Here is a 115,343-nt window from a genome sequence, read left to right on the forward strand (position 1 = left end):
AGGACGTCGTTACCCGCGTAGCCATTAAGTTTGTCATTACCTGCACCGCCAATCAGACGATCGAACGCACCAGTGCCGTTAACGGTGTCATTACCTGCACCGCCAGCGACTTCATTGATGTCATTGTTGCTGGAGTCGTTTTTGTCGTTATCGGTGTCAGTGGTGTTGTCGGTTTCCGGAGCAGGAGCTTTGCCGGAATCCGGGTTATCCGGGGTCGGAGCCACTGAAACGCCATCTTGATCAGCGTACCATTCTGAGCGTGCATTTTCCCAGTAGTCCCGTGCCGCTTGGCCTTCCAATACCGTCCAGCCTTGTGGAGGCTCAGGGTAATCGGCGGGCAGCGGTTTGTTCGACAGGTTCAGGAAAACGTTGTTCGAAGACGAGATTGTCTTGTCCCAAGCCAGTTCCAGACGCCAATCACCGATGTGATCGGGGTCTTCAATGGCGATTACTGAGTCCTTGATGCGCAGCGAGGGGCTGTTTTCGACCATTTTGAATGGCGATTGGTGAGTCATCTGCCCTTTGTAGAGATACGATTCCATCCGGATGAGGACGTTATCGAGCTCAACGACTTGGCTAGATCTGTCTGAAGAGTACTTGGAGCCAAGGCTGATCCCCGAGAACACACCGTCAAAGAGGCTGTTGCGGATGGTGCCGCTGTTTCCGTGGTCGTTTTCGACCGCGTCATCACGGGTGTTGGTGACCAGTGCATTGTTGATATCGAAACCGCCGGAATTTCCCGCGATACGAATTGCGTCCCATGCTTCAGAGATTTTCACATCATAGATGCTGGCGTTTTTGGTGTCGCGCACCATAATCGCAGCCGAGTTGATGTAGATTTTGGACCAGTCGCCAGTTTGCGAAACGGTGCCGTCAATTGTTGCCCCAAAGAAGTCTATACCACTTTTGGCATTGTCGATCATAACCGGATAGAGATTGGTCTGGCTGCCGGTATTAGCCACGATCCAGGTGGCATTGGTCGCATCGATAGCGTCTGCATCGCCGCGATACCTGTAAGAGTTGTACCCATAGTCACGGTCAAGGGTAATGGTATAAACCATGCTTAGTAGTCCTTTTGTATTACTTCGCTCGAAGGTTTTTTAACCTTATTCTAAGAAGTGAAGTTTTGACTGTTCTGAGGCAATAGATGCGGCTCGGGCCGTGGCAGAATGGCATTCATCCGCCACAGGCAACCTTTCGCCGAAACAGGCATTTCGAAGGGGTGTTTAAATTTTTTTTTAAAGTCTGTGATTTGCGAGATTGACGTAAGGGAAACTGTGTGCATTTGCATGCAAGCATAATATTGCTGCGGTGTTATGTCACATGGCGTTCATGATTCGCGTGCAAAAAAGCCCTTTTGTTACAACCAAAACAGCAGCTTGTAATGTTTTTGGCTGTTTTAACGGTTGCACTCACGTCAAAGCCGTTATGACTCGAACCAATTTGAGCGACTCAGGCCAAACCTCTTCTGTCAAGCCAACAAAGCAATTTGAGGGCGCGGAAACCTGTAGGAATGCGTTGCGCAGTTCCGGACGTCACTGGGTGCAGCCCCACTCTTTCGGTTGGTCGAAAGAGTATTTGGGCCGCCTGAAAAGACGGGTGTGAACTGACCATTTTACGTAACTCGGACTTTAACCCGACTACTCCTAAATGGTGAGTGGGGCGATATTGCCAGAATGTGGCGCCATCACTAACCTCGACGCTATGGCGTGTTTGTGATCGCAGATTTGCAGGCATTGGCTTCAATGTTTCCAGTGCCGTCAGGATGTTTCACACCAAGACGCTTGAAGTGGAATAATTGTTTGAGTGCAAAATGCCATCCGCTTGCCGCGAGGCTTTTGACCTGCGGTACGTATGGTTCGCGACAAAGCTAAAGTTGGTGCATAGGCCGCCAAGCTTTGCCTGAGACCTGACAAAGCGTGATCGATGCATTTTGGTGCGAGGTTAAAGACTATGGATCAGATCGTTTCTCAGAAAATTGACGTTAAGGCCATCGCATCTATCGAAAAGTACGGATATGTCCGCATCCCCCAAGTGTTTGATGAGGATACCGTAGCTGAATCCCTCGAAAAGGTTCAGTTTTGGTTCGATAAGACCATAAACGGATTATCCGATCGCATGCCGCGGCTTAATAATAAGCAATCGATGGTTTATAACCTGCAAAACAAGGATATTTTCTTTAGCAGGTTGATATTGGACACTCCGATCATAGAGGACGTTCTAAAGCACTTCCTGAATGATCAATGGTTCTCTTCACTGCCTTCGGACGCACCGAACTACATATTACGTTCGTTCCTCGCCCGAAGCAGTAATCACCAGATGCCGATGCACATCGACTCTTTCATTCCGTACACTGGGCCGCACCCGTTCATTATGCAGTGTGCGATCCTGTTGGAGGATCAAACAAAGGAGAATGGGTGTACGGTTATCGTGCCGCGTTCTCACAAATCGAACGGGTATGCGGACCAGGATTCATTCGACACTGCCGTTCCGATCGAAGCCAATGCTGGTGACCTGATTTTCTGGGATAGCCGTATTTGGCATGGCGCCCGAGAAAATGTGAGCGGTGGAACACGTTGGTCGATTATCGCAACATTCTGCCGTTGGTGGATTAAGCAGGCCTTCGACATTCCCGGGAACATACCTCAGGAAATTTATGACCAGCTTTCTGATCGGGAAAAGGCTGTGATGGGTTTTTGTTCGGTGCCGTACGACGACGAAACACGGGGCATCGACATGAAGCGGAGCTATGAGTTTCTACCCCAAAAAGTGTCGGATTACCGTTTCTGACGCTCGTGCGTGGTGCTTTCCGCCATGACCCCAGGCGACTTTGATCGCTGGCCAAGACGAAAAGGATTGAAGATTGATGCAAAGATTTGAAATCGGCGATATTCGCGAACTTATTCCGATGGCTGACTCCAAGACCTTCTCGCCCGAAGTTTATCGGGACACGGGCTTCTTTGTGCTGCGCGGTGTCGTGCCCCCCGAACAGATCCAAATCTGGCAGCAAGAATGGAAAAACTTCTATTCAAGTTCGTTGGACGGAAAGCGGCGTGTTAATCCTTTCAACCCTGTTCATGTAAACGAAGCCCCACCTGAGGCGTTGGCCCAAATTCACGCCTTTCCCGGAATACTGGATGTTTTGGAACAGCTTTACCCTGATCTGGCGCTCTTTATGCAGCGATTTGTAATCAAAGATAGCAGCAGCAGAACACCGGTATTTCCGCATAGTGATTTTGCCTATGATTACGGTTGGCCGGAAAAGACGACTGTTTTTATTCCTCTAAGCCCGTCGAACAAAAATAATGGTGGAATATCATTTTATCCGGGGACGCATTTCTTCGGATATATGGGCGACGCTGGTGAGGTTAATACTGACATTCTTAGCCCTGATTGGCCGCTATTGTGTCCTGATTTGGAGCCGGGTGACATCGCTCTTTGCCATACCTGCACGTGGCATTGTTCGCCGGCATATTCCGAGGGACCAGATAGGATACTTGTTCAGGCGACTTATCAGCCCGCGTCGGACCCCAGCAGCACTGTCCTGCTTCGCGGCCAATGGAAAGTGCGTTACAGGCTGTCCGATGTTCCGCGAGAAGCGTTCTTTAACCGCTGTAGATCCAGCCGAATGAGAGAACTTCAGGAACAAGTCGACAAGCAGGAGACTACCGTGGGGCTCGCCGTTGGGTGACCCCAGCCACTAAAGGATGCTTGCCGTGAATAAACCAACAGTCCAGGCTCAATCGGTCGACCCGGGCTATCGCAGCGCGGAATACGCCGCAGCATTCACGGATCACGGCACTCCACACTATCTTGCCCATTCCGGCGGGTGGCTTCTCCAGCGTCCAATTCCTAACACTCAGTTCGTGGATGCGATGGGACTATACCCGCTTTTTTGTTGTAAGGACTGGTCCGCAATCTCAGACGACCTTGAGCAAAACAGTAGTGGTTGGATAAGCGCGACGTTGGTGACTGATCCGCTTGGCGCGTATGACGAAGAACTTCTGAAGCGTAACTTTGATTTGGTTGTTCCGTACAAAGACCACTACATCGCAGAGATAACCGGACCGTTAGAGACATTCGTGTCCAAGTCGCATCGCCAGAACGCTCGCCGGGCGCTCAGGAAGGTAAATGTAGAGGTTTGTGAGAACCCTTTGCAGTATCTCGATGACTGGGTTGAGTTGTACGCTGTTTTGGCGCGCAAGCACGGAATTGAAGGGCTAAGGGCGTTCTCCAGGGCCTCGTTTGAACAGCAGCTTGGTGCGCCCGGTATGGTTTTGTTTCAGGCTTCAATTGGCGACGAAACAGTAGGGCTGGACTTGTGGTACGTCGACGGAGACGTTGCGCAAGGCCATTTGGCGGCATTCAGTGAAAGGGGCTATGCCAGCAGCGCCTCTTACGCAACAAAGTGGACGTTGCTGAATTACTTTGCGGACAGGATCCGCTGGATTAATTTCGGCGGCCTTGCAGGACCCCCAGGAGAAGGGGCAAGCGGGCTTGAGCATTTTAAAAAGGGTTGGACCAACACCACGCGCCGAGCTTACATCTGTGGTCGTATTTTCGATGAACCTACCTATAGACAACTGACACGTGGGGGATCGGAAACAACGTATTTCCCAGCCTACCGCGCGGGGGAGTATTAATCATGTCGGGATCGCATCCTAATTTCGTCTTTGTGTTATCGACCGAAGGATCGTTAATGCAGAAGGTCTTGGAAACCGACACGGTGCGCCGCTCTGTCCATTCGGTTGTTGCCGGCAGCGACGGTCCCGGGCTTGAGAAAGCGCGGGCATTTGGTGTCCCGACAGCGACTCTGCCCGACGGCTCCAATCAGGAGTTCTGCAAGCACCTAATGGATTACATCGCAGAGCATGAGATCGACTATATTCTGTCCTTTTACACCAAGTTCTACACCCAAGAGATTCGCGACGAGCTTTCAGACCGGATAATCAATTTTCACCCATCATTACTGCCGGCGTTCAAGGGTATGGATGGGTTTGGCGATGGGATCAGGTACCACACCAAGATAATCGGCACGACAGTTGAGCTGATAAAGGACGTCATGGATGAGGGTAAGATTGTTATGCAAGCGGCCTGCGCCGCTGACCCGAATATGACGCTTGAAGAAATGCGACATCGCATCTTCGTGCAGCAATGCAAGACGTTGGTGCAAGTAGTTGATTGGATAGCACAGGGGCGTTTGATTGTGGAAGGAGACAAGGTCACAATCAGCGGCGCGCGTTTCACATCACCGGACTTTGCGCCTGCGCTGGAAAACCAGGAAGCGCTCGCCTTAGATGCCATCAGGCCGGCAGAGCAGGTTCATGAAAGAGTTGTTCTTTAGCGAGTATATTCGAACGTAACTTACGAATTTGGACCCATTTCGAAAGTGTCGATACGCCCTGAACTAGTTCCAGCTTTCTAGGGGGCGTCCAATAAGCTGTTCCACCCATGGTCTCGTTTCAGCAAGTTCTCGTGACAAACGCTCTCTTGTCTCTGGTGCCATCTCAGTCTTTGCCAGACTCTTCGACTTTAGTTTTTCTCGGGCGGACATGGAGGAGGCGGCCAGCAGTGCCTTTTTAAGCATGGGCCTACGACGTACGAACCCTGAAAGGCTGCGCACGATGCCAGATTTCGGCACGCCGCTCGCGTTGTACTTTTGTGTGGCATCGATTTCTAATGCTGGGACATCAAGGAAAGCGAAGATACCGCTCAAGACCGAGTTTGGGTCAGCCGCGAATTCTTCGGTTATTACGACGTGTACGTTTTCTTTGCCAAAAGCTTCGAGAAATGGTGGCAACCTAAGCTCGTATTGGCTGAGAGACTTGAGGAACCAGAGATGTTGCCAGTCCTGTTCGATGCGCGAGGTCTCCTGATCCAGGCAGTCCTCAAAAGTTCCAGCATCCCAGCCTTTTGACAGGCAATACTGGTAACTCGAGTACGCGCGTTCAACGGGGTTTCTGAGGATCGCTATGATTTTTGTACTTTCACCGCAATAGTGAGCGATGTTTGCTATCGCGTTCTCAGGGTAAGTGATTGTCGTGACCGATGCGTCCAGCAAACACGGTTCAGCCCGGCCCGCGAAAAGGTTTAGCCATTGGGTATGAGTGAACTGGTTTCCGTTGGCGAAAGTTTCATTTCCTAAACCTTCGATCTCTGCCGTGCGGCCGTGCATGGCAAGAAAATGAGGTTCTTTGGGTGAACATAAATAGACAGAAGGATGTTGTGCCATGGCCATGGCCAGAGAAGTGCTTGCGCATCTCGGGGCGCCAATGAGTAAAACGTTTGGAGGGCGACGATTCGCGTGAACCATAAACCTGTTACCTGACAAATATCGCGTTCGGCGTAATTCCATTTTAGCGTGGTATGGGATGCCATTTGTGTCAAGCATCACTAAGGTTGTTTCCGGATTTAACGCTTAATCCAGTTAGGCATTCGGGTTGCTAAGGGCAGAGAATTAATCAAATTTGCGGAAGCCGTGCGTCGTTTTATTGGCTTTTATAACGTTAATTCTACATGGCGTTTAACGGCTCTATAGAAGCTACGTAAAAAGGATTACTTTCAAAGACCCACAGACGACCGCAAACTAACAGTCGATACTATGTGTACCGATCTGGCATTGGGGTTTACTGTGTTTTTGTTTTCTCGGGGATTTGAAACGGGTATTTAAGCCGAAACATCCCAAACCTCCAAAAATTAAAGCCTTTCAAATTTCGGTCCGCCAGGCCGTCCGAGAACAAGTTCTTAGAAGGGGGTTAATTATGGAAGACCAACCTCATAAAAGCCGCGGCTCCTATGGGGCAGCAAGTTCGCCGGCATTAGAGTTTAAAAGGACTTTCCAGGAGAGCGGCCCAAGCGCCCCCCAATCGGTATCGTCGACGATCTCTCCCGCCCGCGTGCGCAAGCTGAGCGCGGCGGTTCTTGGCGGGACACCAGTTTTCCAAAACAAACGGCATGTAGGTCAACCGAATATGCCTGATCAACAGGTGTTCCTGGGGCGTATGCAGCAGGTGCTCAATAGCGGCCAACTGACCAATTGGGGCCCGTTGGTGCAGGAGTTCGAAGCGCGCGTCGCCGAAGTAACCGGGGCAAAGCACTGCATTGCAACTTGCAATGCCACGGTAGGGCTAGAGCTTGCCATTGGTGGTTTAGGGGTGTCTGGGGATGTTATTGTTCCGTCCTTCACTTTTATAGCCACAGTGCACGCGTTGTGGCGCCAGGGTGTACGTCCTGTCTTTTGTGATATCGATCCCGTCACTCATTGCCTGGACATCGACAGTGTCGAGGCCGCGATAACGTCTCGGACGACGGGTATTCTGGGTGTGCACCTTTGGGGAAATTCATGCGCAGATCGAAAACTGCGTGAATTGGCAGATCGGCATAATCTCAAGCTGTTCTTCGACGCGGCCCATGCATTTGGATGTCAGTCTGACCGGCAGCAATATCCATATTTAGGTGATGCGGAGGTTTACAGCTTCCACGCCACAAAATGCATTCATGCGTTTGAAGGTGGGGCAATCGTCACCAATGACCGCGACTTGGCGGATCGCTTAAGAAACATGGTCAACTTTGGCTTTTCCGGCGAGGACTCCGTAGCGCATCTGGGTACCAATGGAAAAATGAACGAAGCCTCGGCTGCGATGGGGCTGACCTCTATCGAGGCGATGGATTACTTTTTTACCCATAACCGCGAAAACTATAATGCCTTCGCGGCTGGACTGGCCAATGTGCCTGGCGTTCATCTGATGCCGCGGAAAGAAACGCGTGGTCACAGCTATCAGTATATCGTGACTGAGGTTGATCCGGAAAGGGCTGGCCTCACGCGCGATGAATTGATCGCTGCGCTTCGCTTAGAGAATGTCTTTGCCCGCCGTTACTTCTATCCCGGCTGCCACCGTATGCAGCCCTATGCCGGTCTTTCTCCGAGGGCTGGCCAAACACTGCCTGTGACCGAAGCGGTTGCGGACAAGGTGATGATCCTGCCAACCGGGACCGCCGTAAGTCTGCAGGACGTTGAGCGGCTTTGTACCCGTGTGGCGTCGCTTGTCAGGCAAGCCCCCGCCGTTCGCACCGCACTCCGAGAACGCGACCGCCCTGATCTGAGACCATTTCTTAAGCGGGACGCCAGCCCGATGGCAGTAGTGCGGAGTGAGTAGACGATGGAAGCGATTAGCTACTTACAGGACCCTAATACCATTGATGACAGGGTTCTGCCGACTGACGACGAGGTGGCGCAGTACGAAAAACTCGGCTGGTATCAGACCCAGCAGATCATTCCGCATGGGCTGCTCGAACAAGCACGACAAGCGATCATGGAGCACCAGATGGGCAAGCGTGATCGGGCCTTACCAAGAGACGCAAAGTTCAGCGACTGGAGGCCGGAAGACGGGGATGGCATTCGCAACAATGAGTTTTGCTCCTTGCAGAACGACATTGTGCGCAAACTCGTTATGTTGCCAGCGCTTGGAGCTATAGCGGCACGGTTGGCTCGAAGCTCGACAATCCGTCTTTTTGACGATCAGGCGGTGTACAAGCCGCCTGTTGGAAAGGGCAACACAGTATCGGTAGTGGGTTGGCACACCGATCATTCGTATTGGTCAACCTGTACATCGTCGAGAATGCTAACGGCTTGGATTCCCTTCGAGGACGCGAATGAAGAGAATGGAACGCTGTGCGTTGTGGACGGAAGCCACCTTTGGCCCGAGGTGGAGCACATGCGGGGCTTTAACGATCCGGATCTTGGCAGTATCGAAAAACACCTTGGTCGTCAGATACCCACGTCAATTGTCTCGCCGATGCGGTTGCGCAAGGGGCAAGTCAGTTTCCATCACATGAGAGCGCTGCATGCTAGTGCCGCTAACTGGACAGATACACCGCGATTGGCCCTGGCTATTCACATGCAGGACGGTGACAACTCTTATCGTTCTTACAAAACTGAAAATGATGATCGCGTGATACTGCCGCACGATGAACTGTGTCGTCGAAATCGCAAGGGCGACCCTGACTACGCTGATCCGGAAGTTTTTCCAATCATCTGGCCCACACAGGTAAAGAGCGTTCCGCATGGCTGAAACAACCCGCATTCTCTGCGCCAGTGATCCAGAATGGGATACCTGGTTGAAACGCGCGCCGCACGATTTCTACCACCTGTCGGCCTATCATAGCTTTTCCGAAAACGTCGGTGAAGGGCGGGCTGAAATGGTGGTTTACGGCTCACCAGAGCAGTTCTTAGCCTGGCCGTATCTTGTCCGAGATATTGATGGTGAGCATTCAGATGCAAACTCCGTCTATGGCTACTCCGGCCCGACAGGTCGTGGGTTGGATGATGAAACGTTCAGGGCCCGCGCTTGGCGTGGACTGAGGGAAGTGTGGCGCAAGCAAAACCTCGTGACACTCTTCACCCGATTTCACCCCCTGCTGGGAAATGATCAGTTCTGCAAAGGGATGTCCGGTTCCGCTCCAACGCCTGGTGGCGAAGTTCTGCATCTGGGTCAAAGTGTTTCCATTGATTTGGCAAATGATCGTGAAACGCGCCGCGCAACTTACCGACAGGTCCTGAGGCAAGAAATCAAAAGGGCAGAACGCAAAGGTCTGGTGGTTAAGCTGGATCCTGACTGGCGCAATTACCCAACTTTCTTGGACCTCTATACCGCCACAATGGAACAAAACGATGCCGAAGACAGATACAAGTTCTCGCGTGGCTACTTTGATGAGCTTAGAGAAGCGCTAAAAGGTAAGTTATATCTGGCGACTGCAAATTGCGACAACGAGGTTGCCGGTGCGATGCTCTTCACTGTCTACAATGGTATTGCTGAGGCTCACTTTGCCGGAAACAACCAGGCATTCAGAAAACTATCACCGCTCAAAGGACTGATTGACGGAGTTGCAGACATTGCCCAAGCTTTAGGGGCAGAATGTCTACACCTAGGGGCCGGCCGCGGAGGCAGTGAAGATTCTCTGTTCGAATTCAAAAGCCGGTTTTCACGCTCACGGCACAACTTTCGAATAGGGCGTTGGATTCTAGACGACCAAGCGAATGCCGAGCTTTCTCAACGAAAACCATCGTGCGATGGAGTTACGTTTTTTCCGGCTTACCGCTCTGTCGCCCAGGTCGGATCCGTTTCGACATGACAACAATTGCACCAACTAAAGATGATCCGCCAAGTGCTGAAAACGCACCGCGATCAGGCTTCAAGAATTTCAGGTCCATCCTTGTCGGAAGGATGGTCTCTGCATTGTCGATTTGGTTGGCGATCGTTGCGCTGACCAAATTGTCCGATCCGGCCACGGTCGGCATGTATGCTTTCGCGCAAGCGATCTGTATCCCTATCGCCGAAGTGGCCAAGATGAGCCTCCGCGAGGTCAGGTCGAGCGACACCCATGGTTTCTTTGAATTCGGCGACTATTTTGGACTGCGGATTTTGGCCACTTTGGCGGGATTTCTTCTGATGCTGGCAACCGGCATCGTCCAGAGCGGTTCGACGGCGATGTTTCTGGTGATAATCGCCTATGCATTGGCGCGAAGTGCAGAGCTTATTTCCGACATGATGTACGGCCTCTTTCAGGCGCATGAGCGGATGGAATTCATTGGCCGTTCTTTGTGTATGCTCGGTGTATTGTCACTGTTGTTGCTGATTGCGGGCTATTGGCTAACCGGTTCACTGGTTGTCGCCGTTTTGGGGCAACTCGCAGCCCACTTGGCGGTTCTGTGTTTTTATGATCTGCCTTTGGGAGTCAAACGCGCGCGAGTTGCTTCGGACAACTTTCTTCCCAGCTGGAATTTTTCCAAGATTTACAGCCTTGCCCTGCAAGCTCTTCCGCTGACCTTTGCAACCGTCTTGATCTTTATCGCTCTGTACCTGCCGCGGATAGTGGTCGAGCACGAACTGGGGCTTGCGGGGTTGGGGTTATTTGCCGCGATCCTTGCGTTGGCTATGGCACCTGATCGTTTGGTGAACGCGATGGGTATTGCCGCTAGCGTGCGCCTTGCCCGGCATTATGCGTCGGGTCGGTATGCTGAATTCACCAAGTTGCTGTCGGCTCTTGCAGCGGGTGTGGCAGTGTGTGGCACGGTCGGGGTCATGATTTGCGTTTTGTTTGGTGAGCAGATTCTGCGGGTCGTCTATACTGATGCGTATGCGGCCCACTACAACCTTCTGGTTTGGCTGGTCGCCGCGGCGACACTGCGAGGTGTTGCCAACATCCTTCGGTACGGCGTGGTTGCAGCGCGCCGATTCTGGTGGCTGGGGGCGCAGAATGCTGTTGTCGCAATTGTTGCAGTTATCGGTTGTTTTGTTTTGATTCCACGCTTTGGCCTTACAGGAGCCGGAGCGACCATGGTGCTCGTGTTCGGCGCGCAACTTGTTATCGTTCTTGTGGCTCTGGTCTTTGCATTGAATTCCGCAGGAAAAACGGAGCCCAGATTATGAAAGTCTCAGTTTCGGTCGTCACTTATCAGCAGTCAGAAACAGTGCGACAAGCTCTGGACAGTGTTTTCAATCAGAAAACGGATTTCGATTTTGAAGTCATTATTGGTGATGACGCATCGACCGACGGTACACAAAGCAGATTGAAAGAGTTCTATGCCTTCGCCCCGGACAGGGTCAGGCTCCTTTTGAGGGAGGAAAACGCACAGGATCGAGGTCTGACGAATCTTCTGGCAACGGTCGACGCAGCAAAAGGTGAGTACATCGCGTTTTTGGACGGTGATGACTACTGGACAGATCCAGAAAAGCTGCAAAAACAGATAGATTTTCTGGATACGCACCCAGAATGCGTAAGCTGCGCCCACCGAGTCCAACATCTGCATACCAATGGGGTTAAGGCGTTGTCTCCCAATGCACCGAAGGGCAGGGAAGTCCATGACGTGGGTGCCTTGATCAAGCGTAATTTCGCGCCGAAAATATCTACCATCATCAGAACAAGTGCTCTTGAGGACCTACCGGATTGGTACCGTTCAACGACTGTTGCATCGGCGGATTGGTTGCTGAACGTTTTGGTTGGTCGTCATGGGAATGTCGGTTTCATAAATGAGGTTATGGCCGTTCATCGCATCCACAGCGCTAGCGTTTCTGCGATGAATGGCACGGAGAAAATGATCTCCGATAAGCTCCATGCGATCCCCACGCTGCAACAGTATTTGCCACAAAAAGCCCATGAGCTGCATCGACTGGAACGCCAGTTAAAGTGGAAGCGGCGCACGGTGCACTGGGCACCGGGAGCATTCAAAGCGCTAAAGAGAATAAACGAACTCTTAAGGTCGCGCCCGCGCTAAGTTTTACACACCGCCTTAGAACATAGATTCTTGCGCCGAACCGCTCGGCGTATTTCTTCTTGTGATCGTATTCAGGCAGGCCTGCGTCGAAGTAATTTGAGCGATGTGGATCCAGTTTCCGCAGAACGTAAGGCATTTGGATTAGAGAAACGCGGCGCCCTTTACGCCTTATTCGTAACTTGCCGGAAACGCCTTCAGACACCCAATCTTAGGTACTCGATTTTTGAAGTTCATACAAAGTTAACCTGTTCATTGCGGGGTAATCTGTTTTGGGACAAAAAGCAGAATCCATTAAACTAAAGGCGATGCCCTCTGCCCATCATAGAGGTGCCGGTGCATATGCGCCGCTATCGCCAAAGAGAAGCCGTGACTATTTTCGCCCCCCAGACGCACTGCTGGGAAATGAGCAAAGGGCACAAACCGCTGGCGCGTACGAAGTAGACCAATCCACCCCCCTCGGAGGCCGCTCCAAGCGAGCGCTGGACTTGATGATTGCATTGCCGATGATCATCGTTCTGCTGCCTGTTATGATCGTCATCTCTGCGATGATCTATTTGACAGGCGGTGGAAGTCCGGTGTTTTGCCACCAGAGAGTTGGTTATCGCGGGAATTTCTTCCCGTGCTACAAGTTCCGCACCATGGTGCCCAATGCTCAGGAAGCTCTGGAGAAGTACCTGGAAAGCGACCCAGAGGCGGCGCGAGAATGGAAGAAAAGGCAAAAGCTCCGTTTTGATCCACGTGTGACGCGGCTGGGCAAGATTCTGCGAAAATTCAGTTTGGATGAATTTCCGCAGCTGTTTAATGTTCTTACGGGTGAAATGAGCTGCGTCGGACCGCGTCCCATCACGATGGAAGAGCTGGAGCGCTATGACACACGTGCCGATCTGTATTTATCGACCCGCCCGGGTTTGACAGGTCTGTGGCAGGTCAATGGACGCAGTAGCACAGACTTCGCATACAGGGTCGCCGTAGACGAACGATACGTCCGGGATTGGACTCTTGCAGGCGACTTTGCAATCCTGGCCAAAACACCTGCTGCAATTTTGCGGATTGCAGAAGCACACTAGAAAAAGTCTCAAAATAAGAGATTAAGCGATTAGAAAAACTGGAAGTTTTGCCAAAAAGATGGCATTATAGGTTACGCGGAAAGACAGCCGTAATCCGGCGTTAAGAACACAATAGGAGAACTACCAGCTTAATTGATAGCGCGCCGAGCCGTTACCCGCGGACACCACGGTCTAATCGGAGATTGAAAACCCCGAGCGGACCCAGAGTACTCGAGGTGCTGACCGTATGAAGCTGACTAGTATTAAACAGTATTTTGTTACCCTAATATTAAGTTCTCTGCTTGTGTTTCTTTCGCCAGCTGTCAGTTGGGCTGAGGAATACCTGCTTCAACCTGGTGACGTTCTTTCGTTCAAAATCATTGGACCTGCGGAGCTAGAGCAAGACGTTCCGATCGAAATGAACGGGACGGCTTGGTTCCCGATCATTGGCGAGGTTCAGGCCGCCGATTCCACTCTGAAACAACTGCGTGAGCAGGTTGCAAATGCTTATTCAGTAACCAGTTTTCCGGTAACTTCTGGCGCTGAGAACGTACCACAGCTCATTCTTTCGAGTCAGGTTTACATAAGTATTTCGAGTTACAAACCGATATACATCGCCGGTGATCTACCCCAGCCACTTGTTCTAGATTTCCAACCCGGTATGACCCTGCAAACCGCTGTCATCTTGGCCAACGCTGGCGCTGCAAATGACAACCCTGGAATCACTGTATTGGAGCAGGAAGAGGCGGTGTTGCTCAACCTCGCCCGTGCCAATGCGCGCATTTGGAGGCTCAAGACTCTTTTAGGCACTGCTACGCCACAGGATTACGACAACATTTTGGTCGCCGATACACCAGATATCAGGCAGATCATTGAGTTGGAAAAGGAATTGATTGCAGCCAGAACGGAAGATTTTGACCGTCAGGGGCGCACAATAGCAAGCAATATACAGCGGGCCAGAATGCGGCTGGCAGCGCTGAGCAAACTCAAGGCAAACGAGGAAAAAGGTCTGGTTCTCGATGAGCAGATCGTCGACGGCCAACTACAGCTTGAGGCCAAAGGTTTAGCGGTCGTCACCCGCCTTATCGAAGCCCGCCGTTCTGCCATTTCAAGCGCCGGCAGCATCATGCGGCTTGTTGCAACAATCGAGGAAGTGCAAACCGAGCTGGATTTCCTACAAGATGAATCCGAGTCAATTCAGATCAGTGCGCGCAGTCAGGCTTGGGAAGAGTTGGCTGACGCAATTGGTGATGCTCAGGATCGCCGCGCTGAACTGGCTACACTTCGAGCCGCGCGAGCCGCAGTTTCATTGTCCCGAACGCGAATTGTGGCCGTGATTACGCGCCGTGGCGAAGTGCTGCCACCAGTGGATATCGCTACAACTGATGAAGAACTGTATCCCGGGGATCTGGTCGAGATAATCTATTCCCTGTCGGGGGATACACAAAGTCCAAGGAGTGAAGAAGCAAAGATACCAGTTACAGAGCGGGTGAGTAAAAATGAATGATCCACGGAACAATCTGCTGGACGCCGGTTGGCGAGATGACACAAGTGGGCTGTCTTACCTTATCGACATGTTTCGCAGACAATACCTAGTCCTCATTCTGACGCCCTTGGCCTTCTTGGTGGCAGGATTGATTTTCCTTGTGAGTGTACCTCCCCAATTCACGGCGACAGCATCTTTGCACGTTCGGTTAGATCAGCCTGGATTGACCGATGATCTTTCCCCACTCAACACCCACGCCGAACTCATCCAGTCGAACCGGATCACCAATGAGGTGATAGATGAACTGGGGCTGGCGGAAATTCTTGAACCAAATCCTAGTCGATTGAGCCAGGCCATTGCCGGTACTCGCAGATGGCTGCGGCTTGAAGCCCGTGAAAATTGGGCGGTGGCAGATGACGAGTCACTTTTGATTAGCAAAGTGCAAAAAGGGCTTACAGTTGAGAGAGTTGGCGATTCCTCGATGATTGCCGTCGGCTTCACATCTTCGCAGCGACCACTGGCTGTTGATATCGCCAATGCTTTTGCCTCGATCTACGTTCAGGACGTGACGGCCTCGGCCGAAAGATCGCTCGCGCAGCGTAAAGAGAACCTGGAAAACAGGGCTGAGCAAATGCGAAGCCAGGCGGTGACGGCGCAGGACACGGCACGCAGGCTGATATCCCAAAGCAACTATATTGTTACTAACGCCGATGACCTGGAGAACCGCATCGTAGAATTCCAGCAGCAGCTGTCCAACAGCAATGCCAATGAAGCTGAAGTTAAGGCTAGGCTAGCTTTGCTGTCGCAAACAGGAGGCATCGATACGCTGCAAGCTCCGGCCCTTCAGGATGACGAAACGCTCGAGCTGTATAGCGATATGCTGAGCGCCTCTAGAAAGCTTGAACAATTCAGAAATCAACCGGGCGTGTCCAAGGATACGCTGGCGCGACTGGAAGAAAGCGTGGACGGGATGCGTGCTTCTCTGGAACGCGCGGTTCGGCATATTCGCGATGATCTTGAACTTGAACTTGCGGTCCTCGCAGCCCGAAACACGGCGGTTCAGAATGAACTCAACGCGATACAGGAATATGGGGACAGCACCGAATGGGCGCATTTACTCGAAGCTCAACGCAGTGCCGTCATCTTTGATCGCATTTACCAACAACATCTGAATGAGCTTGAGAATCTGAAGCGTAGCGATGTTTCGCCTGACGTGCGGTTGGCCTCTGAGGCGCGACCTCCGATAAATCCATCTTTCCCCAAGTACAAAGTTATTCTCGTCCTGTTTCTACTGTTTGGTATCTTGACCGGCGTTGGTCTGGCGATGGCCCGGGAATGGGCAGCAAAGGATGGGCTAAGGCCGGGATCTAAGTTAGGCGGCCGCAGGCCACAGCGCTGATGACCGATGCCGGGATCAGAATGTCGCCACCCGTCGGCCGCACGGTTCGGCTTCCATTTCTAATTGGTTGCGCCTTCCTCGCAATGATCTGTTTCCCCGGACTTTCTGGCTTGCCCGGAGGCATGACCATTGCACATGCTTTAATGTTTGTGGGTATCCCGTTTTGGTTTTCCGCCGCTGCTACACGCGAAACCCTGGTGCTGGATGATGTATCGAAGATCGGGGTGAAGATCATTGCTGGATGTTTGATCTTTCTAGTCCCTTGGGCCTTCTTGTCCGCGTTGAGCTCACCTGACCCACTCAGATCCGGTAGGGTGGTGGTGACCCTGATTTCCGGATTTGCGATTTTCTTTCTGATTGTTGGAACCGTCACTCAAACGAGGCTGTATTTCTACATCCAGGTTCTTTGCCTCACGTTGGCAGCAACTTGTGTCATCAGCTTTGCGGCGTTTTATGAACCAAACCTGAGAAGTATGATCTTTGAAATCCCAGATCGCGCGTCAGGATTTTTTAAGAACCCCAACCAGTTTGGCATGGCGATTTCGACCTTAGTCCCCATTGCCACCGCAGGTTTTGTTAGTCAGCAGCGACGCCGTCTTATCTGGGCCTTTTGTCTGGTCGCCTTTTTGTTAGGCCTGATCCTGAGTGGGTCTAAGACGAACTTGATGCTTTCATCCTCGACCTTAGCCTTTGTCCTCTTTTCGTATTCGATCATCGCTTTTTCGGGAGTGACGCGTATGAGCATGATGGCGCTGAGTTTCCTGGCAATATGTGCCATCGCTCTTGTGAACTATGTCCTATTGGTGGTGTTCAACCCCCGCGCGCTTCTCTTGTTTCAAGCGCTGATTTCTGAGGACGAAGAGCTGCACTCGCTCGAAGCCCGAAACGATCTCTGGCAACGTAGCTTGGATCAATTCTACTCAAATCCGGTTTTGGGGCAGGGGGCGGGTCATCCGCTTGTTTTGCCTCATGCGGACTCGGTAGTAACGCACAGCCATAACGTTCTGCTCGACTACCTTCGAACGTTAGGAGCCCCTGGATTTACCGCTTTTGCGATAGTCATAGCCACGGCCGTATTCCTGTCGGTCAGTACGCTTCGTTTAGCGTTCAAGGCGCAATTCGCCAGCAATCGGGATCGGATATTGTGCGTGGGGCTGGCGACAGCACCGCTGACTTACATTGCGGCCAACTTTTCAAGTGACTCAATGGGTCCGTCAACAAGCCCGTTCTTCTGGGTGGTTCTTTTTCTGAGTTTAACCGCACGATTGTTGTTGCGGGTGAAATAGGTCCACGTGTCTGTGGCGATGCAGGTCTAAGCCTGTGCAGATTGAAGCGATTTGTCCGGGGTGTTCTCGCTGTACACTGCTAACGTCTCTTTCGCCATTAGCGAGCTGTCCCATCGCCCCAAGTCGGTGTCGAGTGCACCGCTGGCCAATTTCGCGCGAACGCTAGGGTCGGATAATACCATTCCAAGGGCTTCAATCAGAGAGGCCCAGTCGCCATGAGGAACAATCATCCCGCTTTGTCCGTTCTCGATGATCTCGTCGATGCCTGGAAGGTGAAACAGAACAACCGGGCGGCCAGCGGCGAGATATTGCAGAACAGAGCGCGGCAGGCCTTCACGGTCCGAACAGTGTACGCAGACATCACTCAACGCGATTATCTTCTCGGGGTCATCCCGATAGCCAAGTAGTTTAACTTGCGTCTGTAAACCCATTGCCGAGATCTTTTTCGCGATCTCTTCCCGCATATGTCCTTCGCCGGCAAAAACGACTCGAACATTGGGGAAGCGATCCAAGACCGGGTGCAGATTATTCAACAGGCTCAGATGGTTCTTGCGCGGCTCAAGCGCTGATAGCATCAGAATTACAGGAGGTTTGTCTTTGTTCTCGCCTACTTCCAAAATTTCGCGCCAATCGTCAGGCCAGCTGGCGTTTGAGAAGCGTTTCAGATCAAATCCTGAACGCACCACATAATGGGGGCGGTCTGTGCCGACCCCGTATTCAAGGCATGAGTCTTTCATACCCTCGCTGACATGAATGTAGGCGTCTGTCTTGCGTGCAGCAGAGCGTTCTGCTGCCAGGTAAGCGGTTCTTTTTAGGCGGGATTCCCCGAGAAACGGCAGGATATGTACGCCATGAACGATCAGTGGAACGCCAACAGAAGATGCCGCAAAACGCCCGACGATCCCAGCCTTGGATTGGTGGGTGTGCACAACGTCGGGCGAAAGGTGTCTAAGAATGCTCTTGGTCTGTCGGTAAGCTGACACATCCTGAAAGGGTCTAACCTCTCGGGTCAGCGCGGGCACGGGGATGAGATGCAGGTCAGGCAGAACTTGTTTGTAATACTCTGGGATGGATTCGTGGCCGTGAAGCAAAAATACTTGGTGTCCGCGTTCGATTTGCCCCGCGCAGGTTAGCAGCGTGTTTTCTTCCGAACCGGCACGGAGAAGTCGGGTTAAAATATGGACAATCCTCATGGGCGTGAACCTCCGCTGCGAACTGGCAAAAATACTTGAAATAGCCCGACGGACACAGAACCTGCAGTCGCTGCGTCGATTGCTTAGTAGAGACCCCCGTAAGTTGCTTGGTCACAACGCGCCGGGTCTGCGACCGTGTCGTCGGTAAAGCGCTCAATGCGAAAGTGGCAGTCAATCCAGTTCTGCCTGACTCCTTCCCAAGCCTCTCGTGCGGCTTCGCCTTGAAGGATGCGGAAGCACGATGGCGGTTTTGCTAGCTTCTCGGGCCAAGCCATGTCGGATGTCCAAAGGAACAGGTTGTTTCTGCAATCCGTTATCTTGTCCAAAGCGTGGCTGAATGACGAAGGGCTGATTAAATCCTCAGGACCGACTGCTATGACGCTGTCATAGATCACCAGCTGTGGTGACGCTTCATTCGCTTTTATGGGAAAGCCCTGTTTTACATCACCTTTATACAGATAAGGCTCAAGGCGCATCAAAACCCCTGCCATTGTGACCGTCTCTGCGCTTCCTTGAGCGGCTTCGTCCGGTGATCGCAGGCTAATGACCGAAAAGCATCCGTCCAACAGAGAATCTTTGATCATCCCGCTTTGCAAAAAGTCGTTCTCGACGCAGTCGTCGCGCACATTGCTCAGCCAGACGTGTTCTACCCGAAAAAATGGCGAACTGCCTGCTATACGGATCCCGTCCCAAAGTTGCCGTGCACGAACACCCTCGACGCTGCCGTGTGGGCTGTCCCACAGTCCGACTGCGGCACTGTTGCAATATGTGTGAACCCAATCGGATGTCATGGGTACTTCGCCGTCAAAACGACCATCGATCAATACGGCTGCCTCGCTCTCGTAAACCCTTACAGGATAACGGTTTATGCTAAGGGGGCCGACATCGCAGTCAGAGATCTCGTCCGGGTTTGAGTTCTTACTGTTGGCCACGCGGAATTCACCGTGCCGCATGTCAATCAGGGATCCTGGCTGGATTTCCCGCGCAACAAATTCCTTATAGGCATGATTTCCACTCAGCGTGATCGTTTCCGCCCCGGCTATCGTGGCGAAAAAGCACACCAACAGTGACCAGAGGCATCGGTAATGTCCGACGCCCAAGTTCATGGAAGCACCTGTTTCCAAGCCGCTTTGCGAGTGTGTCGACCTAGCTTCCTCAAAAGGGTTAGCGTCCATTTATTGCGTCGCATGCACTTGGTTCAACTTGAACGCTGCTTCCGTCCTGTTAACGACATTCAGCTTTTTGAGGATATTGCGCACGTGCACTTTCACGGTGTTTTCGCACATGCCCAGTTCGAAGGCGATCATCTTGTTTGGCTTGCCTTGACGCAAAGCCTCGGCAACGGCCGATTGTCGCGAAGTTAAGAGCTCATTACAGGGCTCTTCGGCCGGTTTTTCTTTTACTATCGCTTGGCTTAGCGCTTCTAGGCCTGATCCTGTCAGTACGAAGCCTCCGGACGCAGCCGTTTTGATTGCGTTGACGATGGCCTTCAAACCGACGCTTGCAGGGATGTAGCCATTCACACCACATTCCAGAACCGCAACCATCTGATCGATGTCTTCGCAATCCGATAGAACCACGACCGGAACCGCCTCTGCGGCTTTCACAAGGCGACGTATCGAGGCCAAGGTTTCCGACTCGAGCATTTCTGTCTGAGTGAAGCACAGAATAATGGCATCCGGTTTTAGCTCGGATGGGTCACTTTCGATGTAATAGTCAACGGACTTGCACCCAATCAGGCTAACACCAGGATGGAGTAGTCCGATACTATGCGAAAGACACTCCTGCCAAAGACGTTGGCCTTCGATAATGACAAACCTCGTTTCACGCAAAGAGCCTGTTCTTTGATTTGGCTTGCCCGACACTCCGTTTTGTTCCCTGGGAAGGGGCAGTGTCGCCTGGTCCGTACTATAGGTCTGTAAAATTTTCCCTCTCACAAGTTTTACCCCCCAATACTAGTCATCTAAGAATTAACAAAGTGGAGCACGCATCACCGGCAAATTCCGGGAAGTATTTTTTGCTCCATCTTAATGTTCAACATTAACGCGAAAATGCTCACAAAACAAGGAAATGCTCATAAAAATAGGGGGAAAGAGCGTTGAAAGCGTCGAGTGTGCCAAAGGGTTATGCACAGCAAGTTGCCTGCAACTAGGGTCGTGACCAATCTGCTCGGTCTTGCGCGGTGAATGCACTATCGTACCGCTTTCAACCCTAGATAATTTTGTCAAATGATTGGGTGAAAGACGGGTAGAAGCTGTCTCGTAGAACTCGAAACATCGACAGGTTGTCGTTTCCTGATGTGCCGCAATGCGGTCTGTGTCGTTTAGTTTGTTGAAAAACCGAGTTTTGAGGCACCTAACTCAACCGGATGAGGTACATGCGTTGGCTTAACGTTCTTTGTGCTCTGAGGCGGGTCGAAATTCAGAACGTCGCAGTTCCAAGTTCTAAATTGATAAGTCAGCAATCATCCATAAGGTGTAGGCGCAGGGCGGGCGCCAGTTTATTATGATTTGCGTTTCCAATCCGCCGTAGGACGTAAGCCGCAGCCCCAAAAATCATGTTTTTCCTGGACGAATTTGGTCTGATCGCACCCTTTAAACACTGTGTTTCCAATTTGGATTCACGTCATGATTGACAGTTGGTGGCCCTTCTCGTAGGTCTTTAGACAGCGCAAGGAGGTCTTGCGCAGACATCGATAACGCGGAGGTCGCGCTATGACTCAGGTCACTCTTTCAGTGATCATTGGACGGTTTCAGCCTTTTCATAAAGGCCATCGTAAGCTGTTTGAATATGCATCCAAAATCTCAGATCAAACCCTCGTTCTGATCGGCTCGGCTTTCCGGCCACGATCCGAGAAAAACGCGTTCAAATGGAGCGAGCGCGCAGCTTTTATCACTGATGCGATGAAGGGTGCAGGTCACGCCATGGACATCACGTGTCTGCCCCTTGTCGACACACTTTACGACGACGGTACATGGGCGGGAAATGTCCGTACGGCGATAGATCTGCATATCCGAAACAGATCTTTGGCCCGGGCTGACGTCAAGATCGTCCTTGTCGGGCACGACAAAGATGAAAGCAGCCGTTACTTGCGTTGGTTCCCCGAATTTCAAGCTGCGTCCGTCGATGCAGAGTGCAACGGGGCGGATGTATTGAACGCGACCGACATGCGAGCGGCTTTGTTTCTGGGAGCGGCGCCGACCGCCCAAGTGCGGGAGGTCTTCGGCGCGTTTGAGACCGATCAGGTCATTTCTTGGATGGAACGACATCCCAAGGAGGTGGCTCAGGTCAAAGCCGAGGCAGAGTACAACCAGACTTACAGGGCGAACTACAAAAAGGCGGTCGCCGCGTTTGGTTATGAAATTCCGGCAGATTGCGCAGACGCCGTGGTTGTACAGAACGGACATATCCTGTTGGTCGAACGTGCAAACGCGCCGGGGAAGGCATTGTATGCCTTGCCGGGTGGTCACTTGCAAAAAGAGACCGCACAAGAGGCCGCGATCCGGGAGTTGATCGAAGAAACGCGTCTGAACATTCCGCGCAAGCTGTTGGAAGGGCGTATTGCAGCGCGTCAGGTCTTTGATCACCCTGAGCGTTCAGAACGTGGCTGGGTTCGAACCGAGGCGTTCAAGTTTGAGCTGATCGACGGCAAGGCGCAAGAAAAGGTCAAGGGCGCAGATGATGCGAAACGAGCCTTTTGGATGCCGATCAATCAGCTGACCCCAGACGTAATGTTCGAAGACCATTTCGACATCATTCAGGCCTTGGTGCCCAATGTGCCATTTGCCTATTCCTCGGTTCTTATGAGCCAGATTCACTGAATTCAGAGGTCTTATAAGGCCTTTGTACCACAGCCCGCCGGGAGGTCCGGCGCGGCTTACCATATCCGATCCAAGGAGGACTGGACCATGATGATGCAAACATCTCTTTTTGCAAACAGCATCGATGCGGATAATTTTCTGCTGGATACCGACAGCTACAAATATAGCCACCCTCAACAGTTTCCAGAAGGCACAGAGCGGGTATTTGCCTATATCGAACCACGTCGTGCCGATGGTGAGATAGACGCGGTGCTGTTCTTTGGTCTGCAAGTGGAGCTTGTGAAGCTTGCGGGCAGGGTAATCACACAAGAGATGCTGGATGAGGCGGCGCCGTTTATAGCTGCGCACGGGTTGTCACTCTACGTGGAAATGTTCCAGTACATAATCGACACTTACGACGGGCATTTGCCGGTTCAGATCGATGCATTGCCAGAAGGAACCATTGCGCCGGTGTCGATCCCACAGGTGCGGATCGTAAATACCGACCCGAAATGCTGGGCCTTGCCAGGTTTTCTGGAAACAAGACTGTTGCGGGCTGTCTGGTACCCCAGCACCGTCGCGACTATCTCGAACCATGTCGTGCGTAAAATACGCGAGCGCTTGATCCAGACTGACAGCAGCGATGAGGGCCTTGCATTCAAGTTGCACGATTTCGGAGCGAGGGGAGCGACCAGTTGCCAAAGTGCGGCGATCGGTGGGGCCGCTCACCTGGTGAATTCGATGGGGACTGACACGATTGCCGGCGCGGTGCTTTCCCGCAATGTCTACGGTGCCGATATGTCAGGGTTTTCGATTCCTGCGACTGAACACAGCACTGTTACCTCGTTTGGTCCGGATGGTGAGCTTAGCTTCATGCGGCGCTTTCTGCGGGACAACCCAGCTGGTATCGTCGCCTGTGTATCTGACAGCTATGACCTGATGCGGGCGGTGCGAGAATATTGGGGTACTGAACTGCGCGATGAGGTTCTTGCACGCGATGGTGTTCTGGTGGTTCGACCGGACAGCGGTGATCCTTTGCAGATCGTGCCGGATGTTATCGAAGCTCTGATGGAGCGGTTTGGCTATTCTCTGACACCGACCGGTTTTCGTATCCTGCCTGATCAGGTGCGGGTCATTCAGGGTGACGGAGTCGACAAGCGTTCGATCGTGAAGATCATGGATGTGATGATCGACCGTGGATTGGCTATCGGAAACATCGCGTTTGGGATGGGCGCGGGTCTTTTGCAAAAGCTGGATCGCGATACGTTTTCGTATTCAATGAAAACCTCCGCCATTTGTGTGAACGGAGTTTGGAGGGACGTATTCAAGGATCCGGTCACTGCAAAAGGTTCTAAGACCTCTAAAAAGGGTAGGCTCGGGGTGCTGCAGACCGACGCTGGGCAGTTCGTTGTTCGGCCACTGACTAACATTCCTAAGGGTCATGACGCCTTAAAAACCGTTTTTCGAAATGGTGAAATTGTGAGCCGTCAGAGCTTTGAGGAAATTCGAAAACGGGTCGGATTACTCGTCTAAAAAGCACAGCCGAAGCCGCTCTTTTTGAGTGGCTTCGTGCCGACCAGTGGCCTTCGTGGGTGGCTTCCGAATGGACATCAAGTATCGTGATGATACTAAGGTGTTGCATTTCGGTCATGAATACGATCAAACCACGTTAGAGTGAACTTATTCACAGTAATCTCCTTTAACTTGCGCTTAACCTTTTTGTGAATGCTGATGGGGATACGTCGAAAAGCAGGTGGCTGCTTTTCGAAACCAATCCCTTTTTCTGTAGCTTTTGGGTAAATTCGGTTGCGGGGTTTGAGGGTGCCAAAGAAGTCAAATCTGCTTTTTGCAGTTTCATTTTATGTTTTGGTTTCAACACCTTTGCTTGCTGCGCCGGACGCCGATTCCAAAGTCGGGGATACAGTTACAAACCCAGTAACAGGCCTGGATACAACCGTCAGCGCGCTGATCGTAGACCCAGCTTCGACACCTACAGCGGGTACAACCGCCTTTGTTGAGACGGCGGATGGCTACGTTTTCCTGGTCAAGGCCGCTGGTGGCACGATCTACAACTCTGACAATCCTCCTCTCGCGTTTCAGATTGTATCGATTTCCGGAACAACGGCTCAAATCAGCAATTCTGCAGCGTCCGGAACGGCCAGTTTGTCGACCCAGCTGACGTTGGCGCAGTACAATAGCAATTTCAACAGTTCTGGTACGCCTGGTGCCGTTACCCCACCCGAGGATGTTTCAGGTCCCAACGGTGTCAATCAGGTCGTTTATGGTAACGATGGCAGCAACGGGCGCGATGGCGCTCTGTTTGTCCCGCCAAGCTCTGGTGGAGACGGTGCCGATGGCCCGACACAAACTAAAACGCTGACAAGCGATGTAAATGCGACCAGCAATATTGGTTGGCAGGTCGGAAGCGTAGGCGGTGACGGCGGACAAGGCGGTGACTCGTATCTAAGTTTCTTTGACGGTCGAGATGGTGGTGACGGCGGCAAAGGTGGTACGGTCAACGCCACACAGGCCTCTGGCAGTACGATTCAGACATCCGGCGACGACAACAAAGGTATCTTTGCGTTCAGCCGAAGTGGTGAAGCAGGCGATGGCGGAAGTGGTTTCGCAGCGCCCGGCGGGGGCACTGGTGGCCATTCATCTGATGGTGGCAACGTAACCGTCACGCAAAGGGGCACGATTTCAACGACCGGAGACTCGGCGGATGGTATTTACGCACTGAGTGTTTCGAACAACGGTGGCAATGGTGGGTCGCAGTGGGGGCTGGTTGGTTCGTCCGGTGATGGCGGGTTCGGCGGCAGCGGCGGCGATGTGGTTGTGAATACAACTTCAAGTGCCAGCATCCTGACAACTGGCGACTATGCGAACGGCATTTACGCTCAGTCGATCGGTGGTTCGGGCGGATCTGCCGGCACTAGCGGTAACCTTCTGGTTTCCTTGATTGGTGGCGCAGATAATGGCGGCAACGGCGGTAAGGTTACGATCTCACACGGTGGAGCCATTGAAACGCAGGGTGATTTTGCTCGCGGGATTGTCGCTCAGTCTATTGGCGGCGGCGGCGGTGCTGGTGGAACTGCGGGCGGTCTTGTTGCTCTGTCTTTGGGTGGCGTCGGGTCAAACGGCGGCAGCGGTGATGATGTAAGTGTCACCGTGCAAGGCTCCGGAAGCATTTTGACTTCGGGCGCCGGCGCGGACGGCGTTATGGCGCAGTCCATTGGTGGCAGCGGCGGTACTGGTGCGAATTCTTACGGGTTAGTCGCGATCGGCGGGACAGGTTCCAAAGGCGGAACAGGTGCTGCAGTTAGTGTTACCAATAAGGGCCAGATCGTAACCGGCGGAGACGGCGCGCGTGGGATCATCGCTCAGTCAATTGGTGGCGGTGGCGGTGACGGCGGATCGTCTGGCGGTATGGTGTCGGTCGGCGGCAGTGGCAACGGCGGTGGCAGCGGCTCGACCGTTACGATTGTGAATGACGGGATCATCACTACGTCTGGCGATGACGCGATGGGTATTCTCGCGCAGTCAATTGGTGGCGGCGGTGGTAACGGCGGCTCTTCCGGCGCGGTCGGCGCTTTCGTGGGCGTGGCAATCGGAGGTGACGGCGGGGCTGGTGGCGCTGGCGGCAATGTAAACGTCACTCTGTCCGACACGGACAGTAGTCAGCCGTCGGCTATTCAGACTTCCGGGGATCGTTCGACCGGGGTATTTGCACAATCCGTCGGTGGCGGCGGCGGCAATGGCGGCGGCGCAGTCTCTGTTGCCGTAGGTGCTTTTGGTGCAGCTTCCGTATCTGTTGGTGGCTCGGCCGGTAGTGGCGGAGATGGAGGAGCTGTCACGCTCAGTGGCAGTGGGTCGGCTTCTGTTCAGACCGGTGGCGACGATTCCATCGGCGTTATGCTGCAATCGGTTGGCGGTGGCGGCGGTAACGGCGGCTATGCGGTGTCGGTTGCTGCCTCTGGAGGTCCCGTTTCGGGGTCTTTGGCGGTTGGCGTCGGTGGTGACGGTAGCTCAGGCGGTAAGGGCGGCCCGGTTACTGTTGGGCAATTCAACAGCAGCGGCGTCGCAACAGCCGCAGGTTTTGAAGGTACGGTTGTTACGACCGGGAACCGTTCGGCAGGCATGTTGTTCCAATCCGTTGGTGGAGGTGGTGGTAACGGTGGTCTTGCCGTTGCAGCGACCGGAGGCGCTTCGGCGCTATTTTCAGGGAATGTTTCGGTCGGTATCGGCGGCAAGGCTGGCGGCGGCGGCAATGGCGGGCTGGTCCAAGTTTACACCAAGGCAGATGTCACGACGACAGGCACAAATTCTAGCGGGATTATCGCCCAATCTGTCGGCGGTGGCGGCGGTAATGGCGGTGGCAGCATTGCCGCTGGGATCAGCGCCAGCGGCGGAGCCGCATTTGGCATAAACGTAAGTGTTGGCGGTGACGGCGGTGGAGCCGGCATCGGCGGTGACGTTACCCTGATCGCGGGTGGAAACTCGATCGAGACGAGCGGCGCGTTCTCCAGCGGTGTTGTGGCCCAATCTGTCGGCGGCGGCGGCGGTAATGGTGGGTATGCAATCGGTGCCAGTGCCGATATCGGCGGCGCGGCGGCTGGTTCGGTCAGCGTCGGCTTGGGCGGAAAAGCTGGCGGCGGCGGCGCGGGTGGAGACGTTACTGCGGAGGTCGATGCAGACGTCACGACCCGCGGGGATGATTCAGGTGCAGTTGTTGTTCAGTCCATCGGCGGCGGCGGCGGTAACGGGGGCTTTAGTGTTGCAGCGGGTTTGGCGGCAGGCGGCGCGGGTGCCGGTACCGTTGACGTTGGCCTTGGTGGCGATGGTGGCAGTGGCGGTGTCGGCGGAACCGTCTCGGGCGTGCGCGTAAATGGCGACGTTCGCACCGAGGGTGCGCGTTCAACCGGCGTTGTGATCCAGTCCATCGGTGGTGGCGGCGGCAATGGTGGTTTCAATGTCACTGCAGGGGTCGCTGCGGCCGGAGCCGGAGCAGGTTCAATTGGCGTTGGCCTGGGTGGTGATGGCGATATCGGCGGTGACGGCGGTATCGTCGAAGGTCAGGTGGCGGGCAACGTTACGACATTGTCCGACGGCTCAAGCGGCGTTGTGTTCCAGTCCATCGGTGGCGGCGGGGGTAATGGCGGTTTCAACGTAACAGCCGGTATTGCAGGGGCCGGTGCAGGCGGTGGAGCCGTCACGGTCGGCCTCGGCGGCAGCGGATTGGGTGGCGGTATCGGAAAAACCGTCACTGGGAGCGTGACGGGAACCGTCACTACCGGTGGCGCAGACTCGACTGCTGTTCTGGCACAGTCCGTTGGCGGCGGTGGTGGCAATGGCGGCTTTAACGTCAGCGCGTCGCTTGCAGGCGCTGGCGTAGCCAGCGGCGCAGTCTCAGTCGGCCTTGGCGGTGACGGTGGCAGTGGCGCGATTGGCGGGACAGTTAACCTGACGACGAGTAACAGCATTATAACTGCCGGAGATCGGTCTTCCGGCGTTGTGGCGCAGTCTATTGGCGGCGGCGGCGGTAACGGAGGCTTTAACGTCTCTGGCACCGGTGCCGGAGCAGGTACTGCCAGTGGCGCAGTCAGCGTTGGATTGGGTGGAACCGGCTCGGGAGGTGGAAACGGTGGTGCTGTAACGCTGACTTCGAACGGTACGATCCTGACGAAAGGGGACTCGGCCACTGCATTCCTGGCACAGTCCGTTGGCGGCGGTGGCGGCAACGGCGGCTTCAACGTGAGTGCATCTGTACAAGGCTCCGGCACAGCTGGGGGCGGTGTGTCCGTTGGTCTCGGCGGTAACGGCGCTGGCGGAGGTGACGGCAGCACTGTCCTTGCGACGTCCAACAATGCTGTTGAAACCGGCGGCGATCATTCGTCGGGTGTTGTCGCTCAATCCATTGGCGGCGGTGGCGGCAACGGCGGCTTCAACGTGGCCCCGGTCTTGTCCGGCGCGGGAACAGCTAGTGGCGCCGTGAGCGTCGGGCTTGGCGGTTCCGGAGATACAGGTGGCAATGGCGGCAACGTCACGCTGACTTCGAACGGGACCATTCTGACCGACGGTTTCGCCTCAAGCGGCTTTGTTGCTCAATCTCTTGGCGGCGGCGGCGGCAATGGTGGCTTCAATGTTTCACCAACGGTATCGGGTGCAGGAACTGGCGCGGGTTCGGTTTCTGTCGGGCTGGGAGGCTCGGGAGATAGTGGAGGCGATGGTAGCCAAGTCAGGGCCAGCACGACGGCAACTGTAGTCACCAAGGGTGATGCTTCGGTGGGAATTCTGGCCCAATCTGTCGGTGGCGGCGGCGGTAATGGCGGCTTTAACGTTTCGCCAGCCCTTGCCGGAGCAGGCACGGGTTCGGGCGCCATCAGTGTTGGACTGGGTGGATCCGGCGGTAGCGGCGGAAACGGCGGTATCGTGGGTCTTTCTGTTGAAAACAACGTGAAAACAGAAGGCGCGCAATCAAGCGCGGTCGTCGCCCAATCTATCGGTGGCGGTGGTGGTAACGGTGGTTTCAACGTTTCAGCATCCGTTGGCGGCGCAGGCACTGGGTCTGGTGCGGCGGCTGTAGGCCTAGGTGGTCGTGGCAGTGGTGGGGGTGATGCTTCGGCTGTCACAGCGACTGTCACTGGGAACCTTATTACATTGAAAGAAACATCGACCGGTTTGTTGGCGCAATCCGTTGGTGGCGGCGGCGGTAATGGCGGTATGAATATCTCGGTTGCGGTGGCCGCAGCGGGAACAGGTTCAGGCGGTGCGTCGGTTGGTCTGGGCGGTGCCTCCGGTACTGGCGGTGACGGTGGTACGGCCGAGGCAACCCTTAATGGGGATGTCTTGACTGAAGGTGACAACTCCGGCGGCGTTATCGTGCAAAGCCTTGGTGGCGGCGGTGGCAACGGCGGCATGAATGTCTCGGCCGCAGTAACAGTAGCCGGAAAGGGCAGCGGCGGTGCATCTGTTGGTATCGGCGGTAGCGGAGGCAGCGGCGGTAACGCTGATACAGCTTCTGGAACGGTCGTAGGCAACGTTACAACGCTGGGCGACAATTCTGGCGGTGTTCTTGTGCAATCTGCCGCTGGTGGCGGTGGCAACGGAGGTCTGAATGTTTCGGCAGCCGTGAACATTTCTGGGACCGGTGGCGGCGCGATTGGCGTTGGCATCGGTGGATCCGGCGGGGACGGCGGCAACGCAAGCGCGGCCACGGGCTCGGTCACAGGCGACGTAGTTACAGACGGCGACAACTCAACAGGCGTCTTGGTTCAATCCGTTGGTGGCGGTGGCGGCAATGGCGGCGTCAACATCACGGGCGCGCTGAGCCTCGCACGAACAGGATCGGGCGCTGCAGGTATCGGCGTAGGCGGCTTTGGTGGCAGCGGTGGCACCAGTGGGGCGGTAGACAATACCTTCGCAGGCAATGTCAGTACAGCAGGTGAACGCTCTGCCGGGATCATAGCGCAAAGCCTCGGCGGCGGCGGTGGCAATGGCGCGACTAACATTTCCGGCGCGATTTCTGTGGCCAAGGATTATTCGGGTGCTTTGGGTATCGGCGTGGGCGGCTTTGGTGGCGATGGTGGGGCGGCGGACAGCGTCACTCAGCGCGTTACCGGCAATGTCTCGACAACAGGCGATGACGCAGTCGGAATTTTGACACAGAGCCTGGGTGGTGGTGGCGGCAACGGCGGCACCAACATTTCGGCGGCTCTGTCTCTATCCCGCTCAGCTAACGCAGCGGTTGGTATTGGTGTCGGTGGCTTTGGCGGTGGCGGCGCAGATGCCGGTGCGCTGGTGCAATCAACTGTCACAGGCGGTGTGACCACCTCAGGAAATCGCAGCACGGGAATTCTGACTCAGAACCTTGGCGGCGGCGGCGGTAACGGCGGGACAAATATTTCTGCTTCACTGGGTATCAGCCAGGAAAACGGCGGATCGGTCAGCCTGGGTGTCGGAGGTTTTGGCGGCGGCGCGGGCAACGCAGGTAATGTCATCAGCACAGTGCGCTCAGCTCCGGATGGCAGCGGATCGACCTCAATCGTCACCACTGGTGTCGACAGTATCGGTGTCATGGCCCAATCCGTTGGCGGTGGCGGTGGTAATGGCGGCCTGAACGTATCAGGTGCTGTGAGCTTGACGGGTAAATCCGGTGCAGCAGTTGCATTGGGCCTTGGCGGCTTTGGTGGCGGTGGCGGGGATGCCGGTACGGTCGCTCTGGATGTTCAAAGCGACGTCGTGACTGCCGGGGACGGGTCACACGGTGTATTCGCCCAGAGCCTGGGCGGCGGCGGCGGAACCGGTGGAGTGAACATTTCAGGCTCTCTGGCGCTGACAAAACCATCGGGATCGGACACGATTTTCTCGGTTGCAGCGGGCGTTGGTGGCTTTGGAGGATCGGGCGGTAACGCAAGCGATGTTGACGTAGACTACACTGGCAACATTCAGGCCGTTCCGATGGTGGAGCAGTCCGATGGCACCTTTGCTGTTGATGAAAGCAAAGGCGCGAGTGGCCTGATTGCGCAGTCGCTTGGCGGCGGCGGTGGAAATGGCGGCACCAGTGTATCCGGTGGTATTGCGATCAGTGGCAAACCCGGAGCAGGTCAGCCAGATGACAGCAAGTCCTATGCTGTTGTCGTTGGCGTGGGTGGTTTCGGCGGCGGCGGCGGTGATGCTGGAAACGTCGATGTGAATGTTGGTGCAGGCAGCACAATCAAGGCACATGGTACCGGACAATCCGGCTTGCTGGCCCAGTCCGTTGGCGGTGGCGGTGGCAACGGCGGCTTGAACGTTTCGGGCGGGATCGTGTCCGATAGCTCTCTGATCGTTGGTGTCGGTGGATTTGCTGGCGACGGGGGCAAGGCAGGCGACGTAACCGTCACTTCACAAGCTGATATTACAGTCACGACGAACCCGGACGATATCTCGATCCCCGACGATACAACCTTTGAAGACAAGTTGCGGGACTTCTTGGGCGACTCGATTGTCGATGAAACCGAGGAACTGGCCTCGACCTTCGGGTTGGAGCGTCTCTTCATCGACATGGGAGTCTTTAACGAAGAAAAACCGGATACCGATGGTTCTGCCGGTCTGATGGCACAATCCATCGGCGGTGGCGGCGGTAATGGCGGCCTGAACGTATCGGGCGGCATCGCGCTAAGCAAAGATGGCAAGATTCCATCGGTCACCTTTGGAGTGGGTGGCTTTGGTGGCGACGGTAATCTGTCTGGCGATGTAACGGTGGATCATGCCGGAACCGTAGCGGTTGCGGGTAACTGGAAACACGGCGTTCTCGCCCAATCCATCGCGGGTGGTGGCGGCAATGGCGCGCTAAACGTGACCGGCCAGCTGAATTATGGCGATTCCAACAATTCAGACGGAAAGACCGACCTGAGCATCGTAGGTGGTCTGGGTGGTCATGGTGGCGCAGGCGCTGATGCGGGTGACGTGTCTGTCACGCAAACCGGCGATATTGCGACGAACGGCTATCACGCCCGCGGTATCTTTGCACAGAGCATTGGCGGTGGCGGCGGCACCGGCGGGATCAACGCGACATTTGTCGGCACCAAGGACAGCTCACCTATCGCGATGGGTATTGGTGGCTTTGGCGGCGGCGGCGGACATGCCGGCGACGTGGTTGTCGCGCGCGGCACTGCAGCTGTGGCAGCGGGTACCATCACAACCGATGGCGTCGGCTCGCACGGTATCGAAGCGTCGAGCATTGGCGGCGGCGGCGGCGATGCTGGCATCAATGCGGTTGTCGGTATCAGCAAAACTACCGGAAACAAAAGCAACGGTGGAACCGGTGACTCAACTGACCGTAAGACACCTACGAACACGGGCGTCGATGACTCGGTTATCGCGAACTACAATGCCGTTCTTGATGAGTTGGAAGGAAAGGTGAATCCGGCGGATTCCTCGGGCAATAAAACCGGTGTTTCCGCTGTGGTCGCCATCGGCGGCGATGCCGGAACTGCAGGGAATGGCGGTACGGTTGATATCGACCACTATGGTGACGTCGTCACTCTGCAAGACAGCAGCCACGGTGTGTTTGGACAATCGATCGGCGGCGGTGGCGGTAACGCGGCCTTGAACCTTGGCATGACTTACGAACTGGCGTCGGATGCAACAAACAAAGGCTTTGGCATTGCTGTCGGCGGTGGCGTCGGAGAAGGGGGAACCGGTGGTGAGGTCAATGTAAATAACACCGGCAACATCTCGACCTCCGGGGCGGACTCTCATGGTCTGTTTGCTCAGTCTGTTGGTGGCGGTGGCGGTAACGCCGGTTACAACTCGGCCTCGACGTCGGTGGATGGTGGCAATGTGAACATCCAGATCGGCCGTACCGGTGGTACGGGCGGTAGCGGCGGCGATGTCATCGCTAGTTCGAATGGGATTATCACCACGACAGGCAACCGTTCTTACGGGTTCTTCGCTCAGTCGATCGGAAACGGGGGCGGTAACTCATCCTCGGTTTCCGTCAGCGTTGGTACACCCAAAACCGGCGATAGTAAGGGCAACAAAGCCAGCCTGTCGGTCGGTTTGGAGGGCGGCACAGGCGGCGCGGCTGGTGACGTGACATCTGTGATCGCAGGGACTGTAGTCACACAGGGCGACGATGCCCATGCGGTGTTCGCGCAATCCGTTGGCGGCGGCGGTGGCAATGGCGGCAAAGCCAGCAACTCAGCCGGTGGCGGGATTTCGGCAGCACTGTCCATCGGCGGTACCGGTGGTACTGGCGGCGTGGGCGGCAAGGTTGATGTGAACAGCACTGCACAGATTGCGACCCTCGGAGATCGCTCGGTCGGCATCATGGCCCAATCCATTGGCGGCGCGGGTGGCACTGGCGGCATGGTTCAGGCAGGGCAATCCAACACCGACACCATCAAATCTGTCGTCAATCCATCCACTGTTGGCACTGCAGCATCGATCAACATCGGTGGAACCGGCGGAGACGGCATGACATCCGACACGGTGACTGTGGTTAGTGATGGGACGATCAGCACTGCCGGCATGATGGCACATGCGATCTTTGCGCAATCTGTCGGCGGCGGCGGTGGCATGGGCGGTTTGGTAGAAAACCGCATCATCAATCTGCGTAAAGAAATCGGTAACACGGCGACCTTGTCCATTGGCGGTACTGGTGGTTCCGGGGCGGTCTCGGCTGCTGTCTCTGTCACGAACCGCGACGTGATTCAGACCACAGGTGACAAGTCCGTAGGTATCTACGCACAATCCGTTGGCGGCGGCGGTGGCGATGCACAGCAGGTGCGCAATATCGTCCTTGGCCGGTCTTCGGACGGCTCGACCACCAACGCCATTCTGATTGGTGGTTCCGGTGGAACCGGCGGCGCTGGTAGCACGGTGAACGTGACTAACGAAAGCGATGCAACGATTGTGACGACTGGTAAAGAGAGCCACGGCATTTTCGCGCAATCCGTCGGCGGCGGTGGCGGTAACGGCGGATCGACGATTTCGGTCGATGGCCGCTACGGCGGGGCCGAGGCCAGTACACGGCGCGCGCTGCAATTTGGTCTGGGAGGTGCAGGTGGCACCGGGGGTACCGGCGGCAATGTATTGGTGACCAATGCCGGTACGATCGTTTCTACCGGCGCTGGGGCTCACGGCATCTTTGCGCAGTCTGTTGGCGGCGGCGGCGGCAATGGCGGCAACTCGATCACCGGGACGCTGAGGCTTAAGACAGGGGACAACAGCTCTCCGACCGCGCAGTTGAACATTGGCGGCTCGGGAGGCAGCGGCAATGTCGCGGGCAACGTGGTCGTCACGAATAGCGGTGATATCCGAGTGGATGGCGAAGGAGCCTATGGTATCTTTGCACAATCCGTTGGCGGCGGCGGTGGTAATGGCGGGTTGGCCGTTGCCATGGACGTGAATGACCTCAAGAACACGATGACCGGTAAGTCCTACTCCAAAATCGCCATTGGCGGATCTGGCGGGGACGGCTCAGACGGCGGTGACGTCACCGTCAACCACACAGGCGCCATTGTTGTGAATGCGACAAACGGGTTTGGTATCTATGCTCAATCTGTTGGCGGCGGCGGCGGTAATGCCGGATATTCCGTATCCTCTCCGCTGGTCTCGGCGCTGGATTATACTGTTTCGCAATTGCTCGGCGCACGTGAAGGATCCACGGGTTCGGTGGGCACCGTAACCGTTAATTCGACCGGGGACATTCTTGTGAATGGCTCGGGTAGCGAGGCGGTGTTCGCTCAGTCAGTGAACGGCGGCGGCGGTAATGTCGAAACAACGGTCGACTTCACCGCTTCGACAACTGGCACAGGCGGAACGGGCACGGTCTTTAACAGCGACATCTCACTGGGCGGTGACGAAGTGTCAGGAATGGCTGGCAGCCAGGTGGCCCAGTCACATACTGGCAACATTGCGACAACCAGCGATCAGTCGACTGGACTGCTTTTGCAGAGTGTCGGCGGCGGCGGCGGAACCTCCGCGACCAACGTCAATCTTCAGGACGGTGACGGTATCGATATCGCGGCCCGGTTGGGAGCGATCAACACTGATGACGCCAGCGGCGGAAACGTGAACGGCAGCCGTTCAGGGGATGTTGGTACGGATGGAGCGTTCTCGTCCGCAGGTGCGGCGCAATCCATCGGCGGTGGCGGCGGTAAGTTGGTGCTGAACAGCAGCGGAGCGGTCAACGCGAACAAGTCAGCTTCGGTAATTCTGGGTTCTGATCCCAGCTTTGACAATGACGGCGGCGATATTGTTCTGTCGCTGGACGGAAACGTGTTCACCAGTGGTGATCGGTCCTATGGTCAAAGCATTCAGAGCATCGGCGCAGGCGGTGGCGAGGTTGTCATCTCGGGCCTGGGACTGGCCGATGTGGTGCTGGGTGCGCAAGACGGGTCAACCGGTGATGGTGGCGATGTTGATTTCGCCAATATCGGTGACATGACCACCAGCGGTAAGGGATCCCACGGCTTTATCATTCAGAGTATTGGCGGTGGTGGCGGTCTTGTTTCGACTGACTTGGAAGCCAGCCGGATCACCGTAGATCTGTCGGACAACAATGGCGGTGACGGTGGTGACATTACCTTCCGACAGTCCGGGAACATCGTAACGACCGGCGAAAACGCGATTGGTGTCGTAGCCCAGTCGCTGGGCGGCGGCGGCGGCATGGTGGACTCGGTCTATCGTGGCGCAGCGGGCGGTGCTGGTTCAGGTGGTTCCATCGACATGGATCTGGCAGGCAACATTCTGTCGGTCGGAGATGGCGGCATCGGTGTCTTTGCACAATCTGCAGGCCGAGACGGGGCGGATGCGATTACGCTTGGTTTCGACGGTGTTGTGATGGGCGGTACAGGTGAGATCGGCTCAGTCGCATCAATTGTTGTGGCCGGAGGTGCCAACAACGCCCTGAGCCTTTCCGCTGACAGCGTTCTGTTGGCTGGAAACAACCAGCTGATGAATGGTGGGACAGGCAATGATCGAGTTTCGCTTGCGGGTACCGCCTTGGGCAATCTGAACCTTGGTGGCGGGGCAAACAGCCTGACGGTCGAAAATGGCGGGGCGTTTTACGCCTTGGACACCCTCGATCTGGGCGCTGCTGGCCAAATGCAGGTAAACGGCAACCTAGTATTGGGGGCCAACTGGGGTTTGAACACAGAACTTTCTCCGACAGTTCATGCGGGCGACTTTTCCTTTACCGAAAATGTTAGCCAGACCACGAACTTGAATGGAAGTTTGGCCTTTGGCGGCACCGCAACTTCGACCTTCGACGTATATTTCCTGACTTCGGGTGCGTCTGGTGGAAACAGCGACCTGATCAATGTCACCGGTAATGCAACGATGGGAGGCACGCTGACACCGCAGCTCAACACATTGGAACGGGCGCTGCCGCTTGTCATCATCAACCCGGGCGGTACAGCTGCGGATGCTGGCACGACGATCCAAGATACAGTTGTTCTGGACTATTCGATTGGATTGAACGGTTCCACGTCTGACGGAAGTTCGATCGATCTGGTCATTTCGCCTGACTATTCAACGGCTGGAATGACTGCGAACCAGGCGGCTGTAGGCGATTACATCAATCAAGTGTTGAATGGGCAAGGCTCAGCTGAACAAGGTCAATTGTTTGCATTGATCGGCAATATGCAGTCCGAAGCAGACGTTATTGCAGCGATAAACAGCCTAACTGTTGGTGATTACGCATCCGATGCCGTTGACGCCTATTATGCAACCCGCGTGTTTGCCAATGCGCTCCACAATTGCGACCGATACACGCAATATCAGTCCGGAGATGATCCGCGGAATTGCGCGTGGTTCACGGGTGGACGGTCATTCTACGACCGCGAACAAACCGGTGTTTATGAAGAGCTGGATATTAACGCAACCAACCTAACCGCCGGCTTTAGATTCCCTGTGGGCGATGACCTATACGCTGGTATTGCAGTCGGCTACGACCAGATGAGCCTGAGAAACGGTAACCAGTACAACGCCAGTGGTGATCGTTTCAATATTGGTGCGTCCATGACCAAGTATATCGGCGCCTGGGAGATGGCGGCGATGCTCTCGGCAGGTTGGTCTGATTACGATACTGTGCGCTCTGGTGGGATCAGTGGAACATTGCCCGACGGCTCAGTTGTGGATACGGTTGGCGTCAGCTCGCTCAAACATAAGATGAACCATCAGAACCTGCGTCTGAGTTTTGCTTATGATCACAGGTTCGCTGGTGGCCGTTCTTATCTGAGACCCGAAGTCGCCGTGGACGCGACACGTCTGGCGACTGAGGGCAATGGACAGGCTACCTTGTCAGGGGTTGTTCTGCAGGATGACAGCGAAATGATCTACTCGCTGACGCCGTCTCTTGAGATCGGGACCGAGCAGACGTTGAGCGCTTCTCAGAAACTACGGGCAAGCTTCCGCGCGGGTGCCATTATTTCGTCGGATGACACTGTTTCAGTGACCGCTGGATTTGCAGGTGCAAGTTCTTCTGACGGTGGTTTCTCGAACACCAGTTACGTCGGGGATACACACGGGTTGGTTTCTGCCCAGCTGGGACTGTACGCTTTGGACGACAGCAGTTTTATTAACCTGAGCATCGACCACATGTTCGGGGACTCGACCGAGTCCCTGCAGGTTGGTCTTGGGGTTGGGGTAGAGTTTTAAGGCATGAGGAACAGCAGAATGAAAAAATGGATATGCGCAGTGGGCCTGGGGTTAGGGGCCGCGCTTCCCGTAGCCGCACAAGAGGCCGCAGCCCCGCCATGGTCGGTCAGTTGCAGTAATCTGGTCAACGGCACCGAGTTGATCTGCGAAATGACACAGAGCATTGTCCTGAGCGAAAATAATCAGCGGCTTGCTTCTGTCGCGCTCATCAAATCCGCGGGCAATGATGAAACCGAAGCAGTGCTGACTCTGCCCTTTGGTTTGCTCTTTTCGGAGGGTTTGATTGCGAGTGTTGATGACACTGAAGTTGCGCGTTTGGAGTATCTGACCTGCGAAGCACAGGGTTGTTTTGCGCGTTCTCCGGTTTCAGCCGAGTGGATGTCTGCAATGCGGGCTGGAAAGCAGATGACAATCCAAGCCAAAAATCGGGTTGGTGAACCAATTTCGTTTGGTTTTGATCTCGCCGGTTTCAGCCAAGTTTCTGACCTCTTACCCTAACCAATCACCGGGTTTTGAAACAGTGATGTGCACGTCGGGCGGGTGCTTGACAGCATGACCAACGGTCTTTGAGTTGAGTCGATCAGTTGTTCCATCAGCACCACGCCGTGTCTGAAGGGCAGAGCTTTTGAAAGCGGTTGATAGTTACAAACCGACCGTGGCCGTTGGCTTTACCGATGCCGTTGGTTCATCCGGGTACAATCAGGATCTGGGTCAAAGGCGCGCAAACACTGTAGCAGCTGCTTTGGTCGCAGAAGGCGTGTCTGTTGATCAGATCGGAAACGTTTCAAGCCGCGGAAAGACGGACCTGCTTATCGAAGTTGCAACGGCGGACCGCCGTAACCGCCGCGTCACAGTTGGTTTGGCCGAGATTCTTTCGGCCTGTCGCAGCTATCGCGATGTCCAGTTGTCCAGTGCGTCGATTGGCGACGAGTTGGAGGGCGATCTGGTGAACAGGCTTGAGGTGGCCGCGTCGCAGCTTTCTCAGCTGACTAATACCGGCCAAATCGGCCCGGCGTTCCAAATGGCGGGAGCCGCTCGCGAGGATTGCGGGACAGCAGCGGGCCTTAATGCGGATTCTGTTCGGAAGGTCGAGTATTCAAAACGCTGTTTCTGTAGCTTTGCCAGACTCGAGGCGGCTTTGGGAAGCTAACCCAATCAGCGCCTTGCTTTCGATTTGGTAGGGCCTGCAAACTGGGGGCAGTATGAACAGTGCCGTCTATTTTTGATTTTGGGCAGCCAGCAACACGGCAATCATGACCAGAATACCTCCCGCGATGGTTCGACCATTGGGAACCTCGGCTAGAATGAGAAAGGCCAAAACCGGTGCCAGGGGTACTTCCATTGTGCTGAGCAAGGCCGTCTGCCCGGATGGCATGCGCTTCGCTCCTTCGGCCAAAGTGACCGAAGCGATTGCAAAGATGAGCCCAAATGCGCTTAACGTGAGGATTTCGTGTAACGGGATGCTTAAAGGGTTTCCAAGAACCAAACCGATCGGCAAGAGCAAGATCGATGACAGTGCTGAAGGGCCCGCACCAGGGGTCGAGGGGTATTTTCGGTAGATCACCATCAACAGCGCCATAGCGAAGGCCATGAATAGCGCCAGAACGTCACCCCGCACGTTGACTTGACCCAGTGACCCGGAAACGATGATTGCCACGCCTGCCAGAGCCACTAATGAGCCAATTACTATTTCACGCGAAGCTTTTTCACCCATCCATAGCCAAGCTAGAAACGCCGCCAGTAGAGGGGATATCGCGTATATCAGCGATACATTTGCAATGGTTGTCAGTTTGAAAGCAGCAATGAAAGCGGACGTTCCCAATGCCCCAACTATAGCGACTGCGAGGCCACTCACGCGCATGTCATGAAAGTTCTCACGGAGCGCCCCGCGATGCGAAATCCAAAGCACGGTAAAGACGGCCGAAAAAGCTCCCCGCCAGAAGATGATGTCCCAAGGCGCCGCCTGCACGCCTTTGGAAAACAACCCAGCTGTACTGAAAGTAACCGCCGAAATAGTGACCAGAACGATGCCCATTCTGTGGTGAGGTTGAAGTACTCTGGTAGTCATTTCGTTTATCCTCACCCACTGTTCTAGCTCTTAACGGTTTGATGCGGACGCCTAGAGCCAATCAACCTGTGTTTCAGAGGTCTATAGGTTGACCGACAGGGCATGTTTCGGATATTTCCGAAGTATGTATGATGAACCTCCGATGTCCCGTGTCGGCGCGTTGATCGGTTCGCCAGCGCGCGCTTTGATGCTGACAGAATTGTTTGATGGCAGGGCTTTGACCGCGACCGAACTTGCGGGTGTTGCTGGTGTTTCAGCCGCCACTGCAAGCGAGCACCTCGGGCTTTTGCTTGCTGGCGGTTTGGTGTCGCGAGAGAAAAGTGGAAGACACAATTACTACAGGTTAGCTTCGCCCGAGATCGCTAATGCGCTGGAACAGCTTGCGGTGCAGACAGCACAAATTGATCCCGGTGTGCCAGCCAAACCAAAGGTGCGAACGCCCATTCAGGATGCGCGCATGTGTTATGATCACATCGCTGGTCGTCTGGGCGTCGCGATTGCGGATGCGTTGGTGGAAAATGGCTCCTTGGTTCCTTTGGACAGTGATTACGATCTGACACCAAAAGGGGTGGCGATGTTTACGTCCCTTGGAATTGATGTGTCGGACTTGCGTACTTCGAAGCGGCTGTTTGCTCGCCAATGTCTGGATTGGAGTGAACGCCGTCACCACGTTGCAGGAGCGGTAGGTGCGGCGGTGGCTGAACTGGCTTTCGAGAGAAGCTGGATAATCCGAACCAAAGAACGCAGAGTTCTTTCGGTAACTCCCAAAGGGCAGAAGGAAATGAAGGATTTTCTGGGCGTAAGACTCCACTTAGATAAAGCGATGCGATAGGGCGTTCCTCGATTCTCACCACTGCTAATCCCGATGGTGGTCAAATCGAACAGTGGGTTCACCGCATTGACCTCAAAGCCCTTCATTTAAAGGGTTCGTCGGCATCAATGCGCCACTTTACATTCAACTGTTTTGCTTACTCCTGATGCTGCCAAATCCGGCCAAGCTTGCTGTTATGATTGAATTAATCGCGCTTACACAGACTTGGTTAAGGCACGAGCGCTAATTGGTTGACGTTTCTTGCCCGAACGTTGGGGTATTCTGCCCCGGCTTTTTCCTGCTCCTGATGCAAAAGTTTGTTGACTGAGAACAGCAATGTCTGGCAAGCCGCTCGGCATGTCCGGTTCCGGAGCTCGCTTTGGAATCAATAGGGAATGCGGTGAGGGTTTTGGCCCAATTCCGCAACTGCACCCGCAACTGTAGGCGGCGAGCAGGGCTGATACGCCACTGAGGGTACTCGGGAAGGCCAGTCCAACGCTTAGACCCGCAAGTCAGGAGACCTGCCGGACATGTGCTCCCATTAGGAGCACTCCTAATCGGCGACGGGATGTTCGCGGACCGGGATGCTTAATTAAGCACAACGGCCTTGGACCCCCTCAGTCACAACGCATTTCGTGCCGGGAATGGCGCGATGGGACAAGGACGAATTTACATGAAAAAGCTGCTCTGCGCGGCCGCAACCGCTCTGGCGCTACCCGCCATGGCACAGGCGCATTTCCTGCTGGAATACACCACCGAAACCATGATCGAGAAACCAGGTGATGTTCCGGTAAAGCTCATCTTTTGGCACCCGTTCGAGAACGGCCATGTCATGGATCTGGAGAAGCCACAGGAATTCTATGTGATCCACAATGGTGAGAAAACCGACCTGCTGGATACGTTGGAACCCGTGCGTTTTACCGGCGGTGAGAACGAAGGCGCGGCGTTCAAGGGTTCGGTTCCTGTCAAACGCTCGGGTGACTACGTGCTGGTTACCGTTCCTCAGCCCTACTATGAGGAATCCGAGGACATCTACATCCAGCAGCTAACCAAGGCGTTTCTGAACCGCAATGAGCTGCCAACCGACTGGATGAATCCGGTTGGTTTGGCAACCGAGATCATTCCGCTGAACAAGCCAACCAACGTTATCGCGGGTTCAACATTCACCGGCCGCGTATTGGCCGATGGTCAACCGGTAGCAGGTGCCGAGATCGAGATCGAATACATGGCCGCTGAACCAGACATGGACAGCGCGGCGTCATCGACTCCGTCGGTCTCTCCGATGCCAGGTGGCGCTGTGGTCGCCATTTCGGACGATAACGGTTATTTCTCGTTCGGCGTACCGAAAGCGGGTTATTGGGGGTTCGCTGCACTTGGTTCGGGTCCGGCAACCGAACATGAGGGCAAAGAACTCAGCCAGGATGCGGTCATCTGGATCCGCGCCTGGGACATGGAGTAAGAGATGCACATCGTCGACGGAGCCCTTTCCAACCCGGTCGTCATTGGCGGCGCCGTTGCGGCCGCGGGCGGGATTGCTATGGGTCTCAGGTCGCTGGATCTTGATCGCATCCCCACTGCGGGGGTGCTGTCGGCCACCTTCTTCGTGGCTTCCTTGATCCACGTCCCGATCGGTCCGTCGTCGGTGCATTTGATCCTGAATGGCATGGCCGGGCTTTTGCTCGGCTGGGCCGCCTTCCCGGCACTGTTCGTCGGGCTTTTGCTCCAAGCTGTCTTCTTTGGCTTTGGCGGGTTGACGGTATTGGGGATCAACACCCTCAACATTGCGCTGCCTGCAGTTCTGGCCGGAATGCTCTTTGGCCGCCTGATCGCACGCGGAACACCTCTGCATGGCGCGATTTGGGGGGGCGTAGGCGGAGCCTTCGCAATCGCGGCTACAACCGCAATGGTCGCCATTTCGCTGGCCCTGTCGGGTGAGGAATTCCTGCCCGCCGCCAAGCTCGTGTTCTTTGCACATATCCCTGTCATGGCGATCGAAGCGCTGCTGACTGGTTTTGCTGTGTTGCTGGCCCGTAAGGTCAAGCCCGAGCTCTTCCTCAAAGGAGCAACCACATGAAGCATATGGTTCTCATTCTGGCTTTGTGCTGTGCGCCTTTACCGGCGCTGGCGCACAAGGTTATCGCGGGTGTCTTTGCCTCCGGTGACTCGATAGAAGGAGAACTGGGGTTCTCGAATGGTGACATGGCAAGTGACACCGAGGTTGTCGTGAGCGGACCGGACGGAACCGAATTGGGCCGTGTGGTCACAGACGGCGATGGCTTCTTTATCTACAAACCGACCTTAGCCGTTACGCATACTTTCTTTGCGGATCTCGGCGCCGGTCATATCGCTGAAATCGTCATGCCTGCCCAAGAAGTCGCGGAAATCATGGGTGTCGAGGCTATAGTAACACCCACCGCAACAGCCTCAACGACCGATGCAGCGTCATTTAACGCAGAACAGCAACAGATGATTGCTAAAGTGGTCCGCGATGAGATGCGCCCCCTGCGCCGCGAGATCGCAGCCTACCGTGAGCAAAACGATCTACAGACCATCCTTGGCGGGATTGGCTATATTGCCGGTTTATTCGGGCTTGGCTTTTACCTCGCCGCGCGCAGGAAGTTGGCCGCCTGATGGCGCACGCACTGGGACCTCGTGAAAAGACACTGTCTGAGGCAGGTGTACAGCGCGAAGGCCTCATCAGCCCGCTCGATCCGCGTGTGCGGATCGTGATGGCGGTGATCTTTGCGATTGTGACCGTTTCGTTGTGGTCTATTCCCGCGCTTATTGCCGCATTTACGGTTTCCCTTTCCCTTCTCGCGATGTCACGTCTGCCTTGGCGGAAAACGCTGAAACGCATGGCCATGATGGACGGGTTCATCATTTTCATGCTGGTACTGCTGCCGTTTTCCATGCCCGGTGATCCGATGTTTACCGTTTGGGGTTTCCCGGCCAGCTGGCAGGGCCTGTGGAAAGCAATCGAGATCGCACTCACTGCCAACGCGGTGATCCTGTCCGTGATGGTTCTGGTTGGAACTATGGAGCCTGTCACGCTGGGTCATGCCCTGCATCGGCTACACTGCCCTGAAAAACTCGTGCTTCTGATGATGTTCACTATCCGATACATCGAAGTTCTGCGAGAAGAGTACCTGCGTCTTCGATCTGCTATGAAAGTACGCGGATTTCGCCCGGGGACGAATTGGCATACCTATCGAAGCTTCGGTTATCTGGTTGGTATGATGCTGGTCCGCGCGATCGAACGCTCGGAGCGGATTCTTGCAGCCATGAAATGCCGAGGCTTCTCGGGGCGTATGCTGTTGCTTCAGGACTATAAACTGAGCCACAAGGACATTGTTTTTGCTGTAGGTCTTTGCGTCCTCTGCATTGTCTTGCTCATATGGGACTTCGCATGACTTTGATCGCGCTAGAAAATGTGTGCTTTGCATATCCTGGCCAAGCCCCAGTTCTGAATGGTGCCGACCTGAACCTAAGTGCCGGACAGCGCCTGTCACTAACGGGCCCAAACGGTGCCGGCAAGTCGACTTTGTTGCGCATCATGCTTGGACTGCAACGCCCAACCTCGGGCACCGTGACGATCTTTGGGCAACAGCGCAACGTCGAGGCCGACTTTCACGAAGTGCGCCGTCGTATGGGTCTTGTGTTTCAGGATGCCGACGATCAGCTATTCTGCCCAACTGTCGCCGAGGACATTGCCTTTGGCCCCTTGAACCTTGGTAAGTCACGGGATGAGGCGCTGACGGTCGTCGACAAAGTGCTGGGCGATCTGGACTTGATGCATCTGAAGAACCGTATCACCCACAAACTTTCGGGCGGAGAAAAACGCCTTGTGACATTGGCCACGGTTCTGGCGATGGATCCCGAAGTGCTGCTGTTGGACGAACCCACGAACGCGTTGGATACCAAGAACGAAGCGCGGCTGTTGGAGATCCTAAAGTCACTGCCGCAGGCTATTCTGCTGGTTAGTCATTCGCCTTCGTTCCGGGCAGCGCTCGCACCAGACGCGCTGGATTTGCGCGAAGGTAAATTGGTGGTCGCTTGAGACCACCTGCGCTAAGGCGACGGGCGGTGTGGTGATTTTGCAAAGGAATCCGATTTCGCTGGTGACGGGTTGGCACCTATAAAAAGCTCGCGCCCGAAGGAGCCAGCCGACAGGGCTGGCTCACTCTTTAATCAAGCTTAACCGCGCAGTACCTCGCCTGCCGCATCAAACGGGGGCTCGTGCAGAATGGTAGCTTTGTGGGGGCGGCCCAAAACCATCACTTCGACCTCATCGCCGGGCTTGGCGCTTTTGACATACCCCAAGGCCAGGGACATGCCGACGGTATAGCCGTAAGTGCCCGAGGTCACACGACCAATGCCTTCACCGTTCTTAAAGATCGGCTCGCCACCGGTTGCATCGGCGTTCGAAGCGTTGACGTCCGCCTCTTCCAAGTGCAGCAGGACCAACTGTTCGCGGGCGGGGTTCTCAAGTACTTTCAGCGCCGCCTCTTTGTTCAAGAAATCCTTCTCGAACTTGCAGAGACGTTCCAGTCCCACTTCATGTGGCCAGTACTCAGGGCTATATTCGCGGCTCCACGATCCATAGCCTTTTTCGACACGCATAGACATCAGTGCTCGGCTGCCGACTGGACCGGCACCGAACTCTTTGCCTGCTTCGATGAGGGCGTCATACAGGCGAGCTTGATCTTCGGTGGCGCAATGCAGTTCCCATCCCAAGTCGCCGGTGAAGGATACACGCAGGGCCAGTACTTTGACGCCCGCTAGCTCGATCATGGCCGAGCGCAAGAATGGAAAGTCTTTGGTTGCCAGCGACGCATTGGTCAAGCTTTGCAGGATTTCACGCGACTTGGGGCCAGCGACGTTGAAGCCGCACATCGCTTCGGTCTTGCTTTCAAACGTGGTGCCTTCCGGAAGCGGAACCTGCTTGAAGAACCGTTTGTGATAGCGTTCCGCCATTCCCGAGCCGATGATCCAGAATTCATCCTCGGCTACGCGGGTGACGGTGAAGTCTCCGGCAATTCCGCCGCGCTTTGAAATCAAAGGGGTCAGGCAGGATCGTCCCACCGACTTAGGCATATTGTTGGCAAAAACCGCGTTCAGCCAATCTCCAGCGTCAGGTCCTTTGCAGATGTATTTTGCAAAGTTCGAGATATCGATGATGCCCGCGCGATCCCGCAACATTTTGCATTCTTCGCCGACAGGCCCCCACCAGTTCTGGCGAGTGAAGCCATTGGTATCTACGGTGCCAGGCTCATCTGCAAACCAAAGGGGGTGCTCCCAGCCGACATTGAGACCAAAGACGGCGCCCATGTCCTTTTGCGTCTCATAGATCGGGCGCACACGGGCAGGGCGACCAGCGCTGCGTTCTTCGTTCGGGAAGTGGATCGCAAAACGGTGTGCGTATTGGTCCTGTACTTTGGCCTTTGTGAATTCCTTAGTGGCCCAGGTGTCAAACCTCGCCATGTCCCATGCGAACATGTCGTATTCGGTTTCGCCCTCGATGATCCACTGCGCTGCCATCAGGCCCATGCCACCTGATTGCGAAAAGCCGGGGATGATGCCGTTGCAGCAGAAATAACCCTCTACTTCGGGCACCGGGCCCATCAGGACGTTCGAGTCTGGCGACCAAATCATCGGGCCATTGATGACTCGTTTGATGCCAGCTTCGCCCACGGCAGGCAGGCGTTCTATGGCATTCATCATGTTCTCTTCGATCCGTTCAAGATCATCGGGGAACAGGTCGTGCGCGAAGTCCAGCGGAGTGCCTTCCTCGGCCCAAAATTTCATGTCTTTCTCATACGCGCCGACCAACAGGCCGTTGCCTTCCTGACGCAGATAGTACTCGCCATCCCGGTCCGAAACCGAGGGCAGGCGTGTGCCGTGGGCTTGAACGTCTGACATAGCTTCGGTCACAAAATACTGATGCTCAGTGGGCTGCAGCGGCAGGTCAATCCCAGCCAGCTTGGCGACTTCACGTCCCCAAAGACCGGCTGCATTGACCACCCATGGCGTCTTGATGTCACCCTTAGGTGTCTTAACGACCCAAGTGCCGTCTTCCTGCTGTTCAGTCGCCGTAACGGGTGTAAAGCGATGGATCTCAGCGCCTCGCTGACGCGCACCAACCGCATAGGCATTGGTCACACCTGAGGGGTCGACGTTGCCACCGTCTGGTTCAAACATCACGCAGCGGATGCCTTCGTAATTGACCAGTGGGTTCAGTTTTTGCGCCTCTTCGATGCTGATCTCATAGAAGTTCATGCCATAAAGTTTGGCCTTCGCGGCCTGCAGCTTGAGTTGATGCTCGCGCTCTTCGGTTTGCGCCAGATACAGTGAGCCGGGCTGAAAAACGCCGCAGCTTTGCCCGGTTTCTTCTTCCAACGAATTATATAGATTCATCGTATAATGCTGGATGCGGCTGATGTTGGTGCTGTCGTGCAAGCCGTGAATGTTGGCTGCTGCGTGCCAAGTAGAACCAGAGGTCAACTCGTCTCGTTCCAGCAGAACCACGTCTGGCCATCCCAATTTAGTCAAGTGATAAAGGATTGAGCACCCGATTACACCACCACCGATGACGACGGCCTGAGCTTCTGTTCGCATTTTTGCTATCTCGCGCGTTTTGTGTCGCGGAGTTTCTTTCACGAACGGTATGCCAACGACAATGTCCACAAAATTCGAGGATAAATGAGCTGAACTAAACCCAAGGTCGACTTTGTCGAAACAGATAAACTGAATGACGGATTAGGAAGGGGTTTGAGAGCTTCGTATGCGCAATATGCGACGGCGCACAGCGAAGTAAGGAAACACCAACATGCGATACTCGGCATTAGCGATATTGCGGCAGGTTCTGAATGGGCACCGAGGCTGGACACCCGCCTGGCGCGACCCGGAACCGCAATCGGACTATGACTTTGTCGTGGTTGGCGGTGGTGGCCATGGTTTGGCTACGGCCTACTACCTAGCCAAGGAATACAAGGCTGGGCGGATCGCCGTTTTGGAAAAGGGTTGGATCGGCGGTGGTAATGTCGGCCGGAATACGACGATTGTTAGGGCGAACTATCTGCTGGATGGCAATCAACCGTTTTACGAGCTGTCCTTAAAGCTATGGGAAAACCTTGAGCAGGACTTGAATTACAACGCGATGGTCAGCCAACGCGGTATTTTGAACCTGTGCCACACCGACGCTCAGCGTGACGCGTATCGTCGTCGGGGAAACGCTATGATCTTCAACGGTTCTGGCGCTGAGCTGTTGGACACCGAAGGCGTGCGTGCAATGTATCCTTTTCTGAACTTCGACGATGCACGTTTCCCGATCAAAGGTGGCCTGCTGCACCGCCGTGGCGGAACTGTGCGCCATGATGCCGTGGCTTGGGGGTATGCCCGGGCCGCAGATCAGTGCGGTGTCGACATCATCCAGAATTGTGAGGTCACAGGTTTTCGCGTTGAAAACGGCAAGGTGCTGGGTGTCGAAACCACGCGTGGCTACATTGGGGCCAAAAAGGTGGGGGTTGCGGTCGCCGGGTCTTCTGGCCGTGTGATGGCAAAAGCCGGAATGCGTTTGCCCATCGAAAGCCACGTGCTCCAGGCGTTTGTGACAGAAGGGCTAAAGCCGGTCCTAGACGGTGTGATTACCTATGGCGCCGGGCACTTCTACGTCAGTCAGTCCGACAAGGGCGGCTTGGTGTTTGGCGGCGACATCGATGGATACAACACCTACGCGCAACGCGGCAATTTACCGGTGGTTGAGGATGTTGCCGAAGGCGGCATGTCTTTAATGCCGATGATCGGTCGCGCCCGTATATTGCGGATGTGGGGCGGGGTGATGGATATGTCGATGGACGGATCGCCGTTCATCGATCGCACGGACATTGATGGCCTCTATTTCAATGGGGGCTGGTGCTATGGCGGCTTCAAGGCGACCCCAGCCTCTGGATTATGTTTCGCGCATCTACTGGCGACCGACCAAGCACATGAAGTTGCGACCGCCTATCGTCTAGACCGGTTCATGACCGGCCGAATGATCGACGAAAAAGGTATGGGCGCGCAGCCCAACCTTCACTGAGGAAACCCGGGACATGATTATCAACCATCCGCTGCTTGGCCCGTGTGACGCGTCAGAATTTACCTATCTAGGGGATGCCGCCCTAATCGACCGCCCTGATTGGCAGTCTGAGACCGCACGGGACGATTTTCACGACTACCTATATCTTCGAGACAATCCGGCCGGGATACACCGAGAGCTGTGGTTTCACGAGCAGGGCGACCGGTCATGGCTGGTCGTAACCCGAAACACGCTGACCCATGAAATACTGGCAACAGAGCTGGCGCGGGATGTCTCTCGCAAAGCGGGGCAGGGCAAATGATTCAGAACAATCGCCTGCAAGGTGGTCTGATCGACCGTTCGAAGAAGCTGCGTTTTACGTTCGATGGCAAGCACTACGAAGGCTATCACGGCGACACTTTGGCCTCGGCGCTGCTGGCCAACAACGTGCGGCTGGTTGGCCGCAGCTTTAAATACCACAGGCCGCGCGGCGTGCTGGCTGCGGGCTCGGAAGAACCCAATGCGCTTGTTCAATTGCGCTCAGGTAACAGACAAGAGCCCAATTCCCGAGCCACCACAATTGAGCTGTATGATGGGCTGGAGGCAACTTCGCAGAACCGTTGGCCTTCGTTAGCCTTTGATGCTCTGTCGATCAATGATCAGATGTCGCCATTCTTGACCGCGGGATTTTACTACAAGACTTTTATGTGGCCCAAAGCGTTCTGGGAAAAGCTCTATGAGCCGATAATCCGTAATGCTGCTGGCCTGGGAAGCCTGACGAAAGAGGCCGATCCGGATATCTATGACAAGGGCTACCTGCATTGTGACCTGCTGGTGATCGGCGCCGGGCCTTCGGGTCTGATCGCGGCGTTGACCGCGGCCCGGTCTGGGGCACGTGTAATTCTGGCTGATGAAGATAGTCAGATGGGAGGTCGTCTACTGGCGGATTGTGATCGGTTCGAGGGTGCCTCTAACGCCGAATGGCTTGCTAAGAAGCTTGGTGAATTGGCAGCAATGGACAACGTGCGCCTCTTAACACGGACAACCATTCTAGGTGCCTTTGATCACGGTATTTTCGGCGCGCTCGAGCGGGTATCGGATCACCTTGCGACCCCGAAAGCCGGCAAGCCCCGGCAGATTCTGTGGCGCATCTATTCTAAGCGTTCAGTCCTGTGCGCAGGGGCAACGGAACGTCCAATCGCGTTTGCCAACAACGACCGGCCGGGGATAATGTTGGCGGGTGCGATGCGAGCATATGCCAACCGTTGGGCGGTAACACCTGGCAAACGCGTGGCGGTTTTTACCAACAACGACGAAGGTCACCGCGCCGCGCAGGATCTGATCTCTTCCGGCATCGAGGTTGCAGCCGTTATCGACCCCCGCACCGACGCGCCCCGCATAGCCGATTGCGACCTGTTGGCTGGCGCGTTTGTAACCGACACGAAGGGTCGGCTGGGGCTGAAATCGATCACCGTGCAGAAGGCCAACGGGCAATCGAAACAAATCGAGGTTAGCGGGTTGGGTGTGTCTGGCGGATGGAACCCAAATGTCCAGCTAACTTGCCACCAAAGGGGCCGCCCACAATGGTTTGCACCACTCGAGGCGTTCATACCTCCGAAAGATCTGCCGCAGGGCATGTTTGTTGCAGGGGCGGCCGCAGGCAACCTGACCAGTTTTGGGGCGATTGCTTCGGGAACCAATGCTGCATTGGCGGCGTTGGATGGTTTGGGGATAAGGGCCTGCCCGGTCGATCTGCCCAAGGCCGAGGACCACGTAATTTCGATCATGCCGTTTTGGCATGTGCCCGGAAAGGGCCGTGCTTGGTTGGACTTTCAAAACGACGTCACGGTCAAAGATGTCAAACTGGCCGAGCAGGAAGGCTTCCGCAGTGTTGAGCACCTGAAGCGATATACCACGCTAGGTATGGCGACGGATCAGGGAAAGACGTCGAATGTAGGGGCGTTGGCCGTTATGGCCGAAATAACAGGGAAAAGTATTCCCGAAACCGGAACCACCGTTTTCCGCCCACCTTACACTCCGGTGGCAATGGGGGCGTTGGCAGGTCGATCTGTTGGAAAAGAGTTCAAACCAACCCGCCTTACGCCCAGCCATCACTGGGCAGAAGAACGGGGCGCGGCGTTCGTAGAGGTTGGCCAATGGTTGCGTGCCCAATGGTTCCCGAGTGCTGGTGAAACCCATTGGCGCCAATCGGTGGATCGCGAGGTGCTGGCCGTGCGAAATGCGGTTGGGGTCTGTGATGTGACTACTTTGGGCAAGATCGACGTTCAGGGAAGCGATGCGGCAGAGTTTCTCAACAAAATATACTGCAACGGCTTTGCCAAACTGGCGGTAGGTAAAACCCGCTACGGATTGATGTTGCGCGAGGACGGCATCGCCATGGATGACGGCACAGCTGCTCGTCTGGCCGAGGATCATTTCGTCGTCACCACCACTACGGCAAATGCGGTGGGCGTATATCGTCATATGGAATTCGCGCGCCAATGTCTGTTTTCGGAGATGGACGTTCAACTGATTTCCACCACTGACGCTTGGGCGCAGTACGCGATTGCTGGTCCGAAATCGCGCGAGTTGTTGCAAAAGGTTGTCGATGACACTTTCGATATCAGCAATGAGGCCTTCCCCTTCATGGCCTGTGCTGAGGTTACCGTGGCCGGTGGTGTTCCAGCTCGACTGTTCCGCATCTCGTTTTCTGGTGAGCTGGCCTATGAGTTGGCAGTGCCATCTCGATACGGTGATGCGCTGATCCGTCATTTGATGGACGTTGGTGAGCCGTTAGGTGTTACGCCCTATGGAACCGAAGCCCTTGGCGTGTTGCGGATAGAAAAAGGTCACGCGGCGGGCAATGAACTGAATGGAACCACCAGCGCTCATAATCTGGGGCTCGGCCGTATGGTTTCGCACAAAAAGGACAGCATTGGTGCGACGCTCAGCACGCGCGACGCACTGATCGATCCGGATGGCCTTACCCTAGTCGGCGTACGGCCCATCGATCCAACTGATCGTGTCTTGGCAGGGGGGCACGTATTTGCAGAAGATACACAACATACACCAGCAAACGATCAGGGTTATGTCACTTCGGCAGCCTATTCACCGAACCTGTCAAGCAGCATCGGCTTGGCCCTGGTTGAGCGCGGAGCGCAACGGATCGGCGAAACCGTTCAAATAGTCAGCCCCGTGGATCAGTCGAACATCAAAGCGAGACTGGTCAGTGCTCATTTCATCGACCCCGAAGGAGAACGGCTCCGTGCGTGATTTTTTGGCAAAGACCGCGTTGGGCGGCATCAAACCCAAACGAGAAATCGTTGGAACGTTAACTATTCAGGAACGAGAGGATGTGGCGTTGGCGTCGGTCTCTGCTCGGCAGGGATATGAAGATACTTTGAAAGAGAAATTGCAGGCGATTTGCGAAGTTGCTTTGCCCGAACCGGGGCAAAGTTGTCAGGGCAATAAATCTAGTCTGCATTGGTTGGGTCCAGATCAGTACCTGTTCGAAGAGGCCTATTCCGGGCCGTTGGTCTTGGCCCGTCGATTGGCGATTGATTTGACAGGACTAGCGTCCGTCACCGACCAGTCAGATGTATTTGCCCGGTTCGATGTTACGGGTGAGGATGCAATTGGCCTGTTGCAACGCCTTACAGTTTTGGATGTCGAAGAGATGCAGGAGGGTGCGTTCAATCGGACGGCGATCCACCACGTTGGTTGCTTGTTGCGCTGCAACTCAGCCAAAGCTGACTTTTCGATCTATGCGCCGCGGAGCTATGCAAGCTCAGTTCACCACGCGTTGACCGAGGTCGCCACGGCCCTGTGACAGGGCCGCATGGCGAGCCCCACGGCTTCGGTGCTTGCGCTCTTGGGTGGGCGACAGGCCGAACTCGCGGCGATAATTGCTGGAGAATGCACTGGTGCTATCATAGCCGACCGAAAACGCAATTTCCTGTAATGGCTGATTGGTATATATTAGTTTCTGGCGCGCGGCCTCCAGGCGAAGGCGGCGATAGTAGCCACCCGGTGTGACGCCTGTTTCCTTTTTGAAATGTCTTTCCAATTGTCTGATCGATATTCCCACGAGACTGGATACGTCCTCGATCGACATCTTGCTTTCGATGTTGTCTGAAAACAATTCGATCGCACGCCGTACAGGGGCAGGCAGGTCGTCACGAGTCTGGTCGGAGTTATGAGCGGGCAAGACTTGCAGAGTGCCTGCATCCCGCAAAGTTGAATATTGAAACCAGCACGCGGTCTCGACGGCGACCTCGTCAGAAATCTGCTCAGAAATTACGCCCAACATGTATTCGAACACGGCTGTCGATCCTGCGAACGACATTCTGTTTCGATCAACTGTATAGAGCGTGTTGTTCAGTTTGACCTTGTCGAACTTCTCTTGCAAAGCAGCGGTATAGCAGAAATGCGCGCTGCAACTGTAACCATCGAAGAACCTCTCTTCTGCCAGCGCGAATAATGAGCCACTGACCGCTCCAATTTTCGTTCCGTGGGACAACAAACGGCGCAACACTCCTCCTGTACCGCGACGGTTGGCAAAGCTGGCCGACGCCCCAGAGAAGACGAGCAATACGTCGGTTTCCTCAACCTCGGGCAGCGCTTTGTCGGGGTTGATGCTAAGGCGCGAGCTGGACATGACGGCATGCCCATCCTCGGACACCACTGTCCACCTGAGCGTATCCTTGCGGCTGATCTCGTTTGCGACACGCAAAGGGTCGATCGCCATGGACAGCGCAGCAACCGGGAAATCGTTAAGGCATAGGAAGGTGAAATGCGTCATCTTTCGTTCCTCTGACTGACCGACACTCCGGTCCCCAACGGTTAAAACTTCAATCGTTGGGCTCGTCCACGCTCAAAGAGCTTTCGGTTCAACTCATCCGCTTCGGGGGCTCCGTGTTCCAGCGCAAAGACAAACGCATGGGTCAGGTAAAAACAGGCGGCATCATGGTCTTGTCGCTGATCCGCCTGATTTGCGGCCTCGTGATACAAGCGTATCAGCGCTGGCACATCATAATCCTTGTGCGCCTGCAGCAATTGCTTATCCAATTCTTCCAGTTTCACGTTCAGCCTTTCAGCGAAATCGCAATGTTCTTAGTGCGAACATAGTTATAGAGCGCTTCCAGCCCCTTTTCACGCCCGAAACCCGATTTGCCCACGCCACCAAAAGGGGTTGAGACGCCGCCAGCGAACCACTCGTTTACAAACACCTGACCGGCCCGCAGCTTGCGTGCAACCCGATGAGCCCGCGCCAGGTCGCAGGTAAAGATCCCTGCAACCAGTCCGAATTCGGTGCCGTTAGCCATTGCGATAGCTTCGGCCTCGGTATCGAAAGGCGTGAAACAGGTGACGGGGCCGAATACCTCGTTTTGCGCGATGCGGCTTGCCGGGTCGACATCCGCCAGAATGGTCGGCGCCATGAAGTAGCCCTTGCGGTCCAGGCGCTCTCCACCTGCTGCGACGCGTGCGCCATCCTGACGAGCGGTGGATGTGATCTCTTCGACGCGTTGCAGTTGCAAGGACGAGATAACCGGTGTGTGGTCGGGATTATCGAGACCGTGCCCAACGCTTAGGCCGTTTGCCAGTTCTGCTGCGCGGTCCACAGCCTGATCATAGATCGAGCGATGAACCAAAACACGGGCCATTGCTGAACAGACCTGACCTGCATTGTAGAAAATACCACTTTGTAAACTGGATATCAGTGTATCCAGATCGGCATCATCAAAGGCAATGGCGGCGGACTTTCCCCCTAGCTCCATCAATGAGGGGATCACATTTTCAGCTGCGGATCGCAGGATATGTTGACCGGTCGGGACTGAACCCGTGAAAACGATCTGATCCACCTGAGAGCTTGAGACCAGCTTTGCACCCAAATCCGAACCGATGCCGTTCAGAATTGAAACCGCACCGGCGGGCACCTCTGCGCGCTCGAGTGCTACGCCCAGCATGGACAGTGCAATTGGGTCCAGTTCCGGTGACTTGATAATGCTTGAGTTGCCCGCCGCCATCGACGGCGCCAACGACCGGGCCGCAATGGAGACAGGAAAGTTCCATGGTACGATCTGCGCTGACACTCCGTAGGGTTCGAAAACAGTAAAGTCCGCGTAGTCGGGTCCCAGCGGGATTGATTTACCTTCAATCTTGTCGGAAACGCCGCCGTAGTATTCGAAGTATTGCGCTGCCTCGATGAATTCATCCCGAGCCGCTGTGAGTGTCTTACCGCTTTCACGGCAGAGCAGTATCGCACCTTCATCCGCGATGTTGCGTATCTCTTGTGCGATACGGATCATCATCCGGCCACGACCTGCCGGGTTCATATCCGCCAAATCACCCCGTTCAAATGAGGTGCGCGCAACCTCAAGCGCTTGCGCCAACGTCTCTTCGCTGGCCTGCGCACAAGCGGCGACGTGATCTTGGGTGCCGGGATCTTCAACAGCTATAGACGCGCCCTTGTCACCCTCAACCCACGATCCGGCCAGAAAATTTCTGGCCAGACCGTCCTTCAAAAAATCGCTCATGCCTCAGCGCGACCTTTCTCGACTTGCGAGGCGACCCAGTGGTGGAAGCAATGAGTCGGTCCGTCCATCGCGGGCGAGAAACGACCGCCGTCGAACAGAACGCCGTGGCGTCCTTTTTGCATACCTTCAACAACGAAAACGTCTTCTTGGAACACGGTGCTCCAAAGGGCCGAGTTTTTTGCGCGAAGCGGTTCGTGCTCGGGTGCTTCTTCGGGTTTTTGGGAGTAATAAAGCTCAATATGCTCGATGGTCTTTTCGTGCGTCACAGGCTCAAGGATAAAGGCGAACCCGTGGTCGCGTTGAACACCCAGCATGACATTCGGATAGACGACGATGTATTCTGCACCTTCGTTCCACTTTTCACCGAGACCCGGAAAATCAGCCAGCTTTTCGCCGTCCTGACCTTCGAACTGGCGATAGACCAGTGTGCCCTGACCTGAGTATTTCCCAAGTTCGTTGATGTTGTAGTGGTCTTCCAGACGCGAATAACTATTCAAGCCCGGGTGAACCCACGGCAGGTGGTAGCTCTCACAAAAGTTCTCAACAGCCAGTTTCCAGTTCGCGTCCAGTTCCAGCTCAACCGAAGCACCTGCGCCACCGTGATACATTGGCTGTTCGAACTCTTTCCAGCGCTCCATCAGCTCGCCGTGAACTTCTTCGAAAGCCGGTGCGTTGCCATCGACGTTCACAAAGACCACATCGCGCCAGACGTAAGAGCGGATGCGGATCAGTCCCAGCTCCGAGAAATCCAGATCTTCGTGCGTATTTTGACCGGGACCGCCGACGTGGGGTGCAGTGCGCAGTTCTCCGTTCAGGCCATAGCACCAGCTATGGTAGGGGCAGCGGATCGCGCCACGGATCTTTTGCGGTTTGTCGACCAGGATCATTCCGCGGTGGCGGCAGGTATTTTGGAAGACGCCAATCTCGCCTGTGCGATCGCGTACCATCAAAAGGGGCATGCCAAGAAAGTCGACAGGTTTGGCGTCACCTGCTTCGGGGATATCCTTGCCAAAGCCGATGCCTGACCAATTCGCAAACAGGACCGATTCCCGTTCTTCGGCGAACACCTCGGGGTCGATGTAATGCGCGTTTGGCAGCCCCTTTGCTGTGTTTACCGGGGTCAGAACAGACGAAAGCGGTGCATGCTTGTTCATCAGTCACTCCTAAGTTTTTGAATGGCGTTTGGTTAAGCTTCCATTGGCAGGGCAAACCCCTCGCCTTCAATACCAAAAATCCTAATCGTTGAGTTAGGCAAACTAAACCGAACCGTCTTGCACTTCATTCAGTAGCCACTCCTTCAGGGCTAGTGCTCCTTCTGAAAGCTGTGCGTCTTCACGGCCCACAAGGTAGAAGTTATGAGGTGCGGGGACGTTGAATTCTTCTAATGCTACAAGCTTGCCAGAGCTTAGCATCGGTTGAATCAAGCGTCTCCAGCCCAAAGCCAAACCGGCCCCTTTGCGCGCCACCTGCAAGGCAAGCGCATAGCTATTCACCCGCCAATGCGTCTGTATATTCTCATTAAACCCAAGCGCCTGAAGCCAGTCCGACCAAGACGTCCACGTGTTGTCCTTGCTTTCAAGATGGATCAGGCGATGCTGTGTCAGATCGCTGACGCTGGCCCCCTTTAGCTCAGCTGCCATCTCAGGGCTACAAACCGGAATCAAAGTGTCGCGATAAAGTTTCGTATGTGGCAGATTGGAATTTGGGTCCTCTCCGTATCGAATGTAGAAATCTACGTCAGGGCGATCAGAGAAAGACGTATCCTCTGCCATCTGGTTCACTTTTACGTGCGGATAGTCCTGCCAGAATCGAATTACGGAAGGGGATAGCCATAAACCCGCAACAGCCGTGCTTGATCCCACGGTTACATGGTTTTCTGCATCTCCGCTGCGAATTTGTTCCAGCACCTTTGAAACTTTGAGGAACGACGTGCCTAAGACATCATAAAGCGCCGCGCCGTCTTCTGTCAGATCAACGCCACGGTGTTTGCGTATAAATAATGGAGCCGCCAGTTCTGTTTCCAAAGCCTTGATCTGATGGCTAACTGCGCCGGGTGTAACGGACAATTCGCTTGCCGCCTCTTTAAAACTCAGATGGCGCGCGGCTGCTTCGAACGCGGACAAGGTCGCCAGCGGTGGCAGGTTATAGTGGCGTCGTGACATAGTTGTACGTGGCTCTGTTTTTTAACGTGAGCCTACTTCATCTGAGTGTGAAAAATATTGCAATTGAAAACTATCTTTTTTTCTGCAGCTTTGGCGCCTGCTGATCGCCTGCACTCAATCCAGTGTGGAATGGCAGCTTTTGTAAGGTCGTCCATCCGGGGCGGGGCCGGTTCACGCCGGTAAGAGTCAACGCCAATGCAGCACATACCTGTTTGCTGCGCATTTCGGCATCTAAAGGATGGGAACCCGATGAATACTCAGATCGCGCGTCTGGTCCGGAAAACTGAACTCAGCCCGGATACATCAGATTTCTGCTTTGAAATACCCAGTGGTCGTTTCACTGGTCTTGAACCCGGTGCGCATGTGGACGTTCACCTGAGTGACGACGTGGTTCGCCAGTATTCTCTCTGGAGTTGGAGCCAAGACGGCCGCACGATCAACGTTGCTGTTAAGCGCGAGGAAGACGGTCGCGGCGGCTCAATAGCTATGCACGCTCTGCAAGAGGGCGCTGAAGTAGCGATTGGTGGTCCGCGCAATCACTTCAACCTTGAAAGTCATGATCGCCATGTCACGCTGATCGCTGGCGGAATTGGAGCCACTCCGATGGTGGCTATGGCCCGGGAGCTTCTGAACCGCGGACAGGACTTTCGTGTTTACTACTTGGTCCGCTCCAAAGACCTTGCCGCAATGGACGACAAGTTCCGGGCGTTGGGTCTGGACGAGTGGTATTACCTCCATTGCGACGATACTGACGGCGCATTTGATTTGTCTGCGGTGATGCAATCGATGCCGATGGGCGCTGATGTGTATACCTGCGGCCCCGAGCCTATGTTGAACGCCGTGCTCGAAGCAGGTACCGCCCTGCGCGGCGGCGCGATCCATTTTGAGCGTTTTGCGCCTGCGTCAGACATAGAGCATGCACCCAACGATAGTTTCGAAGTCGAAGTTCTATCCACTGGCGCCGTTTATACGGTCTCAACAGACGAAACCATTCTCGAAGTTCTCAAGAGTAACGGGGTCCACGTGGACTTCGGTTGTTCTGAAGGATTGTGCGGTTCCTGTATGGTTGATGTCGTTGAGGGAGAAGTGGACCACCGCGACGGTATTCTAACACCCGAAGAGCAGGCCTCGAACAGCTACATGTGCACCTGCGTGTCGCGGGCGAAGTCTGACCGCTTGGTGCTGGCGCTGTAATTGCACGATCTGCGCCAAAACTAAACGACCCCGCCCAATTAAAGGAGAGTTGCGCCGGGGCCGAAAAAGAAAAGACAACACGGAGGAAAATAATGTCGATACCCGAACCGTTTACGGATCTCGAGATAAAAACGGCGGATGCCGGTTTTTACGAGAACTACAGTACCCCGATCGCATTGATCAGTAAGGGGATTATGGTGGCGCTGGTGCTTTGGGCGCTTGTGTTTCCGGCTAACGCAAATGGCACGCTGGGCAGCTTGAACGGCACGCTGTTGGAAACGTTCAACAGTTTCTACGTTGTCATTGTGGGGCTGTTTTTCTTCTTCCTGGCAATTGTCGCTATCATCCCTGCAACCGGTAAACGCGTCATGGGAACCCCCGGTGAAAAGCCCGAGTTTTCGAACTTTTCTTGGTTCTCGATGATGTTCGGTGCCGGTCTGGGTGTGGGCCTTATGGTATTTGCAACCGCCGAACCGCTTGGTCTTTGGGGTTCTAACCCGGTTGTTGTAGCTGGAGACGTCGCGGGTAACTCGCCCGAAGCGTTGCAGTCTGCCTATCGCTTTACTTATCTGCACTATGGTTTCCACGCTTGGGCAATCTACGTGGTCACGGGCCTGTCGCTGGCTTACTACGCCTACACACGCAACATGCCGCTGACCATTCGTGCGGCTTTGACGCCGTTGTTCGGGCGTTTGATGAACGGCTTTCTTGGCCACGTGGTGGACGTACTGGGCGTTGTTGCGACGATCCTGGGTGTGTCCGTGACCATTGGATACGGCGTCAGCCAGTTCATCGACGGTGTCTACGCAATCACTGGCATGGAATGGGTGATGAACCTGGGCGGCGAAGTTCCGACCCCCAGCAAAGTTGGCCTGATCGCGGGCTTGGTTGTCATCATGTCGCTGTCGATCCTGTCGGCGGTCTCAGGTGTTGGGCGTGGGGTTAAGTACCTGTCGAACTTGAACCTTGTCCTGTCGATCATCCTGCTGGGCACGTTCGTTGTGTTTGGGTCGTTTGTTTTCGCAATGACCACCTATGGCACCGCAATGGTGGACTACATCCTAAACTTCATTTCCCTCAGCTTTGGCGCTTACGGCCCGCTGTCGACTGAAGCTTTTGCGGCGGCTCTGCCTGCCGAAGCACAGGCGCACGCAGCTGACCTGATGGGTGGCGCGACCAACGCATGGGGCAGCTTTGACGGCTTCAAAAGCGGGCTCGAAGGTGCTGCAGCTGAATTGGACGAAGCAACACTCGCTGCAGCGTACGCTGCAGGTGAGCAGGGGCGTCAGTTTGGCTGGCAGTCCGGTTGGACAACCTTCTACTGGGCATGGTGGATTGCGTTCTCGCCTTTCGTTGGCCTGTTCTTGGCGCGGATCTCAAAGGGTCGTACCGTACGTGAGTTCATTCTGGGCTGCGTATTCGCCCCGGCGCTTGTCTGCTTTGCGTGGATGACCGTTTTGGGTGGTACAGCTATCGATCTGGAGTTGGCCGGTGCCGCCGAGGGTGCGATCATCGGAGCATCGAATACCAACAAACTTTTTGTGACGTTGTCTTACATGATCGACGGTGGTCTGTTGTCCATGCTGAACGTCATGTGCGTGATCCTGATCATGACCTTCCTCGTTACCTCAGCTGACTCGGGCATTCTGGTGATGAACACCATTATGTCTGGTGGCAGCCAGGAAACAGGCATCAAGCACCGCATCATTTGGGGCCTGATCCTGATGGCTGTTATTGGTGCGCTGATCCTGGCCGCGGGTGAAAACAACCCGATGGATGCTCTGCGCAACGCGATGATCATCGGCGCGCTACCGTTTACGATGGTTATGGGCCTGATGATGGTTGCTCTTGCGAAAGCGCTGTATCGCGACAGCCAGCGTGACAAACACGGTGTTGTCACACAGGCCGCAGAATAAGCCACGTTTATCCCCAAACCCAGAACGCGCCGCCTTGAAAGAGGCGGCGCGTTTTCTTGTCACCGGTTTCTTACGCTTTGGTGGTGCAGCTAAGTTCTGCGTGCGACGGCCCCGAGAACAGCACAGTCCAGTGTGTGTTTTGGTTTCAGTTACTCTTCCCAGGTCGCAACAGGCTCGGCCAGAAGATCGCGGTTGACGGTTACACCAAGGCCGGGCGCATCGGGTGGCAGCACGCCGCCGTTTTCGATCGGAGCGTCGAACGCCCCTGTTTGCACCGTGACCATGTCGCGCGGGTCCAGAACGCAGCGCAACAAACGTTCAGGCACTGTCGCGCCCATATGAAAGATCGATGCTGCCGACAAAGTGGATCCGACCGTATCTTGTACGCTGATTGTTAGACCGGCGGCCCGGCAGATATCGCGATGGCGGCGCGCGTGGGTCAAGCCTCCAGCCTTCGATATCTTAAGCCCGATCCCGTCCGCCACGTCCAGCGCCACCAGTTTGGAGATGTCGCCGTCATCCTGCGCCAGTTCATCGAGAATGATTGGAACGTCGCATCGCTGGCGTAACGAAAGGGTCTCGCGCCACGTCGCACAGGGAGCCTCCAACACAAAGTCCAAACCGTCGGGCAGGGCGCGCAACATCCGCAATGCGGTCTCGGGGATCAACCCGCCATTGGCATCTACAATAAAGTACTCACCCGGTTGGCGATCCGCTAGCGAGGCCGCGATGCGTTCGGCATCCAGTTGCGGGCCGCCTTCACTGTCCAGCGCACCAACTTTTACAGAGTGACCCATATAGCCTATCTTGCGGTGCTCGGCGACACGTGCGCGCATGTCTTCCGGTGTGCCAGCGTAAATTGAGCTGATCGCCGGAAGCCGTTTTCCTGTGCCCCCGCCAAGTAGCTTAAAGACCGGCAGACCAACGGATTTGCCGAACATGTCCCAGCAGGCTAGGTCGATGGCGTTCTTGGCATGATTGTGCCCCAATAGCGCTTCGTCCATCGCGTCGTTGATCCGGTCAACATCGCGCGGATCCCGACCGATCAGATGCGGAGCGATTTCTTCGATCCCAGCCCGCGCACCCCGGGCATGGGCTGCGATATAGTTTGGGCCAAATGGCGTACTCTCGCCCCAGCCCTCGGTGCCGTCATCCGCGGTCAGGCAGACCATGACGCTGTCAAAGCCCGTATAAGTCCGCCCACCAGACAACTCGTAACTGCCTCCTGAGTACGGCAAGTGCAGTTCGAACAAGTCGATTTTCTTGATCTTCATGGATCACTCCTGCGGTGGGATCAGCACAAGTTGGCCGGTGTGCTTTTTGGCAAGAAAATCTTCCTGCGCCTTGGCGATGTCAGACAGTTGGTAGGTTTGGGCCACGACAGGACGGATTTCGCCAGCCTCGATGTATTTCACGAGACTTTCGAACACGATGTCTTCCTGAAATGTGCAACCATAAAGCGTCAGGTCTTTCAGGTAGAGCGTGCGAACATCGATTTCGCAGATCGGTCCGGCGATAGCGCCCGCTGTTGCATAGCGCCCGCCGCGACGAAGAACGTCAAGAAGGCTGGGCCATTGCGGACCGGCGACCAAATCAACGACCACATCGATAGAGCCTGAGCCCAGTTCCGCGACGAGGTCAGCATCGCGATCGAGAATGCGATCAGCGCCCAGTGAGCGGACGGCCTCGGTTTTGGATTTTGAGCACAGGGCAACCACTGTGGCGCCACGCCGTTTTGCCAATTGTACGGCAGCCGAGCCGACGCCTCCCGATGCGCCGGTAATCAGCACCGTCTCGGCAGCAACGTTTGCGCGATGCAACATGCCCTCGGCCGTGGAGTATGCGCAGGGTATTGCGGCGAGTTCGGCGTCGGACCAATCACATTCGACGGCGTGAGTTTCCTCTGACGGTGCTTTGCAATACTGTGCAAAGCCGCCGTCGCATTCGCTGCCAAGGGTCCAGCACTCATAAGGGCGATAGTCGACATACGTCCGCAGCATGTTGCGCACGATTACGCGTTCGCCGATGCGAGCAGGGTCCACGCCTTCACCCACAGCGACCACATGGCCGCAAACATCCGCGCCTTGAATACGTGGGAAGGTAAGGGGTGTTCCAGACCAACTCGCGTCGTCATCGTCCACCTTGTCAAAACCTTCCGCGCCGCCGGTTTCCGTATCGGTCGTGACTGCTTTGGAATACCACCCGATACGCGTGTTGATATCGGTGTTGTTAACACCTGCTGCGGCAACCCGGATCAAAACCTCGCCCGCGCCGGGATGAGGGGTGAGAACGTCATCCCGGTAGTCCAGTTTGTCGATGCCGCCGTGACCTGTCAGCAGAACGGCCTTCATTTTCTCAGGGATCATCTCAACCTCCAAAAGACGCGACTGGAGAACCAAAGACTGCCTCGTCAGGAGTTACACCCAAGCCAGGTCCAGTCGGGCGTTCGATATGGCCGCCCACGATTTGAATGCCGTTTTCAGGGTCATAGTTGCCTTCGATGTACGGTGCGGCAAGCCAGACACCTTCGCATAGTTCAGGTTTAACGGTCGCTCCGATCTGAGTGCATGCGGCAGCGATGATATCCCCGCCCCAGCTGTCGTCGCAGGTATGCGGCAAGTTGCGGGCCTCGCAAATGTCGCGGAAGGTGCGCATGTGGGTCAGGCCGCCGATGCGTGTAACTTTCATCCCGAAACCGTCCACCAAACCGGTGCCTGCTGCGGAAACGACGGTATTCAGATCAACGCTGTTCTCATCCATGTAAATACCGTGGGTGACTTGGGGGCGGATCTTTTCCAAGTCTTCAATGGTGTTGCATGGCTGCTCCATGATGAAAGGTATGCGCGGCAATTCCCGGCTGACGCGCAGAGCATCACGGGTTGTCCAACCCCGGTTGCCATCCACAGCCAAACGCATGCCGCTGCCTTTGATAGCCTCCCAAACCTTTGAGATTGTTTCGATGTCGATCTCGACGGGGCGGCCACCGACCTTGACCTGCAGGCGGGGATAGCCCTCGTCCAGCTTATCCTTGGCCAAGCGTGCAATATCATCTGGTGCGCCAATACCGGTGGCGTAATAGGATGGCACGCGGTTGGTGACGGCACCCCCTAGCAGATCGGCAACATTCACGCCCAGCGATTTGCCAAAAAGGTCATGAGCGGCAATATCCAGTGCGGCCTTGGCGTAGTTATGACCATTCAGCAAGGTATCCATCTTGCGACGCAGAGTGCCTGGGGTCACTTCAGTACCGATCAGCCCTTCTGCCATAGCATTTAGCGCGGCGCGCGCCCCTTGTGCATGGGCTTCTGCATAGGTTTGGCCTACCGGGCAGGTCTCACCCCAGCCGACATGGCCCGTGTCCGACACCAGTTTGACGATGGTGGTGTCCAGCGCCCAAACCGCACCGCTGGCCATCGTGTAAGGGCCATTCTTGACCGGTAGGTCGTGGGCGTAGATGTGGATTTCCTTCAGCTTCATTTTGGGGCTTTCTGCTTGATTGAAAGGGTTATCTGATGTCTGCCGCAGCCAGTATCAGGCTTGCGGTGTGAAGAGTTTGGCGGCTGGCTCGTTCAGGCCCGATCAATCGGGCGGACTCGGTCAAGCCTTCGTGCAGAACAAACATCTGGTCTGCCAATGCGTCCGCATCACAATCTTGCGCGACATTTAAAAGCCGTCGACGAAATTGCTCTCGTACGCCGCGCTTATGCGCCTCAACCGCCGCTCGTATCGGGGCACTGTCTGGGTACGCGGACAGGGCGTTGCGAAACAGGCAGCCGCAATTAGAAATCTCGAACAACCAGTCTGACAATCGCTGTAGGACATGGGTCACATGCGCCGGGCCGCCTTGCGGACCTTTACCGATCCAGTCCGCATAGGTTCTGTCGCGATGTTCCAGGGCGCCGACGACCATCGCTTCGCGGCTTGGAAAATACTTGTAGAGAGTTCTCAGGGATACATCAGCGCCAGCACGCAAGGCCTCGACGCCAGGGCCAGCAAAGCCCATTTCTTCGAACTGACCATGCAGGCGAGCGGCAATCTGGTGTTTCATGTCTATCATAAAGGCTAGGTAGAGTGATCGCTCTACCTGTGGCTTAACAATTACCGACACTCACCTCAAAAAAGGCGACATGGGTGGTTTTAGAGAAACCCGTTAGTGTGGCTTCTCAGGATTGAATTTTTTGGAAATTAGGTGGTTTCAGCCAGCCAGCGATAAACCAACCGCGCCCGATCAGACGCGGTGTTGTGCAGTGCTACATAAAAGTCCAAAGGTGAAGAAAGCGTCTGGGGTAACAAGTTGACCAGTTTGCCGGACGCGACCAGTTCAGCAGTCAAGCCTTCCCAACCCAGCACGGCGCCCATGTCGTCCTGGGCAGCCTGAAGAGCAATAGTATAATTGTTCACGCGATGTGCCGTGTTCAGCGGCCCGTCATATCCCAGTTGGTTTGTCCATTCGCGCCAGTCCGTCCATCCTGTGCCAGGCGCATCAAGGTGAACCAAGGGAATGCGGGCAAGGTCTTGGATATCTGTAATGTTGGTCTGTTCCAGAAAGCGCGGGCTTCCAAGGGCCATGATGCGGTCACGAAATAGAACATTGGTACTACCTTTTTCCTCCGAAGCATCACCATAGCAGATACTGAGATCACACTTGGATGAGTCGAACCCCAGGTCTGTGACCACCTGAGTCACAGATATATGCCCGTAAATTTTCCAGAATTGCGCAAGGCGGGGGGTGAGCCAAAGTGAGCTGACTGCAGTGCTGGATCGGATCGTGACACCGGATCGGTCATATTGCGACCGCAGCTGTTGCAAGGCTTCGCTGATACCTTCGAGGCCTCGCTGCAAAGCAACCAACAAGTAGGCCCCGCTTTCAGTCAGCTCAACCCCGCGGTGGTGCCTTCGAAACAAAGAACAGTTCAGTTCGTGTTCCAGAGATTTCACTTGGTGGCTTACGGCTGCAGGCGTCACGTTCAGCTCTGTCGCGGCGTTTTTAAAGCTGACATGACGCGCAGCCGCTTCGAAGCTGATCAGCGAGCTTACCGGAGGGAGTTCGTAGGGGCCTTTGGGCAAGGTGGTTTGACCTGTAGCTACTAGTTTTACAGGCTTTTATCATAGAAGGGTCAAAATTGAATTAGCTCAAATAAGTCAAAGTGAATTTTTTTGTAATTGCCCGCAGCCGCGTTGCGACCGATGGTATTCTTCAGCATTCGGGAATGCGGCATTTCCATTTTGCTGGGTTAGCACCCAGCCTAATGGGCGGCCAGCGTTTCCGGACAAACCCGGCATAATTGATTTGCACGAGTGCTGGGTTTTTGGCCGATTTCGGCACAAATTAGGGAGTCGATTGAATGAAGTCGCATGCAAAAGTTGTGGTTGTCGGTGGCGGATGCGTTGGGGCATCGATCCTGTATGGCCTCACGGAACATGGGTGTTCCGACGCCGTTATGTTGGAGCGTACGACGCTGACGTCTGGATCCACGTGGCATGCGGCGGGCTTGTTGGTGACTTTTGTTCGGTCACACAACGTATCCAAAATGACGATGGAAACCATCCGCATCTACTCCGAGGTTGAGGAAAAGATGGGAACCTCCGTCGGTCTGCGTAAAGTTGGCCAACTGCGCGTAGCAAACACAGAAAAGCGATGGGATGAGTTTCAGTCCTACATTTCCATTGCAGAAGCGGCGGGCGTGCCTTGCAAGCTGGTAACACCGGAAGAAATCGCAGAGATTCATCCTCTGCTCAACCAAAGCCCCGATATTCGTGGTGGCATCCTGCACACCGAAGACGGCTATGTGAACCCGGCTGATATTACTATGGCGCTGGCTAAGTTGGCGCGGGACGCAGGTGCAAAGGTTTATCAAAACACCGAGGCCCAATCTTATGAAAAGCTGGGCAATGGTCACTGGAAAGTCACAACCAACCAGGGCGAGATCACCTGCGAGCATCTGATTTTCGCCACCGGTAACTATGCCCGCGAAAACGCGCGCCGTGTGGGGCTGGACCTGCCTTGTATCCCGATTGTTCACCAGTATTGGACTACGGAAACCGTGCCGCTGTTGAAAGAGCGCCGCGCGCAAGGCCTGACAGAGTTCCCGATCCTGCGCGACGAAGACTATGGCGCTTATCTGCGCGAAGACGTGGGCGGTATCCAGTTCGGCCCCTATGAATTTACCAAAGATCTGAAGCTCTTTGCCGAAGATCGCGTTCCGCCGGATTTTGGCGCTGACCTGCTGCCCGAGGATTTCGATGCAGTGGAAACGCAGTGGGAGCGTGCGATTGAACGTGTCCCAACCTTGGGCGAGGTTGGCATCAAGGCCAACACGCGTGGTCCGTTCCAGATGACTCCGGATGAACTTCCTCTGGCTGGTCCAGCACCGGGTCATGAAAACTTGTGGCTGGCCGAAGGCATGCCGGGCGGCATCCTGTGGGGCGGCACTGTAGGTAATCGCCTGGCCAAGTGGATCGTCGATGGTGATCCGGGTATGGACATGTCGGAACTCGACCCGCGCCGGTTCTCGGACTACGCGTCTAAACGCTGGACCATGGACAAGGTACGCGAGACATGGGGTACCCACATGGATGCGCACGTTCCGGGTGAGGATTTCCCGGATGCGCGCCCGATGAAAACCGTGGGCTCTTACGACCTGCTAACGGCCCAAGGAGCAGTCTGGACCACCTTCAACGGTTACGAATTTCCGCGCTGGTTCGCAAAGTCGCCTGAGGAGGCGATCCCAGAACACTCTTTCCGCCGCACCAATCACATGGAATTGGTGCAGGAAGAGGTGCGCCGTACACGCGAAGAGGCCGGTTTCATCGAAATGTCGCCGATGACAAAGTTCACGGTGCGTGGTCCGGGTGCCTCCAAATGGCTGGACAGTCTTATGGCCAACAAGTTGCCCAAGATCGGTCGTATGACGCTGTCTCTGATGCTAAACGACAAGGGTGGCATGGATGCGGAATACACCATCGTGCGTTATTCCGAGGATGACTTCTACCTGATCTCAACCCCGAACTGGCGCGCTTACAATTGGGATCAACTGCAGCGACTACTGCCTACGGATGGTTCAGTTGTGTTGGAAGATATCTCGGAACAGTTGGGTGTGATTGCCTTGGCTGGACCAAAAGCGCGCGAAATTCTACAGCCGCTGACAGACAATGATCTTTCCAACGAAGCCTTCCCTTGGTTGTCGGCACAGATGGGCGAAGTAGGCTACGCCAAGGGCGTCCACCTGCTGCGTGTGTCTTATACTGGCGAGTTGGGATGGGAACTGCATCATCCGGTCGGTTACAACCGACATCTTGTCGATCTGCTACTGAAAGCCAGCGTGAAACCGTTTGGTCTCGAAGCCTTGGAATCCATGCGCCTTGAGAAATCCTATCGCGCGATCAACCGCGAAATTTGTAAGGATCTGACCCCATATGAGGCCGATCTGGGCCGCTTTGTCGCCATGACTGAGAAGGTTGGCGGCCAGGTTGTTGAGCGTGACTTCATCGGCAAGGCAGCGCTAGTGAAACAGCAGGAAGAGGGGGGCTACAACACTCTGGTCACGCTGAAACTGCCCTTCTGCGATACGTCTGTGATGTTCGACGAAGGAGTCTATGCGGACGGTAAGCTGATTGGTCGCGTCACCTCGGGCGGGTTCTCGTATTACTGCAACCACGACATCGCGATGGCTTTGGTGCCGCAGGATATGACCGCGGCGGGTACCAAAATGCAGGTACTGGTCCACAACGAAATGCGCGATGCCGAGGTAATCGATAATTGCGCCGTTGACCCAACCAGCGCCCGTGCGCGCGCCTGATCCGGAGGGTTTACTATGGCAGAAGTAAGAACACGTTCAGGGCGTGGCGGTCGCGCAGCACGGGTACAGGCCCGCACCAATCCGCCGCCGGTTTACCTTCCGACGTTGAATCGCAAGGTTGGCCCCATCGATCTGCTCGGTCCCGAAGGTGTTGAGAAGATTCACAATGCCGCCATGACGATTTTAGAAACTACCGGTATCGAATTCCGCGACCCGGTGGCTCTGGCTGATTGGAAAAAATACGGCGCTGACGTTCAGGGAGAGCGCGTCCGTATCGGTCGGGACATGTTGATGGACCTGATTTCGGCGGTTCCTTCGGAATGGGGCTATGCGGCCCGCAATCCCGCCAGATCACTGCGTGTCGGGAACCGGAACTCGGTTTTTGCGAACGCATACGGCGCACCGTTTGTTTATGGCCTTGATGGTGTCCGACGACCTTCGATGCTGGAAGATGCGCACAACTTCTTCAAGCTTAGTCAGATGAGCCAGGCGATGATGGTCCCAGGCGTGCTTCCGGTCGAGCCGCAAGACGTGCCGGTGCCACAACGCCACCTCGAGCTGGTTCACGCGGCGCTGACTCTGACCGACAAGCCAATTAAAGGTTCGGTTCTGTCGGAACAGGCCGCACTGGACTCGGTTGAGATGACCCGCATCGTGTTCGGCGAAGAGTTCGTAGACAACAACGTGGTGATGGCTGCGCTACTGAACTGCAACACGCCGCTGGTTTGGGACGAGACCATGCTGCAAAGCCTGCGTGTATACGCCAGCGCCAACCAGCCGTGTCTTCTGTCGCCTTTTGTCCTTGCCGGGGCATCGACACCGGCTAGTCCGCAGGGCGGTGTAGCACTTTTGATTGCAGAGTCGTTGGCGGGTATGGCTTACAGCCAGATCATCCGTCGCGGTGCTCCTATGGTTCTGGGCGTTGCGATCATGGGTGTTTCTATGAAAACCGGCGCACCGATGATGGGGTCACCTGAACCGGGGCTAATGAACCTGTTGGTGGGTCAGATGGCGCGGTTCTATGGTGTGCCTTGGCGGACTTGTACGATGTGGACGGGGTCGAAAACCCCTGACATGCAGGCGGCGTTCGATACCGCCAACACCATGTGGCCAGTGCTTCTGGGCGGAGCCAACTATATCGTGCACTCGGCAGGTTTTCTGGAAGGTGCGCTTGGGGTCAGCTATTCGAAATGGGTGCAGGACACCCGCCAGCTTGAGAATTTCCATCGGTTCTTCAGCGGCATCGAAGAGGAAAACTTGGACGCGATCTTGGATGACATCTCGGCGATTGGTCCGGGTGGGCACTTCTTGGGCACAGATCATACGCGCGAACATCCGATGCATATGAACCCGCTGCAGAACAATGACAGTTTCGAACAATGGGAAGCAGAAGGTTCGAAAACAGCCGAAACTATCGGCAACGAAGAAGCGCAGCGTATTTTGGACCACTATGTCAAACCGCCCATGCCGGATGATCAGCGCGGTGCGTTGGATGAGTTCGTTGCCAAAAAACGGTTAGAATACCATAACTCATAGCTGAAATGCGGGTGTGAAGACACTCGAGAGCCAGACACAAGGACAGGATGCGGAAAATGACAGACACCCCGACGAAAAAGCTCTCACTCGAAGAGGTGAAAGCACTGGCCAAATCTGTCCTTGTGTCCAAGGGTATGGATGACCGTGGAAGCGACATCCTTGCTGATCTGGTGATGCGGTCAGAACGCGATGGACCGCGTAGCCACGGCTTGCGGATGCTACCTGTCTATTCACAAAGCTTTACCTCGAACTATGCAAACCCAACTGCAAAGCCGACTATTGAACGTGTTGCGCCCGGTGTTTTGCGAGGCGATGGCGACAATGGGTATTATCAAATAGCAGCCGCAGATGCGCGGGATGACTTGATCGCGATGGTTCGGGAAAACGGTATCGCTTCTTTTACCTGCGCCAATTGCCACCATCTGGGTGCGCTGCGTTTTGACACTGAACCGCTTGCACAAGCCGGGCTGGTCGCCTTGGGCGTGGTGAATTCCTTGTCGATGGTCGTGCCTCAGGGTGGAGTGCGTCCTGTCTTTGGGACTAACCCTATGTCCTTTGCTTGCCCGCGTACGGGTCAAGAGCCGGTGGTTTGGGATCAGGCGTCCTCGGTCGCCGCCCTAATGGACGTTCGCATGGCTGCGGCTGAAGGGCATGATCTTCCGCTTCCCAGCGGACTGGATTCCACTGGCCAGCCTACGACAGATCCAAACGCCATTTTGGAAACGCGCAGCCTGTTGCCCTTTGGCGAGCACAAGGGAGCTGCGATTGCGTTCCTGATTGAGGTATTGGGCGCAGCTTTGGCTGGCGGCACCTTGTCGGTCGACAATCAAAACCGTGAGGCGCACGGTGCTTTGAACATCAAAGGGGGCGCAACCCTTATTGCGATCGATCCGAAACGGTTCGGCAATCCCGCGTTCGATGACTACGTCACGCGCATATGTGCAGAAATCCAAGGCAACGGAAATGCGCGCGTTCCAGGCGATGGGCGCTTGAAAAACCGTGCAGCTACTGAAGCAAACGGTGTCTCGGTCGCTGTTGATCTGTTTGAACAGCTGCAGGCGCTTTAGGAAAGGCCAGACGACATGCCAAAGGTGGTGGTGATCGGCGGTGGCGTCGTGGGTATTTCTTGTGCGCTTGCTTTGCAGGCCGAAGGCTACCAAGTCACCGTCATCGAGCCGGGCCCGGTGGGAGAAGGAGCCAGTTGGGCCTCGTGCGGCTGTATAGCTGTAGGTGAGATTGTGCCTTTGTCTCAGCCGGGGATGCTGCTGAAGGTTCCGGGGCTGTTGATGCACCCTAAGGCACCATTAACGCTTCGCCCAAGCTCGGCCCTGCGGTTGATGCCTTGGTTCACACGGTTTGTCGGCAACGCGCGCCCTTCTAAAATGCGCTCAATCGCGGCGGATTTGGCGCGGCTTACCTTTCTCGCAACGGCAGATTTCAAGGCACAACTGTCTGATATCGGACATCCCGAGCTGTTGGTTGAACGGCCAGTTATCAAGCTGTTCGATGGCGATGATGATCGCGCCAATATGGCGGCGGCCTTTGATTTGGCGCGCGAACTTGGGTGCACTATCGAAGAAGTCAGCGGCGGAGAAGCACATGAGATTGACCCGGCGATCGCCCCTGACTTTAAACACGCCGCCCTGCTGCGAGACTGGAGTTTTGTCACCGAGCCCAAGCGGTTGGTCGAGATGCTGCACGAAGCATTCAAGCGCCGTGGTGGGGTAGTTATTTCGGGTAGTGCAGATGGCTTTGAACGAGAAGGCCGTCAGGTAAAGGTCGTCAGGTTACGTGATGGTCAAGTCATCACCGCAGACGAGTTCGTCATTTCTGCGGGCACGCGGTCCCGGGATTTAGCTGCAGAGTTGGGTGTTGCGCTGCAGTTAGAGGGAGTTGTTGGCTATTCCACAGCTTTGAAGGACAGCAGTGTCGACTTGGCTCACACAGTTTTCTACGCAAAAGGCGGGTTCGGCATCACGCCCTATGATGGGGCGCTTGCCGTCGCCGGGACAATCGAATTTGCGGGAATGAACGAAGAACCGAATTGGGCTCGCGCAGATATTCTCGTGGACAAGGCGCGTCGGGTTCTGCCCGGTTTACAGACAGGCAACGCTGAACGCCGTTTTGGACGTCGGCCGCTTACACCTGATACGCGTCCGATAATTGGTCGAAGCGGTAGATTGGCGAACGTGACCTTTGCGACAGGCCACGGACAGTTGGGGTTGACGCTGGGTGCGACGACGGGTCGATTGGTTGCAGACGAAGTAGCGGGCAGGCAAACTCAAACCGATATTCAGGCTTTCAGTCCAGACCGGTTTGCAAGGTGATTTGCCGTGCCGCGGAAGTCTTATGATAGTTGGTAAACAGCGGGTGGTCAGGTCGATCGAGCAGTAGAAAAAATCCACAGTTGCATCGACCGAACCGCCCAATCTGAACATAAGCCAGACGGTTAAACGCTTGCCACAGTCTCAGGTGAACAGAGCTTCAATCCGATCCAATGTCGCTTGGTTTACGGCAACTCCCTCTCTCGAAGCGCGCTGGCGTTTCGCCTGACGGCCATCGCCCGGCAAATGCGCGCCGTCTTGGCTGTGGATCGCCTGAACCAGCGCGTCCATGCGTTGCGCGAACTCTCCACCGGATGTTGCGCCCGGGTCTATGGCCAGGAACATTTGACCAGTTTTGGGTGGGCCGCCCGCCGTTCCAGAAAAAGGCGAGGCGTCTATGCCTAACGTCGCGCCGGTCATGGCGGCGGCCATCAGTTCGGTCAGTAGCGCGACACCAACGCCCTTGTACCCTCCGGACGGTGCCATGGAACCTTTCAGGCCGATATTGGGATCCTTGGTTGGGTTGCCGTCAGGGTCCAGAGCCCAACCCTCTGGGATTGGTTTCCCCTCGCGAGCGTGCTTCATAACTTCGGATTTTGCGATGGTACTTGCGGATTGGTCTATCAAAACTGCAGGTTGACCATCTGGTCCGGGCGCAGCGATAGAAAACGGGTTGGTACCCACAACAGGTTTTGCCCCGCCAGATGGCGCGATTGAGGCCGGCGCGTTTGTGAACCCAAGTCCCAAAAGACCCATCTGCGCCAGTCTAAAGGTGTGGTATCCCAAAACACCGCAGTTATAGCTGTTTCGAATGGCAAGCGCCGCGATTCCTTGCTCTTTGGCCAGCGGGATGAGTTTTTCGAAACCGGCATCAATGGCGGGATGAGCAAATCCAGTCGCGGCATCAACGGTCACTACGCTAGGGCGTGGCTGGCTGACAACCGGTGTGGCTTGGCCATCGACTTTTCCACACTGCACGTGCTCGCAATAAATAGGAATGTAAGCCAAACCATGGCTGGCTACGCCATCGGCTTCGGTGGCAGCTGTAGCAGCGGCGAGAGGTTGGGCATTGGCCTTCGACGTGCCAGCCGCCATCAGAGCGCGGAGGGAGAGGTCTTCGATTTCTGCGAGCGTTAAAGTCTTTGTTTGTGTCATTAGAATACTCGGTTAGTCGTTGTCGGAAAGCCCGGCTCCGGCACCACGTTTCCGGCTTTCTGCAGTGGCAGGGGCATAAGTGCGGTGGGCAAATCGGTTGAGCGTGTCCCAATCGATCTGCGTGGGATGTGCGCGGGTTACCTTCTTGCGTGGAGTGGACAATGAACCACCCGCTTTAACGGTGAGGGTCATTGTTCGATCAGGAAATTCACCTGAAAGGTGCAGCGCGGTTCCATCGGTCACTGCCAGAACGTCTGGGCCAATCACGCTCACACAGGAACCAATCAAACGGGCAGCGTTGGCGGCAAACGGCAGGATTAAACGTGAGTGGTTTATTGACTGAAGTTCAATTGGGCCATGCATAAGCGTCTTTGCTCGATCCGAAAGTGAAACACCTTTCGCCAAAGTACCTGTGTCGGCCTCCAGATCGGCGGCAAGGGCGCCGACCCCGTCCAAGTCTTGGAGGCAGAGCCAGCGACAGGCCAAAGCTGCTTCTTCTGCCAACCCCCAGGAATGCCCGGCACCGCGCGTGGCGCGCTTTGCAACGGCTTCTACTTCATTCAAGGACAAGTTCATTTGAGCAGCTCTGGATAGACCCAAAGATCGGCATTCGCGGCGGTCAGATTGGGCGGGTAAGGAGCACCGGCATACATCACGACGCGAACCCACCGGTCAGATCGCGGGTCAAAGCGTGTGACGCCAAAAAAGGAAAGCTTTGCCCGCAGCATGTCGATTGGCATGACGTCAGCACCAATCGTGTTCGAGCGGATTTCGCCGTACGGCGCTTGGCGAGCGATTTGTGCACGACGGACGCTTTGGCGATGTTCGGGGTGGTGCGAGAGAAAATCAGCCACAGAGTTCTGCGGTTCAGTTTCCGACAAATCGGCAAGGGCAGCGGCTGCGTCGCGAGCGGGAGCTAAAGGCTGTTCGTAGTCTTCGATGGGTTCTTCAAACCGCTCGCCTAGTCGCGGCTCCAGCTTTTCCTCTGAGACATACCATGCCCGCGCGCAATTCTCGGGCGCGCTCCAGTCGCGATCAAGAATTGGGCCAAACGTCTGCTGGATTAAATTGCGGACCTCACTCACTGGCATTGATCCATCTAGGATAAAAGGTGTGCCTTCATCCGACATGGCGTCAGCGAGATCGTCCACCAAATCCCCATTTGGCTCGAGTATGAGAGAGCCGATAAGTTCCTGCCCTTCGTAGCTCAGGGTGCTTTCGGCCCAAACCATAAGAGCGTTCCAGGGCGTATCTCCTGACATTTCCGTAGTCGCCAAATACGTGTTGAGAGACGTCAGGTCGCTGCTCAGTTGTTCGAGCTTGGAGATCTGAATTGGGTGTTCTGAGCGCCAGTTTGCCACCAACTTGTCGCAACATGCGACAAGATCACGGAAAAAGTTGATCTGGTGAGGCGTGGCCGACAGAGCGCGCACCCGGGCAATTGCTGTCTCTCTCGCGGCGATCCAGTTGTTGAACAGTATAGGATGGTTGACCAGGTAGGGCGCCATTCCCAAACCAGTGGAGTTACCGATGCCAAGTTGTTGCGCGAGGTCTTCATCCAGGGAAACGGCTTGGTCCCCTCCGCGCAATCGCGCCATGTGTTCCACCAGATCGCGCACAAACCAGCGGGTCAGGTAGACCGACAGCATTTCCGCCTGAAACGGAGCCCGCATTTCAGGGCGCGATGCAATCATCTCGCGATCTATAGCACCCAGTTTGCCCGAGCCGTAAACGGCAGTAGTACGCATCAGGTAGCCCACTGATTCAAGCTGTTGCGCATCAGGTTGATGTCCTGAAGAGAGGGCTTCGATCACGTGCTCCCATAAGCGTACGGACCGATTGGCTCTACTCACCGAAATCTCACGCTCGCTGACCCTGCCGGCCTCTTGAAGGGGTACATTTCGGGAAAGGCGGTCAATGTCCTGTTGATCGGGTATGCCATCGAACAGCGTAAAGGTGGCGTCCCATGCAGTGGCGATCACGCGATCAGATCGCATGTGATCCGGCAAGTCGTGCGCAAAGGCGATCAGAGAGTAGGCGCGATCGGGCCCTTTGGTCGTGTAGACGGCGTGCCCGACGCCTTTGTCGTCAATGTCGAATACTGTTCGCGTAAAGGTCCATTGATCGCGAGCCATGCGCCTTGTCAATTGCCGCATGAAACTCAGCCGGCATTGGTGTAATGATCCCAGTCGCGACAGGGTCATGACACTTTCTGGCGCACGCAGTTCAACCATGTGCGTTTTCCTGCGGTGTGAAGTTTTCGGCAAAGAAGCGATACCAGTTGCGGCCCATAATCGCTGCAACTTCGTCCTCGTTCATTCCTGTTGCGCGAAGGCCAGTTTCGATATTGCCAAAATCACGGTTGTCTCGGAACCAGTCAGGCATTGGTGGGAAACCCGGAGCCGCGGCGGAGCCTTCGCCATAGTCTATCTCTTTGGTCCAACGGCCAACGCGCATCCATTCGACAACGCTGTCGGGCTGGTCTTGGCACAGATCCGTGCCAATCCCCAAGTGGTCGATACCAAACTTGTCTGCAGTTCTCGCAATCATCTCGCAAAAATCCTGAAGCGTGCAGTCTGACTTACCCTTCAAGTGATGAGGATAGACCGAAAAGCCGAACATTCCGCCATTTTCTGTCACCGCGCGGATTACGTCTTCACGCTTGTTGCGAAGAGCTGGGTGCCAGTCGTAGGGGTTGGCGTGCGTTATCGCGATGGGTCGGCTCGAATGATCAGCGGCTTCGATGGTCGAGCGGTCGCCTGAATGGCTCATGTCCACCACAAGGCCGACGCGGTTCATTTCGCGCACGATTTGTTTGCCCATTCGTGTAAGGCCAGTGTCTTCGGCTTCGTAACAGCCAGTCGCTAAAAGCGATTGGTTGTTGTACGTCAACTGCATGAAGCGTGCGCCCAAAGTGTGCACGATCTCGACCAGACCGATGTCGTCTTCGATAGGTGACGGGTTCTGAAAGCCAAAGAACACAGCTGTGCGGTTTGTTTCCCTGGCACGGTCAATGTCAGAGGCATGAAGCCCCTTCATCAACAGGTCTGGGTAGCGCTCAAACCACTTGTTCCACCGCTCGAAATTCAGAACCGTTTCGCGAAAGTTTTCGTGATAGGCAATGGTGACATGGATCGCATCCACGCCACCTTGCCGAAGTTCTCGAAAGATCTTTTCCGACCAGTTTGCATATTGCAGCCCGTCGATACGCATCAAACAGGGCCTGCGCTGATGTATGCGGTTTTGACAGTTGTATAAAACTCAGCTGCGGCCTTGCCTTGTTCGCGCGGCCCGTAAGAGCTGTCGCCGCGACCGCCGAATGGCACGTGGTAATCCGTCCCCGCGGTTGGGAGGTTGACCGTAACCACCCCGGTGCGCGCGTTGCGGCGGAAGTGTGTTGCACGCGCAAGAGATCGGGTCACGATGCCAGACGTCAGGCCAAAATTGGTATCGTTCACCACGCTCAACGCTTCGTCGTAGCTGTCAACTTTGATGACAGAGGTCAGGGGCGCAAACATCTCTTCACGGTTGATACGCATTGAGTTGTTGGTGTTGAGAAAGACGCCAGGGCTCATGTAGAAGCCGTCATGTGGCATTTCCAGCCGCTGTCCGCCGCAGGCGAGTTCGGCCCCTTCAGACTTGCCCAACTCGACATAGGCCAAGTTTTCGTCCAGCTGCTGTTGGCTAACCACCGGTCCAATTTGGGTTTCCGCGTCCAATGCGTGTCCAACCTTCATGGCTTGTGCACCAGCTATCAGCTTTTCGACAAAGCTGTCGTGGATCGCATTGTGGACGACGAGCCGAGAGGAGGCAGTGCATTTCTGCCCAGTTCCACCAAAAGCGCCGCCAAGCGCGAGAGTTACGGCCAGATCAATATCGGCATCATCCATAACGGCGAGTGCGTTCTTGGACCCCATTTCCATTTGAACCTTAGTCAGGTTCTGGATGGCAGCCGCGGCAATACCTTTGCCCACGGGCACTGAACCAGTAAAGGAAATCGCGTCAACCATTGGGCTTTGAACCAAGCGCTGCCCAATGGTGCTTCCTGCACCCATCACAAGGCTAAAGAGGCCTTTTGGAATGTCTTGCCGTGTGATGATTTCCGTCAATGCGACGGCCGAGGCTGGGGTGAGATTGGCAGGCTTCCAAACAACGGCGTTACCATAGCAAAGCGCGGGCGCGATTTTCCAAGAAGCGGTCGCAGTCGGAAAGTTCCAAGGGCTGATGATTGCAACTGTCCCCACGGCCTCGCGCCGTACGTCAACCTCGATGTCGGGTCGGACGGAATCCGCGTTTTCACCAATTTGGCGTAGGCACTCTGCGGCATAGTAAGTAAAAAACTGGCCGGCGCGATAAACTTCGCCTTTGCCTTCTGCCAGAGGTTTGCCTTCTTCACGGCTTAGAAGGGTTCCCAGCTCTTCTGACCGGGCCATCATTTCGTTGCCGATTGCATTCAGCACCGATTGTTTTCGCTCAAGCCCATAAGCCGCCCACTCCAACTGAGCTGCGCGGGCCTGGATCAGAGTTGCGTCAAGTTGGTCTGCGGTCGCTTGGGCATACAGGCCAATCAGATCGGACATGTCAGACGGGTTGCGATTTTCAATTTCGGCGTTGCCTGCCAGCCATTCTCCGGCGATCAGGTTCTTGTGGGTCACGGCAAATCTCAGCTGTTAAAGAGGGTTGGTGAAGGATGGACTTGTTGCAAGGCATCAGTCAAACTCAAACAGTTGAAGTGAATTTCAGGAAAATTGAAGTTTGGCTATCAAGATCGAAATGCTGCGTTGTTTCTGCGCTGTCGCTGAAACGGGAAACCTGGCCGATGCGGCGGATCGGTTGGGACGCACGCAATCCGCAGTTTCAATGACGTTGAAACAGCTCGAGGCCCACCTTGGGCGCTCTCTGTTCGAAGGTGAGCGAAAGAACCGCTTAACGACGCTTGGCGTACAAGTCTTGCAACTGGCTAAAACGCAGTTGAACCAGTTCGATAACGCCATCGAAAACATCCATCTCTTGACCTGTGCTCCACAAGGTTTGTTGCGAATTGCCGCGGTCCCATCAGTTGCGGCCCTTGTTTTTCCACCTTTGGTGGCTCATTTTTCGGATCTTCATCCGGGGGTGAAAATAGAACTCCGGGACGCGGATACCGCAGGCGTACTTGAGGCAATCGGGCAGGGGTGGGCTGATATCGGGATCGCGTCGTCCGAACAGGCCATTAATGGGGCAAAAGTGTCGTCTCTGTTTCAAGACCCATTCGGTCTGGTTATGTCAAAGCATCACTCTCTGGCTTCCAAATCTGGATCAGTTAGCGTTGACGAGGTTTTTCTGAGTCCCTTTTTGCGCAATGCGCTGTGTGACCAGATTCAGTCGTCGACCATCCAGGCTCATCTATCCAAGGTCGATGTAACTGTACACAATACCCAGTCCCTTTTGGCGATAGTGAGCAAAGGCAATTGGGGCACGCTTCTTCCGAAAGCAGCAACCCAACTTGTTTCGTCCGAGTTAGAGTTCCGACCTGTCGTTGATCTTCCCGAAACACGAGGCGTGTATTTGTACCAATCAGAGGGATCGGCATGGCCAAGTCTTGTTGAAGAGGCCGTTCGGATCATTTCAAAGCCTTTTGAGGAAAGCCAAGTCGTGCCTTAATCTAAACAGTGGGCGAGCACGCCGTTTGTTCATGGTTAATGCCCTGTCTCTCTGGGATTGCGAATGTTTGTAAAGCTTAGCTCCGTCACGCGTTTGCAGTAAACTGATCGGTTCCAACAGACAGTGAACGACGGGTTGGCCAACACCATGGCCGACTGCGACAGCGATTGGCGTGATCTGCGACAGATTTGGCGGGTGACGCTATACTTATTCCTCGGGGCGCTCGCTATCTACGTTTTCGACCCTGAGGAATAAGCCATGCAAACGCCGGATCGGATAAAAACACCTGAGACGTTCTGGAAGGCTTTGGAAAGTCTCTCCCTCCGGCCCTCGGAGGTTTTGCTTGAGGCACGATTGCCGATCAAGTTGGTCAGCTCCGAGGCGCGGATGACGACGTCCCAATTATTCAAGTTGTGGGGAACACTACAAACCCTTGGTGGCCCAGATATCGGCCTGAATATGACTACGACGATGCACGGACCTTCGTTGCCGCCGTCATTCTTGGTCGCCTTTCATGCCAAAAATGTGGGTGAAGCCCTGCAGCGCGTTGCGCGATATAAGGCCATTTGTGCGCCAGAAGAGTTCCAAGTTGTGATTGAAAGAGACAATTGTGAGATAACGACACGTTGGGTCTACGCAACAGAAACCGAACCACACTCTTTAACCGACGCAACATTCTCCTTTCTCGTAAACATGGTACGCGCTGGAACTGGTCAGAAGATCAATCCGAAAAGGATCGAGCTTTGCCGGGATCGCAGCGATTTGCTGCAGAATTGGTTCGGCTGCCCAATTGCATGGAACGCGCCGCAGGCTCGTCTTGTGTTCGAAAAGGCCGATCTGGACATTCCGTTCAAGAGCTATAACCGTGAACTTCTTGAGATGCTGGATAAGGCGTTAGCCGCCGATTTACATCGCTCTCAAACCACCAATTCCTTGACTGAACAAGTGCGTTGGCATCTTCGGCGTGCCATGACTGCTGGTCGTCCAGAATTGCGAAGCATTGCACGGGACATGGCGATCAGTGAGCGCTCATTGCAACGTCACCTGAAAGAGGAAGGCCACAGCTTCCAAGCTCTTTTGTCGGATACGCGGCACGAACTGGCGCTGGAATACCTGGCTCAACCCGACTTCGATATCAGCGAGATCGCTTACCTGCTCGGTTACGAAGATCAGGGCTCTTTCTATCGCGCATTCCAGAAATGGGAAAACCAAACACCAGCTGAATGGCGCGCTTTATTGGCTGGCAACATGGAAAAACGGATTTAATCATGACACAGCAACCCACTCCGGAACAAATGGCCGTTATCAAGGGCATGGCCCAAGGCAACAGCATCCCCATGCGGACTCCTGTTCTTAAGACACCAGCCGATTATGGAATGGAGTATGAAGATGTCTTCTTTTCTGCCTTGGACGGTGTTCCCCTCGAAGCTTGGTTTATCCCGGCAAAGGGCAGCGACAAACTGATCATCTGTAACCACCCCTTGACCTTTAGCCGCTATGGTTTTCCTGGGCATCTTGAGCCCTGGTCACAGTTTGCGCCGGTCAATGTAGAGTTCAATAACGTTTACAAAGCGTTGCACGATGCGGGCTATAACGTTCTGACCTACGACATGAGGAACCACGGACACAGCGGTTCGGCTAATGCGGGTCTTGCCGCTTATGGTTTGTTTGAGTGGCGCGACGTAGCGGGTGCTCAGGAATATGTGCAAGGTCATGAAAGGCTGAAGCACATGACCGTTGGACTGTTCAACCCCTGCAATGGTGGCAATTCGGCTATGGTCGCAATGACGAAGCGCCCCGAATTGTTCGAAGACGTCAAAGCGTTCGTTTGTGCTCAGCCTTGTTCATCCAGAACTGCGGCCGAAGAGATTGGAAAACTTCAAGGTATTGGCGAGTTCATTGATATACTCGATGAAGAACAGCAAAAGCTCGGTGCCTTTCCCATGGCGCGAATGACGCCACACAACTACGCCGCAAATGTCAAAGTGCCGACCTATATCATCCAGGTGCGCGATGATGTCTGGACCCGGCCTGAGGACGTACAAACTACGTTTGACTTGCTGACCATCGAAGACAAGGAACTGTTCTGGGTTGAAGGCACTACTCAACGCTTTGATGGGTATAACTATTTCGGTCAGCATCCGGAAAGCATGATTGCCTGGTTCGACAAATACATGAATTAGTGCATTTAGACGCAAGAATGCGGTATATGCGATTCATGAACGGCCAATCGAAAGTTGCCCGTTTATCGTGTGGTAGGTCACTCTTGCGGTCCATATTTTTTGTTCGCCACGATAGGTTGAGCCCAAAAGGGCCGTTTCGAAGACTTTCAGACCACCTGCCTTTATCTGCCACTTCAGTATTTTTAACCGGGGTACCACGTGCTGAAGGCTCTGACGGCAACAACACGTGGCGCCTCAAGTGTGATAAGCTTAGAAGTCCTGCCAGATGTCGATTGCTGCATTACCCGCGGCAGCAGAGGCCGATGGTCGAGGTTCGAATACGTTAGCGTTGCTCCATTCCGCTCCATGTGCACTTGGCTTCGGTGTGGCCGTTGGCTGGAATGTCCTGCCACCTGAAATTGAGAAGCTTGTTACCAGGTCACTCAATTTAGTCGCATCAGTTCGCAACATGTGTCCCACTGCCGTAGCTTCCTCAACCATTGCAGCGTTTTTCTGTGTGACTCGATCAAGTTCGTTTACACCGACGTTAATTTCACCGAGGCCAATAGATTGCTCTGCTGCTCCTTCGGCAATGTTCGACACCAGGCTTGAGATATGTGCGACGCGATCAACGATACTCTTTAGTGCCTCACCTGTTTTGCCAACAAGTACGACACCGCTCTTTACGTGTTTCGAAGAGTCGTTGATCAGAGTCTTGATTTCCAATGCAGCCTCAGAAGACCGTTGCGCGAGCGCCCGCACCTCAGAGGCCACGACGGCAAAACCACGACCGGCTTCTCCAGCTCTGGCGGCTTCAACGCCAGCGTTCAGGGCCAGTAGGTTCGTTTGAAAAGCGATGTCATCAATCACCGAGATGATCTGCGAGATGTGGGTTGAGCTTTGCTCTATCTCAGTCATCGCGTCTACGGCGCTTTGAACGACCTGGCCACTTTCTTCGGCTTCTGCTTTCGCCTCGCTCATTGTTGCCTCGACACTTCGAGCACCTTCAGCTGCGGATTTCACCGAAGCTGTCAGCTCATCCAGTGCGGCTGCTGTTTCTTCTAGTGTTGCTGCCTGGCTTTCGGTGCGTTTTGACAGGTCTTCGGAAGACTGACTGACCTCGCCGGCGCCATTACGTATGGATTCCGCAGCGTTGATTACATCGCCAATTGTCTTGTCGAGGTTCTCGATTGAGGCGTTGAAATCTTTGCGCAATTGTTCGTAGTCATCGGGGAAAGGTGATGAGATTTGTACTGTCAGATTGCCTTCTGACAGGCGTGCAAGATGATCGGACAGTGTCTGTACGACATTTGTTTGCTGAGCTTGCCGTTCAGCAATCTCAAGTTCGGTCTTCTCAGCGTTTTTCAACTTGTTTCTAAAGTCTTCCAAAGCACGCGCAGTTGTGCCTAACACGTCACCGCGGCCGGTGTGCGGTACTTCGGTTTCCAAATCACCCTGCGACATCGCAGCCATGCGGCCAGAGATGGCGCTCAGAGGTTTCAAAGCCCAGTTGACCAGAAAGAATACGGCCGCAAGTCCAGCTCCCAGCAACACCACCTTCAACAACAAAGCGGAGCGCAGGTTGGAGGTGGCTTGAGATTCCACTTCAGAGCTACTTACGCCGACATAGAAAATCCCGACAGGATCACCGGCGCTACTCAGGACTGGTTGGTAAACTGTAAAGTAGCTTTTCCCGAGGATATTTGCCTGACCCAGATACGTATCCCGATTCAACATGGACGCGTGCACGGGGTTTTGTTTTCCAAGCCATGTTCCAACGGCGCGGGAACCATCCGGTTTTTTGATGTTGGTTGTCAGGCGAATGAAATCGCGTTCAGTGGAATCCCAGCCAAACAAAGTCGCTGTTTCACCGGATACTCGGCCCACTTGATCGATAAGTTCGTGCCCCTGAATCTCTGGAAGAGTGTTCCAAGTGACCTCAGAGATATTGCCGTTGCTATCATATTGCGCTTCGATCTCTGGATACAGAGTTTGGAATTTGTCGACGAGGACGCGCAACGAAGTCATCTGTCGTTTTTGCGCGGCGTCTATCGCACTTTGATCGTTTTGGTGCTTAAACAGAACAAAAAGTGCCGCTGTCACAATTACCAGTATTAGACTTAGTCCTACGGACAGTGTGGTTTTTAACGATGTTCGTGCGTGTTTCATGAGTGCCTAACTTACCTTGCCATTCCGAGCGAAGCGTGCGCAACAAAGACGGCACGCGCATGATCGGGAGATCAACGCAGACACTGTTGCCAATGAACTGTTAGAAGCAGGTTAATTGAAGAAATTGAATAAATTTTAGTCTATTGGGCACCGTTAGAGCGCCCCGTTCTTCTGATTTTTGTTCAGTGAATGCGACGAATATATGACTGCTTACTGGGCCGGGATTGTTTGCAATCGCGCTTCACTTGGGGCTCTTCCTGCCCACCTGCGGAAGGCTCTGGTGAAATGTGCAGGGTCGCTATAGCCGAGTGAAATCGCGATTTCTGTAAGGCTCAAGTTTGTCTCAGACAACAAAGCGCTCGCTTTCCTGAATCGTATGCCGTCGACCATGTTGCGGTAACTCAATCCGTGCTCATCAAGTCGTCGTTGGATCGTCCGTGTGCCTTTGCCTGAAAACGCCGCTAAGCCGGTGAGATCTACCAGTCCGGATAATAGGCGGGTGGCTATAAGGGCCTCCATCTCTGCGACAAAGCACTGTGTTCGTCCAGCCTTGTAGTCCGCTAAAAGATCAATGGTCGTGAGCGGTGTTTCCACCTCTGCCGGACGGGTTGTGCGCAATTCTTCTTTCTCAAAAAAGACAGAAACGCCTTTGCCACCGCGAAGCCACTCGATTGCCGGGTTCGCGTTTGGTCTGTCGCTGTTTGCGCCAATATCAAACATGCTTTGCACTTTGTTTGGAGTCCAAGAAACGCCCAGGAAAACTTGTGCGAAACGGATCATGACTGGGAGTACGTGATCGGCGTGTTGCCTTTGAATGACTTTGTCATAGAGCGGGGTGCCATACGTCCATACAAACTGGGCTCCCTGTGACTTGAGCTCCATAAACCCCACGCTTTGATGTAGTCGGATCGTTTTCATGAGACGCAGAATTGCGTTGTGCAGAGTGTTGGCCTGCGAGGCATACTGAACCCATTTTCCGTAAGCCCCCGGTGCCATGTTTGCACCGACACGAAACCCAAAGAAACTGTCTCCGGTCTCGCGGGCGGCGTGATCGAACAGGGACATCATTTGAATCATCGGAATGGAGTGATCTGTGTTTTCGATCACTTCCAATGGCACGCCTGCCTTTGCAAAAACGCGTTCGACGCTGCGGCTTCCGCCCATTTCTTCAAGGAGCTGAGGCAGGGGCCCCATACCCCGGGCGGTGGTAATGCCAATTAGTTCACGAGACATGCGAATATATTGAAAAAGTGGCACAAAATGGCAAGCGCCGTGTTTGCATTGAGATTACTCAGTCAGAACCGTAGGGGCGCGAAGCGCCCGTTGAGGCGGTTATTCGGTTGAGTATGCTTGTTTGTAAAGAATGGTATTTGGTTGGGCTTTCGATCTGCCCGTTTTTTCAATCAGCGCGATCATCATAGTCGGATGACCAGTTGAATGATCGTTTGAGCATATGAAATTTTCACGGCCGGCCTTTTTTGTCGGTTTATAGCAGGGAACTCAGGTTATGAGATTTATGAGAATATGGGGTGCAGCAGCATCGGTAACGCTGCTGGCCAGTCCGATAGCTGCGCAGGACGTGCCCGATGTCGAAGGTTTTAACGGAAAAATCGAATTGGATGTGCGGGATTCTACCCCGGACTGGACACCGTTTACGCCCAAATATGCGCCCGAAGGAGCCCCTAACGTTCTTTTCGTGCTTTATGACGATACTGGCCTTGGGGCGTGGTCGCCTTATGGCGGTCGGGTCAATATGCCGACGATGGACAAATTAGCCGAGCAGGGCCTGACTTATACGCAATGGCACACAACGGCTCTATGTTCGCCTACGCGTTCCACTTTGTTGACGGGTCGGAACCATCACCTGAACGGAATGGCTTCGATCACGGAAACGGCGGACGGATTTCCCGGAGCGAATGGTCGGCTACCGGATCAAGTGACAACGATCGCCGAGGTTCTTCGTAACAACGGTTATTCGACCTTTTGGCTAGGTAAAAACCATAACGTTCCAGAACAGGATGTAGCCCCCGGCGCGAGCCGTTCGGAATGGCCGACCCAACAAGGCTTTGACCGCTTTTATGGGTTCTTGGGTGGTGAAACCAACAATTGGTATCCCGATCTGGTCGAGGACAACAAATTCATTGAACAACCTTATGGTCCCGAGGACGGATACCATTTGTCCAAAGATCTGGCGGACAAGGCCATTGAGATGCTGCGCGACCAGAACGCGACCAACCCGTCGAAACCTTGGTACATGTGGTTCAATCCCGGTGCCAACCACGCGCCGCACCACGTCGCAGCTGAATGGGCGGACAAATACGACGGCGTCTTTGACGATGGCTATGACAGCTATCGCGAATGGGTGACCAAGCAGATGATCGAAAAGGGAATTCTGCCCGAAGGTACAGTGAATACTGAGCTGAATTTCCTGCCGGACGAGGTTGCCAACCCCGCAGATTACATCCGTCCCTGGGACAGCCTGAATGATCAGGAAAAAGAGCTGTTCTCGCGTATGGCCGAAGTCTATGCCGGGTTCTCGGAATACACCGATACTCAGGTCGGGCGGATCATTGCGTACCTGGATCAGACAGGCCAGCTGGAAAACACAGTCGTCATCTATGCTGCCGACAACGGTGCGTCGGGCGAGGGTACTCCGAACGGTTCGGTGAATGAGAACAAGTTCTTCAACGGGTTCCCCGATGATCTGGACGAAAACCTCAAATACCTCGATACGCTAGGTGGCCCCGATACCTACAACCATTACCCCACGGGATGGGCGGCTGCGTTTTCCGCGCCATTCAAAATGTTCAAGCGCTATTCGAACTACGCGGGCGGGACGAATGACCCCCTCGTTATTTCGTGGCCCGCCGGGATCGAAGCGCGTGGTGAAATTCGACATCAATATCACCACTCGGTTGATATCGTTCCGACGATCCTCGACATCGTAGGTGTCGAGATGCCTGAGGTGAACAAAGGCGTTGCTCAGTATCCGCTGTCCGGAGTTTCGATGGCTTACACTTTTGATGCCGAGCCCGACGCTCCGACGCAGAAAGTGGTTCAGTATTTTACCATGCTCGGAACGCGCGGTATCTGGAAAGACGGCTGGAAGGCAGTCGCAGTTCACGCTCCTTTGTCGGGCAAGGGGAACTTCGACAAGGACGTGTGGGAGCTGTATCACGTCGAAGAAGATCGGTCTGAATCCAACAATTTGGCCGATGAACATCCGGAAAAGCTGGAAGAGTTGATCAACGTTTGGTTCGACGAAGCCAAGAAAAACCTCGTTCTTCCCTTGGATGATCGCAGTGCGGCTGAGTTGTTGACCATCGAGCGCCCTTCTCAGGAAGAACCACGGGATACTTATGTTTACTACCCCAACACCGCACCGGTGCCCGAAGGGGTCGCTGTCAACATTCGCGGTCGCTCATACAAGATCCTGGCAAACGTCGAAGTTGAAGAAGACACTCAAGGCGTGATCTTTGCGCACGGTTCGCGGTTTGGCGGGCATTCTTTGTTCATTAAGGACGGCAAGCTGTACTACGTCTACAACTTCCTTGGCATCCAGCCAGAACAGGTTTTCGAGTCGAATGTCGAGTTGAAGCCCGGAAAGTACACTCTTGGTATGGAGTTCGAAAAAACCGACCAAGGTGAATATGGCGAAGCCTTGGGGACGACCAAGCTCTATATCGATGATCAAGTGGTTGCGCAGGGTGATATGCGTACACAGCCTGCCAAGTTCACCTTGTCGGGTGACGGGCTTTGTGTCGGGTATGACAGCGGCGACGCGGTGAGTTCGTTGTACCAGACACCGGGTGAGTTCAAAGGCGGAACGATTCAGGGCGTCGCGGTTACTGTGTCCGGCGATCCGTACCAGAACCTCGAACTTGAAGCGAAAAGGATCATGAAGCTGCAATAGGTCGGCGGCGTAGCCGTGCTTCGTTGTCAAAGCAAACCGGGCCCCGTTCCTTTAGTGGATCGGGGCCCGTGTTGATTACGTTTTAGCGTCCGCAAGGGTGGTTTTACGGGCGTTCAAACTTTGAAATTTTGGCTGTAGGATCACGACGAAGAAACCCCAAGGTGGTCGCCAAGTGCAGCAAGACGGTCAAAAATCTGAACTTCCCGATGGTCAAGTAGCCACCCGAGCCTCAGTCCAATTGCGCCTACAGGACGCGGACCTGAAACTGTTGCAGGTGTTTGCCCACGTGGTCGAGGCCGGGGGTCTTTCGCCCGCGCAATACGGCCTGAACATGAGCCTCTCGGCCATCAGTGCCGCGATCTCAAACCTGGAAACACGCCTTGGGTTTCGACTGTGCGACCGTGGGCGAGGGGGGTTCCAGCTGACTGAAGGTGGGCACCTTGTCTACGAAGAGTTGCAACCGCTCAGCCAGGCTTTGGGGAATTTCAGCAGGTCGATCAGGGCGTATAATGGTGACATGCACGGTCAGTTCAGCATTGCGATGGATGATGCGATCCTGACCAATATGCACTGCCCGATCTATAGGGCGATCCAGAACTTTGCCGCGCAGGCTCCCGAGATCAGTCTGAACATCACGATTATGAGCGCACCTCAGATGGAGCGCGCCTTGCTCAACAACGAACTGAACATTGCCATCGGTCCGTTCAAGGACGTCTCGACGACGCTCCGGTCGAAAAAAGTCTATGTGGAACAGCAGCTTTTGTGTTGTGGCCGCACGCATCCGGCGTTCGGCGTTCAGGATAGGGCTATGGTTGAGCAATTGGTCGCTGAGGCAAGGTTTTCTGGCCGCAGCTATGCTGACAGAGGAAAGACTGAAACGCCCAGACTTTTCTCTTCGACGGCAACAACAACCACGGCCGAGGCGATGCTGGGTATGATCCTGAGCGGTTTGTATCTGGGGTATATGCCCCGGCATGCCTGCGAGCCCTGGATCGAGCGCGGTGAACTGCAATCTCTGTTGCCCGAAGTCTATGCCTACGAAACCGATATCAAGCTGATCAGCCGCAAGGATCATAGCGACAAACGCGTAGAGTTGTTTCTGAGAACACTCGCTGAATTGCAGGACTGATTTGGGTTACTTCGGCTTAGCAGTAGTTCACTTCTGAAAAAGCTGATTTTAACTTGCGTAGAACCTACCCATTATGCCGGGATTACTCACGGGGCAAACGTTGTGGCGACAGCGGATAACGGACTGCACCTTATTCACTGAACAGGAGCTTTGGCATGACCTCGCCCAGCAAATATGTCTCTTTGCAAGAAATCATGTGCGCACGGTCACGGATTGCCCCGATTATCCGCAAGACACCTTTGGTGTTCTCCGAAAGCTTGTCGGAACGGGCAGGGTTCGAAATCTGGCTGAAGTTGGAGAACATGCAGGTCACCGGCAGTTTCAAACTGCGTGGGGCTTCGAACCGTATCCTTCAGCTCACCGATGAGGAGAAAGCCCGCGGGATCATGGCCGTGTCCAGCGGTAATCACGGGCGCGCGGTGGCCTATCTGGCCAAACGTCTTGGTGTGAAGGCGCGAGTGGTTGTCTGCTCGCTGTGTCCAGAGAACAAGCGGCAGGCGATGCGCGGCTATGGGGCTGAGGTTATCGTTCATGGGGACACGCAGGATGAGGCTCAGGCCTACGCCGATCAGTTGATCGAGGAGAACGGTTACACTTGGGCTGATCCCTTTGATGATCTCCGCGTTATTGCAGGGCAGGGGACCATAGCGCTGGAAGCGCTGACCGATTTGCCCGACGCGGATTTGATCATGTCGCCTTTATCCGGGGGCGGTTTGCTGTCTGGCATTGCGTTGGCGTCCAAATCGATCTCGCCTGATATCAAGGTTGTCGGATCGTCGATGGAGATCGAACCGGGCATGGTCCGCAGTCTTGAAGCGGGCAAGCCAGTGCATGTTGACGAATACCCCAGCCTCGCTAGTAGCATTACAGGTGCGATCGGTTTGCGGAACCAATACACCTTTCCGATCATCCGCGACTTCATGGACAAGGCTGTCCTGGTTTCAGAAGAAGAGCTTGCCCCGGAAATGGCGCGTTTCGCGAATACCGAGGGCATGATCATTGAGGGCGGCTCAGTCACAGCAGTCATCGCCGCATTGTCGCCAGAGGTACGTGAGATGGACCCCAAACGCGCCATCGTGGTCATCAGTGGACGGAATGTCGGCTTATCGACCTTCCAATCCGCGATCGGCCAGATTGACGCCTAACAACCGGGGCTTTGTCCCACAGCAGTCTTGGCCTTCTACAGGGCCAGGATCATGCTAAACCCAAAGATCTTCAATACCCGCTGCGTCGGTTTCACAACGGAGTTCCCAATATGACCGCCACCCCGCAATCCGCCCTCGTACTCGACGTGGCCGCCGTTAAATCTCTTCTGCCCACCGTGGACGCCTTGGGGGCGATGCGTGCGCTGTTCACCGAGCTGGGGCGCGGACAGGCTGTGCAGCCCTCGCAAACTCTGACGCTGTTTCCTGAGGACAAAGGTGACTTCATCACCTATCTGGGCGCAAGCACCGGAGCCGATCTGTTTGGCGCCAAACTGTCCCCTTATTTGGTGAAGCCCGGTAAGCCGATCATCACCGCTTGGACCGTTCTAATGTCGATGGAAACCGGCCAGCCGTTGATGTTGTGCGACTCTGGCGAACTGACCACCGAGCGCACGGCTGCCACGACTGCTCTGGCCGTTGATCATCTGGCGCGCAAAGAAGCGGGCGTTTTGGCAATCATCGGCTCGGGCAAGGTCGCGCAAGCCCATCTGAAACATGTTCTAGCCCTTCGGGATTGGCAGGAAATACGTGTTTATTCGCCAAGTCTGGGTGCCAACGCTGAAGTAGCTGCACAGTGGCGCGATGCAGACGCACGCGTACAGATTGTCGACAGTGCCGAGGCCGCAGGGGCAAGCGCGGACGTTGTCATGCTTTGCACCTCTTCCGGGACGCCAGTTTTTGACGCTGCTTCGGTCGCGCCAGGTGCGTTGGTCACCTCGATCAGCACCAACGTTGCCAACGCGCACGAAGTCGATCCAACTTTCCTGAACGACGCTGAAGTCTACTGCGACTACCGTGCGACCACACCTGCATCGGCGGGTGAGATGAAACTGGCGGCCGAGGCTGGATGGTCGCCGAACGCCATCCTTGGGGATCTGGCCGAATTGCAGACCGAAACCTGCGACAAGCCCTCGGGTAGCAAGCCTGTGTTCTTCCGCTCAATCGGCTTGGGGCTGGAAGACATCTTCATGGCCCGCGCCGTCTATGACGCGGCTTCGGCGTAACTGAGACTGTAGGAGTAAGACCCATGGACATCAGACCTTTCGGCGTCGAAATGTGGATGAACGAGTTTGAAACCAAGTGCGACCTCAACCTGGCGGAAACCTGCGTTGAATCGATTACTCTGGGAGAGCTGTTTGAAATGGCTGGCCAGCACAACAGCATACTTAACGATCTGTCCGCTATGAAAATGACCTATGGCGCGATCGAAGGGTCTGACCGTCTGCGCGACGCGGTCAGCAGTCTTTACGAGAACCAAACCCGCGACAATATCCTCACAACCCACGGAACCATCGGCGCAAACTCACTTGTGCATCAGACACTGGTCTCGCGCGGCGATCACGTGATTTCCGTGATCCCGACCTATCAGCAACACTACTCGATCCCTGAGAGCATTGGCGCTGAGATTGAGTTGTTGCATCTGCGCCCCGAAAACGACTTCCTGCCTGATTTGGACGAGCTGCGCGCGATGGTCCGGTCTGACACGCGTCTGATCGCAATCAACAACCCGAACAACCCGACCGGAGCCCTGATGGATCGGGCCATGTTGGAACAGATCGTCGAAATCGCGCGAAGTGTGGATGCGTGGTTGTTGTGTGACGAAGTCTATCGCGGCACCGATCAGACTGGTGGTGGTTTCACGGCCGCAGTCGTTGACCTCTATGAGAAGGGGATCAGCACGGCTGGGGTGTCCAAAGCGTACTCTCTGGCTGGTCTGCGTGTTGGCTGGATCGCCGGGCCGAAAGATATGTTGCACGACGTCATGATCCACCGCGACTACAACACGATCTCAGTCGGGCAAGTTGATGAACTGTTGGCTGCAATGGCGCTAGAAAACCGGGACAAGATTTTGGCCCGGGCTCAAAGAATTACCCGTGAGAACCTGCAGATTGTAAAAGACTGGATCGAGAATGAACCTTTGATCAGTTGGGTAATGCCGAAATCGGGTACAACCGCTCTTTTGAAATACGACTTGCCAATGTCGTCTCGTGATCTGTGTGTGACACTGTTGAAGGAAGAAGGCGTTATGCTGACCCCTGGCAGCGCTATGGACATGGAAGGCTGGCTGCGCCTCGGCTACACCAATCCGACTGCCGACCTTAAGGCAGGTCTCGCCAAGTTCTCGGGCTTCCTCGCCCGTCACGCTGGTCAATAGAGAACGGGCCGATGATCGAACTGGACAAGTCACAGATACAACAGCTGTTCGATTTTCCCACGGCTGTCGAGGCGGTGCGGGCAGCATATATCGCGGCCGCACAGGGCAGGGTTCAGGCCCCGCCCGTCACCTATTTAGGTTTCCCTGATGCAGATGGTGACTGTCACGTAAAGTCCGGTCACATCGCGGGTGACAGTGCTTTTGTCATCAAGATCGCTACGGGGTTTTACAATAACCCATCCAAGGGTTTGCCGAGCTCCAATGGGATGAACCTTGTTCTGTCCGCCGAAACAGGCAAACCCTTGGCATTTCTTCAGGACGAAGGCTGGTTGACAGACATCCGAACCGGTATCGGTGGAGCGCTGGCGACCCACGCGCTGGCGGTTGATGGGTTCGATCGTGTTCTCATCGTGGGAACTGGGCTACAGGCGCGACATCAGGCGCAATGCTTGCAACAATTGTTCCTAGATCGTCGTTTGTCCTTCATGATCTGGGGGCGAAATTCGGAACAGGCCGGTATTACAGCACGTGAACTGGAAAGCGGTGGGTTAGACGCACAGCCCTCGGATGATTTGTCTAAGTCGTGTTCACTTGCGCAGGTGGTCATAACGACCACCCCTTCTAAGGCACCATTGATCAAGCGTGAATGGGTACGCCCCGGAACGCACATAACAGCAGTCGGCGCGGATTGTCCCGGAAAACAAGAGCTCGACGCTGAGCTGTGTGCCCAAGCAAGTCTTTTGGTTTGTGATTCACCCGAGCAATCCCTGGATCATGGCGAGTTCCAAACCTTGTCCAACGCATCACGAATTACCTCTTCGGATGTGGTTACTTTGGGTGATATTCTCTCACTTGCGCATCCGGGTCGTCAGTCCGATACAGAAGTCACTGTCGCTGATCTTACGGGCCTGGCGGCACAGGACGTTGCGATTTCACTAGCGGTGCTTGATCGCAGACAAGCTTCGGATAGCTGATATTTTTTGATCGCGGTTACCAATTATTGGGATCGTACCCGCTGACCTCTGGAGTGGTGGGAACAGAGGTCAGCGGGGAGCTCATTAAGGCTAAGTCAGCGAGGGGGGTCTGACTAACTCTGCCAGATGGCTCATTCCGTTGCAGCACAGTTCTGATTTTCAGTCATGCTGCTCTGCGAAACTGCTACTTTTTCTGTAAGATTATTGTTTTTGCTTTATTTTGTTCGTCTTGGGCCTGCCTTGATAACTAGAACGCAATAGAATTTGTGGGTCTCAGTTGTCATGCGCTGCAGCTGAAGAAAGTAAACAGATTGACTTACGTTTAGTCTTGGTATCAGCTAAAGTAAACAGAATAATTTCCCTTAATAATGAGCACACTGCACCTCTCCGTTTTCCCTGACCTGGCCAAAGGTCGGAAGTTGGCGTTCGGGTGATTCCAAACGGTGCCGCGGGAGGCTGCTAATCGGCTAAATCATCCACGAATTAAGGTTCATCCAAGGATGGAGGGCTGGGGTGATTTGATCCCGGCGGCTGATGCCGGGCAAAAGACTTTGCCGCGAGGGCACGATTAGACCACGCTTGGTGAAAGATCCGGTCCGAGAAAACGGGCAGGATGTGCGTTCTTTGGTGAAAACGTTCGCGCCGTGCCCACTGACGCTGGATTTGGTGCCGATCATCTTGGACGATGTCCGGATCAGCAACTTGTCATTGACTGCACCAGCGAAGGTTAGAAAAGAGGCGTTGTTTGGTAAGGCTCAATTGGGTGACATGAAAGTTCACGCGCAAAGCAAGCTGGATAAAGTCAACTGGTTCTAGGAGATGTCCCCGTAGAACTTGCGGTCACCCCCGGGGTCTTTGCTTGAAATCAAAATGGTGCAGAAGGGCATTGGCACCGCATTATGTTGATGAAGTGAGGCGCGCGATTTAAGCTTACTCAAGCGCGCGCATCATTTTGTAATCAAACCGATTTCTTAGACCCGCTCTCTCAACTGAAACTTTTGGATTTTACCGGTTGAGGTCTTGGGCAAGTCCGTAAAGACGACCGCTTTGGGGGTTTTGAAGCCCGCCAGATGCTCTCTGCAAAAGCTGATGATCTCTTCGGCCTGCACGTCATGCCCCGGGCGTAGCTCGATAAAGGCGCAGGGAACTTCTCCCCATTTGGGATCCGGTTTGGCAACTACTGCAGCAGCTTGAACGGATGGGTGACGGTACAGGACGGCCTCGACTTCAACTGACGAGATGTTCTCACCGCCGGATATTATCACGTCCTTGAGACGATCTCGGATTTGCATATAGCCGTCTGGGTTCACAACGGCAGCATCTCCGGACCAGAAGTTGCCTCCTTTGAACGCCTCTGCCGTAGCATCCGCATCCTTGTAATAGCCCTTCATAACTGTGTTGCCGCGAATGGCGATTTCGCCTTGCGTTTCGCCGTCTCGGGGTACGGATTTTCCGGTGTCGCGGTCTACTACGTCCACGGCTTCGACCATTGGAAAGGCAATTCCTTGTTGCGCTTGCAATCGAGCTTGTTCCGCAGGGCTTTCGTTGTCCCAGCCGTCTTGCCAAAGACACTGCGATATATGGCCATATGTTTCGGTCAAGCCGTAGACCTGCATGACATCCAGCCCCATGGCTTTTGTCTTTTCAAGCACCGAAGGCGGAGGCGGCGCACCTGCCGTCATTACCTTGATGGGTGGATCAAACGGAGCACTAGTGCCCGTTTCGACCTCGGCCAGCATTTGCAGGACAATAGGTGCAGCGCCCAGATGGGTTACGCCATGTTCGTGAATGGCCGCTATGATCTTGTCGGCAGCTGGTGTGCGCGTGAAAACCATTGTGCCGCCCAGCAGGGCCATCACCCAAGGATGCCCCCATCCATTGCAATGAAACATTGGTACAACGGACAGATAGACCGGATGATTTGGCATCTGCCAAGCCGCCACCGTCCCCAATGCCATCAGATACGCGCCGCGGTGATGATACACGACTCCTTTAGGATGCCCGGATGTGCCAGATGTGTAATTGAGCGCAATAGCGTCCCATTCGTCATCGGGCAGAGACGGAGTGGTATCGACAGTCTCACCGTTCAGCAGGTCGGCGTAATCATGTCCCCCAAGTGTTTCGCCTGCAACGGCACTCGGATCGGTGATTTCAACTACCGGGATCTTCCGGCCAAGCCGCGCAAATGCCTTGGATAACAGGGGGGCTAGTTCCCGATCGACAATCACCAGTTTGGTGTCGGCATGATCCAGGATGTATGCGATCGTCTCGGGTTCCAGCCGTGTGTTCAGCGTGTTCAAAACGGCTCCGGTCAGGGGCACGGCAAAGTGAAGCTCGAACAACTCGGGAATATTTGGGCAGAGCACGGATACCGTATCGCCCTTGGCTATACCCAATCCCGCTAATCCCCGAGCCACTACATGGGATCGCCTTACGACTTCGGACCAATCGCGACGCAGGTCTCCATACGCAACGGCCGTTTGCGAGCCGTAGAGTGCAGCGGCGCGGTTTAGGAAAGACAATGGGGATAGCGGAACAAAGTTGGCCGCTGTTTGCCCTAACGCATCAAAGTGAAACTGCATGGTCAATCCTCCCCATTCTTACCATGTACAGAGTCGCCGCGCCGATTGGCTGCGCGTAACGCGACAAACCGAATGGTTTGAACGCGAAAGGTATTCAAAAATTTTAGATTTCCCGTAGCCAAATTGGTCCTCCCAAACCGCAAGCTGCACACAATTTTGCTGTCTTATCAGAAATTATTTTCTACAATACTCGGAAAAATCTGAGCAAGAGATAGAATTTTTCGATGGATGACAACCTCCCGACACTCAAGGGCCTGAAGGCATTCGAAAAAGTGTACCGACACGGCAGTTATACGTTGGCCGCCAAAGAACTGAACGTCCAGCAACCGGCCATCAGTTATCAGATCAAACAGCTTGAGCAGGATTTGGAAGTTGTCCTTTTCGACAAAACACATGGGCGTCTGACACCGACCCCTGAAGCAACGGACCTGTACGAGGCGGTCTCGAATGCATTTCGCGGTATTCGCACAGCAGCAGCCCGAATTCGCGCCAGAGATGACGGTAGCGCGTTCTCCATCGCGACTTATCCCGGGATTGGAACGTATTGGCTGTCTTCAAGAATTCCAGAGCTGTCCTCGAAATTGGGCACTCGGGTCAAGCTGGTCACTTTGGTCAAGGACGTCGATCTTTTACAGGAAAACGTGGATTGCTGGATATTGTTCGGACGGGGCCAATGGCCGGGATACGAAGCGCGCAAACTGATAGACGAGGCCGTTTGTCCGGTCGCATCACCCAGTCTTATCGAACGCCATCGACGTTCTGATGGCAGTATTGATGTGTCCGAAATGACCTTGATTGAACAGGAAGACCCCGAGAAACGCTGGCTAGGATGGCAGGCGTGGCGCGATGGCGCTGGTGAGGATTGGGAGTTGTCGAGAGACCGGTTGGTTGTCAATGATCACGGTATGGCCTTGCATCTCGCACTGAGCGGTGCGGGCGTGGCACTTGGATGGACGGGTATCATCAAAGACCTGATCAAGGGCAAAAGCCTCGTCCCAATGTCTAACCAGTTTTCAAGATCGGATTTTGGGTATTGGGTTCTTGGACGCGACGGTTTTTGGGACGCCGGACCCGGTCAGGCCCTCGTGGGTGTACTCCAAAAGTAATGCACCCAAATGGCAATTCCCGGCCTTGGCGGCCAGGAATGCTTGTCTTTTGTCGGCTTACGCCGGAAACGGATTTATTTTCCTTTCCAAACGGGATCGCGTTTTTCAGCAAAGGCGCGCGCACCTTCCAACTGGTCTTCACTGGCATAAAGAACATCCACAGTGCGCAGCTGGCGCTTGGTGATGCGGTTCATGGCGTCCTGGAACTTGCTGTCTTCGGCGTCGCGTACGACCTCTTTGATCGCGGCGTAGACCAGCGGCGGGCCTGATGCGAGCAGACGGGCCAGTTCCCACGCGCGGTCCATCAGTTGATCGGCAGTGACGATTTCGTTGACCAGACCCCAGCGGTTGGCCTCCTCAGCGTCAAACCACCGACCGGTCAGCAGCAGTTCCATCGCGATGTGATAGGGGATGCGCTTGGGCAGCTTTACGCTGGCCGCATCGGCCACCGTTCCCGAGCGAATTTCCGGCAGCGCGAAAGTGGCGTGTTCCGCCGCGATGATCATGTCAGCCGAGATCGCCAGTTCTAGCCCGCCACCACAGGCGATACCGTTCACGGCAGCAATCACCGGTTTGTTCAGATCGCGAAGTTCCTGCAGGCCGCCAAAGCCTCCGACACCATAATCGCCATCGACCGCATCGCCGTCTGCGGCCGCTTTCAGGTCCCAACCGGGGCAGAAGAATTTTTCACCGGCGCCGGTCAGGATAGCTACGCGCAGTTCGGGATCGTCGCGGAACTCGGCAAAAACTTCGCCCATTCTGCGACTGGTCGCAAGGTCGATGGCGTTGGCTTTGGGCCGGTCCAGCGTCACTTCGAGGATCGCGCCTTCGCGGCGGGTTTTGATCGGGTCCATATCTCAGGCCTTTCTGATGAGAGCATCCACAGCAACGGCCTTGTCAGGCGTGCAGAGGAGCGGGTTAATTTCGACCTCGCCAAGCGTGTCGGCATTTTGCATGACATAAGCCTGAACGGCCTCAACCGCGGCAATGATTGCATCCATATCAGCGGCTGGTTGGCCCCGATAGCCCGCCAGCAGCGGCGCGATCTTCAGTTTGCCAAGCGCGGAACGGATATCGTCGGGCGAGCTGGGCACCAGTAGCGATGCGGTATCGCGCAGCACTTCGGTCAGAACGCCGCCTGCGCCTAGCGTCAACACAAAGCCATGCGCTGGGTCACGGACAACGCCGACCAGCAATTCGGCGACAGTTCCGGTGATCATCTCTTCAACAAGAATCTCGTTGGTTCCGATATCTTTGGCAACATTTGCCACGTCTTCAGTCTTTACGCCCAGTCGAACGGCAGAATGCTCGGATTTATGGGCAAGGCCAACGCCTTTGACGGCGAATGGGGCCTCCATTTCCTGCGCCGCCGCGCAGGCCTGATCTGCACCACTGACCGTGCGGTTTTGCGGGATGCGCAGACCACAATCGGCCAGCGCCTGTTTGGATTCGCCTTCGGTCAGGGTCCGGTTGGCTTCGGCGGTGCCGGGTAACCAGACTGGGTGCGGTGAAGGCGCCGAAATTTGGGCCGCGGCGAGAGTGGCAGCAAGTGCTTCGCCTAATCCCATGAAGGGCACTACGCCTCCGTCCATGAGTTCTTGCGCCACAACTTCAGGGAGGAGTTCAGGCAGTGTCGCGGCAATTGCGAACCGCGCTCCGGTGTCTGCGCGTACTTTCATCGCCGCGCGTGAGGCACAGATCCAGTCGGTTGCGTCGGTTGTTGGATAGTCGACGATTGAGAAGGTCAGATCGATATCTTCGCCCGTCATGCCGGCCCAGGCTTTTGCCATCGCCTCTTCATCGCGCCAGATATAAGTGTGATAATCCAGAGGGTTGTTCAGTGCGACCATCGGGCCGAGCGCATCACGCAGGTGCGCTTTCTTGTCGTCAGTCAGGCGCGGAAAGGTCAGGCCTGTGCCCACGGCCATATCTGCAATCAGACTAGCTTCGCCACCTGAACAACTGATCGACGCGATGTTGCTGCCCGGCAGCGGACCATAGCAATGCAGTAGTTTCAGCGTTTCCAAAAAATCGGGCAACGCGGACAAGCGGGGGATACCAAGGCGTTCCAACAACGCCTGCGCACCAGCGTCGCTACCGGCCAGAGATGCTGTGTGCGAAACGGTTGCTGCTTGTGCTTGTTCGGATGCACCGACTTTCAAAGCGACCAACGGGATGCCCTTGTCATGCGCTTTTGCGGCCAGTGCTTCCCATTCGCGGATGTCTTTGAACCCCTCGATATGCAGGCCGACCGCTGTCACACGCGGATCGTCGATCAGAGCTGAGGCGATCTCGGCCTGGCTGGTCTGCGCCATGTTCCCGCAAGTCACCATATAGGCAATTGGCAGGCCGCGCTTCTGCATGGTCAGGTTGATCGAGATGTTCGAGCTTTGCGTCAGGATCGCAACGCCCTTTTCAACCGGGGTCGCTCCGTGTTGGTCCGGCCACAGCAGTGCTCCGTCCAAAGCATTAATGAAGCCATAACAGTTAGGCCCCAGAATTGGCATATCACCGGCGGCCGCGATCAACTGTTCTTGCAGATCTCCGCCGGCATCATCTTCGGCTAGGGCTTCGGAAAAACCTGATGCAAAGCAAACCGCGCCGCCTGCGCCCATGCTGGACAGGATATGAACCGCTTCGATCGTAGCATGCCGGTTGATGCCTATGAACACTGCGTCAGGTGCTTCGGGCAGGTCTTCAAGGTGACCAAAAACTTTGTGGCCCGCGATTTCGGTTGCCTTAGGGTGAACCGGCCAGATCTGACCGGCATAGCCCATGCGTTCTGATTGCAGAATAACCTGTTGGCACCAGGCGCCGCCTCCAATGACGGCAATGGTTTTCGGGCGCAGCAGCCGGTTGAGATCTTTGTTCATCGACGGTCCTGATCGTGTCGTTAGTGGTATACAACGGTGAACGGGCCCTGGCAGGGTGAGAGCGTTTGATGCCAGAGCCCGCTCACCGCAGTAGCGTGGTCTTACGCGCCGAGGGGGCGCAGAAGATCGCGGCTGATGATGTGGCGCTGAATTTCGCTGGTACCATCCCAGATGCGTTCAACACGAGCGTCACGCCAGAAGCGTTCGATCGGGAAATCATCCATCAGGCCCATGCCACCGTAGATCTGCAGTGTCGCGTCGGTGACGCGCGCCAGCATTTCTGAGGCGTACAGCTTGGCCGAGGCAATCTCGCGGTTCGACGGCAGGTTCTCGTCCAGACGCCACGCAGCGGACAGGGTCAGCCAATCGGCGGCGTCGATTTCGGTGATCATGTCGGCAATCTGGAACCCAATGCCTTGGAACTTGCCGATGGGCTGACCAAATTGCTTGCGCTCGGCGGCATAGTTCAGCGCGTAATCAAAACAGCGGCGCGCACGACCAACCGAGAAGGCCGCAACCGTCAAACGCGTGGCGTAAAGCCATTCGTTCATCACGGCAAAGCCGCCATCAACTTCGCCCAGAACCTGCGCGTCGGGCAGGCGGCAGTTGTCGAAATACAGGATGTAGTTCTTGTAGCCCTTGTGGCTCACCGAGTTGTAGCCCTCGCGCACCTCAAAACCGGGCGTGCCGCGATCCACCAGGAAGGTGGTGATGCGCTTTTTGGGGCCTTTCGGGGTCTCATCCACGCCGGTGGCGATGAAGACGATGAAGAAATCCGCATGCTCAGCGCCCGAAATGAAGTGCTTTGATCCGTTAACGACCCAGTCTCCACCGTCGCGGACGGCCTGACATTTCATGCCGCGCACGTCGGATCCTGCGTCTGGTTCGGTCATTGCCAGCGCGTCCATTTTTTCACCACGCACGGCAGGCAACAGGTAACGTTCACGCTGTTCGTCGTTACAGGCCATGAGAATGTTCTGAGGACGGCCAAAGAAGTGTGTTAGAGCCATCGAACCACGGCCCAGTTCGCGCTCGACCAGAGTGAAATCGAAGTGCGAAAGACCGGCGCCACCAACTTCTTCGGGGAAGTTACAAGCGTAAAAACCAAGGTCGATGCACTTTTGCTTTATTTGCTCGCCAAGCTCGTGGGGGACTTGGCCGGTGCGTTCTACCTCGGCCTCATGTGGGTAGATTTCGTTTTCGACAAAGCTGCGAACTGTCGAAACGATCATTTCCTGTTCTTCAGACAGACCAAACTGCATAGCGCGTGTTCCTTAGATAGGTGATTGACGAAGGAAACGGCATTGCGCATTTTTACGAAATGCAGAATTAGCCCGAGATCGTGCAAAGTTGGAAAAATTTTGACCCGGCAATACAACATTCTACTGTTCGACGGATTTTCGAACCATTGCCTCGCCAATATGGTCGAGCCACTGCGTGCGGCGAACACCCTATCTCGGCAGACTCTGTATGCTTGGCGATTCTGTTCGATCGACGGCGGGGTTGTGAAAAGCTCTAGCGGACTTGCTGTCACCCCGAATGGTGCTCTGGGTGACCAACGTGGTGACGTATTGGTTGTCATGCCGTCCTATGGCTATCTCAAGCTGGACAGCCGCGAGACCATTCGTGCGGTATTGTCGGCTGCGGGAAAACATGCGCAGTTAGCCGGTCTGGATACCGGAAGTTGGCTGCTGGCGAGGGCCGGGTTGCTAGATGATCACCGCGCGACAATTCACTGGGATGAGCTCTCCCGTTTTGAAGAAGCTTTTCCCGGAGTAAACGCGGTGCGCGAGCGGTTTGTCATAGACGGCAACCGTTTGACTAGTAGCGGGGCGATGGCGGCGTTTGATCTTGCTTCGGCCCTAATTCGTCGGGACCATGGGCCGTTGTTGTCTATGGAGGTCGCACATCTGTTGATGAGCCGCGGGGGTGCGGATCACTATGCTTTGCCATTGAAGTCCGAGGATACACTCGTCAATCGTGCATTGACCGTCATGCAGGGGAACCTTGAGACCCCGTTGTCGATTAAAGATGTTGCACGAAAAATCGGGTGCTCACAAAAACGGATTGAGATGCGCGTTCAGGCTGAGTTGAAAACAACGCCGCAAGCACTGTACCGCCGTTTGCGCCTAAATCTGGCGCGCACATTGTCGGAAGAGACCGAGCAGTCCATCGCAGAAATCGCCGGACGCTGTGGTTATGAAAACGCCAGCGCGATGACACGGGCGTTCAAGGCCGAGTTTGGGCAAACGCCAACGGCGTTTCGAAACGGCACGTAATTACGGTCGGAAGGTGCTGATCGGTTTTCCGAATTCTTTGGTGAACGAACGGCCAAGGGCAGATGCACAAGAAAAGCCGCATCTGAGGGCAATTTGTTCAAGGCTCAGTCGTGTTTCCTGCGCCAAGTAGCGGGCATGTTGTAGGCGGTAAAGCTTGTAATACTTCCCGGTCGTCATCCCGAGTTCCTCGGCAAAGGCTCGGCTTAAGCTGCGCTCAGAAATTGAGACCCGATCTGCAAGTTCAAAGGTTGTCAGCGGGTTCTCTACGTTTTCGGCTATAACGTTCAGTGCCTCTAGAAGTTTCGGCGAGCCTCTGTCGCGCAGTCGTTGAGAGCCGCGGTTAAGCTCATTCTGGCGCGCAGGATCATAGATGAACATGTTTGACGCATCAAAGGCTGCTGCAGGACCGAAAAGGTTCTGAATAAGGTCTAGTATTAACTCCAGCGAGGTGCTGGCTCCGCCGCAGGTCATGAAAGACCCCGACTGAACGAACCGAGCGTTCGAGACCTCGATCTTAGGGAATGTCTCTTGAAAGGCGTCCAGTTCCTGCCAGTGAATTGTGGCTTCGTGACCGTCCAGCAGACCACTCTCTGCCAGTATCCAGGCGGCTGTATCTAATGCCAACACACGCCGCGCAGCACGTGCTGCTTGCCGAATTGCCGTGACCAAGGACCTGCTTACTTGTTGTCGCACTCGATACCCCGCAACGATCACAAGAGTTCCATTGGTATCGCCCGGATCGAATGGCCGGTTTGGAGTTACTTGTATCCCACTCGAACTCTCGACTGGCACGCCATCAAGCGTAGTGATCTCCCATTCGAGACTGGCAAACATCGCCCGCATTTTGACATCGCGGAGAGGTTCCAAGGCGCTGGCCAGAACCATGTTGGAAAATCCGTCCAGCAGCAGGAATTCGAATTTTTCATGGGAAAATGACGACAAAAGTATTCCTCCTGACGAAAATTGTATCGAACCCGCCAGATTTTTGAAAGTAGCTTCGCGCAACTTCGTCGCCTGCCGACTCTCAACTTTCGCCGATTGGGGGCCTGTTTCACCATGTTGGACACCGACCTGCTCTGGACACCTAGTGCCGAGAAAATCGCACAGGCTCGCCTTGCTGCGTTCCAGACAGCCGCAGCTGATCATGCCGGGGCATCTTTCGCCAGCCATGCCGATCTGCATCGTTGGTCCGTGGATCATGCGGACGAGTTCTGGCGCCTGGCGTGGGATTTTTGCGGTCTGGTTGGCGAGTCCGGGGGCACGGCTCTGATTGGTGACGCGGATCCCCTGAATGTCCGGTTTTTTCCAGACGCGCAGCTGAACATTGTCGAAACCTTCCTGAAGAACCCAGACGATAGAGATGCGATTGTCTTTTATGGTGAAGATGGCCGCCGCATGCGGTGGAGCCGTGCCGAGTTAAAGCGTGAAGTCGAGCGTCTGGCGGCCGCCCTGAAAGTTGCAGGAATTGTTGCCGGCGATCATGTCGTTGGATTTGTGCCAAACATGCCGCAGACCGTGGCAGCCATGCTGGCCACAGCCTCGCTGGGTGCCGTGTGGTCGTCTTGTGCGCCTGAAAGCGGGCCGGACGTGGTCGTGGACCGCTTTGGCCAGATCGCACCCAAGCTGATGTTCGCGGCAGATGGCTATTTCTACAACGGCAAGGTCTTCGATACCCGCGAGGCCATCGCAAATGTCGCCTCGCGCGTGCCTGCGATCGAGCAGATCGTTGTCTGGCCTCACGCTCAGGACGGGTCCGATTTGCCCGAGGGGATGACCTCGTATGACAGTTTCATACCAGTGGATGCCCCGTCTCTGGAATGTCGTCCGATGGGATTTCGTGATCCGCTCTACGTGATGTTCTCGTCCGGCACGACCGGTAAGCCTAAGTGCATCGAGCATTCAGGGGGCGGCACGCTGTTGCGCATGCTGGTTGAGCAACAGCTGCACTGTGATCTGCAGGCTGGCGACCGGATGTTCTACTACACCACTTGCAACTGGATGATGTGGAACTGGCAGGTTGCCGCGCTTGCCTCTGAGGCAACGGTCATCCTGTTTGACGGTAATCCGGCCCATCCGGGCATTTCCCGCCTGTTTGATCTGGTCGAGGCAGAGCGGGTCACTCATTTCGGGATCTCAGCAAAATTCATTGATGCCGCGCAAAAACGCGGTGTGCGGCCGGTCGACAGTCACTCTCTTTCCTTCCTTCGTGTTGTGCTGTCGACCGGTTCCCCTTTGTCCCCGGACGGGTTCGACTATGTTTATCGGGACTGGAAGACCGATGTTCAGTTAGCCTCGATCTGTGGCGGCACGGATATTCTGGGCTGCTTCATTGGCGGATGCCCGACGTTGCCCGTTCACAAGGGTGAGATTCAGGCCCCGATGCTGGGTTTGGACGTTGCAACACTGGATGCTGACGGCAATCCGGTAACAGGCGTTGCCGGAGAATTGGTGTGCCGCAATGCTCACCCTTCGATGCCGACGCGGTTCCTGAACGATCCCGGTCAGGCGCGCTATCGTTCCAGTTACTTCGAAACCTACCCGAACATCTGGCGCCAAGGTGATTTTACTGTCCAGAGCGGGAATGGCGGCTATGTGGTTCTGGGCCGTTCGGATGCGACGCTAAACCCCGGAGGCATTCGGATCGGTACGGCCGAGATTTACCGTCAGCTTGATAAGATCGAACAGGTCGAAGACTCGGTCGTAGTTGGCCAAAATATCAACAACGATGTGCGTGTCGTCCTGTTCGTGACGACCCCTGAAGACGTTTTGCTGGATGGTGCTCTGGTCTCGAGGATCAAGTCCGAGATTCGTACCAACGCGTCGCCACGGCACGTTCCGGCAAAGATAATCAAAGTCGCCGAAATCCCGCGTACAAAGTCCGGCAAGACCGCCGAGTTGGCCGTACGGGATGCCGTGAACAACCAACCTATCCGTGACCTGACCGGGCTGATCAATCCCGGTGCGCTGTCGCAATTCACGGATCACCCTGACCTTAAATGCTGATCGAAGGATACCAATCATGCCTCTCGCAATGAATCGCGAAGTTTTCATCACCTGCGCTGTTACCGGTTCGGGCGGTACTCAGGATAAATCTCCGCATGTTCCGCGCTCGCCCGAGCAAATCGCAAACTCGGCCATCGACGCGGCCAAAGCGGGTGCCGCCGTAGTGCACTGCCACGTGCGCGATCCTGAAACCGGTGCGCCGTCGCGCGATCTGGGCCTGTATCGTGAGCTGACCGACCGTGTTCGTGACGCCGAGGTGGACGTGGTTCTGAACCTAACCGCCGGCATGGGCGGTGATATCGTGTTCGGCTCGACCGAGAACCCGTTCCCGGTAAACGAGGCAGCGACTGATATGATCGGCGCGACCGAGCGGGTGGCGCACATCGCTGAATGCCTGCCCGAGATCTGCACCTTGGACTGCGGCACCATGAACTTTGCCGAGGCCGACTACGTCATGACCAACACCCCCGGCATGCTGCGGGCGATGGGTCAGATGATGACCGACCTGGGCGTGAAGCCGGAAATCGAAGCGTTCGACACCGGCCACCTGTGGTTCGCAAAGCAGCTGGTGAAAGAAGGTATCCTAGAGCCCAACGCGCTTGTTCAGCTGTGCATGGGCGTGCCGTGGGGTGCCCCGAACGACATCAACACCTTTATGGCGATGGTCAACAATGTGCCGTCCGATTGGACGTGGTCGGCCTTCTCGCTGGGCCGTGATCAAATGCCTTATGCCGCGCAGTCGGTTCTGGCAGGCGGTAACGTCCGCGTCGGTCTGGAAGACAACTTGTTCCTGGACAAGGGCGTTCTGGCCACCAACGCACAGTTGGTTGAGCGCGCCGTGACTGTGATCGAGAACATGGGCGCCAAGATCATCGGACCCGAGGCCGTTCGCGAAAAGCTGGGCCTGACCAAGCGCGCACCCGTTGCAAATGGTGTCGCAGCATGAGTGCCACACTAAAAGCAACTATCGTCGGCGGTGGCGTAATCGGCGGGGGCTGGGTTGCCCGGTTCCTTCTGAACGGCTGGAACGTATCGGTTTTTGACCCGGACCCCGAAGCGGAACGTAAGATCGGCGAAGTGCTGGCCAACGCGCGCCGCGCCCTGCCTGCGCTCTACGACAAGGCGATGCCTACCGAAGGCACTCTTACCTTTCATGACGACATGGGTGAGGCACTGGCCGGTGCCGCATGGGTTCAGGAAAGTGTGCCTGAACGTCTGGACCTGAAGCATAAAATCCATGCGCAGATCGACGAACTGACACCCGCAGATGCGGTGATCGGATCCTCGACCTCGGGGTTCAAACCGTCCGAATTGAACGAGCACGGCGGTCGTGTTGTCGTTGCGCACCCGTTCAACCCTGTATACCTGCTGCCGCTGGTCGAACTGGTTGGTGACGCGGACACCTGCGCTAAGGCGTCGGACGTTCTGCGCTCGATCGGGATGTACCCGCTGACAGTCCGTAAAGAGATCGATGCCCATATCGGCGACCGTCTGCTGGAAGCTGTCTGGCGCGAAGGTCTGTGGCTGATCAAAGACGGGATCTGCACTACCGAAGAGTTGGACGAAGTCATCCGCATGGGCTTTGGCCTGCGTTGGGCGCAGATGGGTCTGTTCGAGACCTACAGGATCGCCGGGGGCGAGGCGGGCATGAAGCATTTCATGGCGCAGTTTGGCCCGGCTTTGCAGTGGCCATGGACCAAGCTAATGGATGTGCCCGAATTCACCGATGAACTGGTTGACCTGATTGCCGGGCAGTCGGATGCGCAATCCGGCCACATGTCGATCCGCGAGCTTGAACGTCTGCGTGACGACAACCTAATCGGCATGATGCGCGCATTAAAGAAAACCAACAGCGGCGCTGGTGGCGTCCTTAACGCGCACGAAGCAACCCTGCCTGAGCCTTCGGTCGAGGATTTGCCCGTCACTGTAGATCGCGCGATCCCCCAAAGCTGGACGGACTATAACGGTCATATGAACGAAGCCCATTACCTCGAGGCTTCTGCGCAGGCGACTGACCGGTTCATGGAGATGATCGGCGCAGATGCCGATTATGTCGCAGCGGGGAATAGTTATTTTACGGTCGAAAACCATATGCAGTTTCTGGACGAGCTGCACGCAGGAGATCGGCTAAAAGTCACCACGCACGTACTGCGCGGCGACGGCAAAAAGATGCAACTGTTCCACCGACTTTATGGCGACAAAGGCCAACTTGCAGCGACTGTTGAAACGATGCTGATCCACATGGATCTGAACGCGCGCAAGACGTCACTGCCAACCGAAGCTGTGGCCGAAAAACTCGCTGCCTTTACCCAAGAACACGCCAAGTTGTCCGCACCCCAAGGGGTCGGCCGCCATGTGGGGCAAAGGGGCTGAAAACGCATGTGTCGCCTCTACCTCTCCCCGATTTAGAGGCGGCAACTACTGGCGGGTCGACCTGTAAGGGCTTCGATCCGCCATTTTTGGGGACGTAATCGAAACAACATCTGAATTTTCGGATAGGGAGGAAAATATGTCGGATGACAACAACAATTCCCACTTGGTGGCACAGAGCGGTTTCTTTACCGGTCTCCACCCGGGAATGAGCATTGCTGCCAAGGGCATGATTGCGGCTTTCGTAATCTTCACGGTTATGAACGTCGAGTTCGCCGGTGGATTGTACAAGTCCATCCGCAGCTGGATCGAAAACGGCCTGAGTTTCTACTACATCACGCTGTTTTCCATCGGGATTTTCATCTGCTTCTGGCTGATGTTCTCAAAACACGGGAACATCCGTCTGGGTGATGACGATTCACGTCCTGAATTCAGCAACTTCAGCTGGTTTGCGATGCTATTTTCGGCAGGGATCGGGATTGGCATTCTGTTTTTTGGTGTGGCCGAGCCAATCTTCTACTTCGATAATTCAGAAGCTTGGGGATACCCAAACAACCCGCACGCGGACCTGCAGGGTCACACTGAGATGAACATGCAGCGCGCCGTGGATGCGATGCGCGTGACTTTCTTCCACTGGGGGTTTCATGGCTGGGCGTTCTATGTCCTCGTCGGTCTTAGCCTTGCCTATTTCGGCTTTCGTAAGAAACTGCCGCTGACAATGCGCTCTGCGCTTTATCCGGTACTGGGCGAGCGTATCTATGGGCCTTGGGGTCACGCAGTTGATCTGCTGGCGGTGTTTGGTTCGGTCTTCGGTATTGCAACCTCTCTGGGCCTGGGGTCCAGCCAAATGGTTGCAGGCTTGAATGTTCTGTTCGGGATCGAGCCGTCTTTGGCTTTGCAGATCGGGCTGATCGTTCTCGTTAGCATCATTGCAATCGTGTCGACGGTATCGGGTGTAGGCAAAGGTATCCGGATGATTTCCGAATGGAACATTTGGCTGTCGGCTGTCCTCTTGGCGCTATTCGTATTCGCCGGACCATTCCAGTGGCTCATGGGGTTCTTCGTGACGTCGATGGGTGACTACCTGTGGAACTTCATCCCGATGGGTTTCTGGACTGCCACTTCAGAAGAGAATGTTGCATGGCAAGGTGGCTGGACCATCTTCTACTGGGGGTGGTGGATTGCTTGGGCTCCTATGGTTGGCATGTTCATCGCGCGGATTTCGCGGGGACGTACCATTCGTGAGTTCATGCTGGGTGTTCTTTTCGTCCCAACTGCGATTGTGTTCTTCTGGCTTTGCATGTTCGGTGGCAACGCGATCTGGCAAGAGCTGCACATGGCCGGTGGCCCGGGCGCCGAGGGCGGTGCCGGCGTCATCCAAACAGTGCGCAATTGGGATCTGCCTGCGGCGCTCTACGGCACGATCGGCAACTTGGGGGCGACCTCTTGGATGGGTGACATGGACTGGCTCGGCTGGCCAATGTCCGCCTTGGCGACACTGTTGCTTTTCTCTTGGTTCGTGACGTCAGCGGACTCGGGCACGCTGGTTATCACGACCATGCTGTCCATGGGCGATGACAACCCGCCTAAAAAGTTCCGCATCATTTGGGGAACAGGGATAGGCGCCACGGCTATTGCGCTGCTGATGGCTGGTGGACTTGGGGCACTACAAACCGCTTCGATCGCCGCAGCCTTCCCAATCTCGTTTGTCTTGATCGCAATGGTCTGGGGCCTGATCAAATCCTTGAACGAGGATCCGTCGGCCACTCCATTGTCAGTACAGACAACGGCAACCGACGGAACGCGCATGACGCAGGACCTTCACGCCTGATTTCATGTCAAAGCTGAAGCACAGAACACCGGGCAAGAGATTGTCCGGTGTTTTTCTTTTCCGCGGTTTCGCGCTCCGGGGTGGAAATGCCGCAAGGTCCTGAATATCTCGGTTGCAATTCGTGGCATATAAGCGCACGAATTCGATCCCCGAATAAGCCTATCGGAACAACCGCATTCTAAGGACCTTACACATGCCGCAATCCACCGAGATTAACCGTCAGATCGTCTTGAATGAACGTCCCCAGGGCGAGCCGGATTCCAACACACTACGTATGGACGAGACTGAAGTTCCTACACCCGGTCCGAATGAAATGCTGGTCCGTACCGTTTACTTGTCGTTGGACCCGTACATGCGTGGTCGCATGAACGATGCCAAATCTTATGCCGAGCCAGTAGCTATTGGCGGTGTGATGACAGCACAGGTTGTTGGACAGGTCGTTTCGTCCAACTTGGATGGCTACGAGGCCGGCGACTACGTTCTGTCTGGTAGTGGATGGCAGGATTACGCAGTGTCGGATGGGACCGAAGTCATAAACTTGGGTAAGGATCCGCAAAACCCTTCTTGGGCGCTTGGGATTCTGGGGATGCCGGGCTACACCGCCTATGCTGGTTTGTTGAAAATTGGCGAACCCAAGCCAGGAGAAACCGTGGTTGTCGCTGCCGCAGCGGGTCCCGTCGGAGCGACTGTAGGGCAGATCGCCAAGCTAAAGGGGTGCCGCGTTGTAGGTGTCGCGGGTGGGGCCGAGAAATGTGCGCACATCGTTGAAAATCTCGGATTTGACGCCTGCATTGACCATCGGGCTCCGGACTTTGCTGAGCAACTAAAGAGCGCTTGCCCCGACGGCATCGATGTTTATTTCGAAAATGTCGGCGGCAAGGTGCTGTACGCCGTTCTGCCTCTGCTCAATCCGTTTGCACGCATGCCCGTTTGTGGGGTTGTTGCATGGTACAATCTTCCGGGTCTTCCGGAAGGTCCGGACATGGGGCCAGTTATCATGGGCACCTTGCTGCGCATGAAGGTCAAGATGCAGGGCTTTATCATTTTCGATAGCTTCACACGTGACGTCTATGAGGAGTTCCGCCGCGATATGATGGGTTGGATTCAGGACGGCTCGATCAAGTACAAAGAGCACATGGTTGAAGGGTTGGAGAACGCTCCGGCGGCGTTGAACCAGTTGTTGAACGGCGGCAATTTCGGAAAAATGGTTGTCAACGTAGGCGCATAGGTCGCCGAGACTAGATCAACTGCATCCCTGGCATTTTTCGTGCCGGGGATGCATTCTTATGACGCGCCGGATCGCAAACGCTCGGCCAGTTCAAATATCTGATCGCGTAGTTCGGCCAGGTTGATTTCATTCTCACCCGCAGCACGACTAATACAAAGGCCGATCTCATATGCCTTGGCTTCAAGATTTCGTCCTTTGGTGGTCAATGAGATCGTAACGCTTCGCTCGTCACTTGGATTGCGTACGCGCTTCAACAGCTCTGAACTCTCCATGCGTTTCAGCAGGGGCGTAAGAGTATTGCTTTCTAAAGCCAGTGAATCGCCCAACTCGCTGACTGAGCGTTCGTCCTTCTCCCACAGTGCAAGCAACACAAGGTATTGTGGGTAGGTCAGTCCGAGCTCGGCCAGCATCGGACGATACAGGCGACCCATTGCGTTGTTCGCAGAATATAGCGCGAAGCATAATTGTTGGTTCAATGGCAGGGCGTGATTTGTCATGAATACAACTTAAGTCGTGCGCGATTATATCGCAAGGTATTGACGCCGGAGCTTGGGTATACTAAATAGTCGTGCACGATTTAATCGCACACGAAATAGGAGCGCGAAATGACTGTATCCCCCATTTACACCGCCCACGGTACGGCAACCGGTGGTCGCGACGGCAAAGGCACGATTGAAGGTTCTGATGTGGTTCTGAACCTAGCCACTCCGACAGAGATGGGCGGCAACGGAAAAGGGAATAACCCCGAGCAGCTGTTCGCCGTTGGCTATTCTGCCTGCTATATCGGCGCGATGCAGTTCGCGTCTTCGCAGGATAGCAGCTTGCCTAAGGTTCCTGGCGACGTGAAAGTTGAGGCGGCTGTCGGCATTGGTCCGCGTGATGCTGGCGGGTTTGGACTTACTGTATCGCTGAAAGTCACTCTGCCTGGCGTGGAACAGGCAGATGCCGAGCGCCTTACAGAAGAAGCTCATAAAATTTGCCCCTATTCGAACGCGGTTCGGGGCAATGTGGATGTTCAGACCGAGATTGCCTGAAGCCTGAAAAAAATACACAGGCCCTTCCGATCATCGGAGGGGCCTTTCTCAACTGCCCAGAGCCATTACTGCCCACTTTGTGAACCCGATCATTCGGAATGGGTCTTGGCAGGCGTTGGTGCCCGGTATAACAGGGCGCATCCCGGTCGCAGCCTACCCGGGTAACAAAACAAGGGTTCAAAAAATGAAAACGATCGTAATCTGCTCGGGCGGGCTGGATTCCGTGTCGCTGGCGCATATGGTTGCGCGAGATCACCAGCTGACGGGCCTGATTTCCTTTGACTATGGACAGCGTCACCGCAAAGAGCTGGACTATGCCGCGGAATGTGCCCGCCGTTTGAATGTCCCGCATGACATCATCGACCTACGCCCTGTTGGGGCAGTACTGACAGGTTCGGCTTTGACCGACGATGTGGATGTTCCGGACGGACACTATGCCGAAGGCAGCATGCGAGTGACCGTTGTCCCCAATCGTAATGCCATCATGCTGAGTGTCGCCTTTGGCGCGGCTGCAGCCCGTGGGGATAATGCGGTCGCTACAGCCGTCCACGGGGGAGATCACTTTATCTATCCCGATTGTCGTCCCACTTTTACTGATGCATTCGAAAAGATGCAGAAGCATGCGTTGGACGGATACGCTGATGTGTCGCTGTTCACTCCGTTTGTTCATCGCAGCAAGGCCGACATCGTAACCGAGGGTGCTCGCTGTGACACGCCGTTTGCTCAGACATGGTCTTGCTACAAGGGCGGAGAACATCATTGCGGACGTTGCGGAACCTGTGTCGAACGGCGTGAGGCATTCCATCTAGCAGGTGTTTTCGATCCGACAGTTTACGAAGATCCTGAATTCTGGATTGCGGCAACGGCACAGAAGGAAACGGCCTGATGTACCGAATTACCAAAGAGTTCCATTTTTCGGCCTCGCATCAACTGACGCATTTACCATCCGATCACCAATGTGCGCGGATGCATGGGCATAACTACGTGGTAGTTGTCGAACTGGCGTCGCCAGATTTGAACGATGACGGGTTTGTAAGAGATTACGGCGAGTTGAAGCCTCTTAAGGCCTACATCGATGACACGTTTGATCACCGGCATCTGAACGATGTGATGAACATACTCACGACCGCCGAAAACATGGCCCGCCACTTTTATGAGTGGTGTGCTGCCCGCTGGCCGGAAACAACCGCTGTAAAAGTAAGCGAAACACCGAAAACTTGGGCTGAGTACCGGCCATGACTCGATTGCGTATCGCCGAGATTTTCGGCCCCACGATTCAGGGCGAAGGCGCGCTGATCGGTGAACCAACCGTATTTGTCCGCTCAGGAGGTTGCGATTACCGATGCAGTTGGTGTGATAGTCTGCATGCCGTGGACGCTGCCTATCGCCATGATTGGACTGGTATGTCCTCTGATGAGGTTTGGGATCAGGTGCGTGATCTTTCAGGCGGGCGGCCTTTGACCGTTTCTTTGTCCGGGGGGAACCCTGCAATTCAGGACTTCAGTGGGCTCATCTCATTGGGGCGGCGCGACGGGTATCGCTTTGCCTGCGAAACTCAGGGTTCGATTGCAAAGCCTTGGTTCTCGGGTCTCGATACACTGGTGTTGAGCCCAAAGCCGCCGAGCAGCGGTGAAACCGTGGATTGGGCCGCGTTCAAATCTTGTATTGACGCGGCAAAGGGCAGCCCAAAAATTGTTCTGAAAATCGTGATCTTTGATGACGTTGATTACGATTGGGCGCGCGCAGTAGAGGAGCAATATCCTTCGCTGCCGTTATACCTTCAGCCCGGAAACGCCGAAGTCGACCCGGATCTGCCGGTCGATCCTCAAACCCTGTCGGACAGATTGTTGTGGTTAGTTGAGAAAGTGACCGCCGACGGCTGGTTCACGCCGCGAGTGCTACCACAACTGCACGTTCTTCTATGGGGCAACAAACGTGGGGTCTGAGGCCTCAAAAGGAGTAAGACATGGAAACGATCTACAGTGACCTGACCCAGTTGGGTGGGAAAACCGAACTACCAGCGTCGCCCGAAAAGGCCGAATTGGAGCGCGTGCAAAACCCTCAAGCCGATATTGATTATTGCGTCCGTTTTACTGCTCCGGAATTCACGTCACTCTGTCCAATGACGGGGCAACCCGACTTTGCCCATTTGGTAATCGACTACGTTCCAGGCGATTGGCTAGTGGAATCCAAGTCTTTGAAACTTTTCTTAGGCTCGTTCCGCAATCACGGCGCGTTCCACGAAGACTGCACCGTGTCGATCGCGCGTCGCCTGGTAGAGTTTCTGTCACCTCGCTGGCTTCGGATCGGTGGGTATTGGTATCCTCGGGGCGGCATTCCCATTGACGTGTTTTGGCAAACTGGTGCCACGCCAGAACATGTTTGGATCCCGGATCAGGGCGTGCCGCCATATCGCGGTCGGGGCTAAGGGCGAAAACAAAGACGGCTACCGCGTAATAATTGCTAACGATCTGTTGTTTAGCATTTTACGAGGCCCTAACGCATTCTGCCGTGAATGGGCCGGGGCTATCGGTCCGGTAGGTTGAAACGATGGTGGCCATGTGAGGAAAAAGACTGTCTCTGCTTTGTTTGGCTGGGCTGTAGCGACGTTGATTGGATCAGCCATCCCTGCCGCAGCTCAGCCCAATATTTTGGTATTGGGCGATAGTCAGATCTCTTTTGGGGCGGGCAAAGAATACCTGCAGTTTTTCACGCGGTTACCCGAAAAATGTCAGATGACGCCCGAAAGAATAAAGGCGCTAAAGAAACTCGGAACGCGTGAGACTGCAGCAATCGGTGTGCGCTCTACATCGCTCCAGTCTTGGACATCTGTAAGTGGTGCAGCGAAGGGAGCGATTTGCGATGTCGACAAAAAATACGGTGTGAACGCTGGAGCTTACGGAATCGAAGGCAACCTCGAGCGTGTGTTCGTCCAGATCGGACAGGGCGAAGCCTATCAATTCTGCAAACCGAACCAAACCGCGTTCGAGGCAATGTTTGGTGACGGATATTACAAGCCCAATTTGTTGGTACTGACATTTCTTGGTAACTCAGTTGACCGGTGGGCAAGCTCGCGTGATGCCGCAGATCAGGACGCACAGCGCACGGTTGCCCAAATACCCACTGACGTCCCGTGCGTGTTTGTATCCAGCGCACCGGTATATCTTAAAGAAACCAACGATCAGCGCATGAAGGCCCAAACTGAAATCGCTCGAGCGTTTGAGCGTGCGGGATCCCGTTGTCTAGTGGTTGAAGGTTTCAATGCAGACACGCGGCAAGCAATTGAAGGTAAACCAAAGTACTTTCGCCGCAACGATGCGGGGCGCGTTAAAGACCCACATCATCCAAGTCCGGCTGCCATCCGTGAGTTTCTGAACATAAACACTCCTGCGCTTTGCGACGCTGTGTTCAAGGCTTTGGAATAGGAGGCGCTTAGGATCATGCAACTAGTGAAGAAAACCCTGGCCTTGGTCGTAGCATCCATACTGCTTGGATCGTCCGTCAATGCAGAGGGCTTTGACTCACCCGAAATTCTAATCATTGGTGATAGTCAAATCTCATTTGGCTCGGGGCCGGCATTCCTAGAGTTTTTCAGTGACATCAAAAGTAACTGCCATCCAAACGCTCGGCAGAAGAAAAATCTTCAAAGATTGGGTCAGATGCGTGTGGGTGTCATCGGTGTGCGCTCCAGTTCTATCGACTCGTGGACGGCACGGTCCGGCGCTGCCAAAGACACGATCTGCAAAGTTGATCCTAAGTGGAAAGTTAACGCCGGAACCTACGGCTTTATCAACCAGACCGGCAATAAATACGTACAAATTGGCAAGGGTGAAGAATATCAGTTTTGCGCGCCAAAAAAGTCCCCTCTCGAAGCGATGTTGAGCGATGGATATTATGATCCGAAACTAATTCTCATGTCTTTTCTGGGGAATTCCGCGAAACGTTGGGCCAACAACCCTCAGTCTGCGTTTCGGGATGTTGAACGTCTGATGGCGCAGCTTCCACCGGAAACCCCATGTATCTTCATGACGACAGCGCCAGCTTACAAAAAGAAGATCGTTGAACTGCGACTGCGCGCGCAACGAACCCTTATGGACGCCTTTAAAACAACCGGCTTGCGATGTTCCTTCGTGCCTGGCGCGACGCCTGAAACCGTTGCGGCAAATCAGGGAAACAAAAGCTATTTCCGTTTGAACAAAGATGGAATGGTCAAAGACCCGTACCACCCGAACCAGAAATCAGCGAAGAACTTCTTCGCGCTGGAGATGAAACAAATTTGCTCTGCAATTTTTGAGCAGATCGAACCTTCGAAAGAGCAGACCTGATTCAGGGAACAGGATCTAATAGCTCTCTGAGTAGACTGAAACTGGTGGGGCATTGGGCCCCACCTGATCGTTGTGTGTGAGCTTCTTTCTGTCTTGCTGACGAGTTGCACAACAGATTAGCCAGCCAGAGGTTTTCTGACTTAAGCTGTCGCCCCTTTGATGCGAATGGCTGAC

The 115,343-nt window shown here is 55.1% G+C and carries 89 protein-coding genes and 1 riboswitch (2 of these 90 only partly in view); of the genes, 58 read left to right on the plus strand and 31 right to left on the minus strand.

Annotation, left to right across the window (positions count from 1 at the left end; genetic code table 11):
* Positions 1-1,061: the 5' portion of a M10 family metallopeptidase C-terminal domain-containing protein gene (locus ACR0EO_RS14535; RefSeq protein WP_480691129.1), read on the minus strand. The gene continues 373 nt to the left of window position 1, outside the view; the window shows 1,061 of its 1,434 coding nt (coding positions 1-1,061); the start codon lies at positions 1,059-1,061; its stop codon lies off the left edge, out of view.
* 892 nt (positions 1,062-1,953) lie between these two features.
* Here ACR0EO_RS14535 and ACR0EO_RS14540 point away from each other — a divergent pair.
* From ACR0EO_RS14540 to purN, 4 genes are all read left to right on the plus strand, one after another.
* The gene (locus ACR0EO_RS14540) at positions 1,954-2,790 is read left to right on the plus strand and encodes a phytanoyl-CoA dioxygenase family protein (protein ID WP_480691131.1); all 837 of its coding nucleotides are present in this window, start codon (positions 1,954-1,956) and stop codon (positions 2,788-2,790) included.
* Positions 2,791-2,866: 76 nt separating this feature from the next.
* On the plus strand, positions 2,867-3,691 hold the full coding sequence (locus tag ACR0EO_RS14545; protein ID WP_480691133.1) for a phytanoyl-CoA dioxygenase family protein: 825 nt from the start codon (positions 2,867-2,869) through the stop codon (positions 3,689-3,691).
* A 25-nt stretch (positions 3,692-3,716) separates the two neighbouring features.
* A complete protein-coding gene (locus ACR0EO_RS14550; protein WP_480691135.1) occupies positions 3,717-4,643 on the plus strand; it encodes a GNAT family N-acetyltransferase in 927 nt (308 codons plus the stop codon).
* Positions 4,644-4,645: 2 nt separating this feature from the next.
* Positions 4,646-5,344, plus strand: a complete 699-nt coding sequence (purN, locus tag ACR0EO_RS14555) for a phosphoribosylglycinamide formyltransferase (protein ID WP_480691137.1) — start codon at positions 4,646-4,648, stop codon at positions 5,342-5,344.
* Between the two features lie 63 nt (positions 5,345-5,407).
* Here the strand turns inward: purN and ACR0EO_RS14560 are convergent, their stop codons facing one another.
* Positions 5,408-6,391, minus strand: a complete 984-nt coding sequence (locus ACR0EO_RS14560) for a sulfotransferase (protein ID WP_480691139.1) — start codon at positions 6,389-6,391, stop codon at positions 5,408-5,410.
* Between the two features lie 580 nt (positions 6,392-6,971).
* On the opposite strand from ACR0EO_RS14560, the gene ACR0EO_RS14565 reads away from it, so the two are divergent.
* From ACR0EO_RS14565 to ACR0EO_RS14605, 9 genes are all read left to right on the plus strand, one after another.
* Positions 6,972-8,156, plus strand: a complete 1,185-nt coding sequence (locus ACR0EO_RS14565) for a DegT/DnrJ/EryC1/StrS family aminotransferase (protein WP_480691141.1) — start codon at positions 6,972-6,974, stop codon at positions 8,154-8,156.
* A 3-nt stretch (positions 8,157-8,159) separates the two neighbouring features.
* On the plus strand, positions 8,160-9,071 hold the full coding sequence (locus tag ACR0EO_RS14570) for a phytanoyl-CoA dioxygenase family protein (protein WP_480691143.1): 912 nt from the start codon (positions 8,160-8,162) through the stop codon (positions 9,069-9,071).
* Positions 9,064-10,131, plus strand: coding sequence for a GNAT family N-acetyltransferase (locus ACR0EO_RS14575; RefSeq protein WP_480691145.1), 1,068 nt, complete (start codon positions 9,064-9,066; stop codon positions 10,129-10,131). The genes ACR0EO_RS14570 and ACR0EO_RS14575 overlap by 8 nt, the downstream gene beginning before the upstream one ends.
* Complete coding sequence (locus tag ACR0EO_RS14580; RefSeq protein WP_480691147.1) at positions 10,128-11,429, plus strand: MATE family efflux transporter; 1,302 nt, start codon at positions 10,128-10,130, stop codon at positions 11,427-11,429. The genes ACR0EO_RS14575 and ACR0EO_RS14580 overlap by 4 nt, the downstream gene beginning before the upstream one ends.
* On the plus strand, positions 11,426-12,274 hold the full coding sequence (locus ACR0EO_RS14585; protein ID WP_480691149.1) for a glycosyltransferase: 849 nt from the start codon (positions 11,426-11,428) through the stop codon (positions 12,272-12,274). The genes ACR0EO_RS14580 and ACR0EO_RS14585 overlap by 4 nt, the downstream gene beginning before the upstream one ends.
* Before the next feature lie 305 nt (positions 12,275-12,579).
* On the plus strand, positions 12,580-13,341 hold the full coding sequence (locus tag ACR0EO_RS14590) for a sugar transferase (RefSeq protein WP_480691420.1): 762 nt from the start codon (positions 12,580-12,582) through the stop codon (positions 13,339-13,341).
* Positions 13,342-13,624: 283 nt separating this feature from the next.
* Positions 13,625-14,827, plus strand: a complete 1,203-nt coding sequence (locus ACR0EO_RS14595; protein WP_480691151.1) for a polysaccharide biosynthesis/export family protein — start codon at positions 13,625-13,627, stop codon at positions 14,825-14,827.
* Entirely contained in the window at positions 14,820-16,205 is a 1,386-nt protein-coding gene (locus ACR0EO_RS14600) for a GumC family protein (RefSeq protein ID WP_480691153.1), read from the plus strand. The genes ACR0EO_RS14595 and ACR0EO_RS14600 overlap by 8 nt, the downstream gene beginning before the upstream one ends.
* A 20-nt stretch (positions 16,206-16,225) precedes the next feature.
* Entirely contained in the window at positions 16,226-17,491 is a 1,266-nt protein-coding gene (locus ACR0EO_RS14605; RefSeq protein WP_480691155.1) for an O-antigen ligase family protein, read from the plus strand.
* 26 nt (positions 17,492-17,517) lie between these two features.
* Here the strand turns inward: ACR0EO_RS14605 and ACR0EO_RS14610 are convergent, their stop codons facing one another.
* The 3 genes from ACR0EO_RS14610 to ACR0EO_RS14620 form a co-directional block, all read right to left on the minus strand.
* Entirely contained in the window at positions 17,518-18,684 is a 1,167-nt protein-coding gene (locus ACR0EO_RS14610; protein WP_480691157.1) for a glycosyltransferase, read from the minus strand.
* A gap of 83 nt (positions 18,685-18,767) precedes the next feature.
* Positions 18,768-19,790, minus strand: coding sequence for a hypothetical protein (locus ACR0EO_RS14615; protein WP_480691159.1), 1,023 nt, complete (start codon positions 19,788-19,790; stop codon positions 18,768-18,770).
* 69 nt (positions 19,791-19,859) lie between these two features.
* Positions 19,860-20,516 carry a LuxR C-terminal-related transcriptional regulator gene (locus ACR0EO_RS14620; protein WP_480691161.1) on the minus strand — a complete coding sequence of 219 codons (657 nt, stop codon included), beginning with the start codon at positions 20,514-20,516 and terminating at the stop codon, positions 19,860-19,862.
* An 882-nt stretch (positions 20,517-21,398) separates the two neighbouring features.
* On the opposite strand from ACR0EO_RS14620, the gene ACR0EO_RS14625 reads away from it, so the two are divergent.
* From ACR0EO_RS14625 to ACR0EO_RS14645, 5 genes are all read left to right on the plus strand, one after another.
* A complete protein-coding gene (locus tag ACR0EO_RS14625) occupies positions 21,399-22,505 on the plus strand; it encodes an NUDIX domain-containing protein (protein ID WP_480691163.1) in 1,107 nt (368 codons plus the stop codon).
* Positions 22,506-22,592: 87 nt separating this feature from the next.
* On the plus strand, positions 22,593-24,017 hold the full coding sequence (locus ACR0EO_RS14630; RefSeq protein ID WP_480691165.1) for a nicotinate phosphoribosyltransferase: 1,425 nt from the start codon (positions 22,593-22,595) through the stop codon (positions 24,015-24,017).
* Between the two features lie 288 nt (positions 24,018-24,305).
* Positions 24,306-37,631: a hypothetical protein gene (locus ACR0EO_RS14635; RefSeq protein WP_480691167.1), complete on the plus strand. Its 13,326-nt coding sequence runs from the start codon at positions 24,306-24,308 to the stop codon at positions 37,629-37,631.
* A gap of 18 nt (positions 37,632-37,649) precedes the next feature.
* Positions 37,650-38,129, plus strand: a complete 480-nt coding sequence (locus tag ACR0EO_RS14640; RefSeq protein WP_480691169.1) for an invasion associated locus B family protein — start codon at positions 37,650-37,652, stop codon at positions 38,127-38,129.
* A gap of 127 nt (positions 38,130-38,256) precedes the next feature.
* Positions 38,257-38,781: an OmpA family protein gene (locus ACR0EO_RS14645; RefSeq protein ID WP_480691171.1), complete on the plus strand. Its 525-nt coding sequence runs from the start codon at positions 38,257-38,259 to the stop codon at positions 38,779-38,781.
* A 66-nt stretch (positions 38,782-38,847) separates the two neighbouring features.
* Here ACR0EO_RS14645 and ACR0EO_RS14650 read toward each other — a convergent pair whose 3' ends face one another.
* On the minus strand, positions 38,848-39,699 hold the full coding sequence (locus ACR0EO_RS14650) for a DMT family transporter (RefSeq protein WP_480691173.1): 852 nt from the start codon (positions 39,697-39,699) through the stop codon (positions 38,848-38,850).
* Positions 39,700-39,823: 124 nt separating this feature from the next.
* Here ACR0EO_RS14650 and ACR0EO_RS14655 point away from each other — a divergent pair, with 124 nt between their 5' ends.
* The 6 genes from ACR0EO_RS14655 to ACR0EO_RS14680 all read left to right on the plus strand — a co-directional run bounded on the left by ACR0EO_RS14655 (position 39,824) and on the right by ACR0EO_RS14680 (position 44,567).
* The gene (locus ACR0EO_RS14655; protein WP_480691175.1) at positions 39,824-40,531 is read left to right on the plus strand and encodes an ArsR/SmtB family transcription factor; all 708 of its coding nucleotides are present in this window, start codon (positions 39,824-39,826) and stop codon (positions 40,529-40,531) included.
* Between the two features lie 324 nt (positions 40,532-40,855).
* Positions 40,856-41,053: riboswitch (cobalamin riboswitch) on the plus strand.
* Between the two features lie 130 nt (positions 41,054-41,183).
* Entirely contained in the window at positions 41,184-41,969 is a 786-nt protein-coding gene (locus tag ACR0EO_RS14660) for a DUF4198 domain-containing protein (RefSeq protein ID WP_480691177.1), read from the plus strand.
* 3 nt (positions 41,970-41,972) lie between these two features.
* On the plus strand, positions 41,973-42,584 hold the full coding sequence (gene cbiM, locus ACR0EO_RS14665; protein WP_480691179.1) for a cobalt transporter CbiM: 612 nt from the start codon (positions 41,973-41,975) through the stop codon (positions 42,582-42,584).
* On the plus strand, positions 42,581-43,141 hold the full coding sequence (locus tag ACR0EO_RS14670; RefSeq protein ID WP_480691181.1) for a cobalt ABC transporter permease: 561 nt from the start codon (positions 42,581-42,583) through the stop codon (positions 43,139-43,141). The genes cbiM and ACR0EO_RS14670 overlap by 4 nt, the downstream gene beginning before the upstream one ends.
* Positions 43,141-43,920 (plus strand): cobalt ECF transporter T component CbiQ, encoded by a 780-nt coding sequence (gene cbiQ / locus ACR0EO_RS14675; protein WP_480691183.1) that lies wholly within the window; start codon positions 43,141-43,143, stop codon positions 43,918-43,920. Before ACR0EO_RS14670 ends, cbiQ begins: the two co-directional genes overlap by 1 nt.
* On the plus strand, positions 43,917-44,567 hold the full coding sequence (locus ACR0EO_RS14680) for an energy-coupling factor ABC transporter ATP-binding protein (protein WP_480691185.1): 651 nt from the start codon (positions 43,917-43,919) through the stop codon (positions 44,565-44,567). The genes cbiQ and ACR0EO_RS14680 overlap by 4 nt, the downstream gene beginning before the upstream one ends.
* Positions 44,568-44,704: 137 nt before the next feature.
* On the opposite strand, the gene ACR0EO_RS14685 is transcribed toward ACR0EO_RS14680, so the two are convergent.
* Positions 44,705-47,125, minus strand: coding sequence for a GcvT family protein (locus tag ACR0EO_RS14685; RefSeq protein ID WP_480691187.1), 2,421 nt, complete (start codon positions 47,123-47,125; stop codon positions 44,705-44,707).
* Positions 47,126-47,336: 211 nt separating this feature from the next.
* On the opposite strand from ACR0EO_RS14685, the gene ACR0EO_RS14690 reads away from it, so the two are divergent.
* The 4 genes from ACR0EO_RS14690 to ACR0EO_RS14705 are packed head-to-tail and all read left to right on the plus strand — an operon-like array spanning position 47,337 to position 52,395.
* Positions 47,337-48,587 carry a sarcosine oxidase subunit beta family protein gene (locus tag ACR0EO_RS14690; RefSeq protein WP_480691189.1) on the plus strand — a complete coding sequence of 417 codons (1,251 nt, stop codon included), beginning with the start codon at positions 47,337-47,339 and terminating at the stop codon, positions 48,585-48,587.
* Between the two features lie 13 nt (positions 48,588-48,600).
* Positions 48,601-48,888: a sarcosine oxidase subunit delta gene (locus ACR0EO_RS14695; RefSeq protein WP_480691191.1), complete on the plus strand. Its 288-nt coding sequence runs from the start codon at positions 48,601-48,603 to the stop codon at positions 48,886-48,888.
* Positions 48,885-51,839: a sarcosine oxidase subunit alpha family protein gene (locus ACR0EO_RS14700; RefSeq protein ID WP_480691193.1), complete on the plus strand. Its 2,955-nt coding sequence runs from the start codon at positions 48,885-48,887 to the stop codon at positions 51,837-51,839. The genes ACR0EO_RS14695 and ACR0EO_RS14700 overlap by 4 nt, the downstream gene beginning before the upstream one ends.
* Complete coding sequence (locus tag ACR0EO_RS14705; protein ID WP_480691195.1) at positions 51,832-52,395, plus strand: sarcosine oxidase subunit gamma; 564 nt, start codon at positions 51,832-51,834, stop codon at positions 52,393-52,395. Before ACR0EO_RS14700 ends, ACR0EO_RS14705 begins: the two co-directional genes overlap by 8 nt.
* Here the strand turns inward: ACR0EO_RS14705 and ACR0EO_RS14710 are convergent.
* The 5 genes from ACR0EO_RS14710 to ACR0EO_RS14730 all read right to left on the minus strand — a co-directional run bounded on the left by ACR0EO_RS14710 (position 52,354) and on the right by ACR0EO_RS14730 (position 57,264).
* A complete protein-coding gene (locus ACR0EO_RS14710; RefSeq protein ID WP_480691197.1) occupies positions 52,354-53,367 on the minus strand; it encodes a GlxA family transcriptional regulator in 1,014 nt (337 codons plus the stop codon). The two genes, ACR0EO_RS14705 and ACR0EO_RS14710, sit on opposite strands and share 42 nt — an antisense overlap.
* Before the next feature lie 41 nt (positions 53,368-53,408).
* On the minus strand, positions 53,409-53,648 hold the full coding sequence (locus ACR0EO_RS14715) for a hypothetical protein (RefSeq protein WP_480691199.1): 240 nt from the start codon (positions 53,646-53,648) through the stop codon (positions 53,409-53,411).
* A 2-nt stretch (positions 53,649-53,650) separates the two neighbouring features.
* The gene (locus ACR0EO_RS14720) at positions 53,651-55,102 is read right to left on the minus strand and encodes an aldehyde dehydrogenase family protein (protein ID WP_480691201.1); all 1,452 of its coding nucleotides are present in this window, start codon (positions 55,100-55,102) and stop codon (positions 53,651-53,653) included.
* Positions 55,099-56,256, minus strand: a complete 1,158-nt coding sequence (locus ACR0EO_RS14725; protein ID WP_480691203.1) for an aromatic ring-hydroxylating oxygenase subunit alpha — start codon at positions 56,254-56,256, stop codon at positions 55,099-55,101. The genes ACR0EO_RS14720 and ACR0EO_RS14725 overlap by 4 nt, the downstream gene beginning before the upstream one ends.
* Positions 56,257-56,358: 102 nt before the next feature.
* The gene (locus ACR0EO_RS14730; RefSeq protein ID WP_480691205.1) at positions 56,359-57,264 is read right to left on the minus strand and encodes a LysR substrate-binding domain-containing protein; all 906 of its coding nucleotides are present in this window, start codon (positions 57,262-57,264) and stop codon (positions 56,359-56,361) included.
* A 249-nt stretch (positions 57,265-57,513) separates the two neighbouring features.
* On the opposite strand from ACR0EO_RS14730, the gene ACR0EO_RS14735 reads away from it, so the two are divergent.
* Both ACR0EO_RS14735 and ACR0EO_RS14740 read left to right on the plus strand, forming a co-directional pair.
* Positions 57,514-58,458 (plus strand): PDR/VanB family oxidoreductase, encoded by a 945-nt coding sequence (locus ACR0EO_RS14735; protein WP_480691207.1) that lies wholly within the window; start codon positions 57,514-57,516, stop codon positions 58,456-58,458.
* Between the two features lie 92 nt (positions 58,459-58,550).
* Entirely contained in the window at positions 58,551-60,374 is a 1,824-nt protein-coding gene (locus ACR0EO_RS14740; RefSeq protein WP_480691209.1) for a BCCT family transporter, read from the plus strand.
* Positions 60,375-60,523: 149 nt separating this feature from the next.
* Here the strand turns inward: ACR0EO_RS14740 and ACR0EO_RS14745 are convergent, their stop codons facing one another.
* The 5 genes from ACR0EO_RS14745 to ACR0EO_RS14765 form a co-directional block, all read right to left on the minus strand.
* Positions 60,524-61,648: a mandelate racemase/muconate lactonizing enzyme family protein gene (locus tag ACR0EO_RS14745; protein ID WP_480691211.1), complete on the minus strand. Its 1,125-nt coding sequence runs from the start codon at positions 61,646-61,648 to the stop codon at positions 60,524-60,526.
* 3 nt (positions 61,649-61,651) lie between these two features.
* A complete protein-coding gene (locus tag ACR0EO_RS14750; RefSeq protein ID WP_480691213.1) occupies positions 61,652-62,740 on the minus strand; it encodes an alcohol dehydrogenase family protein in 1,089 nt (362 codons plus the stop codon).
* Position 62,741: 1 nt separating this feature from the next.
* Complete coding sequence (locus tag ACR0EO_RS14755; RefSeq protein ID WP_480691215.1) at positions 62,742-63,851, minus strand: mandelate racemase/muconate lactonizing enzyme family protein; 1,110 nt, start codon at positions 63,849-63,851, stop codon at positions 62,742-62,744.
* A 28-nt stretch (positions 63,852-63,879) separates the two neighbouring features.
* Positions 63,880-64,422 (minus strand): TetR/AcrR family transcriptional regulator, encoded by a 543-nt coding sequence (locus ACR0EO_RS14760; protein ID WP_480691217.1) that lies wholly within the window; start codon positions 64,420-64,422, stop codon positions 63,880-63,882.
* Positions 64,423-64,559: 137 nt separating this feature from the next.
* Positions 64,560-65,441, minus strand: coding sequence for a LysR family transcriptional regulator (locus ACR0EO_RS14765; protein WP_480691220.1), 882 nt, complete (start codon positions 65,439-65,441; stop codon positions 64,560-64,562).
* Between the two features lie 278 nt (positions 65,442-65,719).
* Here ACR0EO_RS14765 and ACR0EO_RS14770 point away from each other — a divergent pair, with 278 nt between their 5' ends.
* The 4 genes from ACR0EO_RS14770 to ACR0EO_RS14785 are packed head-to-tail and all read left to right on the plus strand — an operon-like array spanning position 65,720 to position 72,036.
* Positions 65,720-68,173 (plus strand): GcvT family protein, encoded by a 2,454-nt coding sequence (locus ACR0EO_RS14770; protein WP_480691222.1) that lies wholly within the window; start codon positions 65,720-65,722, stop codon positions 68,171-68,173.
* Positions 68,174-68,188: 15 nt separating this feature from the next.
* Positions 68,189-69,709 carry a trimethylamine methyltransferase family protein gene (locus ACR0EO_RS14775; RefSeq protein ID WP_480691224.1) on the plus strand — a complete coding sequence of 507 codons (1,521 nt, stop codon included), beginning with the start codon at positions 68,189-68,191 and terminating at the stop codon, positions 69,707-69,709.
* Between the two features lie 56 nt (positions 69,710-69,765).
* Entirely contained in the window at positions 69,766-70,776 is a 1,011-nt protein-coding gene (locus ACR0EO_RS14780) for an Ldh family oxidoreductase (protein ID WP_480691226.1), read from the plus strand.
* A gap of 15 nt (positions 70,777-70,791) precedes the next feature.
* Positions 70,792-72,036 (plus strand): NAD(P)/FAD-dependent oxidoreductase, encoded by a 1,245-nt coding sequence (locus ACR0EO_RS14785; RefSeq protein ID WP_480691228.1) that lies wholly within the window; start codon positions 70,792-70,794, stop codon positions 72,034-72,036.
* Between the two features lie 141 nt (positions 72,037-72,177).
* On the opposite strand, the gene ACR0EO_RS14790 is transcribed toward ACR0EO_RS14785, so the two are convergent.
* The 5 genes from ACR0EO_RS14790 to ACR0EO_RS14810 are packed head-to-tail and all read right to left on the minus strand — an operon-like array spanning position 72,178 to position 77,843.
* Positions 72,178-73,188 (minus strand): Ldh family oxidoreductase, encoded by a 1,011-nt coding sequence (locus ACR0EO_RS14790; RefSeq protein WP_480691230.1) that lies wholly within the window; start codon positions 73,186-73,188, stop codon positions 72,178-72,180.
* Positions 73,189-73,200: 12 nt separating this feature from the next.
* Positions 73,201-73,764, minus strand: a complete 564-nt coding sequence (locus tag ACR0EO_RS14795; protein ID WP_480691231.1) for a DUF3726 domain-containing protein — start codon at positions 73,762-73,764, stop codon at positions 73,201-73,203.
* Positions 73,761-75,422, minus strand: coding sequence for a hypothetical protein (locus tag ACR0EO_RS14800; protein ID WP_480691233.1), 1,662 nt, complete (start codon positions 75,420-75,422; stop codon positions 73,761-73,763). Before ACR0EO_RS14800 ends, ACR0EO_RS14795 begins: the two co-directional genes overlap by 4 nt.
* A complete protein-coding gene (locus ACR0EO_RS14805; protein WP_480691235.1) occupies positions 75,415-76,401 on the minus strand; it encodes a membrane dipeptidase in 987 nt (328 codons plus the stop codon). The genes ACR0EO_RS14800 and ACR0EO_RS14805 overlap by 8 nt, the downstream gene beginning before the upstream one ends.
* Positions 76,401-77,843, minus strand: coding sequence for an aldehyde dehydrogenase family protein (locus tag ACR0EO_RS14810; RefSeq protein WP_480691237.1), 1,443 nt, complete (start codon positions 77,841-77,843; stop codon positions 76,401-76,403). The genes ACR0EO_RS14805 and ACR0EO_RS14810 overlap by 1 nt, the downstream gene beginning before the upstream one ends.
* A 100-nt stretch (positions 77,844-77,943) precedes the next feature.
* On the opposite strand from ACR0EO_RS14810, the gene ACR0EO_RS14815 reads away from it, so the two are divergent.
* The 3 genes from ACR0EO_RS14815 (at position 77,944) to ACR0EO_RS14825 (ending at position 81,014) form a co-directional block, all read left to right on the plus strand.
* On the plus strand, positions 77,944-78,831 hold the full coding sequence (locus ACR0EO_RS14815) for a LysR family transcriptional regulator (protein WP_480691239.1): 888 nt from the start codon (positions 77,944-77,946) through the stop codon (positions 78,829-78,831).
* A gap of 258 nt (positions 78,832-79,089) precedes the next feature.
* A complete protein-coding gene (locus ACR0EO_RS14820; RefSeq protein WP_480691241.1) occupies positions 79,090-80,097 on the plus strand; it encodes an AraC family transcriptional regulator in 1,008 nt (335 codons plus the stop codon).
* 2 nt (positions 80,098-80,099) lie between these two features.
* The gene (locus ACR0EO_RS14825; protein WP_480691243.1) at positions 80,100-81,014 is read left to right on the plus strand and encodes an alpha/beta hydrolase family protein; all 915 of its coding nucleotides are present in this window, start codon (positions 80,100-80,102) and stop codon (positions 81,012-81,014) included.
* A gap of 249 nt (positions 81,015-81,263) precedes the next feature.
* Here the strand turns inward: ACR0EO_RS14825 and ACR0EO_RS14830 are convergent, their stop codons facing one another.
* The gene (locus ACR0EO_RS14830) at positions 81,264-83,021 is read right to left on the minus strand and encodes a methyl-accepting chemotaxis protein (RefSeq protein WP_480691245.1); all 1,758 of its coding nucleotides are present in this window, start codon (positions 83,019-83,021) and stop codon (positions 81,264-81,266) included.
* A 351-nt stretch (positions 83,022-83,372) separates the two neighbouring features.
* Positions 83,373-84,395: an AraC family transcriptional regulator gene (locus ACR0EO_RS14835; protein WP_480691246.1), complete on the minus strand. Its 1,023-nt coding sequence runs from the start codon at positions 84,393-84,395 to the stop codon at positions 83,373-83,375.
* A gap of 274 nt (positions 84,396-84,669) precedes the next feature.
* On the opposite strand from ACR0EO_RS14835, the gene ACR0EO_RS14840 reads away from it, so the two are divergent.
* The 7 genes from ACR0EO_RS14840 (at position 84,670) to ACR0EO_RS14870 (ending at position 93,354) form a co-directional block, all read left to right on the plus strand.
* Positions 84,670-87,075, plus strand: coding sequence for an arylsulfatase (locus ACR0EO_RS14840; RefSeq protein ID WP_480691248.1), 2,406 nt, complete (start codon positions 84,670-84,672; stop codon positions 87,073-87,075).
* Positions 87,076-87,247: 172 nt separating this feature from the next.
* Positions 87,248-88,204: a LysR family transcriptional regulator gene (locus tag ACR0EO_RS14845; protein WP_480691250.1), complete on the plus strand. Its 957-nt coding sequence runs from the start codon at positions 87,248-87,250 to the stop codon at positions 88,202-88,204.
* Positions 88,205-88,359: 155 nt separating this feature from the next.
* On the plus strand, positions 88,360-89,349 hold the full coding sequence (locus ACR0EO_RS14850; RefSeq protein ID WP_480691252.1) for a threonine ammonia-lyase: 990 nt from the start codon (positions 88,360-88,362) through the stop codon (positions 89,347-89,349).
* Positions 89,350-89,459: 110 nt separating this feature from the next.
* Positions 89,460-90,413, plus strand: a complete 954-nt coding sequence (locus tag ACR0EO_RS14855) for an ornithine cyclodeaminase family protein (protein WP_480691254.1) — start codon at positions 89,460-89,462, stop codon at positions 90,411-90,413.
* A 23-nt stretch (positions 90,414-90,436) separates the two neighbouring features.
* Positions 90,437-91,564 carry an aminotransferase gene (locus ACR0EO_RS14860; RefSeq protein ID WP_480691256.1) on the plus strand — a complete coding sequence of 376 codons (1,128 nt, stop codon included), beginning with the start codon at positions 90,437-90,439 and terminating at the stop codon, positions 91,562-91,564.
* A gap of 11 nt (positions 91,565-91,575) precedes the next feature.
* Entirely contained in the window at positions 91,576-92,538 is a 963-nt protein-coding gene (locus tag ACR0EO_RS14865) for an ornithine cyclodeaminase family protein (protein WP_480691258.1), read from the plus strand.
* A gap of 582 nt (positions 92,539-93,120) precedes the next feature.
* Entirely contained in the window at positions 93,121-93,354 is a 234-nt protein-coding gene (locus ACR0EO_RS14870; RefSeq protein ID WP_480691260.1) for a hypothetical protein, read from the plus strand.
* Between the two features lie 155 nt (positions 93,355-93,509).
* Here ACR0EO_RS14870 and ACR0EO_RS14875 read toward each other — a convergent pair whose 3' ends face one another.
* Positions 93,510-95,120 (minus strand): AMP-binding protein, encoded by a 1,611-nt coding sequence (locus tag ACR0EO_RS14875; protein WP_480691262.1) that lies wholly within the window; start codon positions 95,118-95,120, stop codon positions 93,510-93,512.
* Between the two features lie 224 nt (positions 95,121-95,344).
* Here ACR0EO_RS14875 and ACR0EO_RS14880 point away from each other — a divergent pair, with 224 nt between their 5' ends.
* Positions 95,345-96,226: a LysR family transcriptional regulator gene (locus ACR0EO_RS14880; RefSeq protein WP_480691264.1), complete on the plus strand. Its 882-nt coding sequence runs from the start codon at positions 95,345-95,347 to the stop codon at positions 96,224-96,226.
* A 74-nt stretch (positions 96,227-96,300) separates the two neighbouring features.
* Here ACR0EO_RS14880 and ACR0EO_RS14885 read toward each other — a convergent pair whose 3' ends face one another.
* The 3 genes from ACR0EO_RS14885 to ACR0EO_RS14895 all read right to left on the minus strand — a co-directional run bounded on the left by ACR0EO_RS14885 (position 96,301) and on the right by ACR0EO_RS14895 (position 100,361).
* Positions 96,301-97,080, minus strand: coding sequence for a carnitinyl-CoA dehydratase (locus tag ACR0EO_RS14885; RefSeq protein ID WP_480691266.1), 780 nt, complete (start codon positions 97,078-97,080; stop codon positions 96,301-96,303).
* Between the two features lie 3 nt (positions 97,081-97,083).
* The gene (locus ACR0EO_RS14890) at positions 97,084-99,099 is read right to left on the minus strand and encodes an acetate--CoA ligase family protein (RefSeq protein WP_480691267.1); all 2,016 of its coding nucleotides are present in this window, start codon (positions 99,097-99,099) and stop codon (positions 97,084-97,086) included.
* A gap of 101 nt (positions 99,100-99,200) precedes the next feature.
* A complete protein-coding gene (locus ACR0EO_RS14895) occupies positions 99,201-100,361 on the minus strand; it encodes an acyl-CoA dehydrogenase family protein (protein ID WP_480691269.1) in 1,161 nt (386 codons plus the stop codon).
* A gap of 99 nt (positions 100,362-100,460) precedes the next feature.
* Here ACR0EO_RS14895 and ACR0EO_RS14900 point away from each other — a divergent pair, with 99 nt between their 5' ends.
* Complete coding sequence (locus tag ACR0EO_RS14900) at positions 100,461-101,378, plus strand: GlxA family transcriptional regulator (RefSeq protein WP_480691271.1); 918 nt, start codon at positions 100,461-100,463, stop codon at positions 101,376-101,378.
* Here the strand turns inward: ACR0EO_RS14900 and ACR0EO_RS14905 are convergent, their stop codons facing one another.
* Complete coding sequence (locus tag ACR0EO_RS14905; protein WP_480691273.1) at positions 101,379-102,320, minus strand: GlxA family transcriptional regulator; 942 nt, start codon at positions 102,318-102,320, stop codon at positions 101,379-101,381.
* A gap of 114 nt (positions 102,321-102,434) precedes the next feature.
* Between ACR0EO_RS14905 and ACR0EO_RS14910 the strand changes: the two genes are divergently transcribed.
* The 5 genes from ACR0EO_RS14910 (at position 102,435) to ACR0EO_RS14930 (ending at position 109,810) form a co-directional block, all read left to right on the plus strand.
* Positions 102,435-104,381, plus strand: coding sequence for an acetoacetate--CoA ligase (locus tag ACR0EO_RS14910; protein WP_480691275.1), 1,947 nt, complete (start codon positions 102,435-102,437; stop codon positions 104,379-104,381).
* Positions 104,382-104,397: 16 nt separating this feature from the next.
* Positions 104,398-105,327, plus strand: coding sequence for a 3-dehydrocarnitine:acetyl-CoA trimethylamine transferase BcoG (bcoG, locus tag ACR0EO_RS14915; RefSeq protein WP_480691277.1), 930 nt, complete (start codon positions 104,398-104,400; stop codon positions 105,325-105,327).
* Positions 105,324-106,754 (plus strand): carnitine 3-dehydrogenase, encoded by a 1,431-nt coding sequence (locus ACR0EO_RS14920; RefSeq protein ID WP_480691279.1) that lies wholly within the window; start codon positions 105,324-105,326, stop codon positions 106,752-106,754. The genes bcoG and ACR0EO_RS14920 overlap by 4 nt, the downstream gene beginning before the upstream one ends.
* Positions 106,755-106,890: 136 nt before the next feature.
* Positions 106,891-108,582: a BCCT family transporter gene (locus ACR0EO_RS14925; RefSeq protein WP_480691281.1), complete on the plus strand. Its 1,692-nt coding sequence runs from the start codon at positions 106,891-106,893 to the stop codon at positions 108,580-108,582.
* A 193-nt stretch (positions 108,583-108,775) separates the two neighbouring features.
* The gene (locus ACR0EO_RS14930) at positions 108,776-109,810 is read left to right on the plus strand and encodes an NADP-dependent oxidoreductase (RefSeq protein WP_480691283.1); all 1,035 of its coding nucleotides are present in this window, start codon (positions 108,776-108,778) and stop codon (positions 109,808-109,810) included.
* A gap of 56 nt (positions 109,811-109,866) precedes the next feature.
* Here the strand turns inward: ACR0EO_RS14930 and ACR0EO_RS14935 are convergent, their stop codons facing one another.
* Positions 109,867-110,307, minus strand: coding sequence for a MarR family winged helix-turn-helix transcriptional regulator (locus ACR0EO_RS14935; protein ID WP_480691285.1), 441 nt, complete (start codon positions 110,305-110,307; stop codon positions 109,867-109,869).
* Positions 110,308-110,415: 108 nt separating this feature from the next.
* Between ACR0EO_RS14935 and ACR0EO_RS14940 the strand changes: the two genes are divergently transcribed.
* The 7 genes from ACR0EO_RS14940 to ACR0EO_RS14970 all read left to right on the plus strand — a co-directional run bounded on the left by ACR0EO_RS14940 (position 110,416) and on the right by ACR0EO_RS14970 (position 115,169).
* On the plus strand, positions 110,416-110,844 hold the full coding sequence (locus ACR0EO_RS14940; protein WP_480691287.1) for an organic hydroperoxide resistance protein: 429 nt from the start codon (positions 110,416-110,418) through the stop codon (positions 110,842-110,844).
* Positions 110,845-111,028: 184 nt separating this feature from the next.
* Positions 111,029-111,730, plus strand: a complete 702-nt coding sequence (gene queC, locus ACR0EO_RS14945; RefSeq protein WP_480691289.1) for a 7-cyano-7-deazaguanine synthase QueC — start codon at positions 111,029-111,031, stop codon at positions 111,728-111,730.
* Complete coding sequence (gene queD, locus ACR0EO_RS14950; protein ID WP_480691291.1) at positions 111,730-112,083, plus strand: 6-carboxytetrahydropterin synthase QueD; 354 nt, start codon at positions 111,730-111,732, stop codon at positions 112,081-112,083. Before queC ends, queD begins: the two co-directional genes overlap by 1 nt.
* On the plus strand, positions 112,080-112,790 hold the full coding sequence (gene queE, locus ACR0EO_RS14955) for a 7-carboxy-7-deazaguanine synthase QueE (RefSeq protein WP_480691293.1): 711 nt from the start codon (positions 112,080-112,082) through the stop codon (positions 112,788-112,790). Before queD ends, queE begins: the two co-directional genes overlap by 4 nt.
* Positions 112,791-112,810: 20 nt before the next feature.
* Complete coding sequence (gene queF / locus ACR0EO_RS14960; protein ID WP_480691295.1) at positions 112,811-113,272, plus strand: preQ(1) synthase; 462 nt, start codon at positions 112,811-112,813, stop codon at positions 113,270-113,272.
* A 133-nt stretch (positions 113,273-113,405) separates the two neighbouring features.
* A complete protein-coding gene (locus ACR0EO_RS14965) occupies positions 113,406-114,269 on the plus strand; it encodes an SGNH/GDSL hydrolase family protein (protein ID WP_480691297.1) in 864 nt (287 codons plus the stop codon).
* Positions 114,270-114,284: 15 nt separating this feature from the next.
* A complete protein-coding gene (locus tag ACR0EO_RS14970; protein WP_480691298.1) occupies positions 114,285-115,169 on the plus strand; it encodes an SGNH/GDSL hydrolase family protein in 885 nt (294 codons plus the stop codon).
* Between the two features lie 140 nt (positions 115,170-115,309).
* On the opposite strand, the gene ACR0EO_RS14975 is transcribed toward ACR0EO_RS14970, so the two are convergent.
* On the minus strand, positions 115,310-115,343 hold the 3' portion of the coding sequence (locus ACR0EO_RS14975) for a hypothetical protein (protein ID WP_480691299.1). 224 nt of this gene lie beyond the right edge of the window; 34 of the gene's 258 nt are visible here — the last part of the coding sequence; its start codon lies beyond the right edge, outside the window; it ends in the stop codon at positions 115,310-115,312.

It is taken from the genome of Ruegeria sp. BE9, assembly GCF_056538765.1.

Excerpts from the sequence above, each read along its gene's own strand:
- ACR0EO_RS14940 (WP_480691287.1), top strand. The coding sequence starts at position 110,416 with ATGACTGTATCCCCCATTTACACCGCCCACGGTACGGCAACCGGTGGT.
- ACR0EO_RS14670 (WP_480691181.1), top strand. The coding sequence starts at position 42,581 with ATGAAGCATATGGTTCTCATTCTGGCTTTGTGCTGTGCGCCTTTACCG.
- ACR0EO_RS14725 (WP_480691203.1), bottom strand. The coding sequence starts at position 56,256 with ATGAACAAGCATGCACCGCTTTCGTCTGTTCTGACCCCGGTAAACACA.
- cbiQ (WP_480691183.1), top strand. The coding sequence starts at position 43,141 with ATGGCGCACGCACTGGGACCTCGTGAAAAGACACTGTCTGAGGCAGGT.
- purN (WP_480691137.1), top strand. The coding sequence starts at position 4,646 with ATGTCGGGATCGCATCCTAATTTCGTCTTTGTGTTATCGACCGAAGGA.
- ACR0EO_RS14935 (WP_480691285.1), bottom strand. The coding sequence starts at position 110,307 with ATGACAAATCACGCCCTGCCATTGAACCAACAATTATGCTTCGCGCTA.
- ACR0EO_RS14690 (WP_480691189.1), top strand. The coding sequence starts at position 47,337 with ATGCGATACTCGGCATTAGCGATATTGCGGCAGGTTCTGAATGGGCAC.
- ACR0EO_RS14840 (WP_480691248.1), top strand. The coding sequence starts at position 84,670 with ATGAGATTTATGAGAATATGGGGTGCAGCAGCATCGGTAACGCTGCTG.
- ACR0EO_RS14700 (WP_480691193.1), top strand. The coding sequence starts at position 48,885 with ATGATTCAGAACAATCGCCTGCAAGGTGGTCTGATCGACCGTTCGAAG.
- ACR0EO_RS14885 (WP_480691266.1), bottom strand. The coding sequence starts at position 97,080 with ATGGACCCGATCAAAACCCGCCGCGAAGGCGCGATCCTCGAAGTGACG.
- ACR0EO_RS14590 (WP_480691420.1), top strand. The coding sequence starts at position 12,580 with ATGCCCTCTGCCCATCATAGAGGTGCCGGTGCATATGCGCCGCTATCG.
- ACR0EO_RS14865 (WP_480691258.1), top strand. The coding sequence starts at position 91,576 with ATGATCGAACTGGACAAGTCACAGATACAACAGCTGTTCGATTTTCCC.
- ACR0EO_RS14565 (WP_480691141.1), top strand. The coding sequence starts at position 6,972 with ATGCCTGATCAACAGGTGTTCCTGGGGCGTATGCAGCAGGTGCTCAAT.
- ACR0EO_RS14895 (WP_480691269.1), bottom strand. The coding sequence starts at position 100,361 with ATGCAGTTTGGTCTGTCTGAAGAACAGGAAATGATCGTTTCGACAGTT.
- ACR0EO_RS14660 (WP_480691177.1), top strand. The coding sequence starts at position 41,184 with ATGAAAAAGCTGCTCTGCGCGGCCGCAACCGCTCTGGCGCTACCCGCC.
- ACR0EO_RS14605 (WP_480691155.1), top strand. The coding sequence starts at position 16,226 with ATGTCGCCACCCGTCGGCCGCACGGTTCGGCTTCCATTTCTAATTGGT.
- ACR0EO_RS14835 (WP_480691246.1), bottom strand. The coding sequence starts at position 84,395 with ATGTCTCGTGAACTAATTGGCATTACCACCGCCCGGGGTATGGGGCCC.
- ACR0EO_RS14790 (WP_480691230.1), bottom strand. The coding sequence starts at position 73,188 with ATGACACAAACAAAGACTTTAACGCTCGCAGAAATCGAAGACCTCTCC.
- queF (WP_480691295.1), top strand. The coding sequence starts at position 112,811 with ATGGAAACGATCTACAGTGACCTGACCCAGTTGGGTGGGAAAACCGAA.
- cbiM (WP_480691179.1), top strand. The coding sequence starts at position 41,973 with ATGCACATCGTCGACGGAGCCCTTTCCAACCCGGTCGTCATTGGCGGC.
- ACR0EO_RS14630 (WP_480691165.1), top strand. The coding sequence starts at position 22,593 with ATGATGATGCAAACATCTCTTTTTGCAAACAGCATCGATGCGGATAAT.
- ACR0EO_RS14610 (WP_480691157.1), bottom strand. The coding sequence starts at position 18,684 with ATGAGGATTGTCCATATTTTAACCCGACTTCTCCGTGCCGGTTCGGAA.
- ACR0EO_RS14680 (WP_480691185.1), top strand. The coding sequence starts at position 43,917 with ATGACTTTGATCGCGCTAGAAAATGTGTGCTTTGCATATCCTGGCCAA.
- ACR0EO_RS14540 (WP_480691131.1), top strand. The coding sequence starts at position 1,954 with ATGGATCAGATCGTTTCTCAGAAAATTGACGTTAAGGCCATCGCATCT.
- ACR0EO_RS14830 (WP_480691245.1), bottom strand. The coding sequence starts at position 83,021 with ATGACTTCGTTGCGCGTCCTCGTCGACAAATTCCAAACTCTGTATCCA.
- ACR0EO_RS14880 (WP_480691264.1), top strand. The coding sequence starts at position 95,345 with ATGGATGACAACCTCCCGACACTCAAGGGCCTGAAGGCATTCGAAAAA.
- ACR0EO_RS14785 (WP_480691228.1), top strand. The coding sequence starts at position 70,792 with ATGCCAAAGGTGGTGGTGATCGGCGGTGGCGTCGTGGGTATTTCTTGT.
- ACR0EO_RS14650 (WP_480691173.1), bottom strand. The coding sequence starts at position 39,699 with ATGACTACCAGAGTACTTCAACCTCACCACAGAATGGGCATCGTTCTG.
- ACR0EO_RS14545 (WP_480691133.1), top strand. The coding sequence starts at position 2,867 with ATGCAAAGATTTGAAATCGGCGATATTCGCGAACTTATTCCGATGGCT.
- ACR0EO_RS14825 (WP_480691243.1), top strand. The coding sequence starts at position 80,100 with ATGACACAGCAACCCACTCCGGAACAAATGGCCGTTATCAAGGGCATG.
- ACR0EO_RS14775 (WP_480691224.1), top strand. The coding sequence starts at position 68,189 with ATGGCAGAAGTAAGAACACGTTCAGGGCGTGGCGGTCGCGCAGCACGG.
- ACR0EO_RS14930 (WP_480691283.1), top strand. The coding sequence starts at position 108,776 with ATGCCGCAATCCACCGAGATTAACCGTCAGATCGTCTTGAATGAACGT.
- ACR0EO_RS14710 (WP_480691197.1), bottom strand. The coding sequence starts at position 53,367 with ATGACGCATTTCACCTTCCTATGCCTTAACGATTTCCCGGTTGCTGCG.
- ACR0EO_RS14575 (WP_480691145.1), top strand. The coding sequence starts at position 9,064 with ATGGCTGAAACAACCCGCATTCTCTGCGCCAGTGATCCAGAATGGGAT.
- ACR0EO_RS14695 (WP_480691191.1), top strand. The coding sequence starts at position 48,601 with ATGATTATCAACCATCCGCTGCTTGGCCCGTGTGACGCGTCAGAATTT.
- queC (WP_480691289.1), top strand. The coding sequence starts at position 111,029 with ATGAAAACGATCGTAATCTGCTCGGGCGGGCTGGATTCCGTGTCGCTG.
- ACR0EO_RS14640 (WP_480691169.1), top strand. The coding sequence starts at position 37,650 with ATGAAAAAATGGATATGCGCAGTGGGCCTGGGGTTAGGGGCCGCGCTT.
- ACR0EO_RS14625 (WP_480691163.1), top strand. The coding sequence starts at position 21,399 with ATGACTCAGGTCACTCTTTCAGTGATCATTGGACGGTTTCAGCCTTTT.
- ACR0EO_RS14800 (WP_480691233.1), bottom strand. The coding sequence starts at position 75,422 with ATGGTTGAACTGCGTGCGCCAGAAAGTGTCATGACCCTGTCGCGACTG.
- ACR0EO_RS14850 (WP_480691252.1), top strand. The coding sequence starts at position 88,360 with ATGACCTCGCCCAGCAAATATGTCTCTTTGCAAGAAATCATGTGCGCA.
- ACR0EO_RS14890 (WP_480691267.1), bottom strand. The coding sequence starts at position 99,099 with ATGAACAAAGATCTCAACCGGCTGCTGCGCCCGAAAACCATTGCCGTC.
- ACR0EO_RS14720 (WP_480691201.1), bottom strand. The coding sequence starts at position 55,102 with ATGAGCGATTTTTTGAAGGACGGTCTGGCCAGAAATTTTCTGGCCGGA.
- ACR0EO_RS14755 (WP_480691215.1), bottom strand. The coding sequence starts at position 63,851 with ATGAAGCTGAAGGAAATCCACATCTACGCCCACGACCTACCGGTCAAG.
- ACR0EO_RS14735 (WP_480691207.1), top strand. The coding sequence starts at position 57,514 with ATGAATACTCAGATCGCGCGTCTGGTCCGGAAAACTGAACTCAGCCCG.
- ACR0EO_RS14970 (WP_480691298.1), top strand. The coding sequence starts at position 114,285 with ATGCAACTAGTGAAGAAAACCCTGGCCTTGGTCGTAGCATCCATACTG.
- ACR0EO_RS14920 (WP_480691279.1), top strand. The coding sequence starts at position 105,324 with ATGAGTGCCACACTAAAAGCAACTATCGTCGGCGGTGGCGTAATCGGC.
- ACR0EO_RS14685 (WP_480691187.1), bottom strand. The coding sequence starts at position 47,125 with ATGCGAACAGAAGCTCAGGCCGTCGTCATCGGTGGTGGTGTAATCGGG.
- ACR0EO_RS14875 (WP_480691262.1), bottom strand. The coding sequence starts at position 95,120 with ATGCAGTTTCACTTTGATGCGTTAGGGCAAACAGCGGCCAACTTTGTT.
- ACR0EO_RS14860 (WP_480691256.1), top strand. The coding sequence starts at position 90,437 with ATGGACATCAGACCTTTCGGCGTCGAAATGTGGATGAACGAGTTTGAA.
- queD (WP_480691291.1), top strand. The coding sequence starts at position 111,730 with ATGTACCGAATTACCAAAGAGTTCCATTTTTCGGCCTCGCATCAACTG.
- ACR0EO_RS14805 (WP_480691235.1), bottom strand. The coding sequence starts at position 76,401 with ATGCGTATCGACGGGCTGCAATATGCAAACTGGTCGGAAAAGATCTTT.
- ACR0EO_RS14795 (WP_480691231.1), bottom strand. The coding sequence starts at position 73,764 with ATGAACTTGTCCTTGAATGAAGTAGAAGCCGTTGCAAAGCGCGCCACG.
- ACR0EO_RS14855 (WP_480691254.1), top strand. The coding sequence starts at position 89,460 with ATGACCGCCACCCCGCAATCCGCCCTCGTACTCGACGTGGCCGCCGTT.
- queE (WP_480691293.1), top strand. The coding sequence starts at position 112,080 with ATGACTCGATTGCGTATCGCCGAGATTTTCGGCCCCACGATTCAGGGC.
- ACR0EO_RS14655 (WP_480691175.1), top strand. The coding sequence starts at position 39,824 with ATGTATGATGAACCTCCGATGTCCCGTGTCGGCGCGTTGATCGGTTCG.
- ACR0EO_RS14600 (WP_480691153.1), top strand. The coding sequence starts at position 14,820 with ATGAATGATCCACGGAACAATCTGCTGGACGCCGGTTGGCGAGATGAC.
- ACR0EO_RS14750 (WP_480691213.1), bottom strand. The coding sequence starts at position 62,740 with ATGATCCCTGAGAAAATGAAGGCCGTTCTGCTGACAGGTCACGGCGGC.
- ACR0EO_RS14570 (WP_480691143.1), top strand. The coding sequence starts at position 8,160 with ATGGAAGCGATTAGCTACTTACAGGACCCTAATACCATTGATGACAGG.
- ACR0EO_RS14730 (WP_480691205.1), bottom strand. The coding sequence starts at position 57,264 with ATGTCACGACGCCACTATAACCTGCCACCGCTGGCGACCTTGTCCGCG.
- ACR0EO_RS14925 (WP_480691281.1), top strand. The coding sequence starts at position 106,891 with ATGTCGGATGACAACAACAATTCCCACTTGGTGGCACAGAGCGGTTTC.
- ACR0EO_RS14780 (WP_480691226.1), top strand. The coding sequence starts at position 69,766 with ATGACAGACACCCCGACGAAAAAGCTCTCACTCGAAGAGGTGAAAGCA.
- ACR0EO_RS14820 (WP_480691241.1), top strand. The coding sequence starts at position 79,090 with ATGCAAACGCCGGATCGGATAAAAACACCTGAGACGTTCTGGAAGGCT.
- ACR0EO_RS14770 (WP_480691222.1), top strand. The coding sequence starts at position 65,720 with ATGAAGTCGCATGCAAAAGTTGTGGTTGTCGGTGGCGGATGCGTTGGG.
- ACR0EO_RS14760 (WP_480691217.1), bottom strand. The coding sequence starts at position 64,422 with ATGAAACACCAGATTGCCGCTCGCCTGCATGGTCAGTTCGAAGAAATG.
- bcoG (WP_480691277.1), top strand. The coding sequence starts at position 104,398 with ATGCCTCTCGCAATGAATCGCGAAGTTTTCATCACCTGCGCTGTTACC.
- ACR0EO_RS14615 (WP_480691159.1), bottom strand. The coding sequence starts at position 19,790 with ATGAACTTGGGCGTCGGACATTACCGATGCCTCTGGTCACTGTTGGTG.
- ACR0EO_RS14910 (WP_480691275.1), top strand. The coding sequence starts at position 102,435 with ATGTTGGACACCGACCTGCTCTGGACACCTAGTGCCGAGAAAATCGCA.
- ACR0EO_RS14580 (WP_480691147.1), top strand. The coding sequence starts at position 10,128 with ATGACAACAATTGCACCAACTAAAGATGATCCGCCAAGTGCTGAAAAC.
- ACR0EO_RS14740 (WP_480691209.1), top strand. The coding sequence starts at position 58,551 with ATGTCGATACCCGAACCGTTTACGGATCTCGAGATAAAAACGGCGGAT.
- ACR0EO_RS14745 (WP_480691211.1), bottom strand. The coding sequence starts at position 61,648 with ATGAAGATCAAGAAAATCGACTTGTTCGAACTGCACTTGCCGTACTCA.
- ACR0EO_RS14560 (WP_480691139.1), bottom strand. The coding sequence starts at position 6,391 with ATGCTTGACACAAATGGCATCCCATACCACGCTAAAATGGAATTACGC.
- ACR0EO_RS14585 (WP_480691149.1), top strand. The coding sequence starts at position 11,426 with ATGAAAGTCTCAGTTTCGGTCGTCACTTATCAGCAGTCAGAAACAGTG.